General features: G+C 67.9%; 117 protein-coding genes (1 of these 117 cut by a window edge). 46 read left to right on the top strand and 71 right to left on the bottom strand.

Annotated elements, in window-relative coordinates; genetic code table 11:
- Window positions 1-528: the 3' portion of a hypothetical protein gene (locus MOM01_RS16275; protein WP_241386466.1), read on the top strand. The gene continues 480 nt to the left of window position 1, outside the view; the window shows 528 of its 1,008 coding nt (coding positions 481-1,008); its start codon lies beyond the left edge, outside the window; it ends in the stop codon at window positions 526-528.
- 12 nt (window positions 529-540) lie between these two features.
- Here MOM01_RS16275 and MOM01_RS16280 read toward each other — a convergent pair whose 3' ends face one another.
- The 4 genes from MOM01_RS16280 to MOM01_RS16295 form a co-directional block, all read right to left on the bottom strand.
- Complete coding sequence (locus MOM01_RS16280; RefSeq protein WP_241386467.1) at window positions 541-1,104, bottom strand: Clp protease N-terminal domain-containing protein; 564 nt, start codon at window positions 1,102-1,104, stop codon at window positions 541-543.
- 5 nt (window positions 1,105-1,109) lie between these two features.
- Entirely contained in the window at window positions 1,110-1,325 is a 216-nt protein-coding gene (locus tag MOM01_RS16285) for an HTH domain-containing protein (protein WP_241386468.1), read from the bottom strand.
- A 103-nt stretch (window positions 1,326-1,428) separates the two neighbouring features.
- On the bottom strand, window positions 1,429-2,529 hold the full coding sequence (locus MOM01_RS16290) for a PLP-dependent cysteine synthase family protein (protein ID WP_241386469.1): 1,101 nt from the start codon (window positions 2,527-2,529) through the stop codon (window positions 1,429-1,431).
- Window positions 2,526-2,906 carry a DUF4229 domain-containing protein gene (locus tag MOM01_RS16295; protein ID WP_241386470.1) on the bottom strand — a complete coding sequence of 127 codons (381 nt, stop codon included), beginning with the start codon at window positions 2,904-2,906 and terminating at the stop codon, window positions 2,526-2,528. The genes MOM01_RS16290 and MOM01_RS16295 overlap by 4 nt, the downstream gene beginning before the upstream one ends.
- 213 nt (window positions 2,907-3,119) lie before the next feature.
- Between MOM01_RS16295 and MOM01_RS16300 the strand changes: the two genes are divergently transcribed.
- Together MOM01_RS16300 and MOM01_RS16305 are read left to right on the top strand one after the other, a co-directional pair.
- On the top strand, window positions 3,120-3,329 hold the full coding sequence (locus MOM01_RS16300) for a BldC family transcriptional regulator (RefSeq protein WP_006552323.1): 210 nt from the start codon (window positions 3,120-3,122) through the stop codon (window positions 3,327-3,329).
- 159 nt (window positions 3,330-3,488) lie between these two features.
- Window positions 3,489-3,692: a hypothetical protein gene (locus MOM01_RS16305; protein WP_241386471.1), complete on the top strand. Its 204-nt coding sequence runs from the start codon at window positions 3,489-3,491 to the stop codon at window positions 3,690-3,692.
- On the opposite strand, the gene MOM01_RS16310 is transcribed toward MOM01_RS16305, so the two are convergent.
- From MOM01_RS16310 to hemL, 7 genes are read right to left on the bottom strand one after another with little or no spacing between them, the layout of a single operon-like run.
- Entirely contained in the window at window positions 3,674-4,654 is a 981-nt protein-coding gene (locus MOM01_RS16310; protein WP_241386472.1) for a MinD/ParA family ATP-binding protein, read from the bottom strand. The genes MOM01_RS16305 and MOM01_RS16310 overlap by 19 nt on opposite strands.
- Before the next feature lie 52 nt (window positions 4,655-4,706).
- Window positions 4,707-5,687, bottom strand: a complete 981-nt coding sequence (gene ccsB, locus MOM01_RS16315) for a c-type cytochrome biogenesis protein CcsB (protein WP_241386473.1) — start codon at window positions 5,685-5,687, stop codon at window positions 4,707-4,709.
- A complete protein-coding gene (gene resB, locus MOM01_RS16320) occupies window positions 5,687-7,354 on the bottom strand; it encodes a cytochrome c biogenesis protein ResB (RefSeq protein ID WP_241386474.1) in 1,668 nt (555 codons plus the stop codon). Before resB ends, ccsB begins: the two co-directional genes overlap by 1 nt.
- The gene (locus tag MOM01_RS16325) at window positions 7,351-8,169 is read right to left on the bottom strand and encodes a cytochrome c biogenesis CcdA family protein (protein ID WP_241386475.1); all 819 of its coding nucleotides are present in this window, start codon (window positions 8,167-8,169) and stop codon (window positions 7,351-7,353) included. The genes resB and MOM01_RS16325 overlap by 4 nt, the downstream gene beginning before the upstream one ends.
- A gap of 2 nt (window positions 8,170-8,171) precedes the next feature.
- Window positions 8,172-8,777, bottom strand: coding sequence for a TlpA disulfide reductase family protein (locus tag MOM01_RS16330; protein ID WP_241386476.1), 606 nt, complete (start codon window positions 8,775-8,777; stop codon window positions 8,172-8,174).
- Window positions 8,774-9,424 (bottom strand): histidine phosphatase family protein, encoded by a 651-nt coding sequence (locus tag MOM01_RS16335; protein WP_241386477.1) that lies wholly within the window; start codon window positions 9,422-9,424, stop codon window positions 8,774-8,776. Before MOM01_RS16335 ends, MOM01_RS16330 begins: the two co-directional genes overlap by 4 nt.
- Before the next feature lie 60 nt (window positions 9,425-9,484).
- Complete coding sequence (hemL, locus tag MOM01_RS16340; RefSeq protein WP_241386478.1) at window positions 9,485-10,810, bottom strand: glutamate-1-semialdehyde 2,1-aminomutase; 1,326 nt, start codon at window positions 10,808-10,810, stop codon at window positions 9,485-9,487.
- A gap of 124 nt (window positions 10,811-10,934) precedes the next feature.
- Between hemL and MOM01_RS16345 the strand changes: the two genes are divergently transcribed.
- Window positions 10,935-12,881 carry an acyl-CoA dehydrogenase family protein gene (locus MOM01_RS16345; protein WP_241386479.1) on the top strand — a complete coding sequence of 649 codons (1,947 nt, stop codon included), beginning with the start codon at window positions 10,935-10,937 and terminating at the stop codon, window positions 12,879-12,881.
- On the opposite strand, the gene MOM01_RS16350 is transcribed toward MOM01_RS16345, so the two are convergent.
- From MOM01_RS16350 to MOM01_RS16385, 8 genes are all read right to left on the bottom strand, one after another.
- The gene (locus MOM01_RS16350; RefSeq protein WP_241386480.1) at window positions 12,863-13,375 is read right to left on the bottom strand and encodes a hypothetical protein; all 513 of its coding nucleotides are present in this window, start codon (window positions 13,373-13,375) and stop codon (window positions 12,863-12,865) included. The two genes, MOM01_RS16345 and MOM01_RS16350, sit on opposite strands and share 19 nt — an antisense overlap.
- Before the next feature lie 210 nt (window positions 13,376-13,585).
- Window positions 13,586-14,119 carry a hypothetical protein gene (locus tag MOM01_RS16355; RefSeq protein ID WP_241386481.1) on the bottom strand — a complete coding sequence of 178 codons (534 nt, stop codon included), beginning with the start codon at window positions 14,117-14,119 and terminating at the stop codon, window positions 13,586-13,588.
- Window positions 14,116-15,093: a porphobilinogen synthase gene (gene hemB, locus MOM01_RS16360; protein ID WP_241386482.1), complete on the bottom strand. Its 978-nt coding sequence runs from the start codon at window positions 15,091-15,093 to the stop codon at window positions 14,116-14,118. The genes MOM01_RS16355 and hemB overlap by 4 nt, the downstream gene beginning before the upstream one ends.
- An 88-nt stretch (window positions 15,094-15,181) precedes the next feature.
- A complete protein-coding gene (locus MOM01_RS16365; RefSeq protein ID WP_241386483.1) occupies window positions 15,182-16,747 on the bottom strand; it encodes a uroporphyrinogen-III synthase in 1,566 nt (521 codons plus the stop codon).
- 63 nt (window positions 16,748-16,810) lie between these two features.
- Window positions 16,811-17,821: a hydroxymethylbilane synthase gene (gene hemC, locus MOM01_RS16370; protein ID WP_241386484.1), complete on the bottom strand. Its 1,011-nt coding sequence runs from the start codon at window positions 17,819-17,821 to the stop codon at window positions 16,811-16,813.
- A complete protein-coding gene (locus MOM01_RS16375) occupies window positions 17,818-19,242 on the bottom strand; it encodes a glutamyl-tRNA reductase (RefSeq protein WP_241386485.1) in 1,425 nt (474 codons plus the stop codon). Before MOM01_RS16375 ends, hemC begins: the two co-directional genes overlap by 4 nt.
- Entirely contained in the window at window positions 19,239-20,108 is an 870-nt protein-coding gene (locus MOM01_RS16380) for a redox-sensing transcriptional repressor Rex (RefSeq protein WP_241386486.1), read from the bottom strand. Before MOM01_RS16380 ends, MOM01_RS16375 begins: the two co-directional genes overlap by 4 nt.
- Before the next feature lie 159 nt (window positions 20,109-20,267).
- A complete protein-coding gene (locus MOM01_RS16385) occupies window positions 20,268-20,558 on the bottom strand; it encodes a glutaredoxin family protein (RefSeq protein ID WP_241386487.1) in 291 nt (96 codons plus the stop codon).
- Window positions 20,559-20,767: 209 nt separating this feature from the next.
- Between MOM01_RS16385 and MOM01_RS16390 the strand changes: the two genes are divergently transcribed.
- A complete protein-coding gene (locus tag MOM01_RS16390; RefSeq protein WP_241386488.1) occupies window positions 20,768-21,724 on the top strand; it encodes an HAD family hydrolase in 957 nt (318 codons plus the stop codon).
- Between the two features lie 36 nt (window positions 21,725-21,760).
- Here the strand turns inward: MOM01_RS16390 and MOM01_RS16395 are convergent, their stop codons facing one another.
- From MOM01_RS16395 to MOM01_RS16425, 7 genes are all read right to left on the bottom strand, one after another.
- Entirely contained in the window at window positions 21,761-22,744 is a 984-nt protein-coding gene (locus MOM01_RS16395; RefSeq protein WP_241386489.1) for a lysophospholipid acyltransferase family protein, read from the bottom strand.
- The gene (locus MOM01_RS16400; RefSeq protein ID WP_241386588.1) at window positions 22,741-23,772 is read right to left on the bottom strand and encodes an NAD-dependent epimerase/dehydratase family protein; all 1,032 of its coding nucleotides are present in this window, start codon (window positions 23,770-23,772) and stop codon (window positions 22,741-22,743) included. The genes MOM01_RS16395 and MOM01_RS16400 overlap by 4 nt, the downstream gene beginning before the upstream one ends.
- A gap of 225 nt (window positions 23,773-23,997) precedes the next feature.
- Window positions 23,998-24,099 (bottom strand): 30S ribosomal protein bS22, encoded by a 102-nt coding sequence (locus MOM01_RS16405; RefSeq protein ID WP_003402602.1) that lies wholly within the window; start codon window positions 24,097-24,099, stop codon window positions 23,998-24,000.
- 261 nt (window positions 24,100-24,360) lie between these two features.
- A complete protein-coding gene (locus tag MOM01_RS16410; protein WP_006552345.1) occupies window positions 24,361-24,597 on the bottom strand; it encodes a helix-turn-helix domain-containing protein in 237 nt (78 codons plus the stop codon).
- A gap of 235 nt (window positions 24,598-24,832) precedes the next feature.
- A complete protein-coding gene (proC, locus tag MOM01_RS16415; RefSeq protein WP_241386490.1) occupies window positions 24,833-25,669 on the bottom strand; it encodes a pyrroline-5-carboxylate reductase in 837 nt (278 codons plus the stop codon).
- Window positions 25,670-25,760: 91 nt separating this feature from the next.
- A complete protein-coding gene (locus tag MOM01_RS16420; RefSeq protein ID WP_374112317.1) occupies window positions 25,761-26,612 on the bottom strand; it encodes a thioesterase family protein in 852 nt (283 codons plus the stop codon).
- 2 nt (window positions 26,613-26,614) lie between these two features.
- On the bottom strand, window positions 26,615-27,280 hold the full coding sequence (locus tag MOM01_RS16425; protein ID WP_241386491.1) for a MerR family transcriptional regulator: 666 nt from the start codon (window positions 27,278-27,280) through the stop codon (window positions 26,615-26,617).
- 101 nt (window positions 27,281-27,381) lie between these two features.
- On the opposite strand from MOM01_RS16425, the gene MOM01_RS16430 reads away from it, so the two are divergent.
- A complete protein-coding gene (locus MOM01_RS16430) occupies window positions 27,382-27,798 on the top strand; it encodes a hypothetical protein (protein WP_241386492.1) in 417 nt (138 codons plus the stop codon).
- Here MOM01_RS16430 and MOM01_RS16435 read toward each other — a convergent pair.
- Genes MOM01_RS16435 through MOM01_RS16445 form a run of 3 tightly spaced genes read right to left on the bottom strand, consistent with a single transcriptional unit; the run spans window position 27,757 to window position 30,837 of the window.
- Window positions 27,757-28,713, bottom strand: a complete 957-nt coding sequence (locus tag MOM01_RS16435; RefSeq protein ID WP_241386493.1) for a sugar phosphate isomerase/epimerase family protein — start codon at window positions 28,711-28,713, stop codon at window positions 27,757-27,759. The genes MOM01_RS16430 and MOM01_RS16435 overlap by 42 nt on opposite strands.
- A 4-nt stretch (window positions 28,714-28,717) precedes the next feature.
- A complete protein-coding gene (locus MOM01_RS16440; RefSeq protein WP_241386494.1) occupies window positions 28,718-29,887 on the bottom strand; it encodes a hypothetical protein in 1,170 nt (389 codons plus the stop codon).
- Complete coding sequence (locus MOM01_RS16445) at window positions 29,887-30,837, bottom strand: Ppx/GppA phosphatase family protein (RefSeq protein ID WP_241386495.1); 951 nt, start codon at window positions 30,835-30,837, stop codon at window positions 29,887-29,889. Before MOM01_RS16445 ends, MOM01_RS16440 begins: the two co-directional genes overlap by 1 nt.
- A gap of 45 nt (window positions 30,838-30,882) precedes the next feature.
- On the opposite strand from MOM01_RS16445, the gene MOM01_RS16450 reads away from it, so the two are divergent.
- Entirely contained in the window at window positions 30,883-31,707 is an 825-nt protein-coding gene (locus MOM01_RS16450) for a hypothetical protein (RefSeq protein ID WP_241386590.1), read from the top strand.
- A 10-nt stretch (window positions 31,708-31,717) separates the two neighbouring features.
- Here MOM01_RS16450 and MOM01_RS16455 read toward each other — a convergent pair whose 3' ends face one another.
- From MOM01_RS16455 to MOM01_RS16465, 3 genes are all read right to left on the bottom strand, one after another.
- Window positions 31,718-32,407 carry a response regulator transcription factor gene (locus tag MOM01_RS16455; protein ID WP_241386496.1) on the bottom strand — a complete coding sequence of 230 codons (690 nt, stop codon included), beginning with the start codon at window positions 32,405-32,407 and terminating at the stop codon, window positions 31,718-31,720.
- 59 nt (window positions 32,408-32,466) lie between these two features.
- Window positions 32,467-33,639 carry a sensor histidine kinase gene (locus MOM01_RS16460; protein ID WP_241386497.1) on the bottom strand — a complete coding sequence of 391 codons (1,173 nt, stop codon included), beginning with the start codon at window positions 33,637-33,639 and terminating at the stop codon, window positions 32,467-32,469.
- A gap of 177 nt (window positions 33,640-33,816) precedes the next feature.
- Complete coding sequence (locus tag MOM01_RS16465) at window positions 33,817-34,563, bottom strand: phosphoglyceromutase (protein ID WP_241386498.1); 747 nt, start codon at window positions 34,561-34,563, stop codon at window positions 33,817-33,819.
- A 139-nt stretch (window positions 34,564-34,702) separates the two neighbouring features.
- Between MOM01_RS16465 and MOM01_RS16470 the strand changes: the two genes are divergently transcribed.
- Window positions 34,703-36,475, top strand: a complete 1,773-nt coding sequence (locus MOM01_RS16470; RefSeq protein ID WP_241386499.1) for a hydroxysqualene dehydroxylase — start codon at window positions 34,703-34,705, stop codon at window positions 36,473-36,475.
- A gap of 63 nt (window positions 36,476-36,538) precedes the next feature.
- On the opposite strand, the gene MOM01_RS16475 is transcribed toward MOM01_RS16470, so the two are convergent.
- The 6 genes from MOM01_RS16475 to MOM01_RS16500 all read right to left on the bottom strand — a co-directional run bounded on the left by MOM01_RS16475 (window position 36,539) and on the right by MOM01_RS16500 (window position 43,111).
- Window positions 36,539-38,125, bottom strand: coding sequence for a 4-coumarate--CoA ligase family protein (locus MOM01_RS16475; RefSeq protein ID WP_241386500.1), 1,587 nt, complete (start codon window positions 38,123-38,125; stop codon window positions 36,539-36,541).
- A 229-nt stretch (window positions 38,126-38,354) separates the two neighbouring features.
- A complete protein-coding gene (locus tag MOM01_RS16480; RefSeq protein WP_241386501.1) occupies window positions 38,355-38,684 on the bottom strand; it encodes a transglycosylase family protein in 330 nt (109 codons plus the stop codon).
- Between the two features lie 443 nt (window positions 38,685-39,127).
- The gene (locus MOM01_RS16485; protein WP_241386502.1) at window positions 39,128-39,703 is read right to left on the bottom strand and encodes a YbjN domain-containing protein; all 576 of its coding nucleotides are present in this window, start codon (window positions 39,701-39,703) and stop codon (window positions 39,128-39,130) included.
- Window positions 39,700-41,034, bottom strand: coding sequence for a D-inositol-3-phosphate glycosyltransferase (gene mshA / locus MOM01_RS16490; protein WP_241386503.1), 1,335 nt, complete (start codon window positions 41,032-41,034; stop codon window positions 39,700-39,702). The genes MOM01_RS16485 and mshA overlap by 4 nt, the downstream gene beginning before the upstream one ends.
- Window positions 41,031-41,912, bottom strand: a complete 882-nt coding sequence (locus MOM01_RS16495) for an alpha/beta fold hydrolase (RefSeq protein WP_241386504.1) — start codon at window positions 41,910-41,912, stop codon at window positions 41,031-41,033. Before MOM01_RS16495 ends, mshA begins: the two co-directional genes overlap by 4 nt.
- 5 nt (window positions 41,913-41,917) lie before the next feature.
- Entirely contained in the window at window positions 41,918-43,111 is a 1,194-nt protein-coding gene (locus MOM01_RS16500; RefSeq protein ID WP_241386505.1) for an MFS transporter, read from the bottom strand.
- A gap of 189 nt (window positions 43,112-43,300) precedes the next feature.
- Between MOM01_RS16500 and MOM01_RS16505 the strand changes: the two genes are divergently transcribed.
- Window positions 43,301-44,398 carry a tocopherol cyclase family protein gene (locus MOM01_RS16505; RefSeq protein ID WP_241386506.1) on the top strand — a complete coding sequence of 366 codons (1,098 nt, stop codon included), beginning with the start codon at window positions 43,301-43,303 and terminating at the stop codon, window positions 44,396-44,398.
- 34 nt (window positions 44,399-44,432) lie between these two features.
- On the opposite strand, the gene MOM01_RS16510 is transcribed toward MOM01_RS16505, so the two are convergent.
- Both MOM01_RS16510 and MOM01_RS16515 read right to left on the bottom strand, forming a co-directional pair.
- Entirely contained in the window at window positions 44,433-45,761 is a 1,329-nt protein-coding gene (locus tag MOM01_RS16510) for an ROK family transcriptional regulator (protein WP_308197000.1), read from the bottom strand.
- A gap of 300 nt (window positions 45,762-46,061) precedes the next feature.
- A complete protein-coding gene (locus MOM01_RS16515) occupies window positions 46,062-46,742 on the bottom strand; it encodes a TetR/AcrR family transcriptional regulator (RefSeq protein ID WP_241386507.1) in 681 nt (226 codons plus the stop codon).
- Between the two features lie 82 nt (window positions 46,743-46,824).
- Here MOM01_RS16515 and MOM01_RS16520 point away from each other — a divergent pair, with 82 nt between their 5' ends.
- Window positions 46,825-47,574 carry an SDR family NAD(P)-dependent oxidoreductase gene (locus MOM01_RS16520; protein WP_241386508.1) on the top strand — a complete coding sequence of 250 codons (750 nt, stop codon included), beginning with the start codon at window positions 46,825-46,827 and terminating at the stop codon, window positions 47,572-47,574.
- A gap of 24 nt (window positions 47,575-47,598) precedes the next feature.
- On the top strand, window positions 47,599-48,633 hold the full coding sequence (locus MOM01_RS16525) for a DUF2804 domain-containing protein (protein ID WP_241386509.1): 1,035 nt from the start codon (window positions 47,599-47,601) through the stop codon (window positions 48,631-48,633).
- Window positions 48,634-48,658: 25 nt separating this feature from the next.
- Here MOM01_RS16525 and MOM01_RS16530 read toward each other — a convergent pair whose 3' ends face one another.
- Entirely contained in the window at window positions 48,659-49,753 is a 1,095-nt protein-coding gene (locus tag MOM01_RS16530; RefSeq protein WP_308197001.1) for a UDP-N-acetylmuramate dehydrogenase, read from the bottom strand.
- 23 nt (window positions 49,754-49,776) lie between these two features.
- Between MOM01_RS16530 and MOM01_RS16535 the strand changes: the two genes are divergently transcribed.
- From MOM01_RS16535 to MOM01_RS16545, 3 genes are all read left to right on the top strand, one after another.
- Window positions 49,777-50,286, top strand: coding sequence for a DUF2505 domain-containing protein (locus MOM01_RS16535; protein ID WP_241386510.1), 510 nt, complete (start codon window positions 49,777-49,779; stop codon window positions 50,284-50,286).
- 74 nt (window positions 50,287-50,360) lie between these two features.
- Complete coding sequence (locus MOM01_RS16540; protein WP_241386511.1) at window positions 50,361-50,861, top strand: DUF2505 domain-containing protein; 501 nt, start codon at window positions 50,361-50,363, stop codon at window positions 50,859-50,861.
- 4 nt (window positions 50,862-50,865) lie between these two features.
- Window positions 50,866-51,651 (top strand): class I SAM-dependent methyltransferase, encoded by a 786-nt coding sequence (locus tag MOM01_RS16545; protein WP_241386512.1) that lies wholly within the window; start codon window positions 50,866-50,868, stop codon window positions 51,649-51,651.
- Between the two features lie 3 nt (window positions 51,652-51,654).
- Here MOM01_RS16545 and MOM01_RS16550 read toward each other — a convergent pair whose 3' ends face one another.
- Window positions 51,655-52,272 (bottom strand): type IV toxin-antitoxin system AbiEi family antitoxin domain-containing protein, encoded by a 618-nt coding sequence (locus MOM01_RS16550; RefSeq protein ID WP_241386513.1) that lies wholly within the window; start codon window positions 52,270-52,272, stop codon window positions 51,655-51,657.
- Window positions 52,273-52,375: 103 nt separating this feature from the next.
- Between MOM01_RS16550 and MOM01_RS16555 the strand changes: the two genes are divergently transcribed.
- On the top strand, window positions 52,376-53,125 hold the full coding sequence (locus MOM01_RS16555; RefSeq protein ID WP_241386514.1) for an LmeA family phospholipid-binding protein: 750 nt from the start codon (window positions 52,376-52,378) through the stop codon (window positions 53,123-53,125).
- Between the two features lie 9 nt (window positions 53,126-53,134).
- Here MOM01_RS16555 and deoC read toward each other — a convergent pair whose 3' ends face one another.
- The gene (gene deoC, locus MOM01_RS16560) at window positions 53,135-53,800 is read right to left on the bottom strand and encodes a deoxyribose-phosphate aldolase (protein ID WP_241386515.1); all 666 of its coding nucleotides are present in this window, start codon (window positions 53,798-53,800) and stop codon (window positions 53,135-53,137) included.
- 193 nt (window positions 53,801-53,993) lie between these two features.
- Between deoC and MOM01_RS16565 the strand changes: the two genes are divergently transcribed.
- The 3 genes from MOM01_RS16565 to purU are packed head-to-tail and all read left to right on the top strand — an operon-like array spanning window position 53,994 to window position 56,349.
- Window positions 53,994-54,527 carry a GNAT family N-acetyltransferase gene (locus MOM01_RS16565; RefSeq protein WP_241386516.1) on the top strand — a complete coding sequence of 178 codons (534 nt, stop codon included), beginning with the start codon at window positions 53,994-53,996 and terminating at the stop codon, window positions 54,525-54,527.
- Window positions 54,524-55,417: a class I SAM-dependent methyltransferase gene (locus MOM01_RS16570; protein WP_241386517.1), complete on the top strand. Its 894-nt coding sequence runs from the start codon at window positions 54,524-54,526 to the stop codon at window positions 55,415-55,417. Before MOM01_RS16565 ends, MOM01_RS16570 begins: the two co-directional genes overlap by 4 nt.
- Before the next feature lie 44 nt (window positions 55,418-55,461).
- Window positions 55,462-56,349 (top strand): formyltetrahydrofolate deformylase, encoded by an 888-nt coding sequence (purU, locus tag MOM01_RS16575; RefSeq protein ID WP_241386518.1) that lies wholly within the window; start codon window positions 55,462-55,464, stop codon window positions 56,347-56,349.
- Window positions 56,350-56,373: 24 nt separating this feature from the next.
- On the opposite strand, the gene MOM01_RS16580 is transcribed toward purU, so the two are convergent.
- From MOM01_RS16580 to MOM01_RS16605, 6 genes are all read right to left on the bottom strand, one after another.
- Window positions 56,374-57,408, bottom strand: coding sequence for an alpha/beta fold hydrolase (locus tag MOM01_RS16580; RefSeq protein WP_241386519.1), 1,035 nt, complete (start codon window positions 57,406-57,408; stop codon window positions 56,374-56,376).
- Between the two features lie 46 nt (window positions 57,409-57,454).
- Window positions 57,455-58,378, bottom strand: a complete 924-nt coding sequence (locus tag MOM01_RS16585) for an AurF N-oxygenase family protein (RefSeq protein ID WP_241386520.1) — start codon at window positions 58,376-58,378, stop codon at window positions 57,455-57,457.
- 89 nt (window positions 58,379-58,467) lie between these two features.
- Window positions 58,468-58,758 carry a DUF2516 family protein gene (locus MOM01_RS16590; protein WP_241386521.1) on the bottom strand — a complete coding sequence of 97 codons (291 nt, stop codon included), beginning with the start codon at window positions 58,756-58,758 and terminating at the stop codon, window positions 58,468-58,470.
- 64 nt (window positions 58,759-58,822) lie between these two features.
- On the bottom strand, window positions 58,823-59,764 hold the full coding sequence (locus MOM01_RS16595; protein ID WP_241386522.1) for a heparin-binding hemagglutinin: 942 nt from the start codon (window positions 59,762-59,764) through the stop codon (window positions 58,823-58,825).
- Window positions 59,761-60,237, bottom strand: a complete 477-nt coding sequence (locus MOM01_RS16600) for a helix-turn-helix domain-containing protein (protein WP_308197002.1) — start codon at window positions 60,235-60,237, stop codon at window positions 59,761-59,763. Before MOM01_RS16600 ends, MOM01_RS16595 begins: the two co-directional genes overlap by 4 nt.
- Window positions 60,238-60,297: 60 nt before the next feature.
- Window positions 60,298-61,509, bottom strand: coding sequence for a DUF445 domain-containing protein (locus MOM01_RS16605; RefSeq protein ID WP_277609872.1), 1,212 nt, complete (start codon window positions 61,507-61,509; stop codon window positions 60,298-60,300).
- Window positions 61,510-61,665: 156 nt separating this feature from the next.
- Between MOM01_RS16605 and MOM01_RS16610 the strand changes: the two genes are divergently transcribed.
- The 3 genes from MOM01_RS16610 to MOM01_RS16620 are packed head-to-tail and all read left to right on the top strand — an operon-like array spanning window position 61,666 to window position 63,690.
- Window positions 61,666-62,409, top strand: a complete 744-nt coding sequence (locus tag MOM01_RS16610) for a TetR/AcrR family transcriptional regulator (protein ID WP_241386523.1) — start codon at window positions 61,666-61,668, stop codon at window positions 62,407-62,409.
- A 50-nt stretch (window positions 62,410-62,459) separates the two neighbouring features.
- Complete coding sequence (locus tag MOM01_RS16615; RefSeq protein WP_241386524.1) at window positions 62,460-62,804, top strand: DUF4873 domain-containing protein; 345 nt, start codon at window positions 62,460-62,462, stop codon at window positions 62,802-62,804.
- 28 nt (window positions 62,805-62,832) lie between these two features.
- The gene (locus MOM01_RS16620; protein ID WP_241386525.1) at window positions 62,833-63,690 is read left to right on the top strand and encodes a polyphosphate kinase 2 family protein; all 858 of its coding nucleotides are present in this window, start codon (window positions 62,833-62,835) and stop codon (window positions 63,688-63,690) included.
- A gap of 33 nt (window positions 63,691-63,723) precedes the next feature.
- Here the strand turns inward: MOM01_RS16620 and MOM01_RS16625 are convergent, their stop codons facing one another.
- The 4 genes from MOM01_RS16625 to MOM01_RS16640 all read right to left on the bottom strand — a co-directional run bounded on the left by MOM01_RS16625 (window position 63,724) and on the right by MOM01_RS16640 (window position 66,489).
- On the bottom strand, window positions 63,724-63,945 hold the full coding sequence (locus MOM01_RS16625) for a hypothetical protein (protein ID WP_241386526.1): 222 nt from the start codon (window positions 63,943-63,945) through the stop codon (window positions 63,724-63,726).
- A 63-nt stretch (window positions 63,946-64,008) separates the two neighbouring features.
- Window positions 64,009-64,572, bottom strand: a complete 564-nt coding sequence (locus tag MOM01_RS16630; protein ID WP_241386527.1) for a dihydrofolate reductase family protein — start codon at window positions 64,570-64,572, stop codon at window positions 64,009-64,011.
- A complete protein-coding gene (locus tag MOM01_RS16635) occupies window positions 64,569-65,540 on the bottom strand; it encodes a helix-turn-helix domain-containing protein (protein WP_241386528.1) in 972 nt (323 codons plus the stop codon). The genes MOM01_RS16630 and MOM01_RS16635 overlap by 4 nt, the downstream gene beginning before the upstream one ends.
- Before the next feature lie 91 nt (window positions 65,541-65,631).
- Window positions 65,632-66,489, bottom strand: a complete 858-nt coding sequence (locus MOM01_RS16640; RefSeq protein WP_241386529.1) for an SDR family oxidoreductase — start codon at window positions 66,487-66,489, stop codon at window positions 65,632-65,634.
- Between the two features lie 90 nt (window positions 66,490-66,579).
- Between MOM01_RS16640 and MOM01_RS16645 the strand changes: the two genes are divergently transcribed.
- Window positions 66,580-67,599 carry an iron-containing redox enzyme family protein gene (locus MOM01_RS16645; protein WP_241386530.1) on the top strand — a complete coding sequence of 340 codons (1,020 nt, stop codon included), beginning with the start codon at window positions 66,580-66,582 and terminating at the stop codon, window positions 67,597-67,599.
- 75 nt (window positions 67,600-67,674) lie between these two features.
- Here MOM01_RS16645 and MOM01_RS16650 read toward each other — a convergent pair whose 3' ends face one another.
- The 3 genes from MOM01_RS16650 to MOM01_RS16660 all read right to left on the bottom strand — a co-directional run bounded on the left by MOM01_RS16650 (window position 67,675) and on the right by MOM01_RS16660 (window position 69,719).
- Entirely contained in the window at window positions 67,675-67,947 is a 273-nt protein-coding gene (locus MOM01_RS16650; protein ID WP_241386531.1) for a hypothetical protein, read from the bottom strand.
- Between the two features lie 93 nt (window positions 67,948-68,040).
- Window positions 68,041-69,141 carry an NAD-dependent epimerase/dehydratase family protein gene (locus tag MOM01_RS16655; RefSeq protein ID WP_241386532.1) on the bottom strand — a complete coding sequence of 367 codons (1,101 nt, stop codon included), beginning with the start codon at window positions 69,139-69,141 and terminating at the stop codon, window positions 68,041-68,043.
- 32 nt (window positions 69,142-69,173) lie between these two features.
- Entirely contained in the window at window positions 69,174-69,719 is a 546-nt protein-coding gene (locus tag MOM01_RS16660) for a Dps family protein (RefSeq protein ID WP_241386533.1), read from the bottom strand.
- Between the two features lie 236 nt (window positions 69,720-69,955).
- On the opposite strand from MOM01_RS16660, the gene MOM01_RS16665 reads away from it, so the two are divergent.
- Window positions 69,956-70,111 carry a DUF6131 family protein gene (locus MOM01_RS16665; RefSeq protein WP_241386534.1) on the top strand — a complete coding sequence of 52 codons (156 nt, stop codon included), beginning with the start codon at window positions 69,956-69,958 and terminating at the stop codon, window positions 70,109-70,111.
- A 219-nt stretch (window positions 70,112-70,330) separates the two neighbouring features.
- On the opposite strand, the gene MOM01_RS16670 is transcribed toward MOM01_RS16665, so the two are convergent.
- The 4 genes from MOM01_RS16670 to MOM01_RS16685 all read right to left on the bottom strand — a co-directional run bounded on the left by MOM01_RS16670 (window position 70,331) and on the right by MOM01_RS16685 (window position 73,429).
- Window positions 70,331-70,552 carry a CDGSH iron-sulfur domain-containing protein gene (locus tag MOM01_RS16670; RefSeq protein ID WP_241386535.1) on the bottom strand — a complete coding sequence of 74 codons (222 nt, stop codon included), beginning with the start codon at window positions 70,550-70,552 and terminating at the stop codon, window positions 70,331-70,333.
- Between the two features lie 4 nt (window positions 70,553-70,556).
- A complete protein-coding gene (locus tag MOM01_RS16675) occupies window positions 70,557-71,243 on the bottom strand; it encodes a HemK2/MTQ2 family protein methyltransferase (RefSeq protein ID WP_374112316.1) in 687 nt (228 codons plus the stop codon).
- Between the two features lie 153 nt (window positions 71,244-71,396).
- Window positions 71,397-72,989, bottom strand: coding sequence for a phytoene desaturase family protein (locus tag MOM01_RS16680; RefSeq protein WP_241386536.1), 1,593 nt, complete (start codon window positions 72,987-72,989; stop codon window positions 71,397-71,399).
- The gene (locus tag MOM01_RS16685) at window positions 72,986-73,429 is read right to left on the bottom strand and encodes an SRPBCC family protein (RefSeq protein ID WP_241386537.1); all 444 of its coding nucleotides are present in this window, start codon (window positions 73,427-73,429) and stop codon (window positions 72,986-72,988) included. Before MOM01_RS16685 ends, MOM01_RS16680 begins: the two co-directional genes overlap by 4 nt.
- A gap of 115 nt (window positions 73,430-73,544) precedes the next feature.
- Between MOM01_RS16685 and MOM01_RS16690 the strand changes: the two genes are divergently transcribed.
- Window positions 73,545-74,501 carry a PfkB family carbohydrate kinase gene (locus tag MOM01_RS16690; RefSeq protein ID WP_241386538.1) on the top strand — a complete coding sequence of 319 codons (957 nt, stop codon included), beginning with the start codon at window positions 73,545-73,547 and terminating at the stop codon, window positions 74,499-74,501.
- Window positions 74,498-75,286 (top strand): 5'/3'-nucleotidase SurE, encoded by a 789-nt coding sequence (surE, locus tag MOM01_RS16695; protein ID WP_241386539.1) that lies wholly within the window; start codon window positions 74,498-74,500, stop codon window positions 75,284-75,286. Before MOM01_RS16690 ends, surE begins: the two co-directional genes overlap by 4 nt.
- Window positions 75,287-75,341: 55 nt before the next feature.
- Here the strand turns inward: surE and MOM01_RS16700 are convergent, their stop codons facing one another.
- Complete coding sequence (locus MOM01_RS16700; protein WP_241386540.1) at window positions 75,342-76,394, bottom strand: alpha/beta hydrolase; 1,053 nt, start codon at window positions 76,392-76,394, stop codon at window positions 75,342-75,344.
- 219 nt (window positions 76,395-76,613) lie between these two features.
- On the opposite strand from MOM01_RS16700, the gene MOM01_RS16705 reads away from it, so the two are divergent.
- The 4 genes from MOM01_RS16705 to MOM01_RS16720 all read left to right on the top strand — a co-directional run bounded on the left by MOM01_RS16705 (window position 76,614) and on the right by MOM01_RS16720 (window position 80,631).
- The gene (locus MOM01_RS16705) at window positions 76,614-78,146 is read left to right on the top strand and encodes an FAD-dependent oxidoreductase (RefSeq protein WP_241386541.1); all 1,533 of its coding nucleotides are present in this window, start codon (window positions 76,614-76,616) and stop codon (window positions 78,144-78,146) included.
- A gap of 91 nt (window positions 78,147-78,237) precedes the next feature.
- Entirely contained in the window at window positions 78,238-78,804 is a 567-nt protein-coding gene (locus MOM01_RS16710; protein WP_241386542.1) for a type 1 glutamine amidotransferase domain-containing protein, read from the top strand.
- 81 nt (window positions 78,805-78,885) lie between these two features.
- Window positions 78,886-79,032 (top strand): hypothetical protein, encoded by a 147-nt coding sequence (locus MOM01_RS16715; RefSeq protein ID WP_241386543.1) that lies wholly within the window; start codon window positions 78,886-78,888, stop codon window positions 79,030-79,032.
- Between the two features lie 165 nt (window positions 79,033-79,197).
- On the top strand, window positions 79,198-80,631 hold the full coding sequence (locus MOM01_RS16720; protein WP_241386544.1) for an alpha,alpha-trehalose-phosphate synthase (UDP-forming): 1,434 nt from the start codon (window positions 79,198-79,200) through the stop codon (window positions 80,629-80,631).
- A gap of 58 nt (window positions 80,632-80,689) precedes the next feature.
- Here the strand turns inward: MOM01_RS16720 and MOM01_RS16725 are convergent, their stop codons facing one another.
- On the bottom strand, window positions 80,690-80,890 hold the full coding sequence (locus MOM01_RS16725; RefSeq protein WP_241386596.1) for a hypothetical protein: 201 nt from the start codon (window positions 80,888-80,890) through the stop codon (window positions 80,690-80,692).
- A 225-nt stretch (window positions 80,891-81,115) separates the two neighbouring features.
- Here MOM01_RS16725 and MOM01_RS16730 point away from each other — a divergent pair, with 225 nt between their 5' ends.
- The 3 genes from MOM01_RS16730 (at window position 81,116) to MOM01_RS16740 (ending at window position 83,625) form a co-directional block, all read left to right on the top strand.
- Window positions 81,116-81,802, top strand: a complete 687-nt coding sequence (locus MOM01_RS16730; RefSeq protein WP_241386545.1) for a PAS and ANTAR domain-containing protein — start codon at window positions 81,116-81,118, stop codon at window positions 81,800-81,802.
- Window positions 81,803-81,896: 94 nt separating this feature from the next.
- Window positions 81,897-82,253 carry a hypothetical protein gene (locus MOM01_RS16735; protein ID WP_241386546.1) on the top strand — a complete coding sequence of 119 codons (357 nt, stop codon included), beginning with the start codon at window positions 81,897-81,899 and terminating at the stop codon, window positions 82,251-82,253.
- 142 nt (window positions 82,254-82,395) lie between these two features.
- Window positions 82,396-83,625 carry a glycosyltransferase gene (locus MOM01_RS16740; protein ID WP_241386547.1) on the top strand — a complete coding sequence of 410 codons (1,230 nt, stop codon included), beginning with the start codon at window positions 82,396-82,398 and terminating at the stop codon, window positions 83,623-83,625.
- A 46-nt stretch (window positions 83,626-83,671) separates the two neighbouring features.
- Here the strand turns inward: MOM01_RS16740 and MOM01_RS16745 are convergent, their stop codons facing one another.
- On the bottom strand, window positions 83,672-84,127 hold the full coding sequence (locus MOM01_RS16745) for a hypothetical protein (protein WP_241386548.1): 456 nt from the start codon (window positions 84,125-84,127) through the stop codon (window positions 83,672-83,674).
- Window positions 84,128-84,345: 218 nt separating this feature from the next.
- Window positions 84,346-84,690, bottom strand: a complete 345-nt coding sequence (locus MOM01_RS16750) for an STAS domain-containing protein (protein WP_241386549.1) — start codon at window positions 84,688-84,690, stop codon at window positions 84,346-84,348.
- 401 nt (window positions 84,691-85,091) lie between these two features.
- Between MOM01_RS16750 and MOM01_RS16755 the strand changes: the two genes are divergently transcribed.
- The gene (locus MOM01_RS16755; protein ID WP_241386550.1) at window positions 85,092-85,511 is read left to right on the top strand and encodes an ATP-binding protein; all 420 of its coding nucleotides are present in this window, start codon (window positions 85,092-85,094) and stop codon (window positions 85,509-85,511) included.
- Complete coding sequence (locus MOM01_RS16760; RefSeq protein ID WP_241386551.1) at window positions 85,508-86,290, top strand: SigB/SigF/SigG family RNA polymerase sigma factor; 783 nt, start codon at window positions 85,508-85,510, stop codon at window positions 86,288-86,290. Before MOM01_RS16755 ends, MOM01_RS16760 begins: the two co-directional genes overlap by 4 nt.
- Before the next feature lie 88 nt (window positions 86,291-86,378).
- Here MOM01_RS16760 and MOM01_RS16765 read toward each other — a convergent pair whose 3' ends face one another.
- From MOM01_RS16765 to aceA, 4 genes are all read right to left on the bottom strand, one after another.
- Window positions 86,379-87,437 carry an NAD(P)-dependent alcohol dehydrogenase gene (locus MOM01_RS16765; RefSeq protein ID WP_241386552.1) on the bottom strand — a complete coding sequence of 353 codons (1,059 nt, stop codon included), beginning with the start codon at window positions 87,435-87,437 and terminating at the stop codon, window positions 86,379-86,381.
- Window positions 87,438-87,509: 72 nt separating this feature from the next.
- Window positions 87,510-89,813: a 5-methyltetrahydropteroyltriglutamate--homocysteine S-methyltransferase gene (metE, locus tag MOM01_RS16770; protein ID WP_241386553.1), complete on the bottom strand. Its 2,304-nt coding sequence runs from the start codon at window positions 89,811-89,813 to the stop codon at window positions 87,510-87,512.
- Between the two features lie 103 nt (window positions 89,814-89,916).
- A complete protein-coding gene (locus tag MOM01_RS16775; RefSeq protein ID WP_241386554.1) occupies window positions 89,917-90,813 on the bottom strand; it encodes a 3-hydroxybutyryl-CoA dehydrogenase in 897 nt (298 codons plus the stop codon).
- A gap of 176 nt (window positions 90,814-90,989) precedes the next feature.
- The gene (gene aceA, locus MOM01_RS16780; RefSeq protein ID WP_241386555.1) at window positions 90,990-92,279 is read right to left on the bottom strand and encodes an isocitrate lyase; all 1,290 of its coding nucleotides are present in this window, start codon (window positions 92,277-92,279) and stop codon (window positions 90,990-90,992) included.
- A gap of 333 nt (window positions 92,280-92,612) precedes the next feature.
- Between aceA and MOM01_RS16785 the strand changes: the two genes are divergently transcribed.
- The 12 genes from MOM01_RS16785 (at window position 92,613) to atzF (ending at window position 107,627) form a co-directional block, all read left to right on the top strand.
- A complete protein-coding gene (locus MOM01_RS16785; RefSeq protein ID WP_241386556.1) occupies window positions 92,613-93,914 on the top strand; it encodes a globin domain-containing protein in 1,302 nt (433 codons plus the stop codon).
- A gap of 53 nt (window positions 93,915-93,967) precedes the next feature.
- On the top strand, window positions 93,968-95,380 hold the full coding sequence (gene ramB, locus MOM01_RS16790; protein WP_241386557.1) for an acetate metabolism transcriptional regulator RamB: 1,413 nt from the start codon (window positions 93,968-93,970) through the stop codon (window positions 95,378-95,380).
- 21 nt (window positions 95,381-95,401) lie between these two features.
- Window positions 95,402-95,803, top strand: coding sequence for a TIGR03618 family F420-dependent PPOX class oxidoreductase (locus tag MOM01_RS16795; RefSeq protein WP_241386558.1), 402 nt, complete (start codon window positions 95,402-95,404; stop codon window positions 95,801-95,803).
- Window positions 95,804-96,007: 204 nt separating this feature from the next.
- A complete protein-coding gene (urtA, locus tag MOM01_RS16800; protein ID WP_241386559.1) occupies window positions 96,008-97,282 on the top strand; it encodes an urea ABC transporter substrate-binding protein in 1,275 nt (424 codons plus the stop codon).
- 33 nt (window positions 97,283-97,315) lie between these two features.
- Window positions 97,316-98,200, top strand: coding sequence for an urea ABC transporter permease subunit UrtB (gene urtB, locus MOM01_RS16805; protein ID WP_241386560.1), 885 nt, complete (start codon window positions 97,316-97,318; stop codon window positions 98,198-98,200).
- The gene (gene urtC / locus MOM01_RS16810; protein ID WP_241386561.1) at window positions 98,200-99,369 is read left to right on the top strand and encodes an urea ABC transporter permease subunit UrtC; all 1,170 of its coding nucleotides are present in this window, start codon (window positions 98,200-98,202) and stop codon (window positions 99,367-99,369) included. The genes urtB and urtC overlap by 1 nt, the downstream gene beginning before the upstream one ends.
- The gene (urtD, locus tag MOM01_RS16815; RefSeq protein ID WP_241386562.1) at window positions 99,366-100,148 is read left to right on the top strand and encodes an urea ABC transporter ATP-binding protein UrtD; all 783 of its coding nucleotides are present in this window, start codon (window positions 99,366-99,368) and stop codon (window positions 100,146-100,148) included. The genes urtC and urtD overlap by 4 nt, the downstream gene beginning before the upstream one ends.
- Window positions 100,148-100,840, top strand: coding sequence for an urea ABC transporter ATP-binding subunit UrtE (gene urtE, locus MOM01_RS16820; protein WP_241386597.1), 693 nt, complete (start codon window positions 100,148-100,150; stop codon window positions 100,838-100,840). The genes urtD and urtE overlap by 1 nt, the downstream gene beginning before the upstream one ends.
- On the top strand, window positions 100,840-101,523 hold the full coding sequence (locus MOM01_RS16825) for a GntR family transcriptional regulator (RefSeq protein ID WP_241386563.1): 684 nt from the start codon (window positions 100,840-100,842) through the stop codon (window positions 101,521-101,523). The genes urtE and MOM01_RS16825 overlap by 1 nt, the downstream gene beginning before the upstream one ends.
- 74 nt (window positions 101,524-101,597) lie before the next feature.
- On the top strand, window positions 101,598-102,128 hold the full coding sequence (locus MOM01_RS16830) for a carboxymuconolactone decarboxylase family protein (protein WP_241386564.1): 531 nt from the start codon (window positions 101,598-101,600) through the stop codon (window positions 102,126-102,128).
- Window positions 102,129-102,231: 103 nt separating this feature from the next.
- Window positions 102,232-105,873 (top strand): urea carboxylase, encoded by a 3,642-nt coding sequence (gene uca, locus MOM01_RS16835; protein ID WP_241386565.1) that lies wholly within the window; start codon window positions 102,232-102,234, stop codon window positions 105,871-105,873.
- Window positions 105,873-107,627, top strand: a complete 1,755-nt coding sequence (gene atzF, locus MOM01_RS16840; RefSeq protein WP_241386566.1) for an allophanate hydrolase — start codon at window positions 105,873-105,875, stop codon at window positions 107,625-107,627. The genes uca and atzF overlap by 1 nt, the downstream gene beginning before the upstream one ends.
- Window positions 107,628-107,705: 78 nt before the next feature.
- Here atzF and MOM01_RS16845 read toward each other — a convergent pair whose 3' ends face one another.
- The 3 genes from MOM01_RS16845 to lpdA all read right to left on the bottom strand — a co-directional run bounded on the left by MOM01_RS16845 (window position 107,706) and on the right by lpdA (window position 111,940).
- Window positions 107,706-109,124, bottom strand: coding sequence for a fatty acid desaturase family protein (locus MOM01_RS16845; RefSeq protein ID WP_241386567.1), 1,419 nt, complete (start codon window positions 109,122-109,124; stop codon window positions 107,706-107,708).
- A 35-nt stretch (window positions 109,125-109,159) separates the two neighbouring features.
- Window positions 109,160-110,257 (bottom strand): ferredoxin reductase, encoded by a 1,098-nt coding sequence (locus MOM01_RS16850; RefSeq protein ID WP_241386568.1) that lies wholly within the window; start codon window positions 110,255-110,257, stop codon window positions 109,160-109,162.
- Window positions 110,258-110,536: 279 nt separating this feature from the next.
- Window positions 110,537-111,940 (bottom strand): dihydrolipoyl dehydrogenase, encoded by a 1,404-nt coding sequence (gene lpdA / locus MOM01_RS16855; protein WP_241386569.1) that lies wholly within the window; start codon window positions 111,938-111,940, stop codon window positions 110,537-110,539.
- Window positions 111,941-112,030: the final 90 nt, after the last annotated feature.

Genomic DNA, 112,030 nt, shown 5'->3' on the forward strand with positions numbered 1-112,030 from the left:
TCGCAGCAGGCGGCAGGCCGGCTGCGGGAGCTCGTCGGCACCCTGAACACGCAGGGACTCGGGCCGGACACCCTCGACCAGCTCGGACAGCTGCGCGACGGAGCCCGTCAGCTCGCCTACGAACTCACCGATCCGAACGCCCAGTTCGTCGCCGGTATGGCGCAGGCCGCAGACGGCTCACGGCAGCTGCGCGACGGCCTGGTGCTTCTCGACGACGGTGGGCGGGCCCTGACGGACGGGACGGGTCAGCTCGTCGACGGGGTCGGGCCGGTGGCCGACGTCGTGGGCGGTATCGCGGACAACGTCCGATCCGCCACCGAAGCGCTGCCGCGCAGCGCCGCGGCCGGCGCCACGGACGTTCAGGCCGATGCGGCGGTCACGACAGCCGATCGTCAGTGGTGGCCCTATGCGGTGCTCGCGCTCGGCGTGATCCTGCTCGTCGCAGCGGTCGCCCTCTCGCTCGTCCCCGGCTCGGTGTCCGCCGCTGTCTCGCAGCAGACGGTCCGGCACCGCCGTTCGGAGGACTGACGGCGGCGACCGTCAGGCAGCGGCGTCCAGATGGCTGGCGAGGCGTCGCCTCAGCCGGTCGCGGTCGGTCCGGGATTCGACGAGCCCCGTGGTGGACGGATCGTCGCAGCGCAGCAATCCGAGCAGGATGTGCTCGGTGCGGATGACGCGTTCGCGACGTGCGATCGCCTCCCTCAGCGCGAGTTCGAGGGACTTCTTCGCGGCACGCTCGAAGGGAAGGTGGCCGAAGCGCTGCGCGAGTCCCCGGCGGCCGGGGCCGTCGTCGTCGAGGACTCCTTCGCCGAAGGTGGCTTCGAGGCGTGCCCGCACCTGGTCGAGGTCGATTCCGATCGCGTCGAGCGCCTCGGCGTCCTCCGGGCCGAGCGATGCGCCGCCGGTCTGTGCAGCGCAGTCCGAACGCAGTCCGTCGACGGTGAGACCACAGTCGGCGAGCAGTATCCGCAGCGGCTCGTCCGCGGAGACGGCGGCACCGACGAGCAGATGCGACGCCCGGATGCGGGGGGCGTGGACACGCACCGCCTCCTGTTGCGCTGCGACGACGGTGGACCGGGCACCGTCTGCGAATCGTTCGAACATGTCGATCACCTGCGCTTCCGGTTGTATTTCTGGTGGACGGCCTGGCGGCTGACCTCGAGTTCGTCGGCGATGGCCTGCCACGACCAGCCCTGTTCGCGAGCATTCGCGACCTGGACGGCCTCGAGCCGTTCCAGGAGACGACGCAGGGCGCGTACTGCGCGGAGACCCACCGCGGGATCGGAGGCGGCGGCAGCAGCTGCGAGGGACGTGGCTTCACTCATGGTGTCAATATAGGTTGACACGCGGGACGCGTCAACGAAAATTGACAGAGTCGCTGCGGGGCGGCGTGGTCAGCCCTCGGGCCCCGTCACCCCTCGGGCCCCGTCATCCCTCGATCCACTGCCCGGTGGACGCGAACTTCTCCAGAGTCGACAGGGGTGCGTCGAGATCCATACCTTCGGCGGCGACCCACTCGTCGGAGAAATAGGTGTCGGTGTAGCGTTCGCCGCCGTCGCACAGCAGCGTGACGACACTGCCCGGACGACCGGCGGCGAGCATCTCGGCGATCAGGCCGAACGCGCCCCACAGGTTCGTGCCGGTCGAGCCCCCCACCCGACGTCCGAGCACGGCGCTCGCGTGACGCATGGCGGCGATCGAAGCCGCATCCGGCACCCGGATCATCCGGTCGACGACCTCCGGCACGAAGGACGGCTCGACGCGCGGGCGGCCGATCCCCTCGATGCGCGAGGGCATCCCGGTCGTGTAATCGGCCGAACCGGTCTCGTAGCCACCGAAGAACGCCGAGTTCTCGGGATCGACGACGGCCAGTCGCGTCCGGTGGCGGCGGTAGCGGATGTACCTGCCGAGGGTCGCGCTCGTGCCGCCGGTCCCGGCCCCCACGACGATCCACTCGGGCACGGGATGCCGCTCCAGGCGCATCTGCGAGAAGATGCTCTCGGCGATGTTGTTGTTGCCCCGCCAGTCGGTGACCCGCTCGGCATTCGTGAACTGGTCCATGAAGCAGCCGCCGAGTTCGTCCGCGAGGCGCTGCGCCTCGCTGTAGATCTCCGGCGGCCGGTCGATGTAGTGGCAGCGTCCCCCGTGCGCCTCGATGAGAGCGACCTTCGCCGGCGAGGTGCGGCGCGGCACGACGGCCACGAAGTCGAGCCCGAGCAGCCGGGCGAAATACGCCTCGCTCACCGCGGTGGACCCGGACGACGCCTCGATGATCGGGGTGCCCTCGCGGATCCAGCCGTTACACAGGGCGTACAGGAAGAGCGAGCGCGCGAGCCTGTGCTTGAGACTGCCCGTGATGTGAGTCGACTCGTCCTTGAGGTAGAGATCGATCCGCCATTCGGCGGGCAGCGGGTAGCGCAGCAGGTGGGTGTCGGCACTGCGCTGAGCATCGGCCTCGATGAGGCGGACGGCGTTGTCGACCCAGTCCCGGGGGACGCTGCGGTCGACGACAGCACCGGCTCCGGTCACCGACCGTCCTCGCCGCGGAGGCGGTTCTCGAGGTCGGCGCGCTCGGAGCGGCGACGTTCGTCGACCGCGGCGATGCCCTCGTTGACGCGCCGCCGCAGCGACGAGAACAACACGAGCGAGACGGGCAGAGCGATGAGGACCGCGAAGAGGGCGGCGACGAGAAGTGGGATTTCCACTCCGAAGATGCGCGGAAGATAGAGAATGAGCAGTGTGAGCGCGACGACGAGGGCGAGCCGGGCCACCGAGTACAGCGCGACATCCCGGATCAACGAGCCCGTCCCCGTCGGACGACCGGCTGCGGTCGCACCGTCGGTGCGGGGGTGTGGAGTGCGCTGAGAAGGGGTATCCGAGGAATCGTTCCGGCGTTCGTCGTTCACACGTCCAGGGTAACCGGCGCCGCAGAAGACGCGTTCCGGCCCGATTTTCCCTTTTGCCGATGGTCCGTCCGTTTTGTCTATTACTTCCGCTTTACCAACCGTAGACCGTTCGAGCAACCAGGGGTTCCGGTGCCACCATGTGCTTGGACATCCCGATCGAACAACTCGATCACGTCGAACAACTCGATCACGACAACCGGGAGGACATTCGCAATGAGCGCACCCACTTTCAACGGCGCGAAGGAATCCCTGCTGACCCCGGGACAGGTGGCGGCACTGTTCCATGTGGATCCCAAGACCGTCACACGGTGGGCCCACGCCGGACGGTTGGGTTCACTGCGGACCCCTGGTGGGCACCGCCGTTTCCGTGAGTCCGAGGTTCTCGCCCTCCTGCGTTCGCTGACGACCGAAGCGACACGCTGAGTCGGGCCGTCGGCACCTCCACCCGTTCCACCAGCCCACCTGCCGGACGTCTTTCCGGACACATAGAATGTGGACAAACCGGTCTGCGCTCGGCGCATGGGCCGGGGTGCACGGCGAGGAACATCCCCGTCCGGCACCACCACGGTCAGGAGGTGCAACGTGCTCTATCTGTTGGCACTCGTCGGTGCTGTGACACTCGCGGTCCTGCTGTGGAAGACGTACGGTCCCGCCTCTCGTCCTCCGACACGGGTGGTGGGACCGGACGACGATCCGGATTTCCTCTGGAAGGTCGATCGCGAGGTGAATCGCCGGCGCGGTGGCAGCGAAGGCACGCCCGACTCCGATCAGGAACGCGGCGACTGACGGCCGGTACGGGGCCGGTGCCCCGGGAAGTCGTCGGCGATCTCGGCGGCCAGGTTCAGCAGTGCACGTCGTGTGCCCGACTGCAGACGTTCCAGTTCGATCTCCGCTCCTTCTTCGAGGTGCGGGTCGAAGGGTAGGACGTGGACGGCTCGACAGCGCTGTTCGAAATGACGGACGACGAGATCGAGGTCGACCTTGCCCGATCTCGGACGCACCGCGTTCACCACGGCCACCGACCGCTCGACGAGCTCGCGGTAACCGTGGGCGTCGAGCCAATCCAGGGTGGCCGAGGCGCTCCTCGCTCCGTCCACCGAACCGGAGCTGACCACGACGAGGCTGTCGGCGTTCTGCAGAACGGCGCTCATCGCCGAATGCAGGAGTCCGGTTCCGCAGTCCGTGAGAACGATGCTGTAGAACCGTTCGAGCAGCGCCAGGGTGCGCTCGTAGTCGTCGGCGCTGAAGGCTTCCGAGACCGCGGGATCGGTGTCCGACGCGAGCACCTCGAGACGGTGCGTGTTCTGCGAGGTGTAGGCCCGGACGTTCGCGTAGGTCTCCAGCAGATGCTCGTCCCGCAACAGCGTGCGCACGGTGGCCGGGGTCTCCGCGGCGACCTTCTGGCTCAGTGTGCCGCGATCCGGATTCGCGTCGACCGCGATGATCCGGTCACCGCGCAGATGCGCGAAGGTCGAGCCCAGGGTAACCGTGGTGGTCGTCTTCCCCACTCCGCCCTTGAGACTCAGCAGTGCGATCCGGTAGCAGCCGTGCAACGGAGCCCTCACCCGGTCGGCCAGTTCTTCCCTGCGCTGCTCCCTACCGCTCTCCCCTACGTGCAGACGACCACCGGTCGCGCGGTAGACGGCGCGGCGCCAGCCCGCGCGGGGCGGCGCCGCAACGCGACGTACCAGCAGTGACGAATCGAGCGCCGTCGAATCCGGAGCCTTCGTGTCCGGCGACGAATCCATCGCGTTCTCCCCCCCGTCGACCGAGATGACGACGGGCAGGACGATAGCAGCCTCAGTTGAGGCCGGCGTACGAGTGCAGACCCGAGACGACCATGTTGATGATGAACAGGTTGAACAGCACCGTGACGAAGCCGACGACGTTGATCCAGGCTGCGCGGGTGTTGCGCCAGCCGGAGGTCGCGCGGGCGTGCAGATAGGCGGCGTAGATCACCCAGGAGATGAACGAGACCGTCTCCTTCGGATCCCAGCCCCAGAAGCGTCCCCATGCCGCCTCGGCCCAGATCGCGCCGAGGATGATGCCTGCGCCGAAGAGCGGGAAGCCGATGATCGTGGTCCGGTAGGCGAGCCGATCGAGGCTCTGGGCGTCGGGCAGACGCTCCGCGATCGTCGCGAGCACGCCCGTGCGGTGCTCACCCTTGGGGTAGCGGATGCGCAGAAGGAACAGCAGGCTCGCGACACCCGAGACGAGGAAGATGCCGCTGCCGACGCTGATGATCGTCACGTGGATCGGCAGCCAGAACGAGCGGAGGGCGGGAACCACCGGAGCGGCGTCGGCATACAGCACCGTCGCCGCGAGGAACATCAGGATCAGGACGGGTACCAGCAGGTAGACCCACAGGGTGCGGTAGGCCGGCTTGCGCAGGAGGACCAACCCGGCGACGACGGCAGCGGTGCAGGCCATCGAGACGAACTCGTACATGTTGCCGAGCGGGAACCGTTCGGTGGCCAGACCGCGCAGCACGATCGATGCGATCTGCAGACCGGCGACCACGACGACCAGCGCGCGTCCCATGTTGCCGAGACGCAGGGACAGGGGGCGCTTGGGCGTCTCGTCGACCCGTCCCGGTCCCGCCGGCCGTTCGGTGGCGGACCCCTGGCCGGCGGCGACGAGTTCGCGCTCCCGCTGCGCTACGACGTCGGCCCGGTGGGTCGCGTACTCGGCGATCAGCAACACCAGAGCCAGCACGAGCACCGCGAAGGCCGATTCGAAAGCCCAGTCGCTGTACCGCGCGAGGGTGTCGTTCTGTGTCATCAGTTCTTCTTCTCCTGTGCCGCCGGGGAGGAGGGAGCATCGTCACCGAGGAGTCGCTCGACCAGACGGTCGAACTCGTCTCCCCATCCGGCCTGGTCGGTTCGTGCGAGACCACCGAGTTCTACTACGGTTCGTCGTTCACCGTCGTTCACTGTACCGCCCGGATATGCCCGCGCCCATACTCTGCGACGTTTGACCAGCAGCGACACGAGCAGTCCGCCCATCATGAAGATCGCCGCGACGAGCACCCATTGCTGCGCGGGGTCGTGCGAGACCTGCAGGTTGACGAAATCCGTGGCGCTGTCGAAGCGGACCTGCGTCCCGTCGGGAAGCGTGACGCTCTCCCCCGGGCGGAGATTGACGCGGTCCTGCTTGACGAGGCGCCCCTGATTGATCAGTTCCTTGTTGAGCGAGAACAGCGACTGCGGGTTTCCGGTGTCGAGACCCGAGTCCCCCTTGTAGACGTCGATCGCGACGGCCGGGTCGAGCATGGCCGGGAAGGTCGACGTCAGCAGCGTGCCGTGGAAGGACGCCGTCGGGGCGAACAGTCCCTCGATCGCGATCTGGTTCTTCCGGCGCTCGTCGGCGTCGGGGAACATGCCTCCCGGCGGATCGAAACGCATCGCACCGCTGCTGAGGAAGGTCGTCGCATCCTCGGGCGCCCACTGCAGCCTCTCGGTGCGGGTCTCGCCGTTCGGCCAGGTGACGGTGAAGGTCGGGGCGTAGCCGTGGCCCTGCAGGTAGACGCGATCGCTGCCGACGCGGAGCGGATGATTGACCTTCAGCTGCGCGTCGCGCCAGGTGTTCGTGACGAGGTCCTCGCCGTACTGGTACTCGATGTCGGAGGTGAACATCTCCGCCTGCCCGTTGTCGAGATAGTCGGCGGCGAAGGTGTGCACGCGCACGCACAACGGGTTCAGGCCGGTTCCGTCGATCGTGGTGCCGGCGATGAACGAATCGAAGGACGCCGGCGAGGTCGTGCAGAACTCCTCGCCGTCGGCGACCAGGATGCGCTGGCCCTCGTAGCCGAGGAGCTTGCCGGCGGCGACGGCGACGAGCAGCCCGACGAGGGAGATGTGGAAGACCAGGTTGCCCGCCTCCCGCAGATAGCCCTTCTCCGCCGACAGGGTCACCTCGCCGTCACGCCCCCGGGCGCCGCCTTCGCGCCGTACGACCTTCCATCCGCGCAGCTGCGCCTGGATGCGGTCGAGCACCGCCTCGGGGGTCTCGTCCACGGTGGTCTCCGCATGGTGCGGAAGACGCTTCAGGTTGCGGGGCGCGGCGACCGGCGGTGTCCGCAGGGCGCGCAGATGCTCGCCGCAGCGCGGCAGGATGCAGCCGACCAGGGACACGAACAGCAGGACGTAGATCGCGGTGAACCAGAAACTGCCGAAGACGTCGAACAGTTCGAGCCGATCCATGATCGGCCCGAGGGTCGGACGCGCCGCGATGTACTCGTCGACCTTCTGGGTGTTGAGGTTGCGCTGCGGCAGCAGCGCGCCCGGGATCGCGGCGAGCGCGAGCAGGAACAGCAGCACCAGGGCGGTACGCATCGACGTCAGACCACGCCAGGTGTTGCGCACGAGGGCCGCCGCACGTCCGAGGGCGCTCTGTCGCGGCGGAGGCGACGGCTGCGATGCGGGGGTGGGGGTGTCTGTCGCGGTCATACTGGCAGCACTACTTCCGAGATGAACGAGTCCCGCACCCAGGACACGAACAGGTCCCACGCGCCGGTGACGAGAGCGATACCGACGGCCAGGAGCATCAGGCCGCCGACGATTTGCACGGTACGCGCGTGGGTGCGCAGCCAGCCGACCCCGCGCAGAGCCCGCGCCGATCCGAGCGCGAGCACGACGAACGGTAGGCCCAGGCCGAGGCAGTACGCCACGATCAGTGTCACCCCGCGTGCCGCGGTGGTGCCCTCGGTGCCGGCCGCGAGCGAGATCACCCCGGCGAGGGTGGGGCCGAGGCACGGAGTCCAGCCGAGAGCGAAGACCGCACCGAGCAGAGGCGCGCCGGCCAGATTCGAGATGCGGCGCGGTGCTGGTCGGGTATCGCGCTGCAGGGCGGGGATGAGGCCGAGGAAGACCAGGCCCATCACGATGGTGACGACACCACCGATGCGCATGAGGAGTTCACGGTTGACGGCGAGCGCCGAGATCGCACCGAAGATCGACGCGGTCGCGAGGACGAACACGACGGTGAAACCGGCCACGAACAGTGCCGCCGCGCCCGCCACGCGAAGCCGGCCGTCGTCGCGCACCTTCGTCGCGCGTGTTCCTGCCTGCTCGGCGGTGACCGCGGGGGCCTCGGCCCCCACCACTCCGGCGAGATAGGACAGATAGCCGGGGACGAGCGGGACGACACAGGGAGATGCGAAGGAGACGAGACCGGCGAGCAGGCACGCGCCCATCGCCAGCAGCAACGGACCCGACAGGGCCGTGTTCTGGAAGGCTTCCCCGACACCCGACGCAAGGATCACCGCTACTGCTCCGATTCCGGCTCGGCGGCGACACGCTCGACGACGGGCTGCAGATCCTCGGCGAGCAGCTCCGTCAGGTACACCGCGGCGACGCGATGCTCCCGGTCGAGCACGACCGTCGTCGGCACCACCGAGGTCGGATAGTTCCGCCCGAGGGCGAGCAGCGAGCGCATCGGCGGGTCGTAGATCGACGGATAACCGATCTGCTGGTCGGTCATGAAGTCCTGCGCCTTGTCGCGCTGGTTGTCGCGGACGTTGATACCCAGGAACTGCACACCGAGATCCTTGGTGGCCCGGTAGACCTGCTCGAGATCGTCGGCCTCACTGCGGCAGGGGGCGCACCACTGGCCCCAGACGTTGAGCACGACCACCTGTCCCTCGAAATCGTCGAGCGAGATGGTGTCGCCCTCGTTCATGAGGTCCTCACCGGACAGCTCACCGAGGGTGCCGCGTTCGGCCGGCGGGTCGTAGAAGATCCGGGTCTGGCCACCGGGAGAGACGAAGTCGAAGGTGCCGCCGGTGGCCACGGCGTCGTCCCCGGTGGCGCAGGAGGTGAGGAGGACGGCGCCGCAGATCGCAGCGACCACCGACCGCATCGCTTTCCTCATGCGCCGTGGACGTTCGGGTCGGAGGCGCCGGCCGGTTCGGAGTAGACCAGGTCGACGAGGGTGTCGCCCGAGTAGACCAGCGAGGTCAGCGACGCGAGGCTGCACTGGCGGCGCCGCGGGTCGTGCCACAGCCGCTCACCTTCGAGGAAGCGGCGCAGCGTCCAGACGGGAAGCTGATGGCTCACGCACACCGCTTCGCGCCCCGCCGCAGCGACCCGCGCCGCGTTGACGGCCGCGAGCATGCGGTGAGCTATCTGCAGGTACGGCTCGCCCCACGAGGGGGTGAACGGATCGCGCAGCTTCCACCAGTGCCGGGGCCGGCTCAGGGCGCCGTCCCCCACCGAGACCTTCAGACCCTCGAAATCGTTCGCGGCTTCGATGAGGTTCTCGTCGGTGGCGATCTGCAGTCCGTGCTTCTCCGCGATCGGGGCGGCCGTCTGCTGTGCCCGCTCGAGCGGGGACGCGACGACGTGCGCGATGTCGTGATCGGCGAGCGATGCCGCCACCGCTCGCGCCTGTGCCTCCCCCGTGACCGACAACCGGAATCCGGGCAGACGGCCGTAGAGGATTCCGGAGGGGTTGTGTACCTCTCCGTGGCGGAGCACGTGCACGATCGTGCGGGTCTCGGACGGGGCGGCGTCGGTCACGTCGATGTTCCTCGAGGGTGTGGGAGGTCGGGCTCGGCTGGGAACGGGAGGAAGGTCTGGCTAGGGGGCGCTCGCGGCGGCTGCCGCTCGCGCCGCATGGGGCAGGGCGTCGGCGATCCGCGAGAACGCGTCGTCGTCCAGTGCGGACGAGACGAACCACGTCTCGAACGCGCTCGGCGGGGCGTAGACGCCGTGGTCGAGCAAGGTATGGAAGAAGGCGGGGAAACGCCAGGTCTGCGCAGCCTTGGCCTGCTCGTAGTTCGTCACCGGATCGTCGGTGAAGAACACGCTCAGCATCGTGCCGGCCTTCTGGATGCGGTGTGCCACGCCTTCGGCGGCGAGCGCATCGCCGAGCAGGCGGCCGAGAGTCTCGGAGTTGCGTTCCAGCGCGGCGTACACCTCGGCATCGGCGGCGCGGAGGCTCGCGAGGCCCGCGGCGACAGCGACGGGATTACCCGAGAGGGTGCCGGCCTGGTAGACGGGACCACCGGGTGCGAGATGAGCCATGACATCCGCGCGGCCACCGAAGGCCGCGGCGGGCAGCCCACCGCTCATGACCTTGCCGAAGGTCATGAGGTCGCCGGCGACACCGTCGATGCCGTACCAACCCGTCGCACTCGCCCTGAAGCCGGTCATCACCTCGTCCATGATCAGCAGCGCGCCGTGCTCGCGGGTGAGGTCGCGCAGACCCTGGTTGAAACCGGGCACCGGCGGGACGGTACCCATGTTGCCCGCGGCTGCCTCGGTGACGACTGCCGCGATCTCCCCGGGATTCGCCTCGAAGGCCGCCCGCACGGCAGCGAGGTCGTTGTAGGGCAGAACGAGCGTGTCGCTCGCCTGCGCGCCGGTGACCCCGGGCGAGGTGGGAAGACCGAAGGTCGCCAGTCCAGAGCCGGCGTCGGCGAGCAGCGCATCGACGTGACCGTGATAACAGCCTGCGAACTTCACGATCTTCGAGCGACCGGTGAATCCGCGCGCGAGCCGCACCGCGCTCATCGTCGCTTCGGTGCCGGAATTGACCAAGCGGACCTGTTCCACCGGCGCGATGCGCGCGACGATCTCCTCCGCGAGTTCGACCTCGCCCTCGGTGGGCGCACCGAACGACAGGCCGCTCGTCGCGGTGGACCGGACCGCCTCCACGACGGCCGGATGGGCGTGCCCGAGAATCATCGGTCCCCACGAACACACCAGGTCGACATAGCTGTTGCCGTCCACATCGGTCAGCAGCGCGCCCGACCCGGAGGCGAAGAACCGCGGGGTACCGCCGACCGAGCCGAACGCCCGAACGGGGGAATTGACACCCCCCGGCGTCACCTTCGATGCCCGTCGGAAGAGTGCAGCGGAGCGCGTGTCACGGGTGGACGAGGCATCGGGGGTCGCAGTCACGACTTCCAGTGTCCCAGTTTCGCGAGATTTGCCAAAAATGCAGCCGCCAAACCTGGTGTGTTTTTTCTCCCGTACCAGGAAAAAGTGGCGCCTCGAGTGACCTCGCGCACTTATCGTCGGATGCATGCCGACCACAGCTGAACACCTCCGCAGGGCCCTCGACGGTGCGTGGCACGAAGCCCGGGAACGGGCGCGCACGGACCTCGCACACGAGAAGTTCGCACCGCACTACACGCCCGACACCGCCGAGGCGCGCGCCATCACTCTCGAACAGATGCGCATCCTCGCCGACCACGGCTACGCCGCGTCGGGTTTCTCCGTCGAATCGGGCGGGACGGGCGATGTCGGTGGCGCCGTTGCGTCGATCGAGATGCTCGCGATGTCCGACCTGTCGCTGATGGTCAAGGCCGGTGTGCAGTGGGGACTGTTCGGAGGGGCGATCGAGAATCTCGGCACCGAGCGTCATCACGAGAAGTACGTCGAACGTCTCATCGATCTCGACGTCCTCGGCTGCTTCGCGATGACCGAGACCGGCCACGGCAGTGACGTGCAGTCGCTCGAGACGACGGCGACCTACGATCCCGACACGCAGGAGTTCGTGATCCACTCCCCCACACCGTCGTCCCGTAAGGACTACATCGGTGGCGCAGCGCAGCACGCACGATTCGCGGCGGTGTTCGCGCAGCTCGTGACCCGGGGAGAGACGCACGGGGTGCACTGCTTCGTGGTGCCGATCCGGGACGAGGACGGCAACGATCTGCCCGGAGTGACGACCTCGGACTGCGGCTACAAGGGTGGCCTGCCGGGTGTCGACAACGGCCGCATCGTCTTCGACAACGTGCGGGTCCCGCGCGAGAACCTGCTCAACAAGTACGCGGACGTCGAGCCGGACGGAACGTACGTCTCCGATATCGACAACCCGAGCCGCCGGTTCTTCACGATGCTCGGCACCCTGGTCCGTGGACGGATCACCGTCGGCGGTTCGGCAGGTGCGGCCGCGCGGGTCGCGCTGACCATCGCCACCCGCTACGCGGAGAAGCGCCGCCAGTTCGACGCGCCCGGTCGCGAGGGTGAGGTCCCGATCATGGATTATCTCGTCCACCAGCGACGCCTGCTCCCGCTGATCGCCCGCTCGTACGCGCTCGGTTTCGCCCAGAACGAGCTGCTCACCACGATGCACCGGCTGCAGTCCATGTCGTTGCAGGAGCTCGACACCCAGGAGCAACGCGAACTCGAGGGTCGCGCGGCCGGCCTGAAGGTCGCCAACACGTGGCACGCCTCCCGGGCGATCCAGGAGTGCCGCGAGGCGTGCGGCGGTGCCGGTTACATGGCCGAGAACCGGCTGACCGCCCTGCGTGCGGACGTGGATGTGTTCACCACCTTCGAGGGTGACAACCACGTGCTGACCCAGCTGGTCGCGAAGGAACTGCTCACCGCCTACGCCGACGAGGTGCAGGGCATGAGCCCGGTGGAGTGGATGCGCTTCGCTGCCACCACGATCTCCGACATCGTCAAGAAGCGCACCGCGGCACAGCAGATCATCCAGACGATCGTCGATACCCGTCAGGACAACGAGGAGGACGGCAGCCTCTTCAACCGCGGTACGCAGGTGACGATGTTCGAGGATCGGGAACAGTACCTGCTGTCCACGGCGGCGCGTCGTCTCCAGGCCGCGATGAAGCGTGAGGACAATCCGTTCGACGCATTCAACTTCGTGCAGGATCACGTTCTGCACGCCGCCCGCGCCCACATCGACCGGGTGGTGCTCGAGGCGTTCGTCGCGGCGATCGAGGACTGCACGGACGAGACCACCCGCGACCTGCTGTCGGAACTGTGCGATCTCTACGCGCTGACGATCATCGACGAGGACAAGGCGTGGTTCATGGAGCACCGCCTTCTCTCGGTCGAACGCGCGAAGGCGGTCCTCCGCGGGATCAACGAACGGTGCCGCAGCCTGCGGCCGCACGCGCTCACCCTCGTGGAGGGGCTGGGCGTGCCGGATCACCTGCTCGGCTCGGCCATGCTCGAGCGTGAAGGAGCGGTCGTCCCGCCTCAGAAGGTCGCGGTCTGACCCGGGTCGCCGACGAGTTCCTCGAGCCGGGCTCGTAACTCGTCGGCGTCCTTCGCCCACGCCCGCACGAAGATGCCGCCGCGCAGCCGCAACCCGACAGCGGTGCGGCGCCGCGGCACGTCGGAGAGTTCTCCGAGGCTGCGGGCCGTTTCCCAGCGTTGCGGTTCCCATCCGCCGTCCGGAGGTGGGAGCACCGCTTCGATCTCGGAGACCGGCAATTCCTCGGTGCCCTGCCGCAGGGTCGTGGCGGTGAGCTCGACGCTGACGTGCCGGCGAGCCGCCACGACCACGACGTACGAGAAGGCGGCCAGCACGACCGCGAGCACGGGCAGCGCGAGCCAGTGCACGACCGGGCCGGTGAGCAGTTCGACGACGAGCGCCACCGCGCAGAAGATCGGGCCGAGGGCGACCGAGCGCAGGCGCGCTCCCGGTTCGTGGAAGAGCGGCCCGTCGCCGGCTCGGCCGGGTCCGCCCGAGCCGGATCGAGCGGTCAAGCGGCGAGCGCGCCGGGGATCACCAGCAGTACGGTGGTCACCAGGCCGAGGACGGCGATGAGAGCGATCAACACCAGTTCGCGACGACGCCCATAGGGCCGCGGTTCCACCTGCATGACGTCCTTTACGCTCGACGGAAAGGGCCCAAGGGCCTCACTTGGTGAGCCCACCGTACTCTTCCGCCACGCGCAACGAAACCGAGTGGTACGTCTACTCTTCCGGAAGTCTCAGGAAGAAGCGGTTCGAGTCGCCGCGATGCATCAGCACGATCGCTCCGACCGTGGCGACGGCTTGCAGAATTCCCACCAGACCGAGTATCCAGCCGGCGACGCCCTCGCCGACACCCACACCGAAGACCGTCGGCAGGGTCGACAACGACATGAACACCCCGAGCAGGGTCAGCAGCATCCGAGCCCAGTTCTTGCCCTTCAGCACCTGCCGGACCACGAGATACAGCAGCCCGACGACAGCGATACCCACGGCTGCGGTCAGCGCGACCAGCATCGGTATCGCCGACTCGAGCTGCTCGGGGGTGATCCCCTCGAGCGCCTGCTCGTCGGCCATCGTGGTCATCAGATCGAGCAGTTCGCCGCGGCGGCTCAGCAGATCCGCGAGGCTTGCGGCCAAACTCACGACCGCGAGAGCGAGTACCCCACACCACAACTGGTAGGCGGTCGTGACGTCTCCCGGGACGGGACGATTCTGCGCCGGGCGGGGCCCGACGGGAGGTGCCGGGAAGCTCATGACAGACGACCCGCGACCTCGGCGGCCCAGTAGGTGAGCACGATGTCCGCGCCGGCACGCCGGATGGCGACGAGCGATTCGAGGATCGCGGCGTCGCGGTCGATCCAGCCGTTCTGCGCGGCGGCCGTGATCATCGAGTACTCCCCCGAGATCTGGTAGGCCGCCACCGGCACCGGCGAACGGTCGGCGACCTCGCGCAGCACGTCGAGATACGACATCGCGGGCTTGACCATCACCATGTCGGCGCCTTCGGCGAGATCGAGATCGACCTCGTGCAACGACTCCCGGCGGTTCGCGGGGTCCTGCTGGTAGGTGCGGCGGTCCCCTTCGAGCGACGAGCCGACGGCTTCACGGAAAGGCCCGTAGAACGCCGAGGCGTATTTGGCGGAGTAGGCGAGCTGACCGACCTCGGTGTGGCCCGCCTCGTCGAGCGCGGCGCGGATGAATCCGATCTGCCCGTCCATCATTCCGCTCGGACCGAGCAGGTGGGCGCCGGCCTCGGCCTGGGCGACAGCCATCTCCGCGTACCGCTCGAGCGTTGCGTCGTTGTCGACGACACCGGAATCGGTGAGCACACCGCAGTGTCCGTGGTCGGTGAATTCGTCGAGGCAGGTGTCGGCCATGAGGACGGTGGAGTCGCCGAGTTCGCTGCGCAGCGAGCGCAGCGCACGGTTGAGGACGCCGTCGGGGTCGGTCGCTGCGGTGCCTGCCGCGTCCTTGTCCTCGGGTCGCGGCACACCGAAGAGCATCACCCCACCCACCCCGGCGGCGACGGCCTCGGTGGCCGCGGCGCGCAGCGAGTCGGCGGTGTGCTGGTACACGCCCGGCATGGAGGCGATCTCGCGCGGTTCGCTCAGGCCGTCGGCGACGAACATCGGGAGCACGAGGTGGCGGGGCTCGAGGGAGGTCTCCGCCACGAGCCGCCGGATCGCAGGGGTACTGCGGAGCCGCCGGGGACGAATGTCGGGAAACATGAGGAGAACACCTTCCATACGGTTCGTGCGCGGTTCCGGTAGTGGCGACTACCGGAACCGCGCACGAGAGATCCGGACACGCGGGAGATCAGCGACGGGCGCGGGACTTCTTCCGCGGCGGAGGCAGCGCTCCCTCGGCACGCAGCCGGGCCGCGTGCTCGGCGAGCGCGTCCACCAGCGGACCGATCTGCGCGGTCTCGGGCTGCACGTCCACCCGCAGGCCGAACTCGATCGCGGTCTCGGCCGTCTTCGGTCCGATGCACGCGACGATGGTGCGGGCGTGCGGCTTTCCGGCGATGCCCACGAGATTGCGGACCGTGGACGACGAGGTGAAGCACACCGCGTCGAAACCGCCGGTCTTGATCATCTCGCGCGTCGCGGCCGGCGGCGGAGCAGCGCGCACGGTGCGGTACGCGGTGACGTCGTCGATCTCCCAGCCACGCTCGCGCAGCCCCTCGGCGAGAGTCTCGGTGGCGATGTCCGCGCGCGGCAACAGCACCCGGTTGACCGGGTCGAAGACGTCGTCGTACGGCGCGAACTCGGCGAGCAGTCCTTCGCTGGACTGTTCCCCGCTGGGGACGAGTTCGGGGATGATGCCGAACGAGCGGACCTTCGCGGCGGTGGCCTCACCGACACAGGCGATCTTGACGCCGGAGAACGCCCGGGCGTCGAGCCCGAACGCCTCGAACTTCTCCCACACCGCACGAACGGCATTGGTGGAGGTGAACACGACCCACTGGTAGCGGCCGTCGACGAGACCCTTGACGGCGCGTTCCATCTGCGCGGGGCTACGCGGCGGCTCGACCGCGATGGTCGGCACCTCCATCGGGATGGCACCGTGGGTGACGAGCCGCTCGCTCATCTCGCCGGCCTGATCCTTGGTGCGGGGCACGAGCACGGTCCAGCCGTACAGCGCCCGCGACTCCCACCACGACATCTTGTTGCGCTGCGAGACCACCTTGCCGACGGTGACGACGAGCGGTCCGACGAGTTCGGATCCCGCGTCGTTGAGCGTCGCGAGGGTCGCCTCGACGGTGCGCTGCTGGCGGGTGGTGCCGCGCACGGTGATCGCTGCGGGCGTCTGCGGTGCGAGTCCGTGTTCGACGAGCGCACTGGCGGTCTCGGCGAGGTGGCCGGATGTCGCGTGCAGGACCAGGGGGCCCGGCGCGGCGGCGAGCGCCGCCCAGTCGACCTCTCCTCGCACGTCGACCTCGGTGTGGCAGGAACCCAGCGCCATACCGGCGTAGCTGGGTACCGCAGAACCGGCCGGCAGGCCCGGCAGGACCTCGAAGACCACCTGGGTGCGGGCGACGGCGTTGACCTCGGCGATGACCGAATCGGTCGTGAGCGGGTCACCTGCCACCAGGCGCACCACGTCGTGTCCGGCCTTCGCTTCTGCCACAAGCGTTTTGGCGACCTCTGCGGGTTCACCGAGGGCGGGACGCACCTGCGCCACAGGTTCACCGGTCTCCGGATCGGTGCCGTGATCGACACCGACGAGAGCCACGACGCCCTTGTCGACATCGGGGTCGGTGAAGGCGATCGTGGCGCCCGCCAGCACGTCACGCGCGCGCACGGTGAGCAGCGCAGGATCTCCCGGACCCGATCCCACGAACAGGATGCGTCCGGGGTTGTGCTTACGGACTCGGCTCATCGGTCATTCTCCAGTGCGGTCAAATCAGCGGTAAGGGAAAATCGGGTGACGGTCGCGGCTACGTCAATCATCGGCGGGACCCGTCTCCGGAACGATGCCGTGTTCGACCATCAGCTCGCGGGCGCCGAGTTCGAGCAGTTCGCGCGCGACCCGGCGACCGAGTTCCTCGGCCCGGTCGGGCGCGCCGACCGCGCTCGCTCGCAGCACATCGGATCCGTCCAGGGCCGCAGCGCAACCGCGCACCGACAGCTCCTCGATCACGCGACCGTCGTCGTCGAGCGATTCCACGAGGTCGGCGATCGCGCCGACCGGTGCGGTGCATCCCGCTTCGAGTTCGGCGAGCAGCGCGCGCTCGGCGATCACCGCGGCGCGGCTCGGCCCGTGGTCGAGTCCGGCGAGCAACTCGACCATCTCGGGATCGTCTGCGCGGCACTCCACCGCGAGTGCTCCCTGCGAGGGTGCGGGCAGCATCTGCACCGGCTCGAGCGCCTCGGTCACGCGGTCCAGCCGCCCGATCCGCGACAGGCCGGCGCGAGCGATCACGATCGCGTCGAGTTCACCCGAGTCGACCTTGCCGAGCCGGGTGTCGATGTTGCCGCGCAGCGGTTCGATCTGCAGGCCGAGTCCGAGGGCGGCGAGCTGCGCCCGGCGACGCGGCGCCGAGGTACCGACCTTCGATCCCGCGGGCAGCTCACCGAGCACGAGTCCGTCGCGGGCGACGAGCGCGTCGCGCGGGTCCTCCCGCTCGGGCACGGCGGCGACGACCAGACGCGGATCCTGGAAAGTGGGCAGGTCCTTGTAGGAATGCACCGCGACGTCGACCTCGCCGGCGAGCAGTGCCTCACGCAACTCCGCGGTGAACACGCCGACGCCGATGCGCTGCACCGGTCCGGGAGTGACATCGCCCTTGGTGGTGATGATCACGAGCTCCGCCGGACGGCCTGCGGCGATGAGTGCGTCGCGCACGGTGCCGGCCTGCGTCGTGGCGAGCACGCTGCCGCGGGTACCGATCCGCAACGGACGATCCTGCCGGGCAGCATCGTTGCGGGTGACCGATGCGGTCTCGGTGCTCATGCGGTGCCGTCCTTTCGTGAAGCCTGCAGTTCGGTGGTCACAGCGGGGTCGAGTGCGGCGGACAGATCCGCCGCCAGGCTCGGATCGGTCGGCGAACCCAGTTCCTTCGTGGGTGTCGCGACCGCCTCGACCGAGCCCGGGCTCAGTTCGAACAACTCCCGCAGGGCCTCGGCGTACTGATCACCGCCCGGCGTCGACGCGAGCTGCTTGACGCGCACAGTGGGCGCGTGCAGGAGTTTGTCGACGACCCGGCGCACGGTGCGGGCGACCTCGTCCCGCTCCCCGTGGTCGAGTTCGGGCAGCCGCGACTCGAGGCGCATCAGTTCGGCCTCGACGACCTCGGCGGCCCGTTGCCGCAGCGCCGTCACGGTGGGGGTGACCTCCGCGAGTCGCTGCGCCGTGAGGTACTGCGCCAATTCGGCGGCGACGATCGCGCGGGCCGCGTCCGCATCGGAGGCGGCGGCGCCGGCCGACGGATCGCGCTGCAACGACTCCATGTCGAAGACCTGCACCCCGGGAAGACCGGATACGGCGGGTTCGACGTCGCGCGGCAGGCCGAGATCGCAGATCGCGAGGGGACGCTCGCCCCGGCCGGGCTGGGCCAGTGCGCGGTGGGCGTCGGCGAGGGTGACGACGGCTCCCACCGCACCGGTACAGGTGACGGCGACGTCGGCGCGGGCGAGGGCGCCCGCGAGATCGTCGAACGCGACGACGTCGGCCTCGACACCCGCCGCGCGCGCGGTCTCCGCGAGTCGCTCGGCGCGATCACGCGTGCGGTTGGCGACGACGATCGAGCCCACACCCGCCCGGGTGAGATGCGCGACGGCGAGACCACCCATGGCACCGGCACCGACGACCGCCGCGGTGCGGCCGCGCAGGCCGTCACCGCCGAGATAGTTCGCGGCCTTGTCGAGCGCCACCGACACGACGGACGCGCCCGCAGCGTCGATGCCCGTCTCGGAATGCACCCGCTTGCCGACGCGCAGCGCCTGCTGGGCGAGTTCGTGCAGGGTACGACCGGCGGCCTGCTGAGCATCGGCGGCGGCGTAGGCCGTGCGGATCTGCCCGAGGATCTGCTGTTCGCCCACGACCATGGAGTCGAGACCGCTCGCGACGGAGAACAGGTGCTCCGCGGCCGCCTCGCTGTACCGGACGTAGGCGTGCTTGTGCAGCTCGGTGACAGGCAGCCCGGAGTGCTCCGCGAGCAGATCACTCACCGCTGCCAGCGCGCCGTGGAAGGCGTCGACGACCGCGTAGATCTCCACCCTGTTGCAGGTGGAGACGATCATCACCTCGGAGATCCGCTCCGATGCCAGCATCTTGTCGGTGAGCTTGGGCCGGTCGGTGTCCGTCACCGCCACCTTCTCGAGCACCGGGACCGGTGCACTCCTATGAGAAATCCCGACGAGGAGAACACTCACGGTGCGATCACCGATCCGTTTCTGGTCGCGGCCGAGCCCATCGGACCCGCCTTTCCTGTTGTGGTACGCCGAGCAGAGCTTCTGGTGGACACCCGCGTCATACCGGCGGGGCGTACGTCACCGGCCGCGGGACGGACGTCTGCGGCCGCGGGGCGGGCGGATTCGTCGTTGCGCGTGCTGTTGAAGGACAGGACCTGCATCTCGACCGACAGGTCGACGCGGCGGATCTCGACGTGCTCGGGCACATCGAGTTCGACGGGCGCGAAACTGAGGATGCTGCGGACCCCGGAACGCACGAGCCGGTCGCACACCTGCTGGGCGGCCTCGTCGGGAGTGGCCACCACGCCGATGGTCGCGCCGAGCTCACGCGCGTCGTTCTCGAGGTCGTCGACGTGACGGACCACCAGATCGCCGACCCGCGTGCCCACCACGTCCGGATCCGAATCGAACAGTCCGGCCATCGTGAAGCCACGGCGGTCGAAGCCCGGATAACGGGCGAGGGCACGCCCGAGACTGCCCACTCCCACCAGTACGACGCGGTGGCCGCGGTCGAGTCCGAGCGCCGCTTCGATGCGGGACTGCAGACGCAGGACGTCGTAGCCGACACCGCGGACACCGTTCGGTCCGAGGAAGGACAGATCCTTACGCAACTTGGCGGAACCGACCCCGGCTGCGGCGGCGAGTTCCTCACTGGAGACGATGAGCGTGCCCGCTTCGGCGAACGCACCGAGGACCCGGAGGTAGGTCGCGAGACGCGTCACAGTAGCCTGGGGAATGTCGCGGACCGGAGGGGTGGGAGAAGCACCCCCGCCGGACCCGGCGGTGCCGCGGGCGTCCTCGCCCTGCGGTGGGTGCAACTGCGTCACGGTACGTGGCTCCTCGTCCGGCCGGTGGATACACGCCTGGCCTCACGGTGATCCGGGAAATCGTTCACACCACGGTAACCGCTTGTGAAGCCATGCACAAAGTTGCTCGAACCCCCTCGAATGTGCTTCCCACCTGCTGTACGACCGCGACCGGCCGGCTCAGCGAGCGAGATCGGCGCGCAGTCGCGGTTCGTCGACCTCCCAGTAGCTGTGCTCCCGACCGTCGAGGAGAACGACGGGCAGACGGTCTCCGAATTCGGCCCGCAGATCGGGATCGGTTGCGGCAGCGAGATCGACGTCGATGCAGGTGACCTCCACCCCGAGCTCCTCCGCGAGAGCGTCGAGTCGCTCGCGGGCGGGACCGCACGCACCGCATCCCGCGCGGACGAGCAGGGTCAGATGATGACGGCTCGCGGACCCGTCCGCGACCGGAGAAGAATGCTCACTCATGCCTCCACTGTGCGCGACGACCCGTCGAGAGGAACGTCACACCCGGTCACGGCCGCAACGACCTCCCCGTGACGAGCGCCGACGCGGGCTAGGCTTGGCCGGGGCCGCCCGCATATGCGGCGGGCACGGCCCACCCGTTGTTTTCAGCCCCGCCCGTCACGACACCGGAGGTGCGAGTGCCAGGACGTTCGTTTCCCTACGGATGGGGCATGGGTGAGACCTGGGCGCGCATCATCCGGCCCGGACGTCGGCTCTTCTCCCGCAAGTTCGGACCGAGCGAGGAAGAGGTCCGCGCCAATCTCGCAGGTGAGGCGAGCGCCGATGCCGCTCTCGCATTGCAGGAATCCCGGATCGAACCGGAACCTTCCGCCGACACCGCACCCGTCCCGCACGATCTGACCGCAGCGGCGTTCTTCGACGTCGACAACACGATGGTGCAGGGCGCGTCGATCATCCACTTCGCCCGCGGCCTCGTCGCACGCGACTACTTCGACAAATCCGACCTGTTCGAGTTCGCGTGGCAACAGATCAAGTTCCGGCTCACCGGCAAGGAGAACCTGAACGACGTCGCGACCGGCCGCGACAAGGCACTGTCGTTCGTGCAGGGCAGGTCCACCGAGGAATTGCGCCGGCTCGGCGAGGAGATCTACGACGAGATCATCGCCGACAAGATCTGGCCGGGCACCCGGGCCCTCGCGCAGATGCATCTCGACGCGGGTCAGCAGGTATGGCTCGTGACCGCGACCCCGGTCCAGCTGGCCGATGTCATCGCGAAACGCCTCGGACTCACGGGCGCCCTCGGCACTGTCGCCGAGTCGGAGAACGGTGTGTTCACCGGCAGGCTGGTGGGCGACATCCTGCACGGCCTGGGCAAGGCGCACGCGGTGCGTGCCCTCGCGATCCGGGAGGGCCTCAATCTCAAGCGGTGCACCGCCTATTCGGACAGTCACAACGACGTGCCGATGCTGTCGGTGGTGGGCACCGCCGTCGCGATCAACCCGGATCCGGACCTCCGGCAGGTCGCGCGGACCCGCGGGTGGGAGATCCGCGATTTCCGCACCGCGCGCAAGGCGGCGAAGGTCGGGGTGCCCACGGCGCTCGGGCTCGGGGCTGCCGGTGGTGCGGTGGCGGTCCTCGTCGGGCGCCGCCGCGATCGAGCGGCGTGACGATACCGCCGCGATCGAGCGGCGTGAGATCGGCGGTCAGCCGAGGAAGACGTTGCGGCGGCGCGTGAGCAGTTTGTAGAGCGTCTGCTGGATCGTCTCGCGCACGTGGTCGGTGACCTCGAACAGCACCATCGGGTCCTCGGCTGCGGCGTCGTCGTAGACGTCGGTGACGATGGGCGTCCCGAACTCGATGTACCACTTCGACGGGAGCGGCACGATACCGAGCGGCCCGAACGCCGGGAACAGCGGAGTGATCGGGAAGTACGGCAGGCCGAGCAGGCGTGCGAGCGAGGTGAGGTCGGCGATGTTCGGGTAGATCTCCTCGGATCCGACGATCGAGCACGGCACGATCGGCGCCTGGGTGCGCAGGGCCGCCGAGACGAAGCCCCCACGTCCGAATCGCTGCAGCTTGTAGCGTTCACTGAACGGTTTGCCGAGCCCCTTGTAACCCTCGGGGAACACGGCGACCACCTGATCCTGATCGAGCAGACGCTCGGCGTCGGGGTGACACGCGAGGGTGTGCCCGGCCTTGCGGGTCACCGTGCCGACCACCGGGAGCCCGAAAGCGAGGTCGGCGGCGAGCATGCGCAGGGGGCGATCCGCGTGGTCGCGCACGGCCACGGAGGTCATCAGCGCATCCACGGGCAATGTCCCCGCGTGGTTGGCGACGACGAGTGCGCGCCCTTCGGCAGGGATGTTCTCGATGCCGCGGACCTCGACGCGGAACCACTTGTCGAAGAGGGGGCGCAGGACCGGCAGGACGATGTTGTCGGTGAAGTGCGGATCGAATCCGAAGTCGTCGACCTCGTAGTCGCCGGTCATCCGCCGGCGGACGAATTCTGCGGTGGCGGTGACCTGCTGTACGAGGCTGCTGCGCATCTCCTCGACGAACCGATCGGTGCGGCTCATCTGCTCGGGCGTGGGTGGAGGGCCCATCGACGGGTGCGGCGCACGGGGGGCGCGGCCACCGGGACGGCGGTTCCCGGCGTGCAGCGGGATGACCTTCGCAACCTCCGTCATCGTGTCTCCCTCGTGTATCCGAGCGCGGAAAGCGCCAGCGACTCGGACTTGTCCACCCATTCGGTCTTCACGAGACGGGTGAGGGCGAGTCCGCGCGCGAAGTCGTCGAGCGCCTCTTTCGTGGTCCAGCGTGGTTCGAATCCGAACTCGTGGCGCATACGCGTGGTGTCGAGTCCGCATCCGAAGTGGAAGTAGTCGAGTTCCTCCTTGGTGAACGAGTTCATCACCGAACCCATGAGCGCGTGCCCGACGGTGCGGAACAGAGCGTAGGGCATCGGTACCGTCATCCCCCCTGCTCGGCGCACCGCCTGCGTCATCATGACGATTCCGTCCCCGGCGATGTTGTACGTCCCGGGCGGCCCGGCGATCACTGCGTGCTCGAGTGCGCCGAGGGCGTCCTCCTCGTGCAGCAACTGCAGGCGCGCGTCGCGGCCGAGCACGTTGGGAACGAGCGGGGAGGTGAGATAGCTCGACACCGAACCCGGCAGCCGGTTCCCGACGGTAGGGGCGAGCCGGAGGATGGTGGTGGCGATGTCGCTCCGCCGTCGGGCGACGCCTCGCAGATATCCCTCGACCTCGATCATGTCGCGGGCGAAGGCGCCCGTGGGCCGGCGGCGGGCGCTCATCTCCTCGGTGAACTTGGCCGGATCCTTGGCGCTCGAGCCGTAGAGGACGGACGAGGAGCGCAGCACGATCCTGCGCACCGTCGGGGCCTTCTGGCACACCGCGAACAACTGCATCGCGCCGAGGACGTTCATGTCCTTCATCGCTGCGCGGCTACCCGACTTGGGAGCCTTGGTCACCGCCGAGGCGTGAACGACGGTGTCGACGTCCATGTTGCGGATGATCTTGCCGATGAGCGGATTGCGGATGTCGGCCAGCACGAACTCGGCCCGCCCCATGCGGCGGAGCATGTCCTTGCTCGGTGACTGGGTGTCGACGCCGATCACCCGTTCGATCTCCGGATTCTGGGCAAGCCTGGTGACGAGGAATCCACCCAGGAACCGGCTCGCACCCGTCACCAGCACGACCCGTGGCGGTGCCACCTCGTGCGTATGCACACCCACTCGCTAACCCCCTGCAACCACACACGCGCCGGAGGTCACATTCGTCCCGGCACGGTATGCCGTCCCACAATACGGCCACTTCGCTGCACACGCACGGCGCGGGAGTGAACTCTCGTCCCTTTCCGGACGCGGAGACGAACGATGCCCGCCACCGCGAGGGTGACGGGCATCGGACAGATACAGGGCTTACTTGCCGAGTTTACGACGCTGCACTCGGGTGCGGCGGAGCAGCTTGCGGTGCTTCTTCTTCGACATGCGCTTACGGCGCTTCTTGATCACAGATCCCATGTGGGCATCCCTCACGTTCCTTGTAGCGTTCCTGCGCACGCCGGTGACGTACGCCTGATGTATGTCGACGCTGGGCCTCGTGGCGACGAGTTACAGCGCCTCACGACACCGGCTGGCCGGTACGACGACAAGCAATCCTACCGGGGCGGCGTACCGGCGTGAAACCGAGGTCCGCCCCGGGACGCAACCACCATCGCGCACCCGGAGACCGTCGTCGGGCCGGTGTCACCACCGGCCTGTCGAACCGTCCTGTCCGAGGTCCTATCCGACGTCGAAGTAGGACGTCTCGAGATAGTCGTGAACGGCCTTCGCATGCACGCGGAACGACCGTCCCACGCGCACCGCAGGCAGTTCGCCACTGTGCACCAGCCTGTATACGGTCATCTTCGAGACCCTCATGAGAGCTGCCACTTCGGCAACCGTCAGGAATTGGGTACCGGCGAGAACCGACTGTCCGTCTTGAGGTTGACCCTTCGACGGCGTGTTTCCTGAAACCATTACACACCTCCGGCACGCCCGCGCCGCCGGCTTCCCCTCCGGCGGAACAGACACGCACGTGCTGATTCGAGCTTAGCGTGACGAATGGTTCCTGTGCGACGATGCAGCTGGGAATTTCCGGCCGGCGAGCAGTTCGTCGCCACGCTACGCCTCCCCCGGACACCTGTCAGGCGGTATCGGGAGGACTGTCCGGGCGGCACCCGCGAGCCCGTGCGGGCGGCACCCTCGAGTCTGTTCAGGCAGTGCCCGAAGCTTGCTCCGACGCCGCACCGAGCTGCGCCGAGCGACGCTTCGCGGCGTCCAGGGCCTCGTAGAAGGCGGTGCGCAGCCCACCGCGCTCGAGTTCCCGGATCGCCGCCGCAGTGGTTCCGCCGGGCGAGGTGACCGCGGCACGCAGATCGGCGGCGTTGTCCCCCGACTGCGCGAGCATGGCGGCCGAACCGGTCATCGTCTGCACCACCAGATCGGTGGCCACAGCGCGCGTGAGACCGAGCCCGACCCCGGCGTCGATCATCGCCTCGGCGACGAGGAAGAAGTAGGCGGGCCCGGAGCCGGACACCGCGGTGACCGCATCGATCTGCGACTCGGGAACGACCGAGACGGTTCCGACCGTCGCGAGGATCTCGCGGACCGTGTCGAGATGCTGCTGCTTGACGTACCTGCCCGCCGCCAGCACGCTTGCGCCCTGCCCGACCAGCATCGGGGTGTTCGGCATCACGCGCACGACCGGGAATCCGGCCGGGAGCTTCGTCTCGTAGCGCACCGTGGGAATGCCCGCAGCGAGCGACACCAGGATCTGCTCGTCGTCGTTCCCCGCGTCCACCGCCGCGAGATCCGTGACGACGGCATCCACATCGTTGGGCTTGACCGCCACGACCACCACGTCGGCGCCCTCCGCGGCGTCGGAGGTGCTGTCGGTGACCCGGATCGAGTACTCGCGGGTGAGTTGTTCGCGTCGCTCGCCGAACTTCTCGGCGACCACGAGGTCCTTCGTTGCGAAGCCGTTGCTCAGCAGGCCCGAGATCAGCGCCTCACCGATCCTGCCACCACCGATCACTGCGATTCTCGTCATGGGGGACAGCCTGCCACGGCAGCCCGTGCGGTCCGCATCACGGTGGACCGTCGGCCTTCCGGAGCGGCCGCCCACGGGATCCGGCCCGACGTCAGCGCGGCATCATGGCCAGCTGCCGCGACTGCACGACGACCGCGCCGGTCGAGTCGACGACGGTGTGGTCCTCCTCGAACCAGATGTTGCCGAGGACGCTGCTCTCGGCGACGACGCGCAGCCATCCCGGAGCCGGCACCCGCCGCAGATATGCCGTGAGCTGCACGGTCGGGGCCCAGCCGAATCTTCCGCGATTCATCGTGACGGGCGCGGAGACGTCGCCGCACATGAGGGCGAAGAGCACCGAGGTGTCGACATCCTCCTCGTCACCCGGGAGCGGCCGCGTCCACATCGACACCATGGGCTCGCCCTGCTCGCCGTCGAGGAAGCGCGCGGTGGAACCGTCGACCCGCATCCGCGAGGACGAGGCGAACTTCACGATCTGCCCCATCGGGTGATCGGGCGTGATCAGCACCGATTCGGCCGGTGGCTCGGCGGGCACGGTGGTCGCGCGGTGGGGCACGGTGTAGAAGGGTTCTTCGGTGTCCGGAGTCCCGAGCGTGACACTCGCACGGACCGCGACCCGGCCGGCCTGGGACAGTTCGACGTCGACGACGCCGATCTGCTTCCCCTGCTTGCGGAGGACCGTGGTCAGTTCGACCTCTCCCGGATCCGGTGCCGACACGAACGAGGCGCTCACGGCGAGAGGTTGAGTGAGGGAATCGACCCCCGCGTCGAGTACCGATCGGCGGGCGGCGGCGGCGCACACGGCGAGCATGCACCCGCCGTGCACCTTGGGCCCGATCGTCCACGTCGGGGCGATATGGGCCTGCCAGCCGGCGGTCCCGCCGCTATCGCCCTCCGGGAGCCGGGTGATCGCGGTGAGGTCACGGAAGGGCCGGTCGATGATGGTCACTGCTGCTCCTGCTGGTCGGGACGGTCCGGCTCCCCACCGGGTGCCGCCGGTTCGCCGTTCCCGAACATCCGGGCGGCGAGGTGCTGATGGGCGAGCCTGCGCATGGCCGTGAGCACCGGCTCGTAGAGGGCGGTACCGAGAACAGCGGCCTCGACGGTGGCCTCGCGCGAGTGCGTGGGCAGCAACTCGAGATCCACTTCGGCGATGGCGAGCACATGGCGGCCGTAGGTGTCGGTTCGCCGATCCCCCATCCGCAGACCGCCCGCTTCGAGCGCCGCGAGCGCATGTTCGAGCTGTGCCACGGCCGCGAATCTCGGGTCGTACATCTGGCCGAGTCGCTCGAGCAGTCGACGCGCTCGCGGAAAGTCGGGACCGGCAGGATCGCCCACATAGGGCGGCAGGGCCGCGATGGCGCGCCCGAGTTCGGTGAACAGATCGTCGCGGGGATGGTCGACGAGGTCGACCACGGTCTTGATCTTCTCGAGCGGCAAACCCTGCGCGGCGAGCGCCCGGACGAGCGCCAGCCGGCGGAGGTGGGTGTCGTCGTAGGTCGCGGAGGTGGCACTCGTCGCCACGCCCGGCATGAGCAGCCCCTCCCGCAGGTAGTACTTCACGGTCGGCAGCGGCACGCCGGAGCGCTCGGCGAGTTCCGAGATACGCACAGTTCACCTCCGTCCTTGACATCGGATACTACAGCTATCCAGTATTGGATAGCGCAACTATCCACCCAGGGGCAGACTCGTCGCGAACCCGAGGAGGTTCCATGCATCCGCTCGTGATCATCGTTCTCGGTGGCACCCTGCTCACCGTCGCCGGCATCGCCTTCGGGGGCACCTTCCTGCTGCGCGTCGCGTCGGGCGGAGTGCCCGCCAACGACCTTCAGAAAGCATTCTTCCGGGCCGGGCATGCCCACGCGGGAGTTCTCGTCACCCTCGGTCTCCTCATCGCCGTCCTCACCCACGCGGTCGGCGCATCACCCGGGTGGTCGGCGGCCGGCACCGTGGCGGTACTCGGCTCCGCGATCCTCATTCCGGCGGGATTCTTCCTGTCGGTGCTCGGACCCGAACCCGAGCGACCCGGCAGGATGTTCGTCTCCGTGTTGCTCGGAGCGGCCTGTCTCACCGCCGGCGTCCTGATCTCAGGTGTCGCGGTGCTCGCTGCCGGGCTCGCCGCTCTCTGACACGGCGGACAACCGGGCGGCGTCCGTGGGACGAGGGCTCTCCGGCCCCATCGTGATCGCGCGGGTCGCAGAGCGGTTCAGATGCGTTCGCGCGAACGACAGCGATCGCGCGAGCATCCCGGCGCGCTCCGCTCGCGTGCGGGCGCTCTGCGTGCTGATCTCGAGCACCACGTGACCACCGAAATCGCTCGCGGCGAGCCGACGGCAGACCTCGGCGCACGGCTGATTGCCCGTCCCGGGGACCAGATGCTCGTCGAGGGACGATCCTCTGCCGTCCGCGAGGTGGAGATGGGCCAGGCCCTCCCCCATCCGATCCGCCAGCGCGAACGCATCGGCTCCTGCCGTCGCGGTATGCGACAGGTCGAGGGTGTAGTGCGCGAAGCCGGTGTCGGTGGGGTCGAGCGAGGGGCTGTACGCCGAGACCGCACGGCCCGGACCGCGCCTGCGCAGACGCTCGGCTCCGCGATCACGACCACCGAAGACCATGTCGGCCCGCATCGGATACATGTTCTCGACCGCCACCACCACGTCGCTGCCGGCCTCGAGTGCCGCCACCTGCTCGACGAAGCCCTCCGCGTAGCGACGCTGCCACCGGAAGGGCGGATGGACCACCACCGTCTCCGCGCCGAGGATCTCGGCGGCACGCACCGAGCGGTCGAGCTTCGCGGCGGGATCCGCTCCCCACACCCGCTGGGAGATGAGCAGACACGGCACATGGACGGCGAGCACCGGGATCCCGTACTCGCGGACGAGCCGTTCCACCGCTCTCGGATCCTGGCTCACGGGCTCCGCCCACACCATCAGTTCGACACCGTCGAAGCCGAGATCCGCGGCGAAGCGGAACGCCGCTTCGGTGTTCTCCGGATACACCGAAGCGGTGGACAGTCCTACCCGGATCCCCTGCGCGGTCACCATCGGCTCACCCGCCGGGCAGGAGGAACAGGAGAGGCCCGAAGGACACGAACGCCCCCACCGCGAGGGCGATGAGCTGACTCGTGATGTCGTCGGTGCGACGCAGGACACGCACGAGCGCAACGAGACCCACGATCACGACCAGCGCGAGCGCGAACGCGACCCAGGGCATCAGATCCCACAACCGCTCGAAACCCTTGAACAGCAACCCGCCGGCGACGATGGCTGCCACACTCTCACCGATCAGCAGCGCCCACTGCTTGAGGCTGCTGCCCTGTTCGGTGTCCTCGCGCTTCCCGTCCTCGCGCTTCCTGCTCGCCGAACCCCCGGCCGAATCCGACGCCGTGCCGCGGGCTTTCCGCGAGGACCGCGACGTCGCCGCGGTCTCCTCGGGCGCCGAACCGGAGGCCGGGGCCGCCGGACCGTGGGGGTCGGTGGAATCGTCCTCATCGGAACCGGTGCCCTGCAGGTCGCTCGCGGGCCCCGAGAGCAATCGCGGCTCGCTGGTCGCGGACTTCTTCCGCATCGAGACGGCAGACGCCGCATCGGACTTCGCCTCGGAGGCCGACGACGCCCCCGGCGAAGCATCGCCCGGCCGCGCGGGAGTAGCGGCGACGGTGCCGAGATGAGCACGCGCCCGGCGCGGAAGCGCCTCGGGACGGATGATCTCCGTCGGAGACTCGATCTTCGGCGCAGCAGACGTGGCAGCACCCGCCTTCGCCGCCGGTGCAGCGGGCGTGGCACCGCTCGGCTTCGCCGCCGGCGCAGCGGACCGGGACTTCACGGCGACCCGCGGAGTCACGGTGGTCTTCTCGGCGTCCGGCACCGGCGATGTGGCCGGCTTCGGCGAGGCAGCCTTCGGCGTGACCCGCGTCGCCTCCAACTCCGGCGGCGCCTTCGGTGCGGATGGTTCGGCTTCCGCCGTCACGGGAGCCGGTACCGGATCCGGTCGCACCGCCGGTGGTTCGGACTCCACCGCCCGGCGTGCAGCGGCCTCGGGCTTGTCGTCGGACGCCCGGGTGACCGGGATCTCCCCCGTGAGCTCGGCGACGGAGATGCCGCCGCTCGCACCTCTGCGACGTCGTCCCCCGGCCCGCGTACCCACCTTCTGGCCGTTACGCGCCAACAGCTCGGCAACGGAGATCTGCCCCGTGTCGTTGCTGCGATTCTCGCTCATCAGGTTGCCACCACCAGTTCGCCAGCCATGTTCGTATCGAGCTTCCGGAGAATCAGGCCTTCCCGCAATGCCCAGGGGCAGATCTGCAGCGTTTCCACTCCGAGGGCACGCATGCTGGCCTCTGCGACGAGGGCACCGGCGACGAGTTGTTCGGATCGGTCCGAACTGACCCCTTCGAGTTCGGCCCGGTCGGCCGTGGTCATCCGCGAGATGAACGCGATGAGCTGACGCAGCCCGCTCGCCGTCAGGGTGCGCTGCACTCGCAGGCCCGCCGAGGAGGGCGCCGCACCGGTCAATCGCGCCAGGGTCCGGAAGGTCTTGGAGGTGCCGACACACAGATCCGGATCGCCGGCGCTGCGCAGAACCTTGGCCGGTTCGGCCAGCTCGGCGTCGAGCCAGTCGCGCAGCGCCGAGATGCGGCGCTTGCCGGGCGGATCCTCGCGAAACCAGTCGCGAGTGAGGCGTCCCGCACCGAGTTGGAGGGAGTAGGCGATCTCGGGATCCTCGTCGCCACCGTAGGCAAGTTCCAGCGAACCACCCCCGATGTCGAGCCCGAGGATTCGTCCGGCACTCCAGCCGTACCAGCGTCGCACCGCCAGGAAGGTCAGTCGCGCTTCGTCTTCCCCCGAGAGTACATCCAGCGCGACCCCGGCCTCCCGGCGCACGCGCTCGAGCACCACCTCGGAGTTTCCGGCGTCGCGCACCGCCGACGTCGCGAAGGCCATGAGTTCTCCACATCCCGACGTGCGGGCGATGCTGGCGAATTCGGCAGTGGTCTCGACGAGCCGGTCGGCGCCGCGCGGTGTGATGTCGCCGTTGTCGTCCGTGTTCTCCGACAGCCTCAACGTGGCCTTCGTCGAACTCATCGGCGTAGGGTGCCCACCGCGATGGGCGTCCACCACCAGAAGGTGAACGGTGTTGCTTCCGACGTCGAGTACCCCTAAGCGCACATCAATACGGTACTGGGTCTACCGTCGGGACCTGTGACAGCAGGTATGTCCCACGGTCCGCACAAGCTCGATCCGGCCCCCGAAGTCCCTCTCGACTTTCCCCGGGAATGGGTCGAGTTCATCGATCCCGACAACGACGAACACGTCATCGCCGCCGACATGACCTGGCTCCTCTCCCGGTGGACCTGCGTGTTCGGCACTCCGGCCTGCCAGGGCATCATCGCCGAACGGCCCGACGACGGCTGCTGTTCCCACGGCGCGTTCCTCTCCGACGACGACGACCGGAAGAAATTGGCGAAGGCAGTGAAACACCTCACGCCCGCCGATTGGCAGTTCATGGACAAGGGTCTGGGGAAGAAGGGCTATCTCGAAGAGGACGAGATCGACGACGAACCGGCTCTGCGCACACGCCGCTACAAGGGCGCGTGCATCTTCCTCAACCGTCCGGGTTTCGACGGCGGTCAGGGCTGCGCGCTGCACACGATGGCGCTGCGTCGCGGCATCGAACCGCTCGAGATGAAACCGGACGTGTGCTGGCAGCTGCCGATCCGCCGCACCCAGGACTGGGTGGAGCGCCCCGACGGCACCGAGGTGCTGCGCACCGTGATCACCGAGTACGACCGCCGCGGTTGGGGTGAGGGCGGGCACGACCTCGACTGGTACTGCTCCGGATCACCGGACGCGCACGTCGGCGAACGCCCGGTCTGGCAGTCCTACGCACCCGAACTCACCGAGTTGCTCGGCGTCGCGGCCTACGACGAGCTCGCACGCCTGTGCCGCCGTCGCCAGGGGCTCGGTCTGATCGCGATCCATCCTGCGACCGCGGTGGCACAGGCAGGTCACCGAGGGGACGGACCCTCGACGATCTGACCGAGCGGCCTCAGGCCTCCAGCTTGTATCCGAGGCCGCGCACGGTCACGAGATGGCGCGGCTTGGCCGGATCCTCCTCGATCTTCGAACGCAGGCGTTTGACGTGCACGTCGAGGGTCTTCGTGTCGCCGACGTAGTCGGCTCCCCACACCCGGTCGATGAGCTGGCCCCGCGTGAGTACCCGCCCGGAATTGCGCAGCAGATATTCGAGCAGGTCGAACTCCTTGAGCGGCAAGGCGACCGGCTCTCCGTTGACGTGGACGACGTGGCGGTCGACGTCCATCCGCACCGGTCCCGCCTCGAGCAGTCCGTCGGAGACGTCGGCCTCGCTCTCGGTGTCGGCTCCGCGCCGCAGGACCGCCCGGATCCGGGCGATCAGTTCGCGCGCCGAGTACGGCTTGGTGACGTAGTCGTCGGCGCCGAGTTCGAGACCGACCACCTTGTCGATCTCGCTGTCGCGGGCGGTGACCATGATGACCGGCACGCCCGAGCGGGTCCGCAATTGCTTGCACACGTCGGTGCCGCTCATGCCCGGCAGCATGAGATCGAGCAGGACGATGTCTGCGCCTTCCCGGTCGAACTCGGCGAGGGCGGACGGGCCGTCGCCAGCGATCGTCGTCTCGAAACCCTCCTTGCGCAGCAGGAAGGCGAGCGGATCCGCCAACGATTCCTCGTCCTCGACGATCAGCACACGCGTCACGGCCTGGTCCTCCGTTTGTTTCTCGATCCGTCCGCCCGGGAGTCCGGGTGGAGTCTGTTTCACGATCCGCTCACCTTCTCGGCGCACGGGACGGTCTCGTCCTCGCTCTCCTCCACATGGGCAGGAACGAGAAGGGTGAACGTGGAGCCGGTCCCCGGCTTGCTCCACAAGGTGATCTCACCGTGGTGGTTCGCTGCCACGTGCTTGACGATGGCGAGGCCGAGCCCCGTCCCGCCGGTGGCCCGCGACCGCGCCTTGTCGACGCGGAAGAAGCGCTCGAAGACGCGCTCCTGATCCTCTTTCGCGATGCCGATACCCCGGTCGGTGACGGCGATCGCGACCTTGCCGTCGCGCAACGACCTGCTGATCGTGACGGGCGAACCGGACGGCGAGTAGGCGATCGCGTTCTCCACGAGGTTCGTCAGCGCAGTGACCAGCAGGGTCCGGTCGCCGAGTACTTCGTAGCCGCTCGGCCGATCGGTGGTGATCGTGATGGAGGCGTTCTCCGCGGTGAGCCGTGTCCGTTCGAGTGCTTCCTTCACCACGGTGTCGACGTCGACCACTTCGAGATCGGGGAGCTTCTCGGCGCCCTGCAGTCTCGACAGCGCGATCAGCTCGGTCACCATGTTGCCGAGTCGGGTGGCCTCACGTTGCACTCGTTCCCCGAAGTAGCGCACCGTATCGGGGTCGTCGACCGATTCGAGCAGCGCTTCGGCGAGCAGTGCCATCGCCCCGACCGGTGTCTTGAGCTCGTGACTGATGTTGGCGACGAAATCGCGGCGGGTGGCCTCCATACGGACCTGCTCGGAATCGTCGAAGGCGTAGAGCACGACGAACCGCGGGTCGCGGTCGAGCAGAGGCCGGATCGTGCAGCGCACCGCGAGGTGATCCCGGCCGTGCGGGGCCTTCGTGCCGAGATCGAGTTCGAGCGGCGTGCGTGTCTCGAGCACCTTGTTGGCCGCGGCCCAGGCGCGATCGTCGATCAGGCGGTTGCGTACGAGCCCGAGCTCCTCGGCCCTGGAGTTGAACAGGATGACGTCGTGGAACTTGTCGACCACCGCGATCCCGGTCGACGAACCGTGCACGACGTTGTCGAGCACGTCGACCATGGTGAGGTCCGTCTCGTCGCGGCCGTGCGCTCGGCGCTCCGCCAGTTTCACGGCGGCGAAGGTACCGATCGCGCCGAGAACGGCGGCGACCACGGCCAGTAAGACGGCCTGCGTAACACTCACATCTGGAATCGTAATGACACCGGCACCCGGGCGAACAGCGGGTGGCAGGCGTTCACCGCACGTCACACCGCATTTTTCGGTTGTTGCCCCGTTGTTCACCGGGAGTTCGCCGGCCGAAGACGAGGCGACCCCGTCGCCGGGCGGCGACGGGGTCGGATGCATTCCGGGCAGGAACTGCTACTTCGCGCCCTGATTCGCGACTGCGGCCGCACCCGCAGCGGCGGCCTCGGGATCGAGGTAGGTACCGCCCGGATTCAGCGGGCGGAGGTTCTCGTCCAGGTCGTAGCGGAGCGGGATACCCGTCGGGATGTTCAGGCCGGCGATGTCGTCGTCGGAGATCCCGTCGAGATGCTTGACGAGCGCGCGCAGCGAGTTGCCGTGCGCGGTGACCAGCACGGTCTTCCCCGCGAGCAGATCCTGGGAGATCGTGGACTCCCAGTACGGGATCAGGCGTTCGACGACGTCCTTCAGGCACTCGGTGAGCGGAACCTCGTCGACGTTCGCGTACCGCACGTCGGTGTCCTGGCTGTACTTCGAGCCCGGCTCGATCGGCGGGGGCGGGGTGTCGTAGCTGCGGCGCCACAGCATGAACTGCTCCTCGCCGAACTCGTCCTTGATCTCGGACTTGTTCTTGCCCTGGAGCGCGCCGTAGTGACGCTCGTTGAGACGCCAGTCACGGGTCACGGGGATCCAGTGCCGGTCGGCCGCGTCGAGCGCGAAATTGGCAGTGCTGATCGCGCGACGCAGCAGCGAGGTGTAGGAGACGTCGGGCAGCACGCCGTGCTCGGCGAGGAGGGCGCCGGCGCGCTTCCCCTCGGCGATCCCCTTGTCGGTCAGGTGCACGTCCACCCAGCCGGTGAACAGGTTCATCGCGTTCCATTCGCTCTCGCCGTGGCGGAGCAGAACAAGTGTTCCGATACTCATGGTTCAATCCTGACACGCTCGGGAGGCGATTTCCCTACGGGCGCCCCCATCGTGGGCTATATCTGACAACGCGTGTTGCCTACACGGTCGGTTCGCGCCGCCCACCACGCTCCATCGTCGTCGACACTCCGGGGGTCCCATGTCCGATGCACATCTGTCCCGCCGAGCCGTACTCACCGCCCTGGGGGCGCTCGGCGCGGTCGCCGCCCTGCCACCGACCGCAGCGGCCCGTCCGGCACGTCGATCACCCGCGGTGCATGCGGGTGGGCGTCGCGTCGCGGTTCTCGGGGGTGGGATGGCGGGACTGACCGCCGCCCACGAACTCGTCGAACGGGGCTTCGACGTCACGGTCTTCGAACCGAGCGCCCTCGGCGGAAAGGCACGCAGCATCCCGTCCCCCGGCACCGGAGCCGGGGGACGTCTGGACCTGCCCGGGGAGCACGGTTTCCGGTTCTTCCCCGGTTTCTACCAACACATCCCGGATACGATGCGCCGGATCCCCTTCCCCGGCAACCCGAACGGGGTCTTCGACAACCTCGTGGCAGGGCATGCCTTCCGGATGGCGATTCCCGGCGCGCCCGACCTCACGGCACCCGCGTCGATCGCACCGCCACGTTTCGACATCTACGACCCGCTCACCCTGCAGGAGAGCCTGTCCGCCGCCTTCTCGCTCGGAGGAGCGATTCCCGCGGACGAACTGGGCGTCTTCGTGCGTAAACTCGTCATGTTCCTCACCAGCAGCATCGAGCGCCGGAACGGCCAGTGGGAGAACGAGACCTGGGCGCAGACCCTCGAAGCGGAGGGCAAGTCGCAGGGCTACCGGGACATTCTCGTCTCGGCCCTGACCCGGCAGCTCGTCGCAGCGCGCCCGCAGACCGTGTCGACCCGCACGATCGGCATCATGGGCCAGGCCTTCGTGTGGAACGCCATGGGCGTGGTCCCGCAATACGGTCATCTCGACCGGGTGTTGTCGGCCCCGACGAACGAGGCGTGGATCGATCCGTGGGCGCAACTCCTGCGCGAACTCGGAGTGAAGTTCGAAATGGGCTGGGGCGCAGAAGCACTGGAAGTCTCCGGCGGCAGGATCACCGGTGCGCGGGTCACCGACAGGTCCGGCGCCCGCGCGACGGTCGACGCCGATTGGTACGTCGCGGCGATGCCCGCCGAGCGTGCCGTGTCGCTGTGGTCCCCGCAGATCCTCGCACTGGATCCGCACCTGGAGGCGATGAACGAGCTCGTCACCGACTGGATGGTCGGCATCCAGTACTTCCTGCGCCGGCCCACGCCCATCGCGGCCGGTCATGTCGCCTATCTGGGGTCTCCGTGGGCACTGACCTCGATCAGTCAGGCGCAGTTCTGGCGGGGCGACTTCGCCGCCCGATACGGGGACGGCTCGGCTCACGACTGCCTGTCGGTGGACATCTCGGATTGGGACACCCCCGGCATCCTCTACGGCAAGACCGCCAAACAGTGCACGGCCGAGGAGATCGCCCGCGAGACATGGGCCCAGATGGCTGCGTGCCTCGAGGACGGCACCGGAGCGATCGACGAGAACGACATCGTCTCGTGGTTCCTCGACCCCGGAGTCCGGTGGGGGCCGGGAGGAAACCGGAACGACACCCCACTCCTCATCAACACCGCCGGGTCGCTCGCGCATCGCCCCGAGGCGCGCACGGCGATACCGAACCTGTTCCTCGCCGGCGACTACGTGCGCACCGACATCGACCTCGCGACGATGGAGGGCGCCAACGAATCCGCCCGGGCAGCGGTGGGAGCACTGCTGGAGGCCGCTGGTTCGTCCGCGCCGCCGCCCGCGCAGTACCGATTGCACGAACCCCCCGAACTCGAACCGCTGCGCCGCGCGGACGCGGACCGCTACCGGGCGGGACTTCCACACATGCTCGCCGTCTGACGGACGGCGGCAGCCGCTCCGCGACGCGGTTCCGGCAGCGGCATCGGAACCGCGTGGCGGTCGTCAGCCCTGCAGGGCGCGGAGGTCCTTCCGGAGGATCTTGCCGGCAGCGGACTTCGGCACGATGTCGATGAACTCCACCTGCCGCACCTTCTTGTGGGGCGCGACACGTTCGGCCACGAACGCCATGATCTCGTCCTCGGTGATCGTCGCGTCCGGTTGACGTACGACGAACGCCTTGGGGACCTCTTCGCCTTCGTCGTCGTGGACCCCGATCACCGCGGCATCGGCGACCTGCGGATGCGTGAGCAGCAGTGCCTCCAGTTCTGCGGGAGGAACCTGGTAGCCCTTGTACTTGATGAGTTCCTTGAGCCGATCGACGATCCGGACGACACCGTGCGCATCGACAGTGGCGATGTCACCCGTGTGGAGGAAGCCGTCCTCGTCGAGCGTATCGGCCGTGGCCTCGGGGTTACCGAGATATCCGGCCATGACGTTCGGCCCCTTGCACCAGAGTTCACCGGGCGCGGACACACCTTCGTCCGTGGGGTACTCCACTTCCTCACCGGTCGCGGGATCGACGATCTTGCACTCCATGTTGGCGATGGTCGGGCCGACCGCATCCAACTCGGTCTCGTTGTCGTCGAAGGGAATCGCATGCGACACCGGGCTCAGCTCCGACATCCCGTAACCCTGCCGGACGTTGCAGCCGAGACGCTCGGCGACCGCTCCGGCGAGTTCCTTGTCGAGAGGGGCGGCACCGGAGAAGATCGTGTGCACGCTCGACAGGTCGTACTGATCGACGAGCGGATGCTTCGCGAGCGCCACCGCGACCGGCGGAGCGATGAAGACGTACGTGCACTTGTGACCGGAGATGACGGTGAGGAAGTCGACGAGGTCGAATTTCGGCATCGTCACCAGCGCCGCACGGTTGTGCAGCGCCGCGTTCAACAGGACGGTCATGCCGTAGATGTGGAAGAACGGAAGCACCGCGAGCACGCGATCGTCGGCCCCGATACCCATACGCGGCTCGATCTGGGAGACATTGGCGACGAGATTGCGATGCGTGAGCATCACACCCTTGGGCCGCCCGGTCGTGCCCGAGGAGTAGGGCAGCACCGCGAGATGGGTCGCCGGATCGAAATCGACGGCCGGGGCCGGGGCGCCTTCGGCGAGGAGATCACGCAGGGAGGGGTGGCCCTCCGCCCCGTCGAGCACGATGAGCAGCTCGTCGGGTATCCCGGCGGCCACGGCGGCCTCCTTCGCCTGAGGAAGGAACGGCGAGACCGTGAACAGCGCGGTCGCGCCGGAGTCGTCGAGCTGCTTCGAGATCTCCCCCGCGGTGTAGAGGGCGTTGATCGTCGTTGCGGTGGCACCGGATCGCAGGATGCCGTGGAAGACGGAGGCGAAGGCCGGCACATTGGGAGCCAGGAGTCCGACGACGGTGCCGACCCCGAGACCGCGGGCTGCGAGCGCACCGGCCACGGCGTCGACCTGACCGACGAGGGTCCGGTAGTCCGTCACCGCGCCGGACGCCCCGTCGATCAACGCCGGCCGGGCGAGATCGGACTCGTCGAGCGAACCGAAGAGGAAGTCGTAGACACTCGATGCCGGGATGTCGACGTCGGGAAAGGGACTGCGGAAACTCATTCTCATCCTCCGAGCTCTGTGGCTGGCACGCGGTGCCGACATTCGGTCGACGCCACCCTACCGCAGCGATGTGAAGCCGGTCACAGAGGCATGTGAGGATAGCCCCCGAACACGACCTTCCGTGTCGCCCTTCACTCTCCGGACGCGAACGGGCCCCGCGTGCGACGAATCGCACACGGGGCCCGGCACGCTACCCGAGCTGCGCTCGGACGCTCGACGTGAGCTCGGCTCAGAGGTACTGACCGCACACCGGCCATGCACCCACGCCCTGTCCGGCGAGCACGTTCTCGGCAACGCGGATCTGCTCCTCGCGCGAGGCATTGTGCGCATATCCACTGCCGCCGTAGGCCTCCCAGGTGCTCTGCGAGAACTGCAGACCACCGTAGTAGCCGTTACCGGTGTTGATCGCCCAGTTGCCGCCACTCTCGCACTGCGCAACGGCATCCCAGTTCCCGGATGCCGCATTGGCGGTGCCGGCACCCAGAGCGAAGGGTGCTGCGATGAGGGCGGTGGAGGCTGCGAGGGTGCCCAGGGCGCGCTTGATCTTGAACTTTGCCATGTGGATGAATCCTTTCCGGCTGCTTGCGAGGCCCCCGACTCACAGGTCCACCCACTCGGGGGACGGTCGGTGCCGGCGACATCTCGGTGCGGTGCTGACGCACGCCCGGTCGCTCTCTCGCTCCACCCCTCGGCGGGTTGCGGATCCGGTATCCCGCGGGGGTGGAACGAGCGGCTACGGGGCCGGTGTGTAACGCCCGTCGGTATCGGGCCTACATCGACGGTAGGGGCTCATCACGGAGAGGTCACGGACCGATTTTTCGGTACGGGCGTACAAGAATGCGCAGACGGAATCGACGTTTCCCCTGGTCGCTTGCTGGAAACGACGCGTTCCCTCACCCCGCGAACAAACCTAACGATGTGAGGAGCGTCACATTTTCGCGGGGTTCGGACCTCTCGAACCGGACAACATCACGCCGATGACAACGCCGATTCCGCGCCGGATCAACCGTTCGTCTCGCGCCGGTCGTCGATATCGCCGCTCACATCACGATCGATATCGTCGCTCGCATCACCCTCGAACGGCGTCCCGGTCTCCTCCTCGATGAGATGCCGGAAAGGCTCGAGATTGCGCAGCGGCTCACCGCGGGAGACACGCCACTCCCATTCGCGCTTGATCGACGTGATGAATCCGATACCCAGAATGATGTTGAAGTCGTAGTCCGCAGCCTCGAGGACCTGCCCGAGGACCGCGTCGATCTCCTCGGGTGTCACCGCATGCTCGGCGATACGGCCGACGAGATAGATGTCACCGACCTTGTCCAGGGTGTAGGCCACCCCGTACAGCCGGCGATTCCGCCGCAGCAGATAGCGATAGACCGATTCGAAGTTCTCGTCCGGCTTGCGGCACACGAACGCCTCGACCCGCACACCGTGCTGTCCGACACTGAGCAAGGTCGTGGTGCGGAGCTTCTTCTCGCCGGGAAGCTCGACGACGAAGTGCCCGCCCTCCTTGAGGGAGAATTCGAGCTCACGATCCCGCAGCGTCGATTCGATCAGTTCGATGAGCCGGCCGGTCATGCAGTGACACCTCTCGTACGTCGCAACTTCCACACCCCGCGCTGCCGGCGGAGCGAATGCTCGCCCGCGCCGAAGCCGCGGTTGCGTCTCATCCCTGCTCGCCGGTAACTCTCGAGCAGGCCTTCCGCGGTGTGTTCCCACGAGAAGGACTCCGCATGCACGGGTGCCGCCGCCGCGAACCGCGCGCGCCGATCGGGATCACCCACGAGAGAACGCAATGCCGCCGCCCAGTCGTCGATGCGGTGTCCCTCGACGAGCATTCCGGTCTCCCCGTCGCGGACCGCCACACCGAGTCCGCCCACGTTCGCGGCCAGCACCGGAGTGCCGCATGCCTGCGCCTCGATCGCGACGAGACCGAACGACTCCGAATAGCTCGGCACGGCAACGAGATCGGCCGCACGGTAGACCTGTACGAGACGGTCCGGCGGTTGCGGCGGAAGGAAGGTGACCCGCGACGAGATCCCCAGTGCGGACGCGAGTTGGATGAGCGCGTCGGGCCGTTCGAGTCCGGTACCCGAAGGGCCTCCCACGATCAGGACGTGCAACGGAAGGTCGGGCGCATCGGCGAGGGCCCGCGCCGCGGCTTCGAGCAGCACGTCCGGGGCCTTCAGCGGCTGGATCCGGCCGACGAACGCGACGACGGTCTCCCGGGGGTCGAGCCCGAGTCCTGCGCGCGCCGCCACCCGGTCGCCGGGACGGTACCGGTTCAGGTCGGCGCCCGGAGCGACGACGTCGATCTTCGCGGGGGCGGCTCCGTAGATCCGCTCGAGCTGACCCGCCTCGTCCTCGGTGTTGGCCACCAGCCGGTCGGACTCCGCGACGACCTGCTGTTCCCCGATCTGGCGGGCCGCCGGTTCCGGGGTGTCCCCTGCGGCGAGCGAGGCGTTCTTCACCGCCGCGAGTGTGTGCGCCGTGTGTACGAGGGGTACGCCCCAGCGGTCGCGCGCGAGCCAGCCCACCTGGCCGGAGAGCCAGTAGTGCGAGTGCACCAGATCGTAATAGCCCTGCGGGTGGCGTGCTTCCTCGCGCAGGACGCCTGCGGCGAAGGCACACAGTTGCGTCGGCAGGTCGTGTTTGTCGAGTCCTTCGAAGGGGCCGGCCTCGATGTTGCGGACGAGCACCCCCGGCGCCGCCTGCTGCACGGCGGGATCGGCCGACGAGGTCGCACGGGTGAAGATCTCGACTTCGACCCCACGACGCGCGAGCTCGACGGCGGTCTGCAGGACGTACACGTTCATACCGCCTGCGTCCCCGGTTCCGGGCTGTGCCAGCGGCGAGGTGTGGACCGAGATCACGGCCACGCGATGCGGGCGGCTGGGCTGGGACGTCACCCCTCCATACTGCCCTGCCCGGGTTCGACCCGCGTCTCCGACTCCGGGAGTGCCTTCCGGGCGAACTCCCTCACCTCGGCCACGAACCTGTCCGGATCCTCGACGAACGGCCCGTGGTCCACGCCCTCCCAGATCGAGGTCGTGGGGCGCCGCAGCAGGGACGCGGCGTGGTGCGCGGCGGAGACGTCGACGACCGAATCCTGTGCACCGTGCAACACGAGGACCGGCAGATCCAGCCGCGTGAGCAGTTCGTCGTTGCTCACGGCACGGTCGAACAGGGCGGCCCGGACCCGGGGAGGCGTGCCGAGGGAGGCACCGAACAGGGCCTGGGAGACAGCGCCCTTGCCCCCCACCGGACCGGTGAGCGCGTTCCCGAACGAGCCGAGTGCGCGCACGGCCTCGCGCGGATCCTCCGACATCGCGGCAGGGATCGCGGCGCGCATCGCGGCGCCGACCCGTCCGCCCTTCTCCCCCCGGCCGATGCTGGTGATGGCCCCGACCAGGATCAGCCCGGCCACCGCGCCGGAACCGTGGACGGCGAGATAATCGCAGATCACCAGGCCCCCGTACGACCAGCCGAGCAGTACCGCAGGGTTCGTCGCCGAGACGTTCTCGGCGTCGAGGACCGCGGCGAGATCACCCGCCCACGCGTCGCGATCGTCGTATCCGGCTTCCGGAGCCTGGGAGTATCCGTGTCCGCGCAGGTCGACGGCGATCACACGGAAGTCCTCGGCGAGCGCTTCCAGAACGGGCTCACCCCAGCACCGCGACGACTGTGCCCACCCGTGCAGCAGCACGAGGGCCGGTGCGTCGTCGGAACCGAAAGTCCGGTAGACGAGGGACGTGCCGTCGCCGCCGATCACTTCACGCACTGCCATGCGGGTCACTCTAACCGGGCCCGGAGGTGGACGACCGTCGCGCACGCGAACGCCACGATTCCTGCGGCGACGGCCACGGTGTAGCCGGTACCGGCCCCGGCCCTGTCGATGACCTGCCCCACGAGCGCCGATCCCGCGGCGATGCCCACGCCGAGTCCGGCGACCGTCCAGGTGATGCTCTCGGTGAGTTGCCCCGCCGGCACGACCTGCTGGGTCAGCGACGTCGCGACGATCATGATGGGCGAGATCGCACAGCCGGCGACGAAGTACAGCACCGCCAGCACCGGCACCGACCCGGCGAGCAGCAGCGGAGACAGCAGGACTGCGAGAACCGCTGTGGCGATGAGCAACTGGCGGGCCGGAGCATCCGAACCCACCCGGCTACCGAAGACGAGCCCGCTCGTCGCCGAGCCTGTCGCGAACAACGCGAGCGCGAGAGTCGCGGCCCCGGGAGCGCCCTGTTCGGCCGTGAACGCGACGGCCGCGACGTCGATCACTCCGAAGACCGCGCCCACGGCGACCATCATGACGACGATCGACAGGAGGACGGGCAGCCGCAGGAGGCTCGTCCTCGTTTCTCCGCCGGTGTGTGGGCGGACGGGCGGCTCGGTAGCGCGCTGGGCAGCGAGGATCACGGTGCCCACCAGAAGCAGCACGGCACCGAGCAGTGGGCCCGCCTCGGGGAACACCGACACGCTCAGTCCCACCGACAGCACGGGGCCGACGATGAAGCACACCTCGTCGACGACTGCCTCGAGCGCGAAGGCGGTGCGAAGCCGGGGCGTGCCGCCGTACAACTGCGTCCACCGCGCCCGCACCATCGCGCCGATCGTGGGCATGAGGCCCGCGGGGATCGCGCACACGAACAACCACGCGGTGGGGGCATCGAATCGGACTCCCGCGAGCATCGCGAGGGTGGAGGCCGCGCTGACGGAGGCCGCGGCGGGCAGGATCCGATGCTGGCCGTACCGGTCGACCGCACGCGAGACCAACGGTGTGAGCACGGCGTACGAAAGGGCGAACAATGCCGAGAGCGCGCCACCTAGCGCATAATTCCCCTCGAGCTGCGAGAACATCGTGACGATGCCGATCCCGACCATCGCGATCGGCAGGCGCGCCACGAATCCCGCGAGGCAGAACGCCGCTGCCCCCGGTGCTGCGAACAACTCTCGGTACGAGCCGCCCTTGTGTCCTGTCACGTCCTTCTCACGTTCTCTTCGATGATCGATGCCCTGATCCGGCGCGAACAACGGTATGGCCGGGCGCGAGCGCCTCCGCGTCCGGGGAGCCGGAGACCGCGGACGAATGCGCACAACCTGTGAGACGAACGTCCATCCTGGGTACAGGGAAGGCACGGACATCGGCGGAACGGCAGAACGGAGCTGGGCATGAATGCGTACGGCGGGTTCTCACCGAAGGGCCTGTGGACGCGTTATCGCGCGTCGGGAGCCGATCTGCCCTTCGGGGATCCGCTCGCTGCCCACGACGTCGCGATGGAGGGTTACTTCTGGCGGTTCACCCAGCCGGAGACAGGCCGCGTCGTGATCGCGCTCTGCGGGGTCAACCGTGCCGATGCCATACCGGCCGTCGAGGACGCACCGGATCCGGCCGGCACCGGTCCGCGGTGGGCGACGCTGGGCCTGGCCGCTCATCCGGGTGGCTTCCTGCGCACCACCGCGCACCCGATGGCCGCCGCCGATCCCGGCCGGCTCGGTGCGTCCGCGGGTGACGCCTTCCGCGGCGACAGTGGACGCGTGTGGATGGATCTCGGAGACGACGCCCGCCTCGACGTGCGGGTGTCGGCACTGCGGCCGTGGCCGCGACGCCGTTTCGGCGCCTCGAGCGTGTTCCACTCCGTCCCGGCACTGAACCAGTACTGGCATTCGTGGCTGCTCGGGGGCGAGGTGGAGGGCTACGCGATCCTCGGAGACGAGAAGTGGGATCTGACCGGATCACAGGTCTACGGCGAGAAGAACTGGGGCAAGGGCGGTTTCCCGGAATCGTGGTGGTGGGGTCAGGCCCAGGGCTTCGCCGATGCGCGTGCCTGCGTGGCCTTCGCCGGCGGGCAGGTGCATTCGGGTCCGCTCCGCACCGAGGTGACCGCCGTGGTGGTCGCGCTCCCGGACGGACGCGTGGTGCGGCTGGGCAATCCCGTCACCTCGCCCGTCCACGCGACCGTCACCGACGAGAGCTGGGTCCTGCGCGGCCGCAATGCGCGATGGAGCGTGGAGATCTCGGCGAGTTCGCCGATCGGTGCGGCACACGTGCTGCCGGTCCCTCTGCCTGCGGAACGGCGCAACGTGGCCGGATCGATCGAGCACCTGGGTGGTTCGATGAAGGTGACCGTCCGTGAACGCGGCAGGCTGGCGTGGGAGGACGAATCCTCGCTGGCCGCGCTCGAACACGGTGGCCTCGACCGGGCCCGGGCCGAACTCGACCGCCGCGGCGCGGCCGCGGACGCGACGGACGCACCACCGGTCGTGTGAGCCCGGTCGTCGTGTGAGGACATGCCGGTTCCGATCAGATGTCGGCGCGCTTCATCGCTGCGAGCGGATCCGAGTACAGGGAGCTGAGCGAGACCACACCCGCCGCGTGGGCCTGCACCCGATTCCCGAAGCCGGTGATACGAATGTCCTTGCGAGGGAGTGTCGTCGACGTCGAGAAGGCCCGGGCGACATGTGGAACCGCGGCCGGATACTCGGTGAAGGCCTGACCGCCGAGCACGACCCGGTCGGGATTGAAGAGATCGCGCAGCATCCCGACGGTACGGCCGAGTACCGTGGCCCGCTCGACGAGCAGCCCGTGAGCCGATTCGGAGCCCTCGCGGGCGAGCCGGTAGAGCGACTGGACGGTGACGTCGTCGCGGTCGGCGAGGATGCCCTCCGCGCGGGCCCGCTGCACGACGGCCCGATCGCTCACGGTTGCCTCGAGGCAGCCCGTTCCGCCGCACGAGCACCGAGCCGACGACCCGGTGGGAAAGTGCGTGACCGAACCCGGCCCGCCGGCAGGGGTGTGCACTTTGCCGTCGAAAGTGATGGCCACACCGGCAGTTTCACGCACATAGAAGTACAGTCCGGTGCCCTTGATCTCGGGGACGTCGCGGTCGGGGGTGAGCAGCAACTCGGACGCGGCCATCGCCTCGACGTGCGCGGCCACCGAAACCGGAAGACCCAATCCCCCACCCACGATCGCTCCGACGGGAGCATCGACCCAGCCCAGGCGCGGATGCGTCACGACAGCAGTCGTCGAATCCACCCGTCCACCGAGCGCCACGCCTGCCCACAGCGGGATCCGGCGGTGCCACCTCCCCGCGAAAGCCTTGGCGCTCGCGGTGATCGAGGCGAGCGCGACCTCCTGGTCACCTGCCGGAGTCGGCACCTCGACCGCCCCGATGATCCGGCCGCGGAGATCGCTCGCGACGATGCCCGTGGTGACCGCACCGATGTGGATACCGATCGTGAGGTAACGCTCGTGGTCGACCTCCACCGGAACACGTGGACGGCCGACCGCACCCGACTCGGCGAGATCGGCGCGCTCGCGCAGCAGACCTGCGGACAACAGGGCCGCGACCTGCCGGTTGACGGTCGCGATGCTCGATCCGGTGATCTTCGCGATGACATCGCGTGAGACCGGTCCGCGGTTGGCGGCGACACGGAAGACCGAGGCGCCGGTGCCGTCTGCGATACGCAGGTCCGGGGGGACGATCCGGATCCGGTTCGCGGCGCGGGGGCTGCGGGGCCGGGCCACGCCCACGCGAGTCGATCCGCGGACCGTGGAAGTGGCGGGACGGCGGGGAGCCGTCGAACGGGAGGGGCGGGAAACGGACGGCGAGACAGTGGGAACCGACACGGCGCTGATCCTTGGCTGCTGATCCGGCCACGAGGACCGGAATACGGGCGGGAGACGATCGGCGCACCGAATCACCCGGCATGCGGGGAGACCCGGAGAAGGGGCCCGCACGAAAGAAGGAGGATCGGTGCGGAGTTACTTTCCGCAGCAGCGACAACAGAGTTCGCGCGCCAGAGGCAGCCGTGATCCCAGCGCGGCGGTCACATAGGTGACCCGCGGGGCGGAGACATGGCCGACTGACATAGCGCTCAAACTATCGCCCGGGCGGCCCGGTGTCCACTCGTCGGGGTCGTCCGGCATCTACCGTGCCGATCCCTCACCGCGTGCCTGCTCGGTTTCCGCGGACACCGGGGCGAGGAGCAATGCTTCCCACGCGTCCACCAGCGCCGCCAGCTCGGCCGTCGAAGGAGAGTCACCCAGGCGGTGCGAGCGCGCGAGCGCACTCACCGTCCCGGAGTACACGAGACGCAGTCGTTGCCCTGCGATGTCGTCGGGCAGATGCCCGAGGACTCGACGCAGCGCGGTCTCGGTCCTGCCGCCGCCCGCGGTCGCCGTGAGGCCGGTGACCGCCGTGGGCCCGGCGATACGGAAACACTCGGCGAACCGGTCGTGATCCGACAACCGGTCGAGGAACGGGACGAAGTGATTGTGGCGGCCGAGCGTGTTCGCGAACGGCCGGACGATCACCCACAGCAGGTCGCGCACCGACAACGCGTCCCGCGTCCGCAGCATCTCGGCGGCGAGCGCCTCACGCTCGGCGTTCACGGCGGGCAGCCGGTGGGAGAAGACCGCGAGCAGCAACCCCTCCTTGTTGCCGAAGTAGTACCCCACGACCGACGAATTGTGCTGCCCGGCCGCCTTCCGGATGTCCGCCAGTGTGACGCCGTCGTATCCGCGGCGGGCGAACAGGCGTTCGGCCACTTCGACGAGTCGGATCCGGGTCTGTTCTCCCGAGTTGTACCGGCCACGGATGGTCGTCATGCGCGCGAGAGTAACCGCGCGGCAGCGAACCTGCAGGATGGGACGTTCGGCGGCATCCGGTGCACGACACTACGATTGCCCCATGAGCATCTCCCCCGATTCCCGCGTCGCCGTCGTCACCGGAGCGTCCTCCGGCATCGGCGAGGCGACCGCCCGCACACTCGCCGCGCAGGGCTTCCACGTCGTGGTGGGCGCACGGCGCCTCGACCGGCTGCAGAAACTCGCCGACGAGATCGGTGGCACCGCCCTCGAGCTCGACGTCACCGACGAGGATTCGGTGGAGGCCTTCACCACGGTGCTGCCGCGCGTCGACGTCCTGATCAACAACGCCGGGGGCGCCAAAGGACTCGCGCCGGTCACCGAGGCCGTCGAGGACGACTGGCGCTGGATGTGGGAAACCAACGTCATCGGCACCCTGCGCGTCACCAAGGCACTGATTCCGAAGCTCATCGCCTCCGGCGACGGATTGATCGTCACCGTCACATCGGTCGCGGCCTTCGAGGCGTACGACAACGGTGCCGGTTACACCTCCGCCAAGCACGCTCAAGCGGTGCTCCACCGCACCCTGCGGGGCGAACTCCTCGGGCAGCCCGTCCGGTTGACCGAGATCGCCCCGGGAGCGGTCGAGACGGAGTTCTCGCTGGTCCGGTTCGAGGGAGACCGCGAACGCGCCGACAAGGTGTACGAGGGCATCACGCCGCTCGTCGCACAGGACATCGCCGAGATCATCGGCTTCGTCGCGTCCCGCCCGTCGCACGTCGACCTCGATCAGATCATCGTCAAGCCCCGTGATCAGGCGAGCGCGGGGCGGTTCCACCGCGTGACCGACTGAAGTTCGTCGGTACTGTCGTCGACTGTGCGGCAACACCACCTGACAGCCGGTCCCCTGCTCGACGACGACGGCGCGCTCGTCGAGGCAGGATGGGCCACGGCCGAGGACCGTGCGTACGACCGGTCACGCATCGCGTCCTCGCGCCTGCGGATCAAGGAGTGGGACTACTACTGCGTCCTGTCCGACGGCCCGGCGGGCCCGTTCGGGATCGCACTGACCGTCGCGGACAACGGCTATGTGGGCCTTCTCGGCGCCAGTGCGCTCGATCTCGCGGCCCGCTCCGAGACCACCGAGAACACCCTGGTCCCGTTCCCCCTCGGCCGTATGCGGATGCCGGGGAGCGCGGATGCGGGTGACGTCGTGATCCGCCGCGGTGGGGTGCGGATCGAATACCGACTCGAGCGCGGGGGACGCCGCCTGATCGTCGATCATCCGGGATTCGGCGGTGGTCGCGGACTGACCGGCGAGCTGCTGCTCACGCAGCCCGCCGAGGACCGGATGGTCATCGCGACGCCCTTCCCCCGCGCCCGGAAAGCCTTCTACTACAACCAGAAGATCAACTGTCTGGCGGCGCGGGGCACGATCACCGTGGGCGGAGTGGAGCACGTCTTCGATCCGGACAGCTCGTTCGGGGTGTTCGACTGGGGCCGCGGGGTGTGGACCTACGACAACACCTGGTACTGGGGTTCCGCCTCGGGACTCCACGACGGGGTGCGGTTCGGGTTCAATATCGGTTACGGCTTCGGCGACACCACCGCGGCGAGCGAGAACATGCTCTTCCACGACGGGGTGGCGCACAAACTCGACCGTGTGTACTTCCATCTGCCCCGCGACACCTACGACGGCGCGCCCTGGCGGTTCACCAGCAACGACGACCGGTTCGACATGTACTTCGAGCCGATCCTCGATCGGGCCGCCGACGTGAACGCAGTGCTCGTGCGGTCCACCCAGCATCAGGTCTTCGGCCGCTTCACCGGGACCGCGGTGCTCGACGACGGCAGCAGCCTCGAGATCGAGAACCTGCTCGGGTTCGCCGAGGAGGTCCGCAACCGCTGGTGAGCGCGCCGAGGATCGACCGCGAGGATCAGACGGTGCAGTTCACGGTCACCGGTTCGGGATGCAGGCGTACACCGAAGGCATCCTCGACACCGTCGCGCACCCGTCGGGCCAGTGCGACGAGATCCGCGGTCGACGCCTCTCCCCTGTTGGTGAGTGCCAGGGTGTGCTTCGTCGACAATCGTGCCGGCGCGTCGGCATCCGGAAAGCCCTTGGCGAAACCCGCTCGTTCGATGAGCCAGCCGGCCGACAATTTGGTCCCGCCCTCCGCGGGGAACTGCGGGATCCGTACGTCCTCTCCCACCCGCGCGGCGATCGCCGCCAGCACACCGGGCAGCCGGTCGTCGGGTACGACGGGGTTGGTGAAGAACGATCCCGCACTCCAGGTGTCGTGGTCGCCGGCGTCGAGCACCATGCCTTTGCTCCGCCGCAACGCGAGGACGTGCTCGCGTACTTCCGCCGCCGGCCTGCGTTCGCCTTCCGCGGCACCGAGTGCGACCGCGAGCTCACGGTACGCCAGCGGTGCGCTGGTGCCGTCGCTTCGCAGATCCAGTTCGACCTCGAGGACCACCGCCGTATCCGTGTGCTTGAGGACGCTGGTGCGGTAACCGAGACCGAGGGCGCCGGGCCCGACCCACTCGTCCTGTCCGGTACGACGATCGAGCAGGCGGACCCGGCGGAGGACCGAGCCCACCTCGACGCCGTAGGCCCCGACGTTCTGCACGGGGGTCGCGCCGGCGGACCCCGGGATTCCCGACAGGCATTCGAGCCCGCCGAATCCGGCGTCCACCGTGGCGGCGACGACCTCGTCCCATCCCGCCCCCGCGTCCGCCCGGACGTGGTCGTCGTGGACGTCGACACCGGTCGTGGCGATCCGCACCACGACGCCGTCGAACCCGTCGTCGCCGATCACCAGGTTCGAGCCGCCGGCGAGGAGCAGGAGCGGGACGCCCTGCTCGTCGAGAATGCGTACCACGTCGATCAACGACGAGGTAGAGCTGCATTCCGCGAGATACCGGGCCGGTCCCCCGAGTCGCAGGGTCGTGAAATCCGACAGCGGCACCTGCTCGGACACGGCGGCTCCCGCATCGGCGAGCCGGGCCCTGGTACGTGGATCAAGCACCAGCAAACGGTAGCGTGCCCCGTATGGGCAGCCCTATCGACCACACTGCGAAGTACTCCTACCCCTCCGCGGCGGTGCACGCGGCGTTCACCGACCCGCAGTACTGGCACACCCGGTTGCGCGAGGTGGGTGGCCCGGGAGCAGCCGTCGACCGGGTCGACGGCGGTGACGGCACGATCGAGCTGGAGCTCCGGCAGGCCATCCCGGCCGAACACCTTCCGAGCATGGTCACGAGCCTGCGACCCGGCGATCTGGTCATCCAGCGCCGTGAGGCGTGGGGCGCATTCGACGGCGACCGCGCCGAGGGCAAGTTCTCCGCCCATGTCGACGGGATGCCGGGCGAGGTCACCGGGGTGATGACCCTGCTGTCCGACGGCACGGCGTCGTCCGTCGTCATCGAGGGCACCGTGGAGGTGAAGATCCCGTTCCTCGGCTCCAAGATCGAGGGGATGATCGTCGAGCAGCTGATCGGCCTGTTCGATGCGGAGCGCACCTTCACCGAGCAGTGGCTGAACGGCGACTACTCCGCCTGAGCACGCCGGTGCCGTCCCGTCCCACTCGCCCGTGATTTCCGGACGGGCGGGTAGGGACGGTATCCTGGCCGGTCGTGTCACGGCGCATCGATTACTCCGCCCGCTTCTCCCATCCCCCGGAGCGGGTGTACGAGGCTCTCGCCGACCCCGATCACTGGGAAGCGCGCGTGACCGAGATGCGCAAGTACTCCGAGAACCACGTCCGCGACTTCGCGGCTTCCGAGTCCGGAATCGTGCTGGTGCTGCACCATGTCCTCCCGCGTTCCGACCTGCCGGAGATCGCCCGCACGGTGATCAGGAAGGACATGGTCATCACTCGTACCGAGCGCTACGGCCCGTTCACCGGCCGGGCCACGGGCACCTACGAGGCGACGATTCCCGGGGGCCCGGGAAGCCTGACGGGCACGATGGAACTCTCCGCCGGCGAGCACGGCGCCACACTGCGCACCACCTCCGAGGCCAAGGTCGACATCCCGTTCGTGGGCGGCAGGCTCGAAGAACTCATCCTCACCAACCTCCTCGACGTGTTCCGCACCGAAGCGGCGATCACAGCCGACTGGCTGGCCCGACGGTAGGAGCGTGCGAACCCGAGGACCTGTCGGCGTCGTCACCCGCGGCACGACCGGCATCAACCGGCTGCGCCGCAGCGACCGCTGGGCGATGCACGACCCCCACATCGCGAAGGCGCTGACCGACGCCGTCGACCCCCTCGTGGTGGATCTGGGCTACGGCGCCATGCCGGTGACCACTCTCGAACTCGCGGCACGCTTGCGCCGGGTCCGGCCGGATCTGCGGGTGGTGGGTCTCGAGATCGATCCCGAACGCGTCGTTCCCGGCCGCGACGGCGTCGAGTTCGCCCGGGGCGGTTTCGAACTGGCGGGCCTCCGGCCCACGCTCGTCCGGGCGTTCAACGTGCTTCGCCAGTACCCGGAGGAGGCCGTCGGCCCGGCGTGGGAACGACTGCGTTCGGGACTCGCGCCCGGCGGGCTGCTCATCGACGGCACGTGCGACGAACTGGGCCGGCGTTGCGCCTGGGTGCTCCTCGACGAGCACGGTCCCCGCTCGCTGACACTGGCGTGGAGCCCGTTCCATGTGGAGACACCGTCCGATGTGGCCGAGCGGTTGCCGAAGGCGCTGATCCATCGGAACGTGCCGGGCGAACCGATCCACGCCCTGTTGCGCGCCGCCGACCGCGCGTGGGCGACGAGCGCCCCGCATGCGGCCTTCGGGCCACGGATCCGCTGGCAGGCGAGCCTGGAGCTGCTGCGTGAGCAGGGTTTCCCGGTGCGTCCGTCCCGTCGGCGCCTGCGCGACTGCGTCCTGACGGTGCCCTGGAGCGCGGTGGCGCCGGCGAGCTTCTCGTAAGGGTCAGCCGGCGGCGAGCAGTGCCAGTTCGATCCGGTCGGCGACCGCCGCGGGCTGATTCGCCACCGCGGCATGCAGTTCGTCGGAGTCGACGCGCCCGAGAGCGAGAGCATCGCCGACGAGTTCGTCGAGTACCTCCTGCGACACACCACCCGCCGCGAGATCGACGGCGGTCCGGGCAGGCGTGGTGATCCGGAACGCTCCGACGATCTCGCAGTCGTCCGCCGTCAGCGTCCGGTGGTGCAGGGCGAGGCGGTTGCTCGGGACGCTGCGCTGGTCCGGGGTGGACAGGTGCAGGAAGCGCGGTTGCAGATGACCCATGCCGTGCAGGTCGGCGGCGCTCTGGTGCGAGACGACGGCTTCGCCCTCGTACCACGTGCACCATTGGGCGAACTCGTCGAACTTGGTCCGGGGGCTGTCGCTCAACCGGAACAGCTCGACCTCGATCCGGATCCACGATCCCGAGTCGATCCGTCCGGCGAACTCGTGTGTGGCTATGCCTTCACCGACCGCCTGGCGGGCGGTGAAGAAACCTGCTTGCGTGGCGGCAAGGCGCCGCAGCGAGTCGTCGGCATCGGCCCGCCCGGTTGCGTCGTGACCTGAATCCGTCCACCCTGTCATGGCGCCCAGCGTAGCCGACGATGTGGTGCACCTCACATATTTTCCGCATCCGACGGTCGTGTGCTCAGTGCATCTTCAGAGTTCTCCGGAACAATCGGCAAGCATGACGCAACGGAAGCGCACTCGCCTCGTCACGATCGTCGTCGTTCTCGTCGCCGCGCTCGTCGCTGTGCTGGTGGGCGCGGAGGTCTACGTCCGGAACCGCGCGACGACCTGTCTCGCCCAGTCGTTCGAGAGCGAACTCGGCACGGGGGTCGACGTCGATCTGAGCTGGAAACCGGTCCTGCTGCAACTACTCGACCGGCAGGTACCGTCGGTCACCCTCGACAGCGACGACACCGCCTTCGGGCCCGCCCAGCAGATGCAGGTGCATGCCGAGGTCCACAACGTGGATCTGCGTGACTCCGCGGAGGGCGCCGGCACCATCGGCAGTTCGAGCGCCGACGTCTCGTGGCCCGTCTCCGGAATTCTCGCGACGGTACAGAGCCAATCCGTGGGCGCACTCGTCACGGACGTCGCCGCCGACGAGAACGCCGGCACTCTGACCTTCACGGTCGGCGGTCAGGGTCTGGCCGAGTTCACCGCGCGCCCCGTGGTGAACGACGGGACGGTGACGATCGAGACGACCGACGCCTCGATCCTGGGAATCGGGCTTCCCACAGCTCTCGTCGACGGGGTGGTGGACATCCTGACCTCCGGTCTGCAGCAGTACCCGCTGGGTATGCGGGCCACCGAGGTGAAGGTGACCGAGTCCGGCGTCGATCTGCGCCTCGAGGGGGGACCCTTCGTACTGCCGGAGGCGCCGCAGGGACAGCAGCAACAGCAACAGGACAGTTGCGGCCTGCTGGCGTGAGCGACGGGGTCAGTCCGGCAGCGCGTCCAGCACTGCGCGGCTGCCGGACAACCCGAGACGCGTCGCACCGGCCTCGATCATGGCGACCGCGGCCTCCGCGGTGCGAATCCCTCCGCTGGCCTTGACACCGAGCCGTCCGCCCACCGTCTCCGCCATGAGCGCCACCGCGTGGGTGGTGGCTCCGCCGGCCGGATGGAAGCCGGTGGAGGTCTTCACGAAATCCGCCCCGGCCTTCTCCGCTGCGCGGCACACCTCGACGATCGTTTCGTCCGAGAGCACCGCGGATTCGATGATCACCTTGAGCACGGGATCGAAACCGATCGCCTCGCGCACGGTGAGGATGTCGGCGAGAACGGCGTTGTAGTCACCGGCGACCGCAGCGCCCACGTCGATCACCATGTCGATCTCTCTCGCCCCCTGCTCCACGGCGAGGCGCGCTTCGGCGCCCTTGACGAGTGAGTGATGCTTCCCGGAGGGAAATCCCACGACCGTGGCGATCCGGACCCCTTCGGCTCGCAGCGGCAGCATCGACGGCGACACGCACACCGCGTACACGCCGAGCTCGACGGCCTCGTCCACGAGGCCTCGCACGTCCTGTGCCGACGCTTCGGGCTTGAGGAGAGTGTGGTCGATCATCGACGCGACCTGCGCGCGGGTCAGCGAGGTTCCGGACATGACTGCAGCTTCCCACATGTCGGGGTTCGGCGGCCGGGCCGGCATGTTCCGCACCGTGCGGGGTAGCCGGCTCGCACGGAGATTCCGGTGCTCGCACTTCTCGTCGCAGTCGTCGCCGTGGTGATCGCTCGCAGGCACAGCAGACGGAGATAATTCGATACCGCGATTTCGCTTCGCACCCCACAATGAGCGGATGCTGATCCGTCGTGAGCTGTCGGAGGACGTCGACGCGATCGCAGCCGTGCATCGCGCTGCGTTCGTCCCCTTCGCCGTGCCCGGCCGTGAGCCGGTCGAATCCGGCCTGGTCGCGTCGTTGAGAGCGAGCGACGCATGGCTGCCACCGCTGTCGATCGTGGCCGAGGACACCGGGGGCGCGATCGTCGGGCACGTCGTTGCCACGCGAGGATTCGTCGGCGACGTGCCCGCCCTGGGGCTGGGACCGCTGGGTGTCCGTCCCGATCTGCAGCGTTCCGGTGTGGGGAGTGCTCTGATGCATGCCGTGCTCGGCGCGGCCGACGCGCTGGACGAATCGATCGTGCTCCTGCTCGGGCATCCGGACTACTACCCTCGCTTCGGTTTCGTACGCGCCACAGAACTCGGTGTCTTCCCGGACGTCGAGGACTGGGGTCCCCACTTCCAGGCCCGCGCGCTCTCGGCGCATCGACCGGGCCTGCGAGGCACCTTCCGCTACGCCGCACCGTTCTACACCCTCGAGGAGCAGGAATGAACGACGATCGGCCGGACCACCTCTCTGCTTCCGGTTCTCCGTGGTCCGACTCCGCCGAGACGGCGCGCACGTTCGACGCGGCCGGCAGCGATTTCGACGCATTGACCCCGAGGCTGTGGGGACCGGCCGGTCAAGCCCTGATCTTCCAGTTGGGCGTTTCTCCCGGCGAGTTCGTGCTCGACGCGTGCTGCGGGACGGGATCGTCCGCACTTCCCGCTGCGGCGGCGGTCGGTCCCGAGGGGCGTGTCCACGCGGTGGACATCGCGGACGAACTCCTCGAACGCGGTCGCCTGGCAGCCGAGGCCCGGGGCCTGAAGAACATCGACTTCGTCTGCACCGACGCCTCCCGGTGGGAGATGCCGTCGGATGTCGCGGACCGGGGCTACGACGCCCTCTCGATCTCGTACGGGGTCTTCTTCCTCCCCGACATGGATCGATCCTTCTGGCATCTCACCTCGCTCGTGCGGCAGGGCGGACGGGTCGGGGTGACGGTGTGGCGACGGGGGGCGATCGAGGAATTCGCATCGATCGTGTTCGATGTCGCGGCACGCCACTCCCCCGAACTGCGCGAGCGCCCCGAACTGCGCGACCACACGCCACTGCATCGGATCGATACCCCGGAGACGATCGAGGCGTGGCTCGTGGACGCCGGAACGGATTCCGTGGAGGTCCGGACCCTGTCGAATCTGCTGCCCGCGACGGACGAGCTGTGCTGGTCACTCGTGATCGGTACGGGCCTGCGGGCAGCGCTGACCGGACTCGACGGCGAGCAGACGGAAACGGTGCGACGGGAACTCGCCGAGGAGGTCACGACACGCGGAGTGCACACGATCGACGCCACCACCCTCGTGGCCTCGGCCACAGTGCGACGCCCTCCGGCCTCCGGCTGACGACCGGGGAACAGCCCCTGCCTGCCACCTGAGACAATCGGAGCATGACGCTCGCCTCTTCCGCCGACGACCGACGTTACGTTCTGACACTGGGCTGCCCGGACGCCACCGGGATCGTCGCCCGTATCTCCACCTTCCTCGCGGAGGTCGGTGGTTCGATCGTCGAGGCGGCCTATCACGCCGACCAGGACAGCGGATGGTTCTTCACCAGGCAGGCCGTCCGGGCGTCGTCGATCCCGTTCGGCATCGACGAACTGCGCGAGAAGTTCGCGAGCGTCGCGGCGGACATCGGCCCGCAGACCGAATGGACGCTCTCGGACACCGGCAAGCGCAAGCGGATCGTGCTGCTCGTGAGCAAGGAAGCGCACTGTCTGCACGACATCCTGGGGCGGGTCGCCGCGGGAGAACTCGACGCCGAGGTGTGCGCCGTCATCGGTAATCATCGCGAGCTCGAAGCCGTGGCGCAGCGTCACGGCATCGACTACCACTACGTGTCGTTCCCGAAGGACCCCGCCGACCGTGGGCCGGCCTTCGAACAGGTGCGCAAGCTCGTCGACGCGCACGATCCGCACGCGGTCGTCCTCGCCCGGTTCATGCAGGTGCTTCCGGAGGAGCTGTGCGAGCACTGGGCCGGGCGGGCGATCAACATCCACCACAGCTTCCTGCCGTCGTTCGTCGGGGCTCGGCCCTACCACCAGGCGTTCACGCGCGGCGTCAAGCTCATCGGAGCGACCTGCCATTACGTCACGGCCGAACTCGACGCCGGTCCCATCATCGAGCAGGACGTCGTCCGCGTCAGCCACAGCGACAGCGTGAGCGACATGGTCCGTCAGGGTCGCGACGTCGAGAAGCTGGTCCTGTCGCGCGGTCTGCGCTGGCATCTCGAGGATCGTGTGCTCGTGCACGACAGCAAGACGGTCGTCTTCAGGTAGGCCCGCCCGGCCGCGGGTGGTTCGTCAGCCGACGGGCACGCCCGCGCGTTCGGCGAGGTGCGCGATCTCCTCGTCGAACCTGTCGATGGCTTCGACCGAACTCATGTGCCCGACGCCGTCGAGCACCACGAGGCGCTCGAGATTTCCGGCACGGTCGAGTTCCTCCGCGAGGCGCCGAGCGTGCACGGGCGGAGTGAGACGATCGGCCGTGCCGACGAGCACCGTCGTCGGTACGGTCAGATTCCGCAGGCCCTCCCGGATGTCGAGCGCGCTCAGTGCCCGGCCCCACCCTCCTCGCGTGCGCGGCGGGCAGCCGAGCACGATCCGCTCGCAGAAGGCCACCTCCGCGGTGCTCGCGCGGGGCGACAGCGCCACGTACCGCAGTGCCCGGGTGGTGACCGGTGACGAGGCCAGCGGAAGCGTCGCGCCCATGAGCCGGCTCGCCACGGGGACCGGCACCCGCGGGAAACGCTCCGGCAACGGCACGATGGCCGAGTCGGCGACGAGCCGGTCGGTTCCCGTGCTGGCGAGCAACACACCCGCGACCGTGCGGTGGACGTTCTCGGGGTACTTCTCCGCCCACGAGATGATGCTCATGCCACCCATGCTGTGGCCCGCGAGTATCGCTTTCGTCCCGGGACGGAGAACGGCATCGAGGACCGCCTGGAGATCGTCGGCCAGCACGTCGGCGCCCAGCGGACGAGCCCCGGTCTCGCTGTCTCCGTGCCCTCGCTGGTCGTAGACCACGACGCGGTAGTTCTCCGCGAACGCGTTGATCTGCGGCGTCCAGTAGGCGGCGTTGCACGTCCAGCCGTGGCAGAAGACCAGCACGGGCGCGTCACGGTCTCCGTAGGCGAGCACGTTCAGACGTGCACCGTCCTCGGTCCGGACGTCGACGGCTTCGGGTTCGATCTCCGGTTCGTGCAGCAGCGCATGCGGCGGGCCGTCCTCGGCGCGGACGACGGTGCGAGTCCGGCGCGTGCGGGCGAGAACGGTTGCGGCGGCTGCCACGACGATCGAGCCCGCGACGATCGACGCGGTCGGGGACGGTTTTCTCACGGGCGGGGATCTCCTGGTGCTCGGACGGGAATCGCATCGGCGCGCGTCACATGACGTGCGCGCGCCGCAACAGCAGTGTCGACGGACCGCCGATCAGACCCACCTCGTCGAGGAACTCGACCGTGCGGCGGGTGCCCTGACGGATCCTGTCGTGATAGTGCCGGTTCGCGCGCGCAGCCCTTTTCGCCTCGGCGATGTCGAGTCCGGCTGCGGCGTAGACCTGGTCGTTCACCAGACTGGTGACGACGAAATACGCGCTGACACCCAAGTGGAGGCGGACCCACGCACGCTGCAGGCGACTCGCGTGGGCGGAGCGCCGGCGGGTCTCCTCGCGCGCGTACCGGATGTGCCGCGACTCCTCCACGACGTGGATGTGACTCACCGTGCGGGTGATCGGCTGGACACGCTCGTCGCGCATGAAGTCGCGCTGCATCATGTCGAGGATCTCCTCGGCGAACAGCGTGCCGCCGTAGGCGAGGGCGCCGCGCGCGATCGCCTTGAAGAGCCGGCCGCTCTCGCGGATCCAGCGCTTGGGGCGGTAGGAGGGGATCCCGGACCGCTGCGCCGAGCGGGCGAACATGATCGAGTGCCGGCATTCGTCGGCGATCTCGGTGAGCCCGAACTGCACGTAGGGGGTCGCGGGATCGTGCCGGTAGAGGTCACGGACGAGCATCTGCATGAGGATCATCTCGAACCAGATGCCGGTGCCGGCGATGCTCGCGGCTTCGTGTTTGGTGAGAGTGATGCGCTGGTCCTCCGACATGCGTTCCCACAGGTCGGTGCCGTAGAGGCTGCACCATTCCGGCGTCATGCCGTACTTGCCGTCCACCAGCGGCGCGTCCCAGTCGATCTCCAGCATCGGATCGTAGGACAGCCGTGCGGACGAATCGAGCAGACGTTGCGCAGTCTCCTGCCGGTTCTCGGTGGACCCTTCACCCGGCAGGAGGTCGTGCTTTCGCGTGAGCGTCATCGCCGACCACCTCGTCTCGGAAAATATCCGTTACCCGAAGTGTCATTATCTGGATCACAGTTGTCAAGCGATGCGCCGGAGCGCCCGGACTACCACCGAGGACGCTGGACCTCCTCGACCCGCGGACGGACGTCCACGAGGTACACGCACACCGCGACGACCGCGATGATGCCGAGCAGGCCCACTGCACCGAACACGAGGAGCACGAGCAGTGCGGCCACCAGGATGCCGAGCCAGACGGGCTTGGTCAGCTTGTCGACGGCCGGAAACGCCTCGGACGGCTGACGCACCGCATGGAACAGCGCGAAGCCCGCCCCGGCGATGGCGATGATCTGCAGCGCGAGGATGATCAGACCGGCAAGTGAATCGACATTGGTCACGCCACCAGTCTACGAGAATCGGCCCCCGTGCACGTTCGCACGGGGGCCGATCGGTCACAGCAGGTCAGGAGCCGCTGGTCTTGCGCGGCGCCGCCTTCTTCGCGGGAGTCTTCTTCGCGGGGGTCTTCTTGGCGGGCGTCTTCGCCGCGCTCTTCACGGGAGCTTTGGCCGCAGCGGTGGCGGGAGTCTCGGCCGACGTCTTCGCGGGCGCCTTCTTGGCCGGAGTCTTCGCGGGCGCCTTCTTGGCGGGGGTCTTGGCGGGAGTGACCTGCACCGGTTCGGCCGGGGTCGCCACGGACTCGACCTTCTCCGCGGCCTTGCCCGCTGCCTCACGGACGTCGCCCCGGGCGGACTCGACGCGTCCCGCGGCGTCGGAACTCGTTCCCTCGGCCCGCTCGCCGAGCGCGGTCACACGCTCGGCGGCCTTCTCGCCGGCACTCGACACGGCCTCGCTCACGTCCTCGCCGGTCTCCGAGATCCGGCCGGCCGCACGGCCGGCGAGCTTCGCCGCCTGTTCGCCGACCTCACGGGTCCGGCGCGCCACCGTCCCGAGTGCTTCCTCGGTGAGATCGGCAGCATCGCCGAGCACCGCTTCGGCGCGGCCGAGACCCTCCTCGAGGCCGGGCTGGGACCGCAGACGCTCGATGGTCTCCTCGCCCCGCTCGGCGAGCGCGGTGTACAGATCGGAGGCGACCTTCAGATACGCCTCGGCGACCTTCCGAAGTTCTTCGGCGCTGAAACGCTCGCGCAGCTCGGCGATCTCCTCGGGCAGTTCGGCCGGCAGTTCGGCGAGACGCTCCCGAAGGGACTCGACGGTCTCGGTCAGGTCGGCGGGCAGGGTCGCGAAGCGATCGCGCGCGGTCTCGACCCGCTCGGCCACCTCGTTGCGATTGCTCTCGGCGCGCCGACGGGCTTGGGCCACGAGGTCGGCGACCGCCTGGACGACGGCGTCGCCGGCCCCTACGGCGGCGTAGAGGGACGTACGGATGTTGTTGGGATCGGTCATGGGGATTTCTCCTCGTCGAAGTCTGTCGGATTGTCGGGCGCGGCATCACCGGCGTCCTGGCGGTTCTCCCGGCAGAACGAGTCGTAGATGTCGAGCAGGACCTGCTTCTGCCGTTCGGTGAGAACGGGGTCGACGAGCACCGCGTCGCGCACGGCACTCTCCGCTCGATGCTCGAGAATCCCGGCTCGTACGTAGAGAACCTCTGCCGAGAGCCGTAGCCCCTTGGCGATCTGGGCGAGCACTTCCGCGGACGGTTTGCGCAGCCCCCGTTCGATCTGACTCAGGTAGGGATTGCTGACACCGGCCAGTTGCGAGAGCTGCCGAAGCGAAACCTGCGCGGCCTCGCGCTGGGACCGGATGAAGGCACCGATGTCCTGGGCGGCGTTGTTGACCACCCGTGCGGCGACATCCCCCGGCCCGGCACTGTCGTCCGGTGCGCCCGAGCCCTGGATCGGATCTGGTTCCGTGGACACGACCCCACCCTACGTCCGAGTGCTAACTGCAGCAAGCACTCTGCTAGCACGTGACGCGGATCACGCGAACAGCAGCTCCGACAGGGTGTAGATCGCAAGGCCGGCGAGCGAACCGACCACGGTGCCGTTGATCCGGATGAACTGCAGGTCCCGGCCGACGGCGAGTTCGATCTTGCGACTTGCCTCCTCGGCATCCCAGCGCTCGACGGTTTCGCGGATGACGGAGGTGATCTCGTCGGCGTAGTTCGACGCGACGAAACGGACGGCATCGAGCAGCCACCCGTCGATCTTGGTCCGCAACTCGCCGTCCTCCCGCACCCGGATACCGAAGGCCATGACGTTCTCCGCGACCTTCGTCCGCAGCGTGCTGTTCGGATCGTCCACCGAATCGAGGATCATCCGCTTCGCGGCACGCCAGGTCGCGGCGGCGAGCTGGGTCACCTCGTCACGCCCCATGATCTCCGCCTTGACCTTCTCGGCCTTGGCGATGGTCACCGGGTCGCTCTGCAGGTCGCGGGCGTAATCGGCCAGGAAGCGATTGATCGCCAGCCGGACCTCGTGCTCGGGATTCGAGCGGATCTTCCAGGTGAACTCGACCAGCTCGCGGTGGATCCGCTCCCCGAGCAGCAGATCGACGAATTTCGGCGACCAGGACGGCGAGTCGCGGCTGATCACGCGATCGATGGTCTCCTGACTCCCGAGGGCCCACTGGTGCGCCCGCTCGGCGAGCATGTCGACGAGCGGGAGATGCCGATTCTCGGAGATCAGTTCGGTGAGAACACGTCCGATCGGCGGCCCCCATTCCGGTTCGGCGATGCGCTTGACGATGGTGTGGTCGATGATCTGCTGGATGTCGTCCTCACGCAGGACTCCGACCACACCCCGCAGGACCGTCGACGTCTCCTTCGCCACCCGGGCGGCGTTGTCCGGCTCGGCCAGCCACGTACCGACCCGCAGCGGTATCTGCGCCGATTCGACCTTGGCGGACACCACCTCGGGGGCGAGGAAGTTGTTCCCGACGAACGAGCTCAGGTTGGCACCGAGCTGGTCCTTCTTCCGCTTGATGATCGCGGTGTGAGGAACGGGAATCCGCAGCGGATGCCGGAACAGTGCGGTGACGGCGAACCAGTCGGCCAGCGCACCGACCATGCCGGCCTCGGACGCAGCCCGCACGTAACCCACCCACGCGCCTGCGCCTCGGGTCTCCTGCCATCGGCAGAACAGATAGATGATCGCGGCGGCGACGAGGAAACCGGTCGCAACCGCCTTCATGCGGCGGAGGTCTCGGCGTTTGATCTCGTCATCGGTCGTCAGAAGCTGCACGCGATCGATTGTGCCGAAAGTCGGCGGCCGGCGGCCGGAACGCCCTCGAGTTCTGAAGGACCGGAGTACGAATCGTAGACTGAGCCGACGATCGACACCGAACGGATGTGCCACACAGTGTCCAGCAGACCGCAGACGACTTCGACCACAGCCTCGACCGAGGACGTGCCGCCCGCAAAGCAGGACGGGCGCAAACGCCGGTGGCACGAGCACAAGATCGCGCGCCGGGAAGAACTCGTGGACGGCACCATCAACGCGATCCGCGCCCGGGGACACGAGATCGGCATGGACGAGATCGCCGCCGAGATCGGCGTGTCGAAGACCGTGCTCTACCGGTACTTCACCGACAAGAGCGACCTGACGACGGCCACCATGCTGCGCTACGTCGAGACCGTCCTCGCGCCCCGGATCTACGCCGCAGTAGCGGAGGACCTGGACGAATACGAGCTCACCCGGGAGGCCATCACGGCCTACGTCGAGACCGTCGCCGACGACCCCGCCGTCTACCTGTACGTGATGAGCAACAGCGCGTCGGCGGGACGCGACGTGGTGGCCGACTCGGAGCGGATGATCGCCGAACTCGTCGCCACCGTCCTCGGCGAACGCCTCCGCCTGCTCGAGATGGATTCGGGCGGCGCCGTGCCGTGGGCCTACGGCATCGTGGGCGGTATCCAGCTCGCGACCCACTGGTGGATCTCGAACAAGTCGATGAGCACCGAGGATCTCATCGACTACCTGACGATGATGATCTGGGGCGGCATGACCGGGATCGCCGGTGTCGCCGGATCGCCGGTGCGTTTCAAGTCGCAGTCCCACCCGCTCCTCCCGGAGTCCTCGACCGCGCCCTGACCCCCGGACCCCTTTACTGTTACTCGCGGTTGCACGTATAGTCCCGGACTATGAGCGACGACGCGGACGACCTGCACGACTCCGGCTACCGCGGCCGTGCCGAGGTCACGGTGGGAGATCGAAGTGCCGTCGTCGACGTGGAGATATCAGGCCGATTCGATCCCCTGCTCGGCCGGCACGTGTGGCGGGGTCGCCTCCGCAAGCTCACCGAAGCCCTCGGCGAAGGCGCCTCGCCCGCGTCGGGAACCTCCGTGACCATCTCGGTGCCGGGAGCGCCGAACCCCGCGACGGCACGTATCTCGGAGATCGACCTGTGGGGAAGCCACATGATCGACGGCACATCACGTCCGCCCTATCCGCTCGGACCCGACGACGCCGATGAGGATCCCGCCTGAAAGCCCCCGGGTGTGACACGCTTCGGGCATGACGAAGGACCACACCTTCCGGCCCGCGTCGATCGTCGAGGCGCTCCGAGCCGGGCCCACGACGCGCGTAGCCGACCTCCACACGAGTGCGACACCGGGATTCGACGGAGACAGAGCCCTCGGTGAGCGTCTGCTCACCGAACGCGGCGCCGTCCTGTCCTCCCTCCAGGAGATGCTGTTCGCCGAGGGACGGACCGGCGGTACCCGCTCGGTGCTGCTGATCCTGCAGGGGATGGACACCGCCGGAAAGGGCGGCATGGTGCGCCACGTCATCGGCCACGTCGACCCACAGGGCGTCGACCACACTGCTTTCGGCGTCCCCACCGCCGAGGAGAAGCGGCATCACTTCCTGTGGCGGATAGCGAAAGCCGTCCCCCGCAACGGCCAGCTGGGCGTCTTCGACCGCTCGCACTACGAGGACGTGCTCGTCGCCCGGGTCAGGGCGCTCGTGCCCGAGAGCATCTGGCGGGGGCGCTACGACGAGATCAACCGCTTCGAGGAGGAGCTCGTCCGCGAGGGAACGACTCTCGTGAAGGTCGCGATGTTCGTCTCGCTCGACGAGCAGAAGAAGCGTCTGGCCGAACGCCTCGAACGCCGCGACAAGCACTGGAAGTACGCGCCCAGCGACGTCTCGGAACGCGCCCTGTGGCCGCAGTACCAGCAGGCCTACCAGGACATGCTCGACCGGACGAGCACCGACGAGGCACCCTGGTACGTCGTCCCGTGCGACCGTAAGTGGTACAGCCGTCTCGCGGTCACCGAACTGCTCATCGACGCCTTCGAGCGCCTCGACCTCGATTGGCCGGAGCCGACCTTCGACATCGAAACGGAGAAATGCCGACTCGCAGAGTCGTGAGGTGGACCGACTCGCAGAGTCGTGAGGTGGACGTCAGAACAGGTGCGGGGTATCGAAGTGCCGTCTGTGGTCGCGCCGGATCGTTCCGGACACCAGGCCGAACGCCGCGCCGAGCGCGACGACCGCCGCGATCGCCGCGACGACTGCCCAGCCCTCGAATCCGTAGCCGGCGGCCACGAGCGTCAGGGCAATCATCAGGATCGTGGTCAGCGCGAGACCGTAGGCGCTCCACGCCACGAAGAGATTGAGTTTCACGACCGGTCCTCCTTGGACGAGGTGACCCACTCGAATTCCGACGGTACCTGTACGTGATCCCCCTCACAACTGTTCGGCCGCGCCGCCGAGCACGTCGTAGCGGACGACGGCGAACTCGCCGCTCTGCCCCATCCCGGTCAGGCGCATCTCCACGTGCCGCGGAAGCAGGGGGCGTCCCGATCCGATCGTCACCGGCGCGAACGAGACGATCAGTTCGTCGAGCAGACCGTGATCGGCGAACTGCCCCGCGAGATCGCCGCCTCCCACCATCCAGAGGTCGCGACCGCCGGCCGCCTCGGCCATCTCCGCGTACACCGGGCGGACGTCCCCCCGGGTGAACCGGATGTCGCCGGGTACGCCCCCGGAGCGCGCCACCGGCAGATCGTCGCGGTGGGTGAACACCCAGCAGGGCAGGTCGTACTCCCATCCGTCCTCACCTGCGTGATCGAGTACCCAGAGATAGGTCGACGCTCCCATGACGATCGCCCCGATCCCTGCGATGAACTCCGCGTACCCGACAGGTCCCCCGTCGCCGGTCTCGCGTGTGAGCAGCCAGTCGAGCGAATGATCCTCGGTAGCAAGAAAACCGTCGAGGGTGCTCGCGGTGTAGTAGACCATCCGGGTCATCGGTCACTCCTGTCGTCGTCGATATCGACCAGTGCGAGTGGGGCGTCTCGGACCCAGGCGAGTGGGTCGCCGTGGTCGACGGTCAGGCCCGCCGCGCGGAGCATGTGGCGCACGAGTTGCCGTCGATGCGCAGAAAAGGTGAGGACGTGGTTGATCACTCCGCCGAGGACGAAACTCTCCGGTGGCTCGCACAGCGCGTCGATGAGCAGGTCGCCCCAGGCACTCCGCCTGTGGATGTCGCGCACCGCTTCCGCCCAGCGCGGCGCTACGTCGGCGAAGCGGGAGCGCACCGACGCGAGGTCCGCAGCTCCCCGTTCGGGCTGCTCCCCACCCGACATCGATGCGAGCCACACCTCTTTCGACCACACCAGATTGCCGAGGGCAGCGGCCACCGATTCCTCGGGTCCGTCCCATTCGAGTACCACGAGGCCGGGGAAGCGGACGCGTGCGTATTCGTCGTCGTCCAGCCCGGACGCACACTCCAGCAGGATCTGTGTATCGGCGAGATCGTGCTGCACCATCTGGGCCACGACCTCCCCGGCCGTGACGGCGGCGGACTCGCGTCGCTCGTCGTCCTCCACCCACAGGTTCGTCGGAGGGTGGAAGTGCACCCCGTTCGGTGAGGACAACCAGTGGTCGCTGCCGCCGGAACCGAGTACCCGGATCGCAGCGCTGGGCGGATATCCGTATGCCCGCGCGAACGCACGTCCGAAGCCTTCGACGCTGTCGTAACCGGCCGCGAAGGCCGTCTCCGTGACGGTCGCACCCTCACGCAGCTGCCACGCTGCGCGTTCGAGTATCACCCTGCGTCGCAACGCCACCGGCGACTCCCCGGTCCCCAGCGTGAAGCGGCGGCTGAAATGCCAGGGCGACGCATAGGCGTGCCGGGCCATCCGCTCGAGGGTGGCGTTGTTCTCGTCGAGGACTGCGTCGAGCAGTTCGCGTAATCGATCCCGGCCGTCGGTCATGGGTCCAGTCTCGCGTGCACAGCTGCGCTCCCGCTCGACCGTTCTTGCTGTCCTGGTGCGGGCAGCCGTCTCCGCCGATCCCGGCGTGCGGTCAGCCCGGCATGGTCTCGCCGCCGAGAGGGGCGAGCACTTCACCGCTGTAGTAGGACGACATCGTCTCCGACGCGAAGAAGACGTACGAGGGGGCGATCTCGTCCGGTTGCGCAGCCCGGCCGAAGGGCGCCTGCTGCCCGAATTCGGACACCTTCTCCGCGTCCATGGTCGCGGGGATCAACGGTGTCCACACCGGACCGGGAGCCACACAGTTCACGCGGATCTGCCTGTCCTGCAAAGCTTGCGCGAGAGAGTAGGTCAACGCGATCACGGCGCCCTTCGTCGCCGAGTAGTCGATGAGCGACTTGTTCCCCCGCAGTCCGTTGACCGACGCGGTGTTGATCACCGCGCCCCCCGGTGTCAGATGCGGCAGCGCCGCCTTCGTCACGTGGAAGAAGCTGTCGATGTTGACGGCGAAGGTGTGCCGCCACTGCTCCTCGCTCAGCTCGGCGAAGTCGTCGACGGGCTGCTGGGTGCCGACGTTGTTCACGAGGGTGTCGAGCCCACCGAGGTGTTCGACCGTCTCGGCGACCACCGAGCGGCAGTGCTGCGCGTCTCCGAGATCGCCTGCGATCACATGACACGTGCGACCTTCCTGTCGCACGAGCTGCGCGGTGTGTTCGGCGTCGTCGTGCTCTTCGAGATAGGCGATCGCGACGTCGGCACCTTCCTTCGCGAACGCGACCGCGACCGCCCGCCCGATCCCGGAATCACCGCCGGTGACGAGAGCCTTGCGTCCGGACAGCAGACCGCGTCCGACGTAACCGCGCATCTCGTCGGCGGGTCGCTCGGCCATGTCGCCGGTCTCGCCGGGATAGTCGATGGTGTGGGGTTCTCGTTCGCGGTCCTCGCTCATGGCCGCCGAATACCCACAGACTCCGCCGGTATGCACGCCCGTGGCGCCCGCGGTCGTTTTTCCGGAGCACACATCGGGTAAACAGGCCGTATGGCTCACGAGACCCGGATGTGCGATGTCCACGACGCTCCGCTTCCCACGCCGCGAGGTCCTGTTTCCGCAGAGGTCGTCGAGCGTCTGCGGGGCCCGGTGGACGACTCCTCCTGGGATGTGACGACCGCGGGCGCCGACGCCTACGGTGAGGATGTCCAGCTGGCACTGGCCGTTCTCTACGAGCTGCACTATCGCGGCTTCGCCGGGCTCGACCCAGCCTGGGAGTGGGCTCCCGGCCCCCTGGGTGTGCGGGCACGCCTCGAGAAGATCTTCCTCGACCGGTTGCGAGAGGATGTCCCCGCCGCGGACGACCCGCAGAGCGTGCTCGAGGAGCTGTGCCGTGAACCCCACGACGCCTGGGGCGTCTCGCACGAGTTGGCCGCGCGCGGTGACTGGGACATGATGCGGGAGTTCTTCGTCCACCGATCGATCTACCACCTCAAGGAAGCCGACCCGCACGCGCTGGCCATCCCCCGCCTGTCCGGTCGCGCGAAGGCCGCACTGGTTGCCGTGGAGTTCGACGAATACGGCGGCGGACGAGCAGATCGCATGCATTCCCGTCTGTTCGCCGACCTGCTGGTCGCGGCCGGCCTGAAGGACGACTATCTCGGATATCTCGACGTCGTTCCGGCCGTCACCCTCGCCACGGTGAACTTCATGTCGTTGTGCGGTCTCCATCGCGCGCACACGCCGATGTTGGTGGGGATGTTCGCCGCAGCCGAGATCACCACCGCACCGAGCGCTCGGCGCATGGTCGATGCTCTCGAAAGACTCGGCGCGGACGAGGCGTGCATCCTGTTCTACTCCGAACACATCGAGGCCGACGCAGTACACGAACTCGTCCTGCGTCACGACGTGGTGGGTTATCTGCTGGAGCAGGATCCGGGCTGTGCTCGGGACATCTCCTTCGGTGCACAAGCCATCGAATTCCTCGAGGGCCGGCTCGGAAGTCACCTGCTGGGCAGCTGGTCGGCCGGCCGCACGTCGCTCCTCACGTCGGCCGAGACGCCGGCCTGACGTGCGAGACCGATGCCCCCGCCTCGGTCGAGGAGGCGGGGGCATCGGTCCGAATCCGTGAAGCCGTGTCCGGGCTCAATCGATGAGGCCGGGTTCGTGGGTGGGCGTACCACCGGAGCCGCGGAGGCGACGGTGACGCAGATTCAGGACGGACATGACCACGCCGACGAGGATGAGGACGGCCGCGGCGACGGCGCCGACGAGTACCCATCCTTCGAAGCCGTCGCCGGCCGCGTAGAGAACGAGAGCGACCACGGCGATACCTGCGAGAATGCAGGCGTATCCGATCCAGCCCGAAGCTTGCGTGGCAGTGGTGGGAGCGTGAGCCCGATTCGATGGTTTCGTCATGATGGCGAATACCCGCATACACCTCCCCGCGAAACCCGGGAGCCGGGTCGTGCAGATCCGAACGGGTTTGTACACCAACGCGTTACGAATCCGTCAGGACGGGATGCGGCGGTCGATGGGGCCCCGCTCCACGAGCGCCGCGAGCCGCTCACGCGCGGTCCGAACCGAGAGGACGGGACTGCCCGTGCCCGTTCCTTCCTGCATTCCGTGCACGGTCTCGGACCACACCTCCGGGCCGTCGTGCACGGGCGACCATCCGAGTTCCTCGCGCGCTCTGCCGCAGTCGAGCATCGGACAGTTGTACGCGAGATCGATCCACCCGCCCTGGACCGGTTGCAGCCGTAGGCGCCAGGTCGCTTCGGCCACCGCCGACAGACTTCGCCACGGCATCGGAACCGTGGGGCACCCGAACGGGGCCGCGAAGTCGGCCGCTCCCACGGGGGTGGGGGCCGCCAGGTTGAACGGACCGGGTGCCCGGCGTTCGAGAGCAGCGATCGACGCGCGGGCCACGTCGTCCGAATGGACGGCCGGGACAGCGAGACTGCGGTCGATCGGCATCACGGGCAGATGCTTCGTGATCGCACTGGGGACGAACTCCGGCAGCACATAACGCTCGAGCCCGGGGCCGGCGACCGACTGCCCGATGAAGCCCGGACGGAAGCGGGTGACCACGGGGGCGTTCGGATCCTTCTCGAAGTCGTCGAGAAAACGTTCCGCATCGACCTTGTCGACGCTGTACACACACGTCGGCACGCCGTCCCGAGACCACGATTCGTCGACCTCTCGACCGTAAGCGCCTGCGGAATAGACGGCAGCAGAGGACATGTGCACCACATGCCGGACACCGGCCGCGGCAGCCGCCGTCATCACGGCACGCGTGCCGTCGACACCCACCCGGTGCAGATAGTCGCGGCGGTGCGAGGGCTGGAATCCCCATACGAGATGCACGACCGCGTCCGCCCCCGCGAAGATCGGAGTGAGCACGTGCTCGGCATCGGGGTCTGCGATGTCGAGCGCACACCACGTGACGCCGACATACGGATCGCGCGCCGGAGGGATCCGGCGCGCGATCGCAACGATATCTGGTTGTTCCGGATGTGCGGCGAGCCTGCTCAGGAGCGCCGTGCCGGCGTTGCCACTGGCTCCGGTGACGACGATGCGCCGCGGTAGACCTGATCGTGACCTCGTGGCCATGGGCGTCGGAGAACTCGTCGGATCCAGCCGGCTCAGCGGGCTGATTCCGCCGCGTCCTTCTCGGTCTGCGCATCGGCGTTCGACAGGACACCGGCCGAGTTCTCGAGGTGCGCCCGGACGAACCACTGGAACTTCTCGAGCTGCCCGGTCTGCCCGATCAGAACGTCCTCGGTGATCGGATCCAGCTTGCCGACCTCCTCGATCGCCTTGCGGTTGTCGGTGACCAGGCCGTCGTACACCAGGTCGAGGGCGGCGAGATGTGCCTGCGCTGTGTCGCGTCCCACCGAATAGTCGTCCCACGTGCGATTCTTCTCGATCGCGCCGGGCGTGCCCTTGGGGGACGAGCCGAGGGCGGCGATCCGCTCGGCGACTTCGTCCGCGAAGCCACGCACGAGCTCGACCTGAGGGTCGATCATCTCGTGGACGCCGATGAAGTTCGGTCCGACGACGTTCCAGTGGATGTGCTTCAGCGTGAGGTGCAGGTCGTTGTAGGCACTCAGGCGCTCCTGGAGAATCTGTGCGGTGCGCGAGCCGTCGGCATCGCTCAGACCGGGAACCGTGTAGCTCGACTTCGACATTGTGCTTCCTCCAGAATGCTCTCGGGGTATTTCACAAGGCGTATACCCGAGATGCGCGGCGCCTCAAACATGTACCGGCGGGTGACCGGTGGGCTGCATCCGGCCTTCGGACCCACTCGGCGATCTGCACATCTGCATCTGTAGTCACAAGCGTTTGGAAACGGACCAATCCGGTTATTCGTCCTCCAGACTCCGAGACTCCAAGTGTTTCGGACACGACATCCGAGGTGGCGAGAATGATCATTCTGGGTCTTATTCTGCTTGTGGTGGGCTTCTTCACGGGGATCTCGATCCTCACCACACTCGGGGTGATACTGCTGGTGGTCGGCGTGATCCTGGCAATCCTGGGTGCTTCCGGCCGGGCTATCGGTGGACGCGCGCACTGGTACTGACCCCGAAGTCATCGTCCGCGCGAGCCCAGGGCTCCGGCGCGATGCACGACACGGGATCCCGGGTGCTTCGAGCACCCGGGATTCTTCGTTTTCGGGGGAACGTCAGCGGTCCGACCGCAGGAACACCTACCGAAAGCAAAGTCCGGACCGACCCTTTCGGGTCGGCCCGGACGTCGTAGGTCGTCGGCCCCGGAGGTCTCAGGCTTGCGGCTTCGGCGTTCACAACGCGCGGTGACTGGTGTCGCAGAGCGGATACAGTGCGCTTCGGTGACAGCGGCACACCGCCACGACGAATCTGTCGGATTCCACTTCCGCACCGTCCTCGGCGACGATCCGAACCGGCCCTTCGACCAGGATCGGGCCGCCGCGCACCTGACGCACCACACGCGCGTCGCACTCACCGTCGCCGGTGATCCTGGTGATCTTCGGTGTTCTGCTCACGTTCTCAGCTCTTCAGTCGGGGGCGGTCGGCCCGAACGACGACAACTTCCTCGGTGGCGGTGCCGGGCTCCGCCAGCTGCGAGGAGTACAGATAACCCGCTCGACTGCGGAGGACCGGACCGAAGGGGATCCTGCTGCGAGCGACGACGGAGGCCTTCAGGTCGGCGTCGCGCAGACGACCGAGCGTGGCATCCACCCCTGTGAACTCGGAATGGACGATCAACGCGAATCCGCCGGGGGCGAGCAGCGAGGGCAGACTGTCGCACAGCGGGTCGAGGACACAGCGACCGTCGGCGCCGGCATCCCAGCGCGGATCGAGATTCTCACCTTCGCACGGGACGTAGGGCGGATTGGACAGCACCACATCGAAAGGGCCGTGCTGCAGCGCGGCGTCCAGACCACCCCGCCTCGCGCGGATCGGCAGCCGACGTGACCAGGCGTTGACACGCGCGGTGAGCACGGCCCGGGGCGCGATGTCGAAGGCGGTCACCGAATCGGCGCCGAGCAGGGCCGCATTGACGGCCAGAAATCCGCTCCCGGTACAGAAGTCGAGAACACGGGCACCTGCCGTTCCACCGGCGTCCGCCAGTGCACTTGCGAGCAGGTACGAATCCTCCTGAGGGCGATACACCCCGGGAAGACGCCATACCCGCGGCCGATCCGACCCGTCCAACGCCAGGGAAGCTGTCACGTCACACCACCTCGGTATTTCGAGTTCGACGGCGTCTCCACCGAGACCTGGGCGAGGGGCCCGGACCCGTCCGCTCGTGTCGTCCGTTCGGGGGCGGATACCCGGGTGACTTCCCTGTGAAACACACCACGGCGCAGAAGTTCGCTTCCGGAACTACGAGAACAGCACCTTGCGTGCCGCTTTCCGGACGCGACGGGTGATCGGCGCGGTGCGCGCACTGTCGGCGAGTGCGGCATGAGCGGCATTCCAACCACCCATGCCGTGGACTCCCCCGCCCGGATGTGCGCTCGCGCTGGCGAGATACACGCCTTCCACGGGGGTTCGTGCTCCCCCGAAACCGGGCGTGGGCCGCAGGAACAGCTGCTGGTATATCTGCGCCGTCCCACCGTTGACCGCGCCACCGGCGAGATTCGCGTCGGCCGCTTCGAGGTCGCCGGGTCGCTGGACGTGTCGTCCGACCACTCCCGCGCCGAAACCCGGTGCGTAGGATTCCAATTGCGCGTCGACCCGTGCGGCCAGATGGTCGGCGGCCGCGTCGTCGGTAACCCCCCGGGGCAGATGCGTGTAGGCCCAGCAACTTTCGGTTCCCTCAGGCGACCTCGTCGCGTCCGTGGTGGTCATCTGACCGAACAGCAGGAAGGGTGATTCGGGAACGACACCGGTCGACAGATCGGCCGACCATCGGATCATCGCGTTCGTATCGGCACCGACATGGACGGTGCCGGCCCCGCTCAGCGAGGGCGATCGCCACGGAACAGGCCGGTGGAGAGCATAATTCACCTTCACCACCGGGGTGTCCCATTCGAATCGGCGAAGGTCGTCGAGCACCCGTGCACCGACGGCATCTGCCGGAAGCAGGCGCGTGTACAGAGCGGGAGCCGAGACATCCGCGATCACCGCGCGTCGCACCTTCACGCGGTCGCCCCCTGCCGTACGCACCGCGGAAACCGATCCGGTCTCCACCTCCACGCCGACCACCGGCGAATTGCACATCACCTGGGCTCCCGCCGATTCGCAACGCCGGACCAGCGCGTCCGTGAGCGCCCCGGCACCGCCGACCGGCGCAGGAAAACCGACATCCTGCGCAAGCATGGTCAGGATGTAGCCCATGACTCCGCTGCCCGGAGCGTCCGGAGGGGTGTCGGCATGCATCGCATTGCCGAGGAGCAGCAGACGCGCCGCCGACCCACCGAAGAGTTCGGCGGACATCCGCGTCACGGGCAGCGCGAGCATGCGTGCATAACGCAGGAGTTCCCCCGTCTTCATCCTCCGCAGCAGGTCCATGGAACCACGGACAGGAGGGAACGGACCGAGCAGCAGTTCGAGCAGCGCATCCCGAACCTGCGCCCACTGCTCGACGACGGCCAGCCACGCCGCCCCGTCGCCCACGCAGCGGCGCTCGAGATCGGCCGCAGTGTCCGCCGGATCGGGCGACACGACGATCGCGTCGTCGTCGTCCGGCCCCAGAGGATGCCCGAACGCTTTGGGTGAGCGCGCCCACCGGAGACCATGGGATTCCAGCTCCAGCGCCCGGAAGGCCGGTGAGACGACACCGAGCGGATAGAACGCGCTGAACAGATCGGCGCGGAAACCGGGATGCAATTCCGCGCTGCGCACCGCCCCGCCGGGTTCGGGCTGTTGTTCGAGCACGAGAACGTCCCACCCCGCGTCGGCGAGTGCCGCGGCGGCCGTCAGACCGTTCGGCCCGGCCCCGATGACGACCGCATCGACTGTGGATCCGTTCATTCCGTGGCACCCTCGGCGAGAAGCGCCAGGCGTCGCAGGCATTCCCGGTTGCGCGGCAACACCATCTCCTCCTGTATCCGATCGGGGACGGCGGCATAGGGTCCGGAGACGACGTGCTCGGCCATCGTGATGTGGGTACCGCCGTCGCGGCCCCGCTCGAGGGTGATCGCTATTTCGGCCTTACCGAACAACCAGGCGCGTGCGCGCAGCACCAGTTCCCGTTCGGGCACCATGGCGCGGACCTCGGTGCGGTCGTCGAGCAGCAGGGGCCAGAGCCCCACCGAGTGGTGGATACGCGCTCCCGGTGCGGGCCACGTGGTGTCCACCGCCCGGATACGTGACGCGCCCACTACCCACGAGGCGTATCGCCAGCCGTCCGCCAGGATCCCCCAGACCTGTTCCGGTGTCGCCGGTGCTTCGATCGTCGCGATCCTGGCCATGCCCGCTCCTCATCCTCTGGACGACAGCTCGCTTGCGGCAGACGCATACCCCGCCGCCGCACAGGTCACACGGAAGCGCGTGTCACCGCTGTTCGGAGGGGGTATACGGGCGGGCATGGAACCCGAGAATCCCTCCGCGAACCCGTACGCCTTCGTCTTCGCTCCGTCGCCTCTGCTGACAGTGACGCTCGAGCAGGCGCCCGATGGAAGCACCGAACTGCACGTCCACCCGGGCGGTCAGGGCTTCTGGATCGGACGCATGGCGTCGACCCTGGGAATGGACGTGCATCTGTGCGGACCGTTCGGCGGGGAATCGGGAGCGATCCTCGTGGACATGATCAACCGCGAGGGGCTGACGGTGCATCCGGTCGAGACCGCGTCGGCGAACGGTTCCTACATCCACGACCGTCGCGACGGCGAGCGGAAGGAGATCGTGGACATCTCCCCGCCGGCCCTCACCCGGCACGAGACCGACGACCTGTTCAGCGCATCGCTCGCATCGGCGATGTGTGCCGATGTCGCGATGCTGGGCGGGCCGCACTGCGACGAGGCCGTTCCCACCGAGGTCTACACACGACTGTGCGCCGATCTCGGGGCGCTCGGCATCCCCGTGGTGGCCGACCTCTCCGGCCCCACCCTCGGTGCCGCTCTCGAAGGGGGTGTGACCGTCCTCAAGGTGAGCCACGAGGATCTGATCGAGGACGGTCGGGCGAAGTCCGACGAACTCGACGATCTCGTCGAGGCCATGCAGCGTCTCCACGAGGAGGGCGCCGCCTCGGTGGTCGTCTCCCGCGCCGGGGATCCGGCGATCGCGCTCGACGACGGAAACCTGTGGGAGGTGGAGGCCCCCTCGGTCCAGACGGTGGATCACCACGGCGCCGGTGATTCGATGACCGCAGGTATCGCGGCCGCCTATGCGGCGGGAGAGAAGTTCGAGGATGCTCTGCGGCTCGGCGCCGCGGCCGGGGCGGTGAACGTCACGCGCCGCGGCCTCGCGACCGGGCATCGCTCCGCGGTCGAGAAGATGGCCGAGAAGGTACAGGTCCGGAAGATGAAGGGGAAGCGCTCATGAGAGCACTGATCGTCAACGACGACGGTATCGACAGTCCTGGACTCGCGCTGCTCGCACGCGTCGCCGTCGAGGCCGGACTCGACGTGCAGGTCGCGGCTCCGCACGTCGAGCGGAGCGGTGCGAGTGCGTCGTTGACGGCACTTCAGGACGAAGGAAAGCTGCTTCTCAACCGGCGTCCCCTCGACGATCTTCCCGAAGTGGAGTCCTATGCGGTGGAGGCATCCCCTGCACTGATCACCTTCCTCGCCTCGTACCGCGCGTTCGGCCCCGAACCGGACATCGTGCTGTCGGGAATCAACCTGGGGCCGAACACCGGACACGCCATCCTGCATTCCGGCACGGTGGGCGCCGCTCTGACGGCCGCGAGCCACGGTGCCAGGGCAGTTGCGTTGTCCCTCAACGGCACCGAGCCGTCACAGTGGGAAACCGCCGAACTGGTCGCCCGCCGGGCACTCGACTGGGCTCTCGAGAACAGCAGGCCTGGCACCGTGCTGAACGTCAACATCCCGGACATCCCGGCTCACGAACTCCGCGGATTGCGGAGTGCTCCGCTCGCGGAGTTCGGTGCGGTCCAGGCGGAGATCGGAGAAGTCGAGACCGACGGCGACATCTCACGCGCCGTCCCCGTGACGTTCCGCGCGGTGGAACTCGACGAGTCCCACGACAGCGACGCCGTTCTCGTGTGCCGAGGATGGGCGACCGCCACTGTCCTGACGATGCCCTTCCAGGTGGCGGACGCCGATCTCGGCGGGCTGGAATTCACCCACTCCGACAGTCGGCAGTAGGCGGTGGAGCCGCTCGGCCTCGGGATTCGTGGCCGAGCGGCTCTCGCCGTCCCGTTCAGGCGACGGCGGACTCCGCAGCGAAGCCGGAGACCGGACGCACCACCTCGTTCTCCGGCCGCCGCTTCGAATCGGTGACCGCACGCACGAAGTCGCCTGCTTCGGTGATCGCCCGCCGGCTCTCGGGAAGGCTGTCGGCGAAGACGGGGAAAGCGTGCACCTGGCGCCGCCACAGATGCAGATCGCACGCGACCCCCGCCTCCCGTACGGCCCGGGCCATGGATTCGGCGTCGCTGCGCAGCAGTTCGTCGTCACCGGCCTGGATCATCACGGGCGGAAGAACACTGAGGTCGTTGTCGAGCGGGCACAACAGCGGTCCGGGCTCCCCGTCCACGGTCAGGCGAGTGTGTGTGCCTTCGATGTACCGGACGAGCGATTGCACCGCCTTTCCCGGGAACATCGGGCAGGCCGCCCGCATGTCGTGTTCGGCGCGACGTCCCGAATCGAGGTCGACGAGAGGTGACAGCGCAACGATCCCAGCCGGTCGTGGCAAGTCGGATTCCGCGAGCGCCAGAGCCGTCATGAACGACAGATAGCCACCGGCGGAGTCCCCGGCGATGACGATGTCCTCTCCCCGGTAGCCCTTCTCGCACAACCACTCGTACCCGCGTACGGCATCGTCCACCGCGTGTGCGATGGGCGCGTTCGGCAGCATGCGGTAGTCCACGCTGAGCACCGCTCCGTCCGCACGATCGGACAGGCTCACGGCCAGCGAGCGATGGGTGTTCAGGCCGCACATCAGGAACGCTCCACCGTGCAGGTACAGCACCGCACGCTTGGTCGATCGTCCCTCGGCACGGATCCATTCGGCGCCGCAGGAGCCCAGATCGACATCGACATACTGGGCTCCGGGGGGTTTGGGGAGCAAGGAGGCGGCGCTGTCGACGATCGTCAGCGGCCAGGCGAGATCCGGCCGGGCCATCCATGCTCCGACGACCGGTTTCGCCAGCGCACGGACCGCGCCGCGCACGAAGAGCGACCGGACGCTTCCACCGCGGTGGGTGCGGCTGACGCCGCCACTCGCACCGAGCTCGTCGATCGAAGACAGCACTGGAACCTCCCCTGGAGCACCCCGCGAAAACCCTTGGTTTCGTTCGCGTTACGCAGCGTGGTACCGCTGTTTACCCTGAGGTGCCTGCGATCGAAACACCCCAGGTCCGGACAATGGGACGGCAAAGGAGGTCCGAGCGTCGAGAAACCGGAATCCGGCGCGGCGCCGTCGGCCTGCCGGGATCGTTTACCGGTGTGGCGCGGGAGGTAACCGGCGTGCATGGCTACCGAGACCACGGTGTCCCTCTGGCACGATCGTGCCGCGCGGACCGCGACCTACGACAGCTGGAGCGGCCGGCAGGAGCGCTACGACGTCGTGGTCGTCGGCGCCGGCATCACGGGCACCGTGACCGCTCTGCTCCTCGCCGAGCGAGGACTACGTGTCGCCATCGTCGAAGCCCGGGACATCGGGGCGGTGACCACCGGGAACACCACCGGAAAGGTCAGTGCGCTGCAGGGCACGCGCCTGTCGCAGATCGGCCGTCGGCACTCCGCGGCGGTCCGTCAGGGCTATATCGACGGCACGCTCTCGGCACAGAGGTGGGTCGTCGACTTCTGCACGCAGCACGGACTCGACTTCGACCGGGCCGACGCCTACACCTATGCCGTCGATCCGTCGAAGGTGGGGATGATCGACGCGGAATATCGCCATTGCCGTGCCGCCGGTCTGCCGGCCGAACGAGTCACGGACATCCCCCTTCCCTTCCCCTTCCGCGTCGCTGCGGCGGTGACGCTCCCCGACCAGATCCAGATCGATCCGATGCCGCTGCTGTTCGCGGCCGTCGAACGGGCACGTGCCTCCGGAGCCCAGGTGTTCGTCGGCCGGCGCGTGAAGACCGTGGACACCGACGAGGCGGGATGCATCGTCCGGACCGACGACGGCGACATCCGCGCCGATCGAGTGGTGCTCGCGACCGGCATCCCGATCCTGGACCGAGGGGGGTTCTTCGCCCGCCTCGAACCGGACCGGTCCTATTGCATCGCGGTCGAAGTACCCGGAGGCCCCCCGGAAGGGATGTACCTGTCCGCCGACAGCCCCACGCGTTCGCTGCGCACGGCCTCTGCCGCGGGAACGGCGGCGTCGGAGGATCGGCTGCTGCTCGTCGGCGGAAACGGTCACGTGGTGGGCCGTCACGACTCGACCCGCTCCGCCTACGACGATCTGTTGCGCTGGAGCCGGCAGACATTCCCGGGAGCCCGCGAACTCTACCGCTGGTCGGCGCAGGATTACACCGACATCGACGGCCTCCCCGAGGTCGGCCCCATCCTGCCCGGAGTCGACCGGATCTGGGTGGCCACCGGATTCGGGAAATGGGGCATGACCGGTGGGGTGGCCGCGGCACAGATCATCGCGTCACGGTTCTCGGAGTCACGCGATCACGAGGTCGAGGCCTGGGCGCCCGCCCTGTCCTCGTGGCGCACCGAGCTCGTGACGGGTACCCCGACGGCCGTCCGCCTGAATGCGACCGTGGCATTCCACCTCGCGAAGGGCTGGTGGCAGGCCGAGACGTCCTCGGGAGGGACTGCGGAGGACGGCAGCGGCCGGGTGGTGCGCGACTGCGGTCGTCCCGTCGGGGTCTCCACGGTCGGCGGACGGACGACCCGCGTGAGCGCGGTCTGTCCGCATCTCGGCGGCATCCTGCGCTGGAACGACGCCGAGTCGTCCTGGGACTGCCCGTTGCACGGCTCCCGGTTCACCGCCGACGGCAGCCTGCTGGAGGGACCGGCCACCAGCGATCTCGCCGGTCGATGAGACCGCGCCGACCTGCCGGAGGCGAGCCTCTGGTTTGGCTCCACCGGCACCCGGGTAGCCCTCTCAGCAGCTGAGAAAGGACCGCACGAACATGAATTCCGCCGATGGAGCACGACTGTCCGGACTGACCATTGCCGTTCTCGCCACGAACGGGGTCGAGGAGGTCGAACTCGTCGAGCCACGCCAGGCCCTCGAGCAGGAGGGTGCCACCGTCCGGTTGATCTCCCTCGAACCGGGCGAGATCCAGGCGATGGAGAAGGACGTCCATGCCGCCGGGAAGTACACGGTCGACCGCGTGGTGGCCCACGTCTCGCCCGAGGAATTCGACGGCCTCGTCCTGCCGGGTGGCACCACGAACCCCGACCAATTGCGCCAGGACGGCAAGGCCGTCGCGTTCGTCCGGGACTTCGTGGAGTCCGGGCGCCCGGTCGGTGTGATCTGTCACGGACCGTGGACGCTCGTCGAAGCCGACGTGGTTCGCGACCGCACCCTTACCTCGTATCCGAGTGTCCGTACCGACATTCGCAATGCCGGAGGCAATGTCGTCGATCAGGCGGTGGTTGTCGATCGGAACCTGGTATCGAGCCGCAATCCCGGAGATCTTCCCGCCTTCTGCAACGCGCTCATCGACCTGTTCGCCTCTCACCGCGCGAACTGAACCAGGCGATTCTTCGCCTCCCCCACCGCGATCCACGATCGTGGTCTCCTCTCTCCTTGTTTCATCGAAAGGACGCTCAGGATGCTCGAGCAGAGCCCTGTCACCGGTACCACCGTCTCCGTTCCGGCGGCCCTTCCTCAGGGCGTGCGATTCAGCACCGCCGAGATCAAGAAGCGCATCGACGCGATGTTCGACGACGCGGCGATGCCTGTTCCCAGCGAGAGCTGATCCCGCGAGCCGCAAGTCCGGACCCGCTGTTCGGTGCGCCCACCGTTCGGTGTCCGAACAGCCCGAACCGGTTTGCGGACGACAATCCGCCTTGATAACAAGAAGCGGTCGACAGTCGGACATTCGGATTGATTCGCCGTGAGGCAGTAGTACGAAGGCGGGATTATGAACGAACCGAACTCCAACGATTTCGTGGTGGTCGCCAATCGGTTGCCCGTGGATATGGAAACCCCGGAGGACGGAGGTCCACCGGTCTGGCGGCGCAGCCCCGGCGGGCTCGTCACGGCGATGGAGACGGTGCTCCGTTCCAGTGAAGGCGCATGGGTGGGATGGCCCGGCACCCCGGACGTCCACCTCGATCCCTTCGAGGAGGACGGACTGGCGTTGTACCCGGTCGAACTGTCGGCCCGGGAGGTGGAGGAGTACTACGAAGGTTTCTCCAACGACACCTTGTGGCCGCTCTACCATGACGCGCTGATCCCGCCCACTTTCGATCGCCGCTGGTGGCGCACCTATCGTGAGGTCAATCAGCGGTTCGCAGAAGCGGCAGCGCAGGCTGCGGCGCCCGGTGCGACGGTGTGGGTGCACGACTATCAGCTCCAGCTCGTCCCGAGGATGCTGCGCGAGCTGCGTCCCGACGTCACCATCGGGTTCTTCCTCCACATCCCCTTCCCGCCCACCGAGCTCTTCCTCCAATTGCCGTGGCGCAAGGCGATCGTCGACGGTCTGCTCGGCGCTGATCTCGTCGGGTTCCACCTCCCCGGCGGGGCGCAGAACTTCCTGTATCTCGCCAATCGGCTCTTCGGCCTACCGGCGCCTCGTGGAACTTCCTCCGGCGGAGCCATCGATCTCGGAGATCGCACGGTTCGTGTGGGCGCCTATCCGATCTCCATCGACTCCGCGCAACTACACGACCGGTCACAGGAGAAGGAGATCCGTGAGCGCGCTGCCGAGATCCGGCACGATCTCGGTGATCCCGAGGTCATGCTGCTCGGCGTCGATCGTCTCGACTACACCAAGGGAATCGACATCCGCCTCGAGGCTCTCCACGAGCTGTTCGCCGAAGGCACCCTCGACCCCGAGAAGGTGGTGATGGTCCAGCTGGCGACCCCGAGCCGAGAGCGGTTGACGGCCTATGCGCGGCTTCGGGATCAGGTGGAGCGCGAGGTCGGCCGGATCAACGGTGAGTTCGCCAGGATCGGGTCGCCTGTCGTGCACTATCTGCACGCCTCGGTGGACCGGGACGAACTGCTCGCCATGTACACCGGAGCGGACGTCATGCTGGTGACCCCGCTGCGCGACGGGATGAACCTGGTCGCGAAGGAATACGTGGCGTGTCACAGCGACGGCAGCGGAGCACTGGTGCTCAGTGAATTCGCCGGCGCGGCAGCCGAATTACGTCGTGCCATGCTCGTCAATCCGCACGATCTCGAAGGGGTGAAACGCGCGATCGTCGAGGCGATCGGTGAGGATCCCGCAGAACGCAAGCGCCGCATGGAGACCATGCACGCGCACGTCATGAAATACGACGTCGCTCATTGGTCGCGCAGCTTCCTCGACGATCTCCGCGCGACGTCGGATGCTCACGCCGGCACCTGACGGGCAGCCCGGCGGACAGTCCCTCTCCCCGTCTCGGACGGAGAGAGGGACTGCGTTCCTACGCGGTCGGCTGCGGCACCTCGCACTCGACCTCCGGATTGACGCCCGCATAGTTGAGCGGCCCGGCCGCCACCGTGACGGCCACCGTCGCGAGACTGCTGCAGTTCTGTTCCGAGTCACCGAAATAGCCGCGCTGACCCGACGCCACCGCACCGATGACCAGCCAGATCAGGACCACGAGAGTCACCAAACGCACGATCGCACCTCGATCCTCTTCCTGCGCCGGACGATCCGGCCGGGTCGTGATACCCGCACGGAAAATCGAACAAACGCGCCTATCCTCCCGATCCACACATTCCGGAGGTACCGCTCACACTCGGAGCGCTCCGGAGGTCCGCTCACACTCGGAGGATTTCCGAGCTCGGCTCACACTCGGAGGGCTTCTGAGATCGACGTCCGGCGCCGATGTCGCATAATCGGATTTATGACCGACTCGCCCTCCCCCGACGAATCGATGAGCGGAATCATCGTCGATGGTGCACGTCAGCACGTCGGAAGTTTTCGGTACCTGTCTGCCGACGACTCCTGGGAATGGTCCGACTCCGTCGCCCGGATGCACGGCTACGAGCCGGGCACCGTCACGCCCACGACCGAACTCGTCCTGCGACACAAGCATCCCGACGACAAGGAGTACATCGCGGCGCTCCTCACCTCGGTCCGCACCGCGGGTGAGCCGTTCAGCAGCCGGCACCGGATCATCGATACGCGGGGGAACGTGAGGCACGTCGCCGTGATCGGCGACCGGATCGTGGACGAGAAGGGTGAGGTCCTCGGTACCTCCGGGTTCTACCTCGATCTCTCCGACGCTCTCGAAGAGGGCGTTCGCGTAGCAGTCGACGAAGCGATGTCGTCCCTGGCAGGAGCACGAGCGGTCATCGAACAGGCCAAGGGAGCTCTCATGCTGGCCTACGCGATTCCGGCCGACCGCGCCTTCGAGCTCCTGACATGGCGTTCCCAGGAAACGAACATCAAGCTGCGCGCACTCGCCGAACAGCTCGTACACGAGATCGCATCCTCGTCCGGCCTCTCCGGATCGAACCGCAGTCATTTCGACCACCTGTTCATGACCGTGCACGAGCGAGTGCGGCCCGCCGATCCTCTCCCTGCCTGATTGAGCGACCCGCTTCGGGGTAACCGCAGGGCGTAACGCGTCCGACGGCACGCCGGACGTCGGGCGTTCGCGGACCATCGGCGCCAGGAGTGTCATGACACAGGATGTGGAAAAACGTTGGAACGATCCCCGCACGGCCCGCAAGGCCGGGGGGTACGTACTCGGTGTGATCGCGGTTGCGCTCGCCGTGATGGGCGGCGCACTCCTCTGGGGCACGAACTCCGGGCAGGACTGCGCCGACGCGGCTTTCGCCGTCTGCTCCGACCCCGAGCGTCAGGTCCTGGTCTTCGGCCCCACCCTCGTCCTCCTCCTCGGCGGACTCGGCGCACTCCTGACGGCATACCGTGTCTGGAAGCGCGGGGGTCGCTGGCCCATCTGGCAGGGTGCGGGATGGGCCCTCCTGGTCTTCATGGTCGCCTACGCAACGATCTCCGCGCGCGCGATCATCTGAGGCCTCGATCCGAGGCCCTCACCTCGCACTGTGTGCAGGGCCGATCACCGTCGGGTGTGGACACCTTCCGAGACGTGTCGACACCCGGTGGTCCGGTTTACCCACTCTTGCACAGGGGAATGCATATGCGGTGAAGATCGCGATGGTTGCCGGACAAGTGAACCTCCTGCCCGGGCATGTGCCGCCGCAAGGACTCCACGTTCATCTCTCCGAACTGTCCTCGGCCCTGACCCGCGCAGGACACGAGGTGGTGGTCTACACCCGGAGGGAGGACAGCGACTCACCCGACAGGATCCCTGCTTCGGGCGGATACGAGATCGTGCAGGTGCCTGCAGGCCCCCGCACTCCCCTGGCTCCCGACGAAACCGCCTCCGCAATGGGCGAATTCGGAAGTTTCCTGAATCGGGAATGGCGGCAGAGACCTCCGGACATCGCGCATGCCCACTATTGGCTGTCGGGCCTGGCCACCCAGCTCGCCACCCGTTCACTGGGTATCCCGATCGCCCAGACCTTCCATTCCCTGGGCACGGTCGACTCCCGAGTGCGCGAGAAGAACCCCGCCGATGCGCCCTCACGAGATCGGATCCGTCTGGAACGCCTCATCGCACGAGGCGCGACGCGCATGATCGCGACGAGTTCGGACGAAGTGTTCGAGCTGGCTCGCATGGGCCTTCCGCGCACGCGTACCACTGTGGTCCCCGCCGGTGTCGACGCCGAACATTATTGCCCCGCGGACTCTTCCGGGCCGGCTCCCGACCGGCCCCGGCGCCACCGTCTGCTCGCAGCCGGCCCGCTCGATCCCACATCCGGATTCGACATCGCCATCGAAGCCCTGGCGGCCGTTCCGGATTCGGAACTGCTGATCGCCACACATCCCGCACTCGCCTCCGTCCCTCGTCGAGCCGAGGGGCAGGAGAAGGCCCGTCTGGTGAAGATCGCCCGGATAAACGGGGTGCAGGGACGCGTCCGTATCCGCCGTGCCGTCACCACCGAGGAGATGCCCGTACTTCTCCGTTCTGCGGATGTGGTGGTCTCCACGCCCTGGCACGATCCTTCGGGCATGCTCGCGCTCCAGGCCATGGCGTGTGGCCGGCCGGTGATCGCCACTGCCTCCGGAGGCATGCTCGACACCGTCCTCGACGACGCCACCGGCGTGCTGGTGCCGGTCCGAGCCCCCGAAGCCGTCGCAACCGCCGCGCGCCGACTCCTCTCCGATGCGACGACACGAGCCACCTTCGGGATCGCCGCCAGGGACCGTGTTCTGGCGAGGTACACCTGGGATCGGGTCGCCGAGGACACCGTGCGTGCCTACGAGCGGTGCGTTCCCGTCCGGCGCACTGCACACCGGACCGCGCGGACCGGTGTGCAGTGACCGTCCGGTGGGGCGATCAGCGTGCAGTGATCGTCCGGTGGGGCGATCAGCGGCGGAAGTCCTGATCGCTCCGGTGGGCTCCCGCCTGGCCGGTTTCACCGGCTTCCGTCCTGCCGGGCTGCTCCGCACTCCCTGCGGTTCCCCGTGACCCCTTCGAACCAGGATCCAATTCTTCTGCGCGACGGCGACGTTCGTCGAGTTGGGCCTGTGCCGCCTCGGCAGTGCGCCGTTCCTCCTCCGACCGTGCGCGGAGTCGATCCGCTTCGGCCGCCTTCGCTTCGGCTTCCGCCGCGGCACGGCGCGCTTCCGCCTCCGTGCGGTCGGCCGAGGCAGTGCGCTGCTCGACAGCAGGCCTGCTCTCTTCCACACTGCGACGCAAACGTTCGGCCTCCACACGCCGTCGCTCGGCGCGCCGGTGACGTAGCGTCCACACCAGCACCGCAAGCAGAACCAACGCGACGACCACAGCTATCACCAGCAGAACCCAGTCGTTCGTGCTCATCTCAACCTCCTCGGTCCACCGGCGGGTTCCCCGGGGCCGAAACGGCGAAACGGGCACGACGAATTCGGACGACCGCACCCATCCCGACGAGTCCGGCGGCGCCCCACAATGAACCGTTGCCGCCCGAAATTCTCGGGCGGCAACGGTGTGGATGGCGCGACGGGTGCGAATCGCAGGCCGCGCCGTGTGGACGACTGCCGTCCACGACGTCCTTCACGTCACGGGAGCGACAGAGCGGCGAGCACTCCTTCACGTGTCTTGTACGACCGGGCGGCGACGGCCGCATCGGCGACCCGGAGAAGCCGCTGTACAGGACGCCCACTCAGGAAAGCCCAGCGCGCATTCAGATCGCGGACACGTTCGTCGAGATCGTCCAGGACCGCCAGGCCGACCGCGCCGAAGAACTCGACGGCTGCGAGGTCGAGGGCCACGCGGCGTGCCCCGTCGAGCTGTCGATGCGTGAACGAGTACAGTGCGCGTGCGTTACGGATGTCGATCTCGCCCCGCACCTCCACCCACACGAGGTCCGGCTCGAGCCGTCGAGCGGTGAATTCCGCGCCCACGACCAACTCGGACGGGGTATCCGTCCCGATCGGGCGTATTGACCAGGTGGACGGGGTACAGCGGGCCGGTACGGGGATTCGCTGAGGAACTGTCATAGCACTTCCCAACATCGAAAATTGCGGAAAGCGCGACCAGAGCGGCAGGCACGACCGTTGTCCTACCGGAGTACCTCCCGCAACGGGCGGCGCTTCCGTGTTCTCGGCTGTGTGCTCAACCTTCCCCAACCCTAGTCCACGAACGATCGGGTCTCAACATGCCGACCGTGCATTCCGGACGTACCACCCACGGCACGCCAGGTCACCGCGGATGGATTGAATTCGTGACGTCTGGGTAATCTCTGCGACGAACCAGACAGACACGACCCCTTGCACCACGCCCCGTTACTGGAGACATCACGCTCATGGCGAAATCCGCGTCGATCGAATCGGCACGCGACCACAATCCCCCGGCAGTCGAACTTCGAGTAGAGGCCCATCCCGACCAGCTCGCAGTGCTCCGCGCGGTAGCCGCCGCGATTGCCCTGCAGCACGACTTCGATCTCGATACCGTGGCGGATGTGAAGCTCGCCGTCGACGAAGCGGCCACGAGGCTGATCATGGGCGCGCCCGACGACGCGATCCTGGCGTGTTCGTTCCGCATGGCGTCGCCACTGCTGCACATCAGCCTGTCGGCCCCCAACAAGGATGCCGCTGCCGTGGGCCAGCCCCGCTCCTTCGGCTGGCACGTGCTCAACTCCCTGACGGAGTCGATATCGGTCTCCACCGACGACTCCCGTGCCACGATCGACATGTCCATCGCCGAAGGCAGCGCCGATCGGTGACGCGCAACACGGGCAGGTCGAGCGACGAGTACGCCGACGTCACCGAAACTCTGAAGACACTCCTCGCGCTCGGAGAGGACGATCCCGGACGCATCCGGATCCGGGACGAAGTGGTCGAGCGGTGCCTTCCGCTCGCCGAGCACATCGCCCGCCGATTCGACGGCCGTGGCGAGGCGTTCGAGGACCTGCTGCAGGTCGCGCGTCTGGGTCTGGTCAACGCGGTGGACCGCTTCGATCCCGAACGCGGCTCGGACTTCGTCTCCTTCGCCGTCCCCACGATCATGGGCGAGGTGCGACGGCACTTCCGTGATGCCGGATGGGCCGTACGTGTGCCCAGACGCATGAAGGAACTGCACCTGTCGCTGAGCAAGGCCACCTCCGAGCTGTCCCAGCAGCTCGGCCGCGCCCCCACCGCATCCGAACTGGCCGAGGAACTCGGTATCGACCAGGAGGAGGTGCTGCAGGGCCTCGTAGCCGGTAACGCCTATCAGACCGTGTCGGTCGACCGTTCCTCCCCGTCCGGGGACGACGGCCTCACCCTGGCCGACACTCTCGGGGACTACGACGCAGCCCTCGACGAGGTGGAGAACCACGAAGCACTGCGCCCGTTGCTCGAGGCATTGCCCGCCCGCGAACGCACCGTCGTGTTGTTGCGCTTCTTCGGCAATATGACCCAGACGCAGATCGCCGAACGCGTCGGCGTTTCTCAGATGCACGTCTCACGGCTGCTGACGAAGACCCTCGCCCAGCTGCGAGAGCAGCTCGGCGACAACTTCTGACGGACACGGCGTCCGTCGAGGATCGGCGCCCCGGGCACCCGCCCGGGGCGCCGATCCTCGTTCGGAGGCCGGACAGGCCCGGGCCGGCTCAGAACGTCGAGGCGTCGATCACGAAGCGGTAGCGCACATCGCTGGCGACCACGCGGTCGTATGCCTCGTTGATCTGCTCCGCCGATATCAGCTCGATCTCCGCCCCGATGCCGTGCTCGGCGCAGAAGTCGAGCATCTCCTGGGTGGCCGCGATACCACCGACATTCGATCCCGCGATCGCTCGGTCGTTCATCCCGAGCGAGAAGGCCCGCAGCGACAGCGGCTGTTCCGGCAGACCGAGTTCGACGAGCGTGCCGTGCAGTCTCAGCAGCGACAGGTATCGGTCCATGTCGAGGTTGACCGAGACGGTGTTGAGGATCAGGTCGAAACTGCCGCGCAGCTCCTTGAAGACCGCCGGGTCGCTCGTGGCGACGTAGTGAGCGGCACCGAAGCGGATACCGTCCTCCCGCTTGGAGAGCGAGTGGCTGAGCACCGTCACCTCGGCTCCCAGCGCAGCGGCGATCTTCACTCCGACGTGCCCGAGGCCGCCCATGCCGATGATGGCGACCTTCGTTCCCGGTCCGGCCTTCCACCTCTTCAACGGCGAGTACAGGGTGATACCCGCGCACAGCAGAGGTGCTGCGGCCGCCGGATCGAGACCCTCGGGGACCTTTACGACGAAATGTTCGGTGACGACGATGTGACGCGAATATCCGCCCTGGGTCACCGTCCCGTCGCGGTCGACCGAGTTGTACGTCGCGACGACACGTCTGGTGCAGTGCTGTTCGTAACCGGCCAGGCACGGATCGCACTCGCCGCAGGAGTTCACGAAACACCCGATACCCACCCGGTCACCGACCGCATGCCGCGTCACCTCGGACCCCACCGCCTCGACCGTCCCCACGATCTCGTGCCCGGGGACGACGGGATATTTCGTGCCGCCCCACTCGTTGCGGGCGGTGTGGATGTCGGAATGGCAGATGCCTGCGAACTCGACGGCGACGAGCACGTCGAGAGGGCCGAGTGCACGGCGCTCGACAGTGGTCTTCGTCAGGGGCGCGTCGGGCGCCGTCGCGGCGTAGGCGGCAGTGGTGGTCGTACCGGTTGAGGACGTCATGTCCTCCACAACTACTCCCGTGCACGACGGCACGCACCCCGGAGGGGTCTTCCGGGGTGCGTGCCGTCCGGTCTACTCGCTCTGCTCCACCGGCTCCTGAGCCGCCCTGCGCCGCAACCGGCGTGCAGCCGCGACGAGATTGCGCAACGAGGGTTCGAGCTGCCAGTGGTGACGGGTCTTCAGCCCGCCGTCGGGGTTGGCCCACAGACGGTCGAGTTCCACCGATTTCGCCGCTTCGGAGAGCAGCTCGTCGAGTTCGTCGATGTCCGGGATGCGAGCCGACCGAGACTCGTAGACGCCCGGACCGACGCCATGGGACAGTGCGCGGTCCTTGATCGCCTCGAGCACCCAGCGGATCGAACGGGTCGCCACGATCGCCGTGACGTCGGCGTCGAGTCGCTCGATCGCGTCGACGACCGAGGCCTGACCGGAATAGGTCAGATGGGTGTGGATCTGCGTCTCCGGCTTCGCACCACCGGTCGCGAGACGGAAGGCGTCGACCGCCCAGTCGAGGTACTCGGCGCGCCCGTCCTGCCGCAGCGGCAGCAGTTCACGGATGGCCGGTTCGTCGACCTGGATGATCGCGATGCCCGCCCGCTCGAGATCGGCGATCTCGTCGCGGATGGCGAGCGCGAGCTGATCCGCGGTCTCGTGCAGAGGCTGGTCCTGCCGCACGTACGAGCGCGCCAGCATCGTCACCGGGCCGGTGAGCATGCCCTTGACAGGCTTGTCGGTCAGCGACTGCGCGAACGCGATCCATTCCACCGTCATCGGCTTCGGACGCACGATGTCGCCGTAGAGGATCGGCGGACGTGTGCACCGCGAACCGTAGGCCTGCACCCAGCCGAAGTGCGTGGTGGCAAAGCCTTCCATGAGTTCGGCGAAGTACTGGACCATGTCGTTGCGTTCGTGCTCGCCGTGAACGAGGACATCCAGACCGATGTCCTCTTGCAGGCGGATGGTGGCTTCGATCTCCTCCTGGATCCGCTTGACGTACTCGTCGTACGACAGGCGCCCCTGTCCGAGATCGTGTCGCGCACCCCGGATCGCCGCCGTCTGAGGGAACGAACCGAGTGTCGTCGCCGGCACCGGCGGCAGATTCAGCCGCTTCTGCTGCGCGACACGACGTTCCTCGTAGGGTGCGCGCATCCGGTGGGCAGGCGTGACCGCATTGAGGCGGGCACGCACCGTGTGCTTCTGCTTGAAATGCACCGACACCGGCGGCTTACGCCAGCGTTCCTCGGCTCCGGTCGTGAGCGCCTTGGCGAGGGAGACCACCTCCCCCACCTTCTGCTTCGCGAACGCGAGACGATCGGCGACGTCGCCCGGGATGTCGTACTCGACGAGCAGGTCGTAGGGCACGTGCACCAACGAGCACGACGTCGACACGACCAGGTCGGGAGCAACCGCCGCAATCGACTTCAGGTATTCGAGCGTGCGATAGCGGTCGGCCTTCCAGACGTTGCGCCCGTCGACCACACCGGCGTAGATACGCTTGCGCTTGAGTCCGGGCACCGCGGCCAGTTCGTCCGCGCTGATACGCCCGTTGACCAGGTCCAGGCCGATCGCCTCGACCTTCGAAGCCGCCAGGATCGGCAGTGCCTCACCGAGATGACCGTACGGGCCGGTCACGAGCAGACGCGGCCGCAGCGGAGCGTGCGAGAGCACCTCGTAGGCCCGCGCGAGCGCTGCGAGTTCGTCCTCGCTGCGATCCTCGGTGAACGACGGCTCGTCGAGCTGCACGCAGGTCGCACCGGCACGCGCGAGCTGTTCGAAGAGCTTCTCGTATTCGGGAAGCAGCGCGTCGAGCAGGTCGAGCGTGCGGAAGTCCTCCTCGGAGGACGTCGGCGCCACCTTCGACAGCAACAGCAGCGAGACCGGGCCGATCACCACCGGCCGCAGCTCGACGCCCTCCGCCTTGGCCCGTTCGAACTCGTCGAGCACGGCTGCCGAGTTCAACTCGAAGACGGTGTTCTCGTCGAGCTCGGGCTGGCGGTAGTGGTAGTTGCTGCCGAACCAGCGCACCAGCTCGAGCGGCGGGAAATCCTCACGTCCACGGCAGAGTGTGAAGTACAGATCGAGCGGATCGAGCTCGTCGGCCAGCGGGCGGAACCGCTCGGGCAGCGCCCCGAACAACAGGGCGTTGTCCAGGACGTGGTCGTAGTAGGAGAACGTGTTGCCGGGTACCTGGGTCAGACCCGTGGCTGCGAGCTCGCGCCAGGTGTTCTCCTGGAGCTCGCGAGCGACCGCGACGAGTTCGTCCCGCGTGCCCTCACCGTGCCAGTAGGCCTCGAGGGCGAACTTGAGCTCGCGGCGGGGTCCGATGCGCGGGTACCCGAGGATGCTGGATCCGTATCCGTCGGCAGGAGTTGCCATGTCGGCGTCGACCTTTCCTCATGCACACCGCGCCCGTGCACCGGTGACCAGTGTGCGGACACTGTCTCCGGGCACGGGCGCCGTGTGCGGTGGTGCTACCTGGCTAGCCGGCCTTCTTGACCGTGCGGCCGTTGTCGGCGTACTCGTAGAAGCCGGCGCCCGACTTCTTGCCGACGAGTCCCGCCTCGACCATGCGCTGCAGCAGCGGCGGTGCCGAGTACAGGGGCTCCTTGAACTCCTCGTACATGGAGTCGGCGATCGACTTGACGGTGTCCAGACCGACGAGGTCGGTCAGGGCGAGCGGACCCATCGGGTGGGCGCAGCCCAGGACCATCGTCTTGTCGATGTCCTCCTTGGTGGCGAAGCCGGATTCGACCATGCGGATCGCCGAGAGCAGGTACGGCACCAGCAATGCGTTGGCGATGAAACCTGCGCGGTCGGAGGACCGCACGACCTGCTTGCCCAGTACGTCGGCGGCGAAGGCCTCGGCGCGCTTGGACACGGTGGGGCTGGTCTTCAGGGTGGTGACGAGCTCGACGAGCGGGAGCACCGGCACGGGGTTGAAGAAGTGCATGCCGATGACACGCTCGGGAGCACCGGTCGCGATGCCGAGCTTCATGATCGGGATGGACGAGGTGTTCGAGGCGAGCACCGCGTTGGGATCGGTGACGATCTTGTCGAGTTCGGCGAAGATCTCGCTCTTGACCTTCTCGTCCTCGACGACGGCCTCCACGACGAGCTGCCGATCGGCGAAGTCACCGAGATCGGAGGTGAAGCGCAGACGCCATGCGGCCTGCTCACGCTCGCGTTCGGTGATCTTGCCGCTGCTGACACCCCGGTCCAGCGACCGGAGGATGCGGGCGCGTCCGGCAGCCGCGAGTTCGCGGGTCTGCTCGAACACCAGTACGTCGACATGAGCGCGTGCGCACACCTCGGCGATACCTGCGCCCATGATGCCGGCGCCGATCACGCCGACGCGCTGAATCTTTTCGCTGGTCACGTCAGCTCCTTCTCGTTGTGGGGGTCGTGGCCGAGGGTCATCGGTGCACGGGAAACGCATCGAGGGGGTGCGCATCGGAGCATCGAACCGCTCCTGATGCGCACGCACCCCGCGGCGGGACATGGGGACCTGTGGATCCCGCCGCGGGGTGGTGGCCTCTTGGGTGGCGCTCGTTCCTAGTGGAACTGGCCTTCCTCGGTGGAGCCCTTCAGGGCAGCCGTGGAGGTGTTGGGATCGACGGTGGTGGCGATGCTGTCGAAGTAGCCGGCACCGACCTCACGCTGGTGCTTGATGGCGGTGAAGCCGCGCTCCTTGGCCGCCTTGAACTCGCGCTCCTGCAGGTCGACGAAGGCCGTCATGCCCTCGCGGGCGTAGCCGTGGGCCAGGTCGAACATGCCGTAGTTGAGCGAGTGGAAGCCGGCGAGGGTGATGAACTGGAACTTGAAGCCCATCGCGCCGAGCTCCTTCTGGAACTTCGCGATGGTCGCGTCGTCCAGGTGTGCCTTCCAGTTGAAGGACGGGGAGCAGTTGTAGGCGAGCAGCTGGTCCGGGAACTCGCTGCGAACGGCCTCGGCGAACTTCTTCGCAACCTCGAGGTCCGGCACGCCGGTCTCCATCCAGATGAGATCGGAGTACGGAGCGTATGCCTTCGCACGAGCGATGCAGGGCTCGATGCCGTTCTTGACGCCGAAGAAGCCCTCGGCCGTGCGGGTGCCGTCGAGGAACTCGCGGTCACGCTCGTCCACATCGGAGGTGATGAGGGTCGCGGCCTCGGCGTCGGTACGGGCGATGACGACCGTCGGGACGTCGGCGACGTCGGCCGCGAGGCGAGCCGAGGTCAGGGTGCGGATGTGCTGCTGCGTGGGGATGAGCACCTTGCCACCGAGGTGGCCGCACTTCTTCTCCGACGCGAGCTGGTCCTCCCAGTGCGAACCGGCGACACCGGCCGCGATCATGGCCTTCTGCAGCTCGTAGACGTTGAGGGCGCCACCGAAGCCGGCCTCACCGTCGGCGACGATCGGGGCAAGCCAGTTCTCGACCGAGGTGTCGCCCTCGACCTTGGCGATCTCGTCGGCGCGCAGCAGCGCGTTGTTGATGCGGCGCACGACCTGCGGGACCGAGTTGGCCGGGTACAGCGACTGGTCGGGGTAGGTGTGGCCCGAGAGGTTGGCATCGCCGGCGACCTGCCAGCCGGACAGGTAGATGGCCTTCAGGCCGGCGCGGACCTGCTGGACGGCCTGGTTACCCGTGAGGGCACCGAGCGAGTTGATGTAGTCCTCGTTGTTGACGAGATCCCACAGGATCTCCGAACCGCGGCGAGCGAGCGTGTGCTCTTCGACGACGCTGCCCTGCAGCTTGGCGACCTGCTCGGCGGTGTAGTTGCGGGTGACGCCCTTCCAGCGCGGATTGGTATCCCAATCCTTCTGGATCTCTTCTGCAGTCCTCGGGGTGCCGGTGGTCGACATCAAATCTCCACTCTCTAGATCTGCCCCGCTCGGGATGAAGCAGTACGCCTGTACTACTTCACATCCTTTGCGTGCCGTTCGGATGTACAAGAACGACAATGACACAGTCCAAAAACCGCGTCTACCTGTTGCTAATGCCAATCTCGGTTATTTTCGGAGCGACGATTGCGAAGGTTGCGAATAGATGGTCGGCCCAACTACCCGAATCGGACAGAGGTTTATTACCCGCGAGTAGGTACTACCTCGCGTTTTGCCCGCGTATCACCCCTCCTGCCCAGCGGCCGCAACGACCGGTGGAGGGATTGCTCCGGAAGGACGGTCGGACAGCCACATGTGACTGCCTTCACAGAGCCCGAGGAGGCGAGGCTATTCTCACCAGACCCAGGGGCCCCAGCCGTACCATGGCCCCCGGCCGAACCGCCCACCCCAACACGAGGAGTCGACATTCTCTCGAATACGTCGCGATCGATCGTCGAGGCGACCCTGCCGGCGGTCGGCGCCGAGATCAGCACGATCTCGCGCGTCTTCTACAACAGACTCTTCCGGGCCGTCCCGTCCCTGCGCGACACCTTCAACCGCGCCAACCAGTCCGACGGCGCGCAGCAGCGGGCGCTGGCCGGCTCGATCGCCTCGTTCGCCTCACTGCTCGCGACCGGCGAGCAGACGGACATCGGGCCGGTGATGGCGCGGATCGCCGCCAAGCACGCCTCCCTCGGGGTGCGCGCCGCGCACTACGAGATCGTGCGGATCCATCTGTTCGCCGCCATCGCCGAAGTCCTCGGCGATGCCGTCACACCACAGGTCGCCCTCGCATGGCACGAGGTCTACACGGTGATGTCGAAGTCACTGATCGACCAGGAGGCGAGGTTGTACCGGCAGGCAGGCGTGACCCCGGGGGACGTCTGGCGCCCGGTGATCGTCACCGAGCACGAATACGACGGCGCGCACGCGGCCACCCTCCACCTCCGTTCCCTCGACTACGAGCCCCTTCCGGGATTTCTTCCCGGTCAGTACATCTCGGTACGGATCGGCCTCCCCGACGGGTCGGAGCAGAGTCGCCAGTACACGGTGTTCCCCGGTCGCACGAGTGAAGAGTGGGCCATCACGGTCAAACGCGTACCGGGTGGACTCGTCTCCGGGCTGTTGTGCGACGACCTGCGGGCAGGCGATCACCTCGTCGTGTCGCTGCCCTTCGGCAGTTCCGTCGTGGACGACGGCAGCGAACCTCTACTGCTCGTCTCGGCAGGAGTGGGTGTCACGACGACCGTCGCCGCCCTGCGACATCTGCAGTCCCGCCGCGACGACCGGCGCGTCGAAGTGCTGCACGTGGACCGCACACCCTACGAGCAACCGCATCGGACGGAGCTCCGGGCGCTCGTCGACTCGCTGCCGAACGCGCGCCTGCACGTGCGCTGGACCGAATACGACGAACTCCGCAGCGACGGCCGGATCCTCCTGCCGGACATACCCGTTCCTCGCGATGCCCGAGCCTGCGTGTGCGGACCGATCCCGTTCGTCCACGCCGTCCGGGCCGAGCTCGTCGAGGCGGGGATCGCCCCCGAATCGGTCCGCCTCGAGGCACACGCCCCAGGGGTATGGTTCGGCCCCGACGATGCGCCGACCACGATCTATTAACACGCTGCGAAAGTCGCCTTGCGAAGGCTGCGAGGCGGCTCTACCCTGGGCGAATGGCCAAGACCTATGTGGGTGCCCGGCTGCGGCAGCTCCGCACCGAGCGAGGACTCAGCCAAGCGGCACTCGCCAAGACGCTCGAGATCTCCGCAAGCTACCTCAACCAGATCGAACACGACGTCCGGCCGTTGACCGTGCCCGTCCTGCTGCGCATCAGCGAGGTCTTCGGGGTGGACGCCACCTTCTTCTCCTCGCAGGACGACACGCGACTGATCGCCGAGATGCGGGAGGTCGCGCTCGACAAGGAGATGGGTATCGAAGCCGATGCCCAGGAGATCGCGGAGATGGTCGCCGCGCACCCCACGCTCGCCCGCGCGATGGTCAATCTGCATCGGCGCTTCCGCAACACCACCGCCCAGCTCGCCGTCGCCACCGAGGAGCGTTACAGCGACGGCAGCGGCAGCGGTGCGATCACCATGCCGCACGAGGAAGTGCGCGACTACTTCTACCAGCGTCAGAACTATCTGCACGATCTCGACACCGCGGCCGAGGAGCTCGCCAATCGCATCCGCTTCCACCGCGGAGACGTGGGCGGTGAGATCGCCCGCCGCCTGACCACCGTCCACGACGTCCAGATCATCAAACGCATCGATCTCGGCGAGAACATCCTGCACCGCTACGACCCCGAGACCCGTGTGCTCGAGGTCGCTCCGCAACTGTCGGGCGGCCAGCAGGTGTTCAAGCTCGCCCTCGAACTCGCATATCTGGAATGCGGCGACCTCATCGATCGCCTCGTCGCGGAAGGCTCCTTCACCAGCGACGCCTCACGTGCGCTGGCCCGCCTCGGGCTGGCCAACTACTGGGCGGCGGCATTGATCCTGCCGTACACGCAGTTCCACGAGATCGCGGAGGACTTCCGGTACGACATCGAGCGACTGTCGGCCTTCTACGGCGTCAGCTACGAGACGATCGCGCACCGGCTGTCGACCCTGCAACGTCCGAAACTGCGGGGTGTCCCGTTCTCGTTCGTGCGCGTCGACCGTGCCGGAAACATGTCGAAAAGGCAGTCCGCCACCGGATTCCACTTCTCCACGAGCGGCGGCACCTGTCCCCTGTGGAATGTCTACGAAACCTTCGCCTATCCCGGCAAGATCATGACGCAGATCGCGCAGATGCCGGACGGCCGACGGTATCTGTGGGTCGCACGCACCGTGGAGCGCCGGGCCGCACGCTACGGCCAGCCGTCGAAGACGTTCGCGATCGGCCTCGGCTGCGAACTGCGGCACGCGCATCGCCTCGTCTACGCCGACGGACTCGAACTCGACGAATCCAATCCCGGGACGCCCATCGGCTCGGGGTGCCGCGTGTGCGAGCGGATGAACTGTCCGCAGCGAGCCTTCCCGCCCCTCGGCAAGGAGATCGACATCAACGAGCACCGCAGTTCCGTCTCGCCCTATCTGGTGCGCTGAGCGCGTCGGTAGGCTCGTCGCATGGCACGCACCCCCGACGCGCTCGGCGCGAAGGCGCTCGAATTCCTGTCGGAATACCACCTCGCGACACTCACGACGCTCCGCAAGGACGGCACACCGCACGTGGTCGCCGTGGGGTTCACGTGGGACGAGGAGGCGCGACTCGCGCGCGTCATCACCTTCGAGGGCGCACAGAAGACCCTGAACGCCGAGCGCCGCGGTTACGCGGCGGTGAGCCAGGTCGACGGTGGGCGGTGGCTCACGCTCGAAGGTCCGGCACGCGTGACGCGCGAGCGCGCCGACGTCGCCGAAGGTGAGCGCCGGTACGCCGCACGCTACCGCGAACCGCGCCCGAACCCGCGCCGCGTGGTCATCGAGATCGCGGTCGAGTGCGTGATGGGCTCGGTCCTCGACCCGGCCTGAGCCCCGTTCACGATTCTCCCTTCGCATCACGGGCCCTGTGCGTGCCTTGTAACACGCGCGACATCTGTGTCACGAAACCGTGACCGGGCGATATTCCCGCGCAACAAGACCCTTCTACTGTGTGGCCTCACGGATACAGCGCTGTATACGCCTCCCGGATACACCCCGGTATCTCCGGCCACACCTTCGAAGGAAGGGCTCTTCATGTCTGTTGTCAGGTCCAGGCTCGCCACCCGCGTCATCGCGGCACCCACTGCTCTCGTCGCCGTCGGACTCGTTCTGACCGCATGCGGAAGCCGTGCGGGTGACGACAGCGGCACGGCCGCCTCCGGCTCGGCCTCGTGCGTCGATACCTCGGGCGACACCGTCAAGGTGGGTTCGCTCAACTCCTTGTCGGGCACGATGGCGATCTCCGAGGTCACCGTCCGCGATTCGATCGCGCTGGCCGTCGAGCAGATCAACGCGGACGGTGGAGTCCTCGGCAAGCAGATCCGGATCGTCTCCGAGGACGGGGCGTCCGAGCCGACCGTATTCGCCGAGAAGGCCGAGAAGCTCATCGGCTCCGACTGTGTCGCTGCAGTATTCGGTGGGTGGACGTCGTCGAGCCGTAAGGCGATGCTGCCCGTCTTCGAGGACCGCAACGCGCTGCTGTACTACCCCGTCCAGTACGAGGGGCTCGAATCGTCGTCGAACATCTTCTACACCGGCGCGACGACCAACCAGCAGATCGTGCCCGCCCTCGACTACCTGAAGGAACAGGGCGTCACGTCGCTCTACCTCGTCGGTAGCGACTACGTCTTCCCGCAGACCGCCAACCGTATCATCAAGGCCTATGCCGAGGCCAACGGCATCGAGATCAAGGGCGAGGACTACACCCCGCTCGGCTCCACCGACTTCTCGACGATCGTCAACAAGGTGCGCACCGCCGACGCCGACGCGGTGTTCAACACGCTCAACGGCGATTCCAACGTCGCCTTCTTCCGCGAGTACACCAACGCCGGCCTGAACGCGAAGGACATGCCGGTCGTCTCGGTGTCGATCGCAGAGGAGGAGGTGGGTGGCATCGGTGCGCAGAACATCGAGGGCCAGCTCACCGCGTGGAACTACTACCAGACCGTCGATTCGCCCGAGAACACCTCCTTCGTCGAGGCGTACAAGGCGAAGTACGGCGCGAACAAGCCGACCTCCGATCCCATGGAAGCCGCCTACACGTCGGTCTTCCTGTGGAAGAACACGGTCGAGAAGGCCGGATCGTTCGAGGTCGACGACGTGATCGCGGCTGCCGACGGAGTGTCCTTCGAAGCACCCGAGGGCACCGTGACGATCGACGGCGACAACCACCACATCACCAAGACCGCCCGAATCGGTGAAATCCGCGGCGACGGCTTGATCTACACCGTGTGGGAGTCCGAGGGCGCGATCGAGCCCGACCCCTATCTCGAGTCCTACGACTGGGCCGCGGGCCTGTCCGGTAACTGACGCCCGACCGCCGAGTCGACGAGGGGAGACGACATGGATGTCCTTGTAGGACAGTTGTTCACAGGTTTGAGTATCGGATCGATCCTGTTGCTGGCGGCGTTGGGGCTGTCGCTGACGTTCGGCCAGATGGGCGTGATCAACATGGCCCACGGCGAATTCATCATGGCCGGCAGTTACACCGCCTTCGTCGTGCAGCAGGTGATCTCCTCGGCCGGGGTGTCCCTGTTCGTCTCCCTGCTCGTCGGCTTCCTGGTGGGTGGCGTGATGGGGGTGCTACTCGAGGTCACCCTCATCCGCCGGATGTACCACCGCCCGCTCGACACCCTGCTCGTGACCTTCGGTGTGGGCCTGCTGCTGCAGCAGGCCGCCCGTGACGTCTTCGGTGCGCCGGCGGTCAACGTCGTCGCTCCGTCCTGGCTGTCGGGCGGGGTGGAGATCTTCGGGGCCGTGGTCCCGAAGACCCGCCTGTTCATCCTCGCGCTCGCGGTGATCTGCGTGGTCGCCTTGATCGCGGCGATGAAGTACACCCCCATGGGCCGGCGCATCCGTGCCGTCGTGCAGAACCGGGACCTCGCCGAGACGGTGGGAATCTCCTCGCGCCGCACCGACATCACGACCTTCTTCCTCGGTTCGGGTCTGGCCGGTCTCGCCGGTGTGGCCCTGACGCTGATCGGCTCGACCAGCCCGACGATCGGACAGTCGTACCTGATCGACGCCTTCCTCGTCGTCGTCATCGGTGGTCTCGGCCGCATCGAGGGCGCGGTGCTCGCGGCCGTCGCACTGGGACTGCTCAATTCGTTCATCGAATACTCCACCACCGCGTCGATCGCGAAGGTGATCGTGTTCGTGCTCATCGTGATCTTCCTGCAGGTCCGCCCGCAGGGCCTGTTCGCCGTCAAGACGAGGAGCCTGGTCTGATGTCCGTGACACTGTCGGCCCGCACCTTCACACAAGCCGGACCCGCCCGTATCATCACCCGCCCCGGACCCGCCCGTACCGCAGCAGGATTCGCGCTCGCCGCGCTGATCCTGTTCGGACTGGCGCCCGCGGTCCTGTCCGATTTCCGGCTCAGCCTGCTCGGCAAATTCCTGTGCTTCGCGATCGTCGCGGTCGGTATCGGCCTGGCCTGGGGCCGCGGCGGCATGCTCACGCTCGGCCAGGGTGTCTTCTTCGGCCTGGGCGCCTACATCATGGCGATGCACCTGAAGATCGCCGACGCCCAATTCCGCGGTGACACCGTCCCGGACTTCATGCAGATCGCCGGTATCCGCGAACTGCCCGCCTACTGGGTCCCGTTCTCCTCCCCCGCCGTCACGCTGCTGGCGATCCTGATCGTGCCGGCTCTGATCGCCGCACTGCTCGGCTTCGGCGTGTTCGCCCGGCGCGTCAAGGGCGCCTACTTCGCGATCCTGTCCCAGGCCCTGGCGGCTGCCTTCGCGATCCTGCTCGTCGGCCAGCAGTCCACGGGAGGCTCGAACGGCCTCAACCGATTCCGTACCTTCTTCGGATACGACCTCTCCGATCCGGTGAACAAGCGGATGCTGTTCTTCATCGTCGCGGCGATCCTGCTGCTCGTCGTCGCCGCGACCCGCCAGCTCATGCAGTCCCGTTACGGCGAACTACTCGTCGCCGTGCGCGACCAGGAAGAACGCGTCCGTTTCCTCGGCTACGATCCCGCCCTGATCAAGGTCGTGGCCTACACCGTCGCCGCCTTCTTCGCCGGCATCGCCGGGGCGATGTTCGTGCCCATCGTCGGCATCATCTCCCCCGCCGACGTCGGCATCGTCCCGTCCATCGCCTTCCTCATCGGCGTGGCCATCGGCGGACGCAACACCCTGCTCGGCCCGGTCCTCGGAGCCATCGGCGTCGCCTGGGCACAGACCGCCCTGTCGGAGAACTTCCCCTCCGCCTGGACCTACGCCCAGGGCCTGTTGTTCATCGTCGTCGTCGGCTTCTTCCCCGCAGGACTGGCCGGTGTCGTCGCCCTGCTCCGCCGGCGCCGCCGCACCACCCCGCCTGATCCGGCACCCGAACCCGAACCCGCTTCCGATCCCGCCGACCTTCCCGCGATGGAGCGCGCCCGATGAGCACACCCGTCTACGGCGGCAACGCCGGTATGAGCAGCGACTACCTCGAGATCCGTGACCTGCGTGTCACCTTCGACGGCTTCACCGCCGTCGACGGCGTGGACCTGACACTTCTCCAAGGCGACCTGCGGTTCCTCATCGGACCCAACGGCGCCGGGAAGACCACCCTCGTCGACGCCGTGACCGGGCTGGTCCCCGCCACCGGTTCGGTCACCAAATCCGGTGTCGAACTGCTCGGCAAGAAGACCCACAAGATCGCCCGGCTCGGCGTCGGCCGCACCTTCCAGACCGCCTCGGTGTTCGAGGAACTGTCGGTCCTGCAGAATCTCGACATCGCCGCCGGCGCCGGCCGGTCCCCCTGGCAGTTGCTGCGCCGACGCAAGGACGTACTGCCCGAGATCGAGGAAGCCCTCGAGACGATCGGATTGACCGCCCACCGCGACACCCCCGCCGGCATCCTCGCCCACGGACAGAAGCAGTGGCTCGAGATCGGCATGCTGCTCGTCCAGAACGCCGACGTGCTGCTCCTCGACGAACCGGTCGCCGGCATGAGCCACGACGAACGCGAGGAGACCGGACAACTGCTGCGCCGCATCGGTGCACAGCGCACGGTGGCCGTGGTCGAACACGACATGGACTTCATGCGTGCCTTCGCCACCTCCGTCACCGTCCTCGCCCGCGGCAAGGTCATCGCCGACGGCACCGTCGAAGAGGTCCAGAACGACCCCCAGGTCCAGCAGGTCTACCTCGGGACCGCGACCGCTTCCCAGGAGGCATGATGCTCGAACTCGCCGACGTGAGAGCCGGTTACGGCCGTACCGAGATCCTCCACGGCGTCTCGCTCACCGTTCCCTCCTCCGCCACCGTCGCGGTGATGGGCCACAACGGCGCCGGTAAGACCACCCTGCTCCGCGCCGCCGTCGGTCTGCTCCCCGTCACCCGCGGGAAGATCCTCTTCGACGGGGAGGACATCACCTCGCTGCGACCGTCCGCCCGGGTCGCCCGCGGACTCGCCTACGTCCCCCAGGGGCAGCAATCCTTCGGTCAGCTCACCTGCCGCGAGAACCTGCAGGTCGTCGCGGACACCCGCCGCAACGGCCGCGCACTCGTCGCCGACATGCTCGACCTGTTCCCCGCCCTCGTCCCGCTCCTCGACCGGCGCGCCGGCCTGCTCTCCGGCGGTCAGCGACAGCAGCTCGCCATCGCCCGGGCACTGATCACCGAGCCGCGCATGCTCATCCTCGACGAACCCACCGAAGGCATCCAGCCCTCGGTGGTCGCGGAGATCGAGAACACGATCGTCGAACTCGGCCGCACGGGCGAACTCGGCGTGCTCCTCGTCGAACAGCACATCGGCTTCGCGCTCGACAACGCCCTGCACTACTACGTCCTCGAATCCGGGCGCGTCACCTCCACCGGGGACGGCGGTGTCGAGGCCGCCGCCACCGTCCGCGCGGCGATGGCGATCTGATGGCCGACACCCGCCGCGAACGGGTCTACAAGGCTCTGCGTTCGCATCTCATGTCCGGCACGTCGTCTCCCGACGAACGGCTCAGCGAGGAACGGCTCGCAGAACAGTACGGGGTGTCGCGCACACCGGTGCGAGAAGCACTCGCCCGGTTGGTGTCCGACGGGCTCGTCGAGCGCCGCGAACACGGGCTCTATCCCTACCGGCCCCGCTTCGACGACCTCGCCGATCTCTACGAACTGCGCACCACCCTGGAGTTGCGGGGGATCCGCCGAGCGCTCGACGACGAGTCGGTGCGGCACGATCCCGACATCCTCGGGCCCGAACTCGACCGGTGGTACGAGATCCGCGACTCCCCGCCCGAACCCGATGCCGGCTTCGTCACCCTCGACGAGCGCTACCACCTCACACTGCTCGAATCTGCCGGCAATCGGGCTCTGCGTGACGCCCTCGCCGCGGTGAACGCCAAGGTGCGGCCCGTGCGGATGTTCGACTATCTGACACCCGATCGGATCGTCGCGACGGTCGACGAGCACGTCGCCGTCGCCGAACTGGTGCTCGACGGCAAACTCGACGACGCTCACGACCTGCTGCTCGGCCACATCGACACGTCCCGGGCCGTGGTCGTGCGCCGCGCCGAGGAAGCGCGCGCGTTCGCCCGCCTGGCCCGCGCCGTACGCGACTGACCGTAGGGGTGAGGGACCGGCCCTCGGATCCGATTCTCGTGACCGTTCCGAGTCCTTCGTGCACACTGGCGTTCATGACACCCCGCATCCCGCCCGGACGTTTCAAGGAACTCGGCCCGATCAACTGGGTGACATGGCGGGCCCTGTCCGCCGCCGCCGGGACGCCGGACGCCCACCTGTTCAGCACTCTCGGCCGTACCGGCCGGTTGTTCCGCGGATGGCTGCACTATTCCGGCATGCTCATGCCGTTCGGCCGCCTCGGCCGTTTCGACTCGGAGATGGTGATCCTGCGCGTCGCACACCTGCGCGAGTGCGGCTACGAGTTCGACCACCACACCCGCCTCGGCCGTCGGGCGGGAATCACGGACGAGATCCGCGATCGCATCGTCGCCGGGCCCGAGGCACCGAACTGGCAGCCACGGCATCGCGCCCTTCTCGCCGCCGTCGACGAACTCGTGACGACGAAGGCTCTCTCCGACGAGCGTTGGTCGTCGCTCGCCCAGTTCTACGACGACCGCATGCTCATCGAATTCTGTTTGCTGGTCACCCAGTACGACGGCCTGGCGACCACCATCGGCGCCCTGCGGGTGGAACGCGATTTCTGAGGTAACCCGCCCGCCGGAATTCCCGGGCCGGGTGAAGATCACCTAACAAGGCTGTTACACAACGTCACAGCAGCGTCATGGCCGGTCCATAGCGTATACAGCCATGTCGACAAAGACGTATACAGCAGCGCCGGTCCCCTCGACCACCGCCTTCGACACCCTGCTCGTGGCCAATCGCGGTGAGATCGCCTGCCGCATCATGCGATCGGCACACAAGCTCGGCCTCAAGACGGTCGCGGTCTACTCGGACGCCGACGCATCGGCCGCGCACGTCGAGCTCGCCGACATCGCAGTCCGGCTCGGCCCCGCGCCGGCCGCAGAGTCCTATCTGCGCGCCGATCTCGTCATCGAGGCCGCTCTGGCCACCGGCGCCGGAGCCATCCATCCGGGATACGGATTCCTCTCCGAGAACGCGGAATTCGCAGCGGCATGTGAGGCCGCGGGTATCGCCTTCGTCGGCCCCACCCCCGACCAGCTACGCGTCTTCGGCGACAAGCACACCGCACGCGAGGCCGCTCGCGCAGTGGGTGCCCCGCTCGTACCCGGCAGCGGCCTGCTCGACTCCCTCGACGACGCACTCTCGGCCGCCGACCACATCGGATATCCGGTGATGCTCAAGGCCGTCGGCGGTGGCGGCGGCATCGGCATGCAGGCCTGCCACGGCCCCGACGACCTGCGTGAGGCGTACGAGCGGGTGTTGCGACTCGCCGCCGCGAACTTCTCCTCGTCGGGCGTCTTCCTCGAACGCTTCGTCCCGCGGGCGCGTCACGTCGAGGTCCAGATCTTCGGCGACGGGCAGGGCCGCACGATCAGTCTCGGCACCCGCGACTGCTCGCTGCAGCGCCGGAACCAGAAGGTGGTCGAGGAGGCTCCGGCACCGAACCTCCCCGACGCCGTCGTCGAGCAGATGCTCTCGTGCTCACGCGCTCTCGCGTCGTCGGTGCACTACCGTTCGGCCGGCACCGTCGAATTCGTCTACGACGTCGATCGCGGAGAGGTCTCGTTCCTCGAGATGAACACCCGCTTGCAGGTCGAGCATCCGGTCACCGAGGAGATCACCGGTGTCGACCTCGTCGAGTGGATGCTGCGCCTGGCACGTGGCGACGAGAGCATGCTCGACGGGCTCCCCGATTCCGGGCCGGAGATCACCGGGCACGCCGTCGAAGCTCGCGTGTACGCCGAGGATCCCGGACGCGACTACCGGCCGAGCGCCGGTCTGCTCACGCACGTGGAATTCCCCGCCCACACGCGCGTCGAGACATGGGTGGACACCGGCACCGAGGTGGGCTCGTTCTACGACCCCATGCTCGCGAAGGTGATCGTGCGCGGCGAGTCTCGCCGGACGGCCTTCGCGGCTCTGGCCGAGGCACTCGACGACACCCATCTGTACGGAGTACAGACCAATCTGTCGCAGTTGCGCAGGATCTGCACCGACACCACCGTTCTCGACGCCGAACATGTCACCACCACCCTCGCAGGGATCCGCTCGACCGGGCACCGCATCGACGTGCTGCGCGCCGGGACCATGACCACCATCCAGGACCACCCGGGTCGTATCGGATTGTGGGAGGTCGGGATTCCGCCTTCGGGGCCGATGGACGATCTGTCGTTCCGCGCGGCGAACGGCGCGGTCGGCAACCCCGAAGGCACACCCGGACTCGAATGCACCTTGCTCGGTCCGCGCCTGGAGTTCTCCGATCCGACGATCGTCTGCGTCACGGGAGCTCCGGCCGAGGTCACCGTCGACGGTGAACCGGTGCCGATGTGGGAGCCCGTCGAGGTTCCCGCCGGATCCGTTCTCGAGGTGGGAAGCCCCACCGACACCGGCCTGCGCACCTACATCGCGGTACGCAGCGGTCTCGACGTGCCGCTCTACCACGGCAGCGCCTCGACCTTCACGCTCGGCGGCTTCGGCGGCACGACCGGGCGGGCGGTCGCGACCGGCGACGTGCTGGGCCTCGCATCCGGGGAGACGGTGACCGATCCGGCTCCCGTCCCCTCCGACCGCCGCCCGGACTTCGGCCACACCTGGCATCTCGCCGTCACCGAGGGACCGCAGCCGGCTCCGGCATACTTCACCGCCGAGGACCTGCAGCAGTTCTACGACACCGTGTGGACCGTCCAGACCCACGCCAACCGCACCGGTATCCGGCTCGACGGCCCGAAGCCGACCTGGTCGCGCACCGATGGTGGCGACGCGGGTCTGCACCCGTCGAATCTGCACGACAATCCCTACAGCGTGGGGGCACTCAACGTCTCCGGCGACACCCCGATCCTGCTCGGGCCGGACGGGCCGAGCCTCGGTGGCTTCGCGTGCCCGCTCACCGTCGCCTCCGGTCACCGGTGGAAGCTCGGTCAGATCCGTCCCGGCGACTCGTTGCGGTTCGTGCCGGTGTCCGACGAGGGAGCCGCCGAACTGCGCAGCGCAGCGGCGCGCGGGGCCGACCTTCCGCCCGTGCCCCGGCAGAGCGAACCCGACGGGGGCCGGCTCGGACGTATCGAACCGTTCCTCGACCGGCCCGAGGTCGTGTACCTGCGCGGCGGGGACGACAACATCCTCGTCGAGTACGGCGAGATGGTGCTCGATCTCGGTCTGCGTATGCGGGTGCACGCCCTGTCCGAGGCACTCGCCGCCGCGGCACTGCCCGGCATCGTCGATGTCACTCCCGGTGTGCGCTCGCTGCACATCCATTTCGATCCGGACGTTCTTCCGCAGTACCACCTGCTCGGTGTCCTGCAGGATCTCGAGACGGAACTGCCCGCCACCCGCGATCTGGTGGTGCCGAGCCGCACCGTCCGCCTGCCGCTGTCGTTCGACGATCCCTCCATCACCGAGGCCATCTCCCGGTACCGCAGCGGTGTGCGCGACGAAGCACCGTGGTTGCCGTCCAACACCGAGTTCATCCGGCGCATCAACGGTCTCGACTCGATCGAGCAGGTGCGTGACACCGTGTTCGACGCCGAATATCTGGTCCTCGGCCTCGGTGACGTCTATCTCGGTGCGCCCCTGGCCGTCCCGCTCGATCCGCGCCACCGGCTCGTCACCACCAAGTACAACCCCGCTCGTACGTGGACACCCTCGGACGCGGTGGGCATCGGCGGCAAGTATCTGTGCGTGTACGGCATGGAGTCTCCGGGCGGGTACCAGCTGGTGGGCCGCACGATCCCGATCTGGTCCGGTTACCGGCAGACCGGGCCGTTCGAGGAGGGCAAGCCCTGGCTGTTCCGGTTCTTCGACCGGATCGTCTGGGAGCCGGTCACTCCCGACCAGTTGCTCGAATATCGTGCGGCCGCGAAGGCCGGCAGGTTCGACGCCGACGTCTCCGAGGGCACCTTCGCGCTCGCCGACCACCTGCGCTTCCTCGAGGAGAACGCGGAGTCGATCGATGCCTTCCACGCCGTGCAGTCCCGCGCCTTCGAAGCCGAGAAGCAGGCGTGGCGCGCTGCCGGCGAGTTCGACCGGGTCGAGAGCGAGCCTGTCGAGGTGGCCGCACCGAGCGACCCCCTCGAGGGAATGCCCGCCGGATCCGTCGTGATCGAGGCGCCGATGGTCGGTAACGTCTGGCGCGTCGAGGTCGCCGAAGGCGACATCGTGACCGCGGGTGGCACGACGGTGATCCTCGAGGCCATGAAGCTCGAGATGCCGGTGCCCGCCGAGACCGCCGGTACGGTTCTGAAAGTTCTCGTGACCCCGGGCACGAAGGTTGCACCCGGGACCCCTCTTCTCGTGATCGGAGCAGTGTGATGAACATCGGCAGTACCCTCGGCCCCACCACGGATCCCGCCCCGGTATCCGCCCCTTCCGCGAGGGTGTCTGCCTCCGAACGGGTCCGCGACGCGGTGCGCCGGATCGACGAGGTCGATCGTCCCGAGGTCTGGATCACCCTGCGCAGCACCGAGGAGCTCCTCGCCGAGGCGGAGGCAGTGGACGCCCGGGTCGCCTCCGGGGAGTCCTTGCCCCTCGCGGGTCTGGTCGTCGCGGTGAAGGACAACGTCGACGTCGCAGGGATCCCGACGACTGCCGGATGCCCCGAATTCGCCTACACCCCCGAGGACACCGCCTCCGGTGTCGAACGTCTCGTGGCTGCCGGCGCGATCGTGCTGGGCAAGACGAATCTCGACCAGTTCGCGACGGGTCTCGTGGGCACCCGGAGTCCCTACGGGGCGGTGCGGTGCGCGTGGGATCCCGAGAAGGTCTCGGGTGGTTCGAGTTCGGGTTCCGCGGTCGCGGTGGCTCTGGGCATCGCCGACATCGGGATCGGCACCGACACCGCCGGATCCGGACGCGTGCCGGCCGCTCTGCACGGTCTCGTCGGGTTCAAGGCGACCCTCGGGGTGATCCCCACGCACGGTGTGGTCCCGGCATGTGTCGACTACGACTGCCTCACCGTGTTCGCGACCTCGCTCGACCTCGCGACCGAGGCCGTCACCGTGATGGCGGGCCCGGAGCCGCGGGATCCGCGCAGCCGGGCGTGGCCTGCCGACGTGCGGCTCGCCGCATCGAACGAGTTGAGGCTCGCGGTGCCTCGCGCAGAGGATCTCGACGCGATGTGCGAGGAGTATCGCGATGCTTTCGAGCGGACCGTGGTGTCCGCGCGGGAGGCGGGTATCGAGCTCGTCGAGGTGGACATCTCCCCCCTTCTCGATGCGGCGCTGCTCCTGTACGACGGCGCCGTGGTCGCGGAGCGGTACGCGGCGGCCGGTGATTTCCTGTCCACCGAGCCCGCGGGCGCGGATCCCACCGTGGCGGCCATCGTCGCCGGGGCGAAGAATCCTGCCGCGCACGAACTCGTCGACGACCTCGACCGGCTCGTCCGGGTGAAGGCGCACGCCGGTGAACTGCTCGCCGGCTTCGATGGGCTGCTGCTCCCCACAACCACCGAGCACCCGAGTATCGCGGCCGTAGAGGCCGATCCGATCGGTATCAACCGGCGGATGGGGACCTACACGAACTTCTGCAACCTGCTGGACATGGCGGCGGTGGCGTTCCCCGGTGCCCCCACCGCGTCGGGGAACCCGTTCGGCGTCATGGTCGTGGTCCCGGCGTTCGCCGACCAGGTCGCCGTGGACGTCGCGGCCGCGATGCTCGGTGTGGCCGCCTCGCCCGTCGTCGAGGCGGGCGTGGATCTCGCGGTCTTCGGTGCGCATCTGCGCGGTCAGCCCCTGAACTTCCAGCTCGAGGATCTCGGCGCCCGGTTCGTGGAGGAGATCCGCACGTCGGACGCCTACCGTCTGACGGCGTTGAACACGACCCCGCCCAAGCCGGGCCTCGTGCGGCACGGCGCAGGCAAGGGCGCTGCCGTCGCGGGCGAGTTGTTCCGGATCTCGGAAGCGGGACTCGGGCGCTTTCTCGCAGCCCTACCCGCTCCGATGGCGCTGACGAGCGTCGAACTGGCGGACGGACGTTCGGTCGTGGGCTTCGGCTGCACGCACGAGGCCGCCGGAGATGCGGTGGACATCACCGAATTCGGCGGGTGGAAGGCCTACCTGCAGTCCTGACCCCGGGCTCCCGATCGGGTGCGCAGTCGTCGTCGAGTGCTTCGGCGATTCTCGACGACGACTGCACACCCGTCGCTGTCAGCGGGGCGGTAGGTCGACGGCCACGCCGCCGCCGTCGTGTTCCGGACCGGCGTCGGGATGATCCGCGGGCAGCCGGCTGCGGAACCGGGCGGCTTCACTGGGCACCGGCCCGCCCTCGGGATCCTGGGACCGGCGGTACGGTCCGGGCTTCGGCCGGGCCTTGCCGCCGGGGAACGCCAGTCGCGCGATGGTGCGGTGGACCATGAACCACTGCTTACCGAGACGGCCCGAGTTGTAGGGCAGTTCGTAACGTTCGCAGATGTCCTTGACCTTCGGAGCCACCTCGGCGTAGCGCGTGCTCGGCATGTCGGGGAACAGATGGTGTTCGACCTGGTAACCCAGGTTCCCGCTCATGATGTGGAACAGCGGGGTGCCCTCGATGTTGGCCGCGCCGACGAGTTGACGTACATACCATCCGCCGCGCGACTCGTCCTGCACTTCCTTCTTCGAGAAGGTGTACGTCTGATCCGGGAAATGCCCGCAGAAGATGATCGCGTGCGCCCAGACGTTGCGGATGATGTTGGCGGTGATGTCGGCGAGCACGGTCGCCAGGAACGTCTTCTCGACTCCGGGCAGGAACCGGTCGGCGAGGTCGGCCGCGGTGGACCACTTCCCGGATCGGCCGCCGAATGTGCGCAGGCGCCGTCCGATGCGGGAGGTGCTCGGTTGCGGCAGCCTGCCCTGCAGTGCGAGCTGGGCGATGCCGAAGACGGCGGCGCTGACCAGCGGCCAGCCGACGTAGTCCTTGACGAACTGGGCACGCGCCTTACCGGCGATCCCCTTCAATTCCTCGAGCACCTGTGCCGGGGTCTTCTTCCCTGCCCACAGCGCTTCGAGGTCGAGGTCGTGCAAGGCGACACCCCACTCGAAGAGCACGGTGAGCAGAGCGTTGTAGAAGGGCTGCGCGAGATAGACCGGATGCCATTTCTGGTGCGGGTCGATCCGCATGATCTCGTACCCGAGATCCTTGTCGAGCCCGCGGATGTTGGTGAACGTGTGGTGGATGTAGTTGTGCGAGTGCTTCCATGCCTCGGCCGTCGACGCGGTGTCCCAATCCCACACGGACGAGTGGATGTCCGGATCGTTCATCCAGTCCCACTGGCCGTGCATCACGTTGTGGCCGATCTCCATGTTCTCGAGGATCTTCGCCAGCCCCAGACACGTGGTTCCCGCGAGCCAGGCGGGCTTGGACGACGACGCGAACAACAGCACCCGCCCCGCGACGACGAGCTGACGCTGTGCCGCGATCACGTTCTTGATGTACTGCCGGTCCTTGTCGCCGAGGCTCGAATACACCTCGTCGTGGATGGCGTCGAACTCCTTCGCGATCTGATCGAGGTCCTCCTCGCTCAGATGGGCGAGGGGGTTCTCCGGTTCTCGCGACTCGACTGCGTTCCGGTCGATGCTCCTGGTCACGACGACGCCCCCTGTCCTCTCGACGCTCGGTGCTCTCACAGCTCGATTTCGATGTCACCTTCCGCGGTGTGGATGCAGGTGCGCACCGCCGCCCCGGTAGGTTCGCTCACCTCGTCGGTCCGCAGGTCCCGGAGTTGCCCGGATCGCAGCGTTCCGACACAGGTGTGGCAGATGCCGATACGGCAGCCGTACGGCAACTTCAGGCCGGCTTCCTCACCTGCGACGAGGATGGGTGTTCCGCCGTCGCAGTCCACCTCTTTCTCACTGTCGAGGAAGTGGATGGTGCCGCCCTCACCGCTTCCGGCATTCCCACCGATGATCGGCTGAAAACGTTCGAGGTGAAAACGCTCCGGATCACCGTGTTCGTCCCAGTGCTCGGACAGAGCGTCGAGGAGTTCGCGCGGACCCGAACAGAAGACATCGCGTTCCTGCCAGTCGGGACACAGTTCTGCCAGGTCGACGGGGGTGATGCGGCCGCGCTCGCCGCTGATCCACACCACCAGGCGCAGTCCGTCGTGACGCTCGTCCAGATCCCGCAGAGCGGAGGAGAAGATCACGTCGTCGTCGCTGTGGGCCGAGTGCACGACGACGACGTCGTCGAGCCGGTCGCGGTGGTCGAGGCTGCGCAGCATGCTCATGATCGGGGTGATCCCGCTGCCTGCACTGACGAACAGCAGTTTGGCGGGCAGTGGATCGGGGAGGGTGAACACTCCTTCCACCTCACCGAGCCGGACGATCTCGCCCGGCTCGAGCTTCCGGACCAGATACGGCGAGACCACCCCGTTCTCGACGAGTTTCGGGGTGACACTGATCAGCCCGTCGGCCGGATCCGGATCGGAGGTGAGCGAGTAGGCCCGCCAGTGGTAGACGCCGTCGATGATGACTCCGAGCCGCACGTACTGGCCGGGGAGGTGCCCGCGCCACTCGTAGGCCGGCCGGATGAGCACCGACGCGGCGTTTCCGCCTTCGGGGACGACGCGTTCGACGCGCCCGCGCAGTTCGCGCGTCGTCCACAACGGGTTGATCATCTCGAGATAGTCGTCGGGACGCAGTGGTGTGAACAGGTGCCGCACCGTGCGCAACAACCATCTCCGAATCGGGTGCACGTGGGGGCGAGCGCCGCGTTCCGCCATGGCGTCACCTTACGCGCGCGCGTGCCCTGAACGCGCAGATTCGTCCCCGATGTGGGATCGGCAACAGCTCGGCGCAGGATCGTCGGCAACACCACCGAATCGGTGACCGCGACCCAGGCTGCCCGGTGTTCGTCCATCACCCGGCCGGCCCGGAAGGCGGCGGCGGAACGACGTCAGCCCGCAGCGACGGTCGTGTCGCCACGGGCTGAGCCGGTACATCCGAGCGGGTATCCGCCCGCACGGAAGGATTCGAACGCGAGCCGATACGGCCCGGAGTTCTCAGAAATTGATCATGTGTCCCGCGAGACCGTGGATGGCCTCCTGCAGCGCCTCGCTCAGCGTGGGGTGCGTGTGCACGTTGCGGGCGAGTTCGTTGACCGTCAGATCCCACTTCTGGGCCAGGGTCAGCTCCGGCAGCAGCTCGGACACGTCGGGGCCGATGAGGTGACCGCCGAGGAGCTCGCCATGGGTCTTGTCGGCGATGAGCTTGACGAATCCGGTGGGATCGCCGAGACCGTGCGCCTTGCCGTTGGCGGTGAACGGGAAGGTCGCGACCTTCACGTCGTAGCCCTCGTCCTTCGCCTGCTGCTCGGTCAGACCGAAGCTCGCGACCTGCGGCTGGCAGAAGGTCGCGCGCGGCATCATGCGGTAATCGCCGAGCTCGAGGGTCTCGGCACCACCGATGGTCTCGGCCGCGACCACGCCCTGCGCCTCCGCGACGTGAGCGAGCTGCAGCTTCGCCGTGACGTCGCCGATGGCGTAGATGCCCTCGACGTTGGTGCGCATGCGCTCGTCGATGGCGATGGCGCCACGATCGGTCAGCTCGACGCCGGTGTTCTCGAGGCCGTAGCCCTCGACGCGCGGTGCGAAGCCGACCGACTGCATCACCTTGTCGACGGTGGCGGTCTCGACGTTGCCGGACTTGTTGTCCTTGATCTCGACGGTGACCTTCGAGCCGTCGTCGGAGATCTTCTGCACCGCTGCACCGGTCTTGATGGTGATGCCCAGCTTCTTGTACGCCTTGGCGATCTCCTTGGAGACGTCGGCGTCCTCGTTGGGCAGCGCACGATCGAGGAACTCGACGATCGTGACGTCGACACCGTAGTTCTTCAGGACGTAGCCGAACTCCATGCCGATGGCGCCGGCACCGACGATGAGGATCGAGTCCGGGAGGTCGCGGGTGAGGATCTGCTCCTCGTACGTGACGACGTTCTCGCTGAGCTCCGTCCCCGGCAGCAACTTGGTGACCGAACCGGTCGCGATGATGACGTTGTCGAAGGTCACCTGTTCGGTTCCGCCCTTGGTGAGCGCAACCTCGATGGTCTTGGCGTCGACGAACGAACCCAGACCGTCGTATTCGGTGATCTTGTTCTTCTTCATGAGGAAGTGCACGCCCTTGACGCGACCGTCGGCCACCTTGCGGCTGCGGTCGTAGGCGGCACCGAAGTCGAAGGACACGTCCCCCGAGATGCCGAAGGTCTTGGCCTCTTTGTTGAAGAGATGCGCCAGCTCGGCATTACGGAGAAGTGCCTTGGAAGGGATGCAGCCGACGTTCAGGCAGACACCACCCCAGTACTTCTGCTCGATGATGGCGGTGCTCAATCCCAGCTGTGCCGCGCGGATAGCAGCGACGTACCCACCGGGACCGGCTCCGAGGACAACGACGTCATAGTGTGAGGTCACGGATATACAGCGTAGTCCGGGCCGATTCCGGTGTCTGTCGATGGTCCGGTTACTCGCGAGTAGCAAGCCGATCGGCGCGCCGCTCGGCGG

The organism is Rhodococcus sp. CH91 (assembly GCF_022554085.1).
Taxonomy (GTDB): domain Bacteria; phylum Actinomycetota; class Actinomycetes; order Mycobacteriales; family Mycobacteriaceae; genus Rhodococcus.

Excerpts from the sequence above, each read along its gene's own strand:
- MOM01_RS16280 (WP_241386467.1), bottom strand. The coding sequence starts at position 1,104 with ATGTTCGAACGATTCGCAGACGGTGCCCGGTCCACCGTCGTCGCAGCG.
- MOM01_RS16285 (WP_241386468.1), bottom strand. The coding sequence starts at position 1,325 with ATGAGTGAAGCCACGTCCCTCGCAGCTGCTGCCGCCGCCTCCGATCCC.
- MOM01_RS16300 (WP_006552323.1), top strand. The coding sequence starts at position 3,120 with ATGAGCGCACCCACTTTCAACGGCGCGAAGGAATCCCTGCTGACCCCG.
- MOM01_RS16310 (WP_241386472.1), bottom strand. The coding sequence starts at position 4,654 with ATGGATTCGTCGCCGGACACGAAGGCTCCGGATTCGACGGCGCTCGAT.
- ccsB (WP_241386473.1), bottom strand. The coding sequence starts at position 5,687 with ATGACACAGAACGACACCCTCGCGCGGTACAGCGACTGGGCTTTCGAA.
- resB (WP_241386474.1), bottom strand. The coding sequence starts at position 7,354 with ATGACCGCGACAGACACCCCCACCCCCGCATCGCAGCCGTCGCCTCCG.
- MOM01_RS16330 (WP_241386476.1), bottom strand. The coding sequence starts at position 8,777 with ATGAGGAAAGCGATGCGGTCGGTGGTCGCTGCGATCTGCGGCGCCGTC.
- MOM01_RS16345 (WP_241386479.1), top strand. The coding sequence starts at position 10,935 with ATGCCGACCACAGCTGAACACCTCCGCAGGGCCCTCGACGGTGCGTGG.
- MOM01_RS16355 (WP_241386481.1), bottom strand. The coding sequence starts at position 14,119 with ATGAGCTTCCCGGCACCTCCCGTCGGGCCCCGCCCGGCGCAGAATCGT.
- hemB (WP_241386482.1), bottom strand. The coding sequence starts at position 15,093 with ATGTTTCCCGACATTCGTCCCCGGCGGCTCCGCAGTACCCCTGCGATC.
- MOM01_RS16365 (WP_241386483.1), bottom strand. The coding sequence starts at position 16,747 with ATGAGCCGAGTCCGTAAGCACAACCCCGGACGCATCCTGTTCGTGGGA.
- hemC (WP_241386484.1), bottom strand. The coding sequence starts at position 17,821 with ATGAGCACCGAGACCGCATCGGTCACCCGCAACGATGCTGCCCGGCAG.
- MOM01_RS16385 (WP_241386487.1), bottom strand. The coding sequence starts at position 20,558 with ATGAGTGAGCATTCTTCTCCGGTCGCGGACGGGTCCGCGAGCCGTCAT.
- MOM01_RS16390 (WP_241386488.1), top strand. The coding sequence starts at position 20,768 with ATGGGTGAGACCTGGGCGCGCATCATCCGGCCCGGACGTCGGCTCTTC.
- MOM01_RS16395 (WP_241386489.1), bottom strand. The coding sequence starts at position 22,744 with ATGACGGAGGTTGCGAAGGTCATCCCGCTGCACGCCGGGAACCGCCGT.
- MOM01_RS16405 (WP_003402602.1), bottom strand. The coding sequence starts at position 24,099 with ATGGGATCTGTGATCAAGAAGCGCCGTAAGCGCATGTCGAAGAAGAAG.
- MOM01_RS16410 (WP_006552345.1), bottom strand. The coding sequence starts at position 24,597 with ATGGTTTCAGGAAACACGCCGTCGAAGGGTCAACCTCAAGACGGACAG.
- proC (WP_241386490.1), bottom strand. The coding sequence starts at position 25,669 with ATGACGAGAATCGCAGTGATCGGTGGTGGCAGGATCGGTGAGGCGCTG.
- MOM01_RS16430 (WP_241386492.1), top strand. The coding sequence starts at position 27,382 with ATGCATCCGCTCGTGATCATCGTTCTCGGTGGCACCCTGCTCACCGTC.
- MOM01_RS16435 (WP_241386493.1), bottom strand. The coding sequence starts at position 28,713 with ATGGTGACCGCGCAGGGGATCCGGGTAGGACTGTCCACCGCTTCGGTG.
- MOM01_RS16440 (WP_241386494.1), bottom strand. The coding sequence starts at position 29,887 with ATGAGCGAGAATCGCAGCAACGACACGGGGCAGATCTCCGTTGCCGAG.
- MOM01_RS16450 (WP_241386590.1), top strand. The coding sequence starts at position 30,883 with ATGTCCCACGGTCCGCACAAGCTCGATCCGGCCCCCGAAGTCCCTCTC.
- MOM01_RS16465 (WP_241386498.1), bottom strand. The coding sequence starts at position 34,563 with ATGAGTATCGGAACACTTGTTCTGCTCCGCCACGGCGAGAGCGAATGG.
- MOM01_RS16470 (WP_241386499.1), top strand. The coding sequence starts at position 34,703 with ATGTCCGATGCACATCTGTCCCGCCGAGCCGTACTCACCGCCCTGGGG.
- MOM01_RS16475 (WP_241386500.1), bottom strand. The coding sequence starts at position 38,125 with ATGAGTTTCCGCAGTCCCTTTCCCGACGTCGACATCCCGGCATCGAGT.
- MOM01_RS16480 (WP_241386501.1), bottom strand. The coding sequence starts at position 38,684 with ATGGCAAAGTTCAAGATCAAGCGCGCCCTGGGCACCCTCGCAGCCTCC.
- MOM01_RS16485 (WP_241386502.1), bottom strand. The coding sequence starts at position 39,703 with ATGACCGGCCGGCTCATCGAACTGATCGAATCGACGCTGCGGGATCGT.
- MOM01_RS16495 (WP_241386504.1), bottom strand. The coding sequence starts at position 41,912 with ATGGCAGTGCGTGAAGTGATCGGCGGCGACGGCACGTCCCTCGTCTAC.
- MOM01_RS16505 (WP_241386506.1), top strand. The coding sequence starts at position 43,301 with ATGAATGCGTACGGCGGGTTCTCACCGAAGGGCCTGTGGACGCGTTAT.
- MOM01_RS16515 (WP_241386507.1), bottom strand. The coding sequence starts at position 46,742 with ATGACGACCATCCGTGGCCGGTACAACTCGGGAGAACAGACCCGGATC.
- MOM01_RS16520 (WP_241386508.1), top strand. The coding sequence starts at position 46,825 with ATGAGCATCTCCCCCGATTCCCGCGTCGCCGTCGTCACCGGAGCGTCC.
- MOM01_RS16535 (WP_241386510.1), top strand. The coding sequence starts at position 49,777 with ATGGGCAGCCCTATCGACCACACTGCGAAGTACTCCTACCCCTCCGCG.
- MOM01_RS16550 (WP_241386513.1), bottom strand. The coding sequence starts at position 52,272 with ATGACAGGGTGGACGGATTCAGGTCACGACGCAACCGGGCGGGCCGAT.
- MOM01_RS16555 (WP_241386514.1), top strand. The coding sequence starts at position 52,376 with ATGACGCAACGGAAGCGCACTCGCCTCGTCACGATCGTCGTCGTTCTC.
- deoC (WP_241386515.1), bottom strand. The coding sequence starts at position 53,800 with ATGTCCGGAACCTCGCTGACCCGCGCGCAGGTCGCGTCGATGATCGAC.
- MOM01_RS16565 (WP_241386516.1), top strand. The coding sequence starts at position 53,994 with ATGCTGATCCGTCGTGAGCTGTCGGAGGACGTCGACGCGATCGCAGCC.
- MOM01_RS16570 (WP_241386517.1), top strand. The coding sequence starts at position 54,524 with ATGAACGACGATCGGCCGGACCACCTCTCTGCTTCCGGTTCTCCGTGG.
- purU (WP_241386518.1), top strand. The coding sequence starts at position 55,462 with ATGACGCTCGCCTCTTCCGCCGACGACCGACGTTACGTTCTGACACTG.
- MOM01_RS16585 (WP_241386520.1), bottom strand. The coding sequence starts at position 58,378 with ATGACGCTCACGCGAAAGCACGACCTCCTGCCGGGTGAAGGGTCCACC.
- MOM01_RS16595 (WP_241386522.1), bottom strand. The coding sequence starts at position 59,764 with ATGACCGATCCCAACAACATCCGTACGTCCCTCTACGCCGCCGTAGGG.
- MOM01_RS16605 (WP_277609872.1), bottom strand. The coding sequence starts at position 61,509 with ATGAAGGCGGTTGCGACCGGTTTCCTCGTCGCCGCCGCGATCATCTAT.
- MOM01_RS16610 (WP_241386523.1), top strand. The coding sequence starts at position 61,666 with ATGTGCCACACAGTGTCCAGCAGACCGCAGACGACTTCGACCACAGCC.
- MOM01_RS16615 (WP_241386524.1), top strand. The coding sequence starts at position 62,460 with ATGAGCGACGACGCGGACGACCTGCACGACTCCGGCTACCGCGGCCGT.
- MOM01_RS16620 (WP_241386525.1), top strand. The coding sequence starts at position 62,833 with ATGACGAAGGACCACACCTTCCGGCCCGCGTCGATCGTCGAGGCGCTC.
- MOM01_RS16630 (WP_241386527.1), bottom strand. The coding sequence starts at position 64,572 with ATGACCCGGATGGTCTACTACACCGCGAGCACCCTCGACGGTTTTCTT.
- MOM01_RS16635 (WP_241386528.1), bottom strand. The coding sequence starts at position 65,540 with ATGACCGACGGCCGGGATCGATTACGCGAACTGCTCGACGCAGTCCTC.
- MOM01_RS16640 (WP_241386529.1), bottom strand. The coding sequence starts at position 66,489 with ATGAGCGAGGACCGCGAACGAGAACCCCACACCATCGACTATCCCGGC.
- MOM01_RS16645 (WP_241386530.1), top strand. The coding sequence starts at position 66,580 with ATGGCTCACGAGACCCGGATGTGCGATGTCCACGACGCTCCGCTTCCC.
- MOM01_RS16650 (WP_241386531.1), bottom strand. The coding sequence starts at position 67,947 with ATGACGAAACCATCGAATCGGGCTCACGCTCCCACCACTGCCACGCAA.
- MOM01_RS16655 (WP_241386532.1), bottom strand. The coding sequence starts at position 69,141 with ATGGCCACGAGGTCACGATCAGGTCTACCGCGGCGCATCGTCGTCACC.
- MOM01_RS16660 (WP_241386533.1), bottom strand. The coding sequence starts at position 69,719 with ATGTCGAAGTCGAGCTACACGGTTCCCGGTCTGAGCGATGCCGACGGC.
- MOM01_RS16665 (WP_241386534.1), top strand. The coding sequence starts at position 69,956 with ATGATCATTCTGGGTCTTATTCTGCTTGTGGTGGGCTTCTTCACGGGG.
- MOM01_RS16680 (WP_241386536.1), bottom strand. The coding sequence starts at position 72,989 with ATGAACGGATCCACAGTCGATGCGGTCGTCATCGGGGCCGGGCCGAAC.
- MOM01_RS16685 (WP_241386537.1), bottom strand. The coding sequence starts at position 73,429 with ATGGCCAGGATCGCGACGATCGAAGCACCGGCGACACCGGAACAGGTC.
- MOM01_RS16690 (WP_241386538.1), top strand. The coding sequence starts at position 73,545 with ATGGAACCCGAGAATCCCTCCGCGAACCCGTACGCCTTCGTCTTCGCT.
- surE (WP_241386539.1), top strand. The coding sequence starts at position 74,498 with ATGAGAGCACTGATCGTCAACGACGACGGTATCGACAGTCCTGGACTC.
- MOM01_RS16705 (WP_241386541.1), top strand. The coding sequence starts at position 76,614 with ATGGCTACCGAGACCACGGTGTCCCTCTGGCACGATCGTGCCGCGCGG.
- MOM01_RS16710 (WP_241386542.1), top strand. The coding sequence starts at position 78,238 with ATGAATTCCGCCGATGGAGCACGACTGTCCGGACTGACCATTGCCGTT.
- MOM01_RS16715 (WP_241386543.1), top strand. The coding sequence starts at position 78,886 with ATGCTCGAGCAGAGCCCTGTCACCGGTACCACCGTCTCCGTTCCGGCG.
- MOM01_RS16720 (WP_241386544.1), top strand. The coding sequence starts at position 79,198 with ATGAACGAACCGAACTCCAACGATTTCGTGGTGGTCGCCAATCGGTTG.
- MOM01_RS16730 (WP_241386545.1), top strand. The coding sequence starts at position 81,116 with ATGACCGACTCGCCCTCCCCCGACGAATCGATGAGCGGAATCATCGTC.
- MOM01_RS16735 (WP_241386546.1), top strand. The coding sequence starts at position 81,897 with ATGACACAGGATGTGGAAAAACGTTGGAACGATCCCCGCACGGCCCGC.
- MOM01_RS16740 (WP_241386547.1), top strand. The coding sequence starts at position 82,396 with ATGGTTGCCGGACAAGTGAACCTCCTGCCCGGGCATGTGCCGCCGCAA.
- MOM01_RS16745 (WP_241386548.1), bottom strand. The coding sequence starts at position 84,127 with ATGAGCACGAACGACTGGGTTCTGCTGGTGATAGCTGTGGTCGTCGCG.
- MOM01_RS16755 (WP_241386550.1), top strand. The coding sequence starts at position 85,092 with ATGGCGAAATCCGCGTCGATCGAATCGGCACGCGACCACAATCCCCCG.
- MOM01_RS16765 (WP_241386552.1), bottom strand. The coding sequence starts at position 87,437 with ATGACGTCCTCAACCGGTACGACCACCACTGCCGCCTACGCCGCGACG.
- metE (WP_241386553.1), bottom strand. The coding sequence starts at position 89,813 with ATGGCAACTCCTGCCGACGGATACGGATCCAGCATCCTCGGGTACCCG.
- aceA (WP_241386555.1), bottom strand. The coding sequence starts at position 92,279 with ATGTCGACCACCGGCACCCCGAGGACTGCAGAAGAGATCCAGAAGGAT.
- ramB (WP_241386557.1), top strand. The coding sequence starts at position 93,968 with ATGGCCAAGACCTATGTGGGTGCCCGGCTGCGGCAGCTCCGCACCGAG.
- MOM01_RS16795 (WP_241386558.1), top strand. The coding sequence starts at position 95,402 with ATGGCACGCACCCCCGACGCGCTCGGCGCGAAGGCGCTCGAATTCCTG.
- urtA (WP_241386559.1), top strand. The coding sequence starts at position 96,008 with ATGTCTGTTGTCAGGTCCAGGCTCGCCACCCGCGTCATCGCGGCACCC.
- urtB (WP_241386560.1), top strand. The coding sequence starts at position 97,316 with ATGGATGTCCTTGTAGGACAGTTGTTCACAGGTTTGAGTATCGGATCG.
- urtC (WP_241386561.1), top strand. The coding sequence starts at position 98,200 with ATGTCCGTGACACTGTCGGCCCGCACCTTCACACAAGCCGGACCCGCC.
- urtD (WP_241386562.1), top strand. The coding sequence starts at position 99,366 with ATGAGCACACCCGTCTACGGCGGCAACGCCGGTATGAGCAGCGACTAC.
- urtE (WP_241386597.1), top strand. The coding sequence starts at position 100,148 with ATGCTCGAACTCGCCGACGTGAGAGCCGGTTACGGCCGTACCGAGATC.
- MOM01_RS16825 (WP_241386563.1), top strand. The coding sequence starts at position 100,840 with ATGGCCGACACCCGCCGCGAACGGGTCTACAAGGCTCTGCGTTCGCAT.
- MOM01_RS16830 (WP_241386564.1), top strand. The coding sequence starts at position 101,598 with ATGACACCCCGCATCCCGCCCGGACGTTTCAAGGAACTCGGCCCGATC.
- uca (WP_241386565.1), top strand. The coding sequence starts at position 102,232 with ATGTCGACAAAGACGTATACAGCAGCGCCGGTCCCCTCGACCACCGCC.
- atzF (WP_241386566.1), top strand. The coding sequence starts at position 105,873 with ATGAACATCGGCAGTACCCTCGGCCCCACCACGGATCCCGCCCCGGTA.
- MOM01_RS16850 (WP_241386568.1), bottom strand. The coding sequence starts at position 110,257 with ATGGCGGAACGCGGCGCTCGCCCCCACGTGCACCCGATTCGGAGATGG.